Here is a 113,482-nt window from a genome sequence, read left to right as displayed (position 1 = left end):
CCTCGTCGAGGCGGCCGCACCCGGCGCGCCGCTGCGGATCGGCCTCACGCTCCGCTGAGGCGCGCACGCCCGCTGTTGGAGGCGCACGCCCGCTGCTGAGGGCGCGCGCCGCCCTGAGGCGCACATCCCGTTCAGGTCGCAATATCTGCGCTTCCGGGCGCCTTTTTGCGACCGTTTTTGCGACCTGAGCGAGAGGAACTGAGAGAGGACCTGAGAGAGGACCTGAGGGAGAGGAACTGAGGGAGAGGAACTGAGGGAGAGGACCTGAGAGAGGACCTGAGCGAGAGGACCTGAGCGACAGGATCTGAGCGACAGGAGGGGCGAGCGAGGAGCGCGGATGCGGGCGATGCCCCGGTCCGTGCCAGGCTGGAGGGGTGACTTCTCAGGAACCGCGGCAGCAGCCCGCGCTCGGGGTGCTGCTCGTCGTCGGATCCTGCTTCTCGCTCCCGTTCGGCGCATCCGTGGCGACGACGATCTTCCCGGCGCTCGGATCGTGGGGCGTCACGGCGCTGCGCGTGCTCATCGCCGCGATCGTCGTGCTGCTCATCGCCCGTCCGCGGCTGAGCCGGTGGAACCGGCGGCAGTGGACGGCCGCGGTGCTGTTCGGCATCTCGCTGGCCGCCATGAACGGCTGCTTCTACGCGGCGATCGACCGGATCCCGATCGGTCCGGCCGTCGCGATCGAGTTCCTCGGGCCGCTCGTGCTGGCGGCCGTGCTCACCCGCCGCCTCGCCGACGCGATCTGGGTGGGCGTCGCACTCGTCGGGATGGCGCTGCTCGGCGTGGACGGGCTGACCGGTACGGCGGCGCTCGATCCGATGGGCGTCCTGTTCGCCCTCGTCGCGGCGGCGTTCTGGGTCATGTACATCCGGATGAGCACCCGTGTCGGCGCGCTCACCACGGGCACGGAAGGGCTGGCCGTGGCGCTCGCGGTCGCGGCGGTGCTGCTGCTGCCGTTCGGCGTGCCGGCCGCCATCACCGCGGTGGGGGATCCGCGCGTGCTCGGACTCGCCGCCCTCACCGCCCTGCTCGCCTCGGTCATCCCGTACATCCTGGAGCTCGCGGCCCTGCGCCGGCTGCCGCAGCGGGTCTTCGGGATCCTGCTCAGCCTGGAGCCGGTCTTCGCGACGCTCGCCGGCCTGCTCGTGCTGGGCCAGCACGCGTCTCCGCTGCGGCTGGTCGCGATCGCCCTCGTCGTGGTCGCGAGCATCGGGGTGACCGCCGGGGCGCGCCGCCAGGGCGCGGGCCGTGACGAGGAGCCCCCGTCGCCGCTCACCGGGTCCATCCCCGTCGTCCCGGACTGACCGGATCCCCGACGGCGTAGCCTCGGAGCATGAGCGCCCTCACCGATCTCTTCGGCATCCGCACCCCCGTGATCCTCGGGCCGTTCGGCGGCCTCAGCTCCGTCCGGCTCACGGCGGCGGTGAGCGAGGCCGGCGGGCTCGGCTCATACGGGCTGTACGGCTATGACGCCGACCGGATCCGCGCCACGATCGCGGAGCTGAGGGCGGCCGCCGGGGCGCCGTTCGCCGTGAACATCTGGCTGCCCACGGGCGACGAGGTCGCGCCGGGGCCCGAGCACGAGGGGTACGCGGCCGCGCTCGCGCCGTTCTTCGCCGAGGTCGGCGTCGAGGCCCCGGCGCGCCCCGAACGGTACCTGCCTCCGCTCGAGGAGCAGGTGGATGCGATCCTCGAGGCGGCGCCGCCGGTACTGAGCGTCGTCTTCGGCGTGCCCTCGGCGGCGCTGGTCGAGGAGGCGCACCGGCGCGGCATCCGCGTGGTGGGCACGGCCACGACCGTCGCCGAGGCCCGCGTGCTCGCGGAGGGCGGTGTCGACGCGATCGTCGCGACGGGCGCTGAGGCCGCGGGGCACCGGGTGTCGTTCCTCGGACCGGCGGAGGAGTCGCTGGTCGGCCTCTTCTCGCTGCTGCCCCAGGTCGTGGGCGCCGTCGCGGTGCCGGTGATCGCGGCGGGCGGCATCGCGGACCGCCGCGGAGTGGCCGCGGCCTTCGCCCTGGGCGCGCAGGGCGTGCAGGTGGGCACGGCCTTCCTCGGCACGGCGGAGTCGGCGGCCACCGCCGCGCATCGCGACGCGATCCGCGCGACCCCGGCGGAGGGCACGGTGCTGACGCGCGCGATGAGCGGGCGGCTCGCCCGCGGCGCGCGCAACCGGGTGGTCGCCGAGATCGAGGCCGCCGGATCCATCGCGCCGTTCCCGGCCCAGAACTGGATCACAGGGCGCTTCCGCACGCCGGCGGGGGAGCAGAACCGGGGCGATCTGCAGTCGCTGTGGATGGGGCAGTCGGCCCCGCTCGCCCGGTACGGCACCGCCGCGGAGGCGTTCACGGAACTGGCCGCAGGCGTGCCGCGGGACTGACCCCGCACGCGGGAACAGGCGACCGCGCCGCGTCAGGCCAGGGTACGGGACCCGACCACCACGCGGGAACAGGCCATCACGCCGGAACAGGCGACCGCGCAGCATCCCTGCCTGTTCCGGCGCGTCTGCCTGTTATCGCGATGATCGTCCGGGGGGGGGGCGACGTCCGTGCGCCCTGTGATCGCGGCGGCTGCGCGCGTCAGAGGATGACGGTGGAGCGGCCGTGCACGATGACGCGGTCGTCGGCGTGCCACTGCACCGCGCGCGCGAGCACGAGGCGCTCCACGTCGGCGCCGCGGGCCTGCAGCTCCGCGGCGGAGTCGGCGTGCGTCACTCGGGTGACGTCCTGCTCGATGATCGGGCCCTCGTCGAGGTCGGCCGTGGCGTAGTGCGCGGTGGCGCCGATGAGCTTCACGCCGCGCTCCTTGGCGCGGGCGTAAGGGTTCGCGCCGATGAACGCAGGCAGGAACGAGTGGTGGATGTTGATCACCGGTGCGCCCAGGCGCTCGATGAAGTCGTCGGTGAGGATCTGCATGTAGCGGGCGAGCACGACCAGATCCACGTTGCCCTGCAGCAGCTCGAGCTGGCGCCGCTCCATCTCCGGCTTGTCGCCCGACGAGATGTGCACGAACGGGACGCCGAACGAGCGCACCGACTCGGCGAGGTCGGGGTGGTTGGAGACGACCATGGTGACGTCGATGTCGAGCTGCCCGCGCTGGGTGCGCCAGAGCAGCTCCATCAGGCAGTGGTCGTACTTCGAGACGAAGATGGCCACGCGCTTGCGCTTGGAGGCGTCGTGCAGCGACCAGTCCATGCCGAAGCGCTCGGCGACCGCGGCGAGGTCGGTCTCGAGAGCCGGACGGGCGGCGGCAAGACCCTCGCGGTGGATCACGGTGCGCTGGAAGAAGCGCCCGCCCTCCGCATCGGTGGAGTGCTGGTCGAGCGAGATGATGTTCACCTCGTGCGCGGCGAGCACACCGGCGACGGCCGCGACGATGCCGGGCTGATCGGCGCACGTGATCAGCAGTCGGGCGGTGTCGGGCTGCGCCATGGCATCGTCTCCTTGCAACGGGGGTGTGCGTCGATTCTGCCGTGCCCGCGGGCGCGAGGCGAATCGCCCGCGCCCGCACGACGAATCGCTCGCGGCCGCACCTGTTCGGCAGACGCGCGGAGGGGACCCGGGCGCGGTGCCCGTGCCCGGGTCCCCTCCGTGTCGTCGTCCGATCAGTTGCCGCCGAACTCGGCCAGGGTCAGCGTCTGGTCGCCGGGCCGGGTGAACGAACCCGCCTGCGCGGTGCGCGAAGCACCGTGCGCTGCGGGCTTGTCCCACGAGCGGCCGGGGGTGGTGGCCGCCGCGGAGGTGTCGATGCCCAGCACGAGCCCCGAGTAGCGGTTCACGAGCCGGATGGATCCGGTCGGCTCTCCGCTGACCGGGTCGGTGTTCGGCACCACGAACCACTGCTGCCCGACTCCGGCCGATGCCGCGTCGGTGAGCGTGAGCGTGGCGCCCCAGGCGCGGCCGGCGGTCGAGGAGGCGTCGACGCCCAGCAGCGTGCCGGCCTGCGTGGCGATCGTGTACGCGCCGTCGCCCGTCGCCGTGAACGTCCACGCGCCGTTCTTGCGGTTCACGGCACCGGCCGTCTTCAGCGTGGCGCCGTCGCCGGCGACCGACAGCTTGCGGCCGTCCGCGTTGGCGATCGTGTAGGCCTTGCTCGTGTCGATCGGCGCCGCAGGCGTCACCGAGGGGCCGGCGTCGATCGTGATGTTGGCGAGCTGGGCGTAGGCGTCGCCCATGCAGCCGAACGAGCAGTAGGAACGGAACGACTTGCCCACGATCGCCGAGCTCGTCTTGTTGGCCGGGTCGACGAACCACCGGTACCAGGACGCGGTCGTGTACGCGGATCCGGTGTCGCCGAGGCGGAACCACTTCTGCGTCGCGAGGTTCTTCGTGGCGTAGAACTCCTGGGGAGCCTTGCCCGACTGGTCCGGGTTCTGCGGCTGGCCGATGTACAGGCCGAGGTAGGCGTCGTAGGTCACGTCCATCACGAACAGCGGCGAGGTCGGCGGCATCTGCCCCTTCTTGATCTGCTGCTGCGCGGTGCCCGGGGTGTTCGGGTCGTACTCCTCGTCGACCGGGGTGTACCCGGTCTGGCTGTCGTCCGTGACGGGCACCATGTTGCTCTCCTTGCCGGAGATTCCCGGCTCGGTCCAGGTGCCGTCGTACCACTTCTGCCAGGTGCCGGTCGCCATCTTGCCGGAGATCGGGGCACGGGCGACGTGCTCGTAGAAGGCCACCCAGCTGCCGGTCTTGTTCACCACGCGGGAGCCGTAGAACGCGTAGAAGTAACCGGACGCGTAGTCGACGTACAGGCGCGGGTCGCCGTCGCCGTAATAGTAGGTCTGCTGCGGGAACGCCGCGGTGTCACCGCGCTCGGTGCTGTACGGCGAGGTGATCGCGTGGCCCGGGATGGTCCAGGTCTTGCCCTGATCCGTCGAGACCGCGTAGTCGATCGCGTCGTAGTGCAGACCGTCGCCGAACGGCTTGGGCGTGAACTCGTTGTGCACGAGGCCGTACCAGTCGCCGGTATCGGGGTCGACCCACATCTGCGTGATGTCGCAGTAGTTCGGCTGGGTGTAGCTGGATCCGGCGGGCGCCTTCGTCGACTCCACGCCGGTCGGGCTGGCGTTGCAGAAGTCGGTGGTGTCGGGGTTGGTGCCGGCCGCGTTGAGCGCCGCGTCCGGCTTCGCGGTGTCGAAGTCCGTGCCGGTGTACCAGTTCCACTGCCGGATGTCGCCGTTGCTGCCGTCGGGTTCGTTGTAGTAATTCGCGTGCGACTCGCCGAAGTGGAACGTGCCGTCGGCGTCGATGAAGGGGCTGGCCGGCGTGTCGTCGGGGTACTGCCATGTGCTGTTGTCGACGGAGTCGGTCGTCACCGTGGCAGCGGCGGGCTTGGGCGTCGGCGTGGGGGTCGGCGTGGGCGTGGGCGTGACGATCGGGTCGGTGGTGTAGACGACGATCTCGGAGGCCGAGGCGTTGTTCGAGCCGTTGACGGCGTCGAGGATCTTGAACTCCACGTAGCGCGCCGTCACCGGCTGGGCGAACGTGACGTACTGGATCTGGGTGCTGCTCGTGGGCTGCGAGAACGTGGCGGTTCCCGCAGGCGTCCATGCGCTGCTCTCGCCGTCCTTCGCGACGGCGGGGTCGTTCGTGGTGAGCACCTGCACGTTCTTGGCCGGGCCGTTGTTCTGCACCTTGACGGAGTAGCCGAGCCCGGTGAGCGCGTGCGGGGCGCCGATGTCGAAGGTCAGGTGGTGCGGCATCGGATCCGGTGATCCGCCGTTGTAGTTCGAGGCCCACTGGGTGGAGTAGTCGCCGTCGAACGCTCCCTTCGCCGTGCCGTCGAGCGAGGGCGGCGCCGGGTAGGGCGCCGATTCGGAGTCGACGTCGAGCAGCGTGTAGCCCGTGTCGGGGAGCGCGGCGCCGGCGGGCGGGGTGCTCGCGGCGTGCGCCGGGGCCACCGCGCAGAGGGCCAGCGTCGTGGCGGCGATCGCGAGGGCGGCACCCCCGGCGATCGCGCCGTGCGAGCGGCGGGAGAGGGACAGGGTCTGTGGGGGCATCGGTCTTTCTTGCTGCATCGTCGAGGCGGGGAGAACACGGCTACGCTAACGCTGGGTTAGCGCAAACATCAAGATGTTTCCCGAAAACTTACGGTTCTCCCGCGGATCTAGATATCGCAAACATGCGGATCCGGGACGCTGCGGTCGCGGAGCCGCCGATGGCGGCGCTGGCGTGCGGAGCACGGAGGCATAGCCTGGACGCGTGACCCCGTCTGCATCGGCCCCGACGCTCGGCGCCCTCCTCGACGCCGCTCGCGCGGCGCTGCGGGACGTGCCGCAGGAGGCGCTCGGCCGCGAGAAGCTCTCCCGCTGGCGTGCGCCGCGCATCGTGCGCAGCGGATCCGCCTGGCACGTCGGAGTGCTGCTGATCGCCGACGACGCCGTGTTCGCCACGGCGGAGGTGCTGCGCGCTGCGGCACCGGTGCGCCGCGGGTACGCCGCGGAGTCTGCACGTGCCCGCGCCGAAAGGCGCGCGGAGGCGTCGCGCGGCGGATTCCGCGAGGGCGAGACTGTGCACGTCGGGTGGTCCCGGATCGACCTGGACGCGGTCGCGGCCGGCGGATCCTCCGGCCCCCTCGCGGTGGTGGACGGCGTGCCGTCGGTGCGATGGTCGCCCGCCGCGGGGCTCATGTCGCTGGAGACCTACCTGAACGAGCGGATCGCGCTGCTGCGCCAAGGGCAGTGACGCCCGGTCCCTGAGGGAGGAACGCCGGTTCTCGGGGATCAGCGGGCGAGCGCGCGCTCGCCGAAGCGGTGCAGGATGCGGGCGGGCTCGGTCACCACGGACGCCAGCACGGCCTCCTGAACAGTGTGGAACGCGTCCGGGTCGAAGTAGCCGGTCGTGCGGTAGAACACCATCCGGTCGGCGAAGTCGCGCGGCGAGGGCTCCGGGTGGAACTGGGTCGCGTAGAGGTCGGCGCCCACGCGGTAGGCCTGCACGGGGCAGGAGTCGTTGCCGGCGAGCAGCACCGCACCCGGGGGAGGCTGGGTCGAGCCCTCCTTGTGCGCGGTGAAGGCGTGGAACGTGGCGCCCGCCGGGCCGAACAGGGGATCGGCCGCGCCTTCCGGCGTCGTCCGGATCTCCGCTGCCGTCGCCTCCTCCGGATTCTCCGTGCCGACGCTGCCGCCGAGGAGCCGCGTCACCACGCCGATCCCGAAGCAGGTGAAGAATGCGGTCGTGGCGCCGTCGATCGCGCGCGCGGCGATGCGCTCCAGGTCCGCCTCCACGCGGAGCTGTGTCGCGGACTTGCGCACGTCGGTGACGTTGAACGGAGAGCCGCCGATGACGAATCCGGCGTACCGGTCGAAGGCGTCGTCCGGAAGCGCGGTGGTGGTGAGGTCGATCCGGTCCAGCGCGTCGGCGTCGACGCCGAGGGCGACGCGGAAGGAGGCGCGCTCCGCCGTCGCCGCATCCAGCTCAGGGCGCACGCCGACGTACAGAAGCGAGGCCATCCCTGGATTCTAGGGGAGCGGTGGATCCGGACGAGGCCCGGATGAAATGGTCGGGAATACAGTCGAGTGGTATCTGTTGAACTTGATAGCACTACGCTCAAGTTTGAGAGGAAGCGAAATGCCCAACGACTTCACCGACGCGGGTTCGGGCTCGTTCGACGAGTTCCTGGCACGCTATCTCGCCGGTGAGCAGGCCCGGCAGACCCGGTCGATCGACCTCAGCCGGTTCCTCACCGTGCGCACGCAGCGGACGCTGCAGCGCGCGGGCCGTTTCGCGCTCGAGCGCGGCCAGACCGAGCTCGACGCGCTGCACGTGCTCCGCACCGTCGTCGAGGACGACGCCGTCGTCCAGGCGATCCGCAACATCGGCGTCTCCCCGCAGGCCATCATCGACGCGGTCGAGACGCGGCTGCCTGCTCCGGGGCCGGCGTCCGACGTGGACGCCGCCACGATCACCCCCGGTGCCAGCCGGGCTCTGTTCCACGCCTACCAGGTCGCCCGTTCCTCGGGCGCGACCTACATCGAGCCCGAGCACGTCTTCTTCGCGCTCGTGCTCGGACAGGACGTGCCCGCGGGCCAGATCCTGGCACGCGCCGGGGTCACGGCCGAGGCGCTCACGCAGAGCCTCCGCGAGCCGGTGCCTGCGGGTGCCGCCCCCGAGGCGGAGACCGCGACGGGCGCGTCCGAGACCCCGATGCTGGATCGCTTCGGCCTGGACCTCACGGCCCGTGCCCGCGCCGGCGAACTGGATCCCGTGATCGGCCGCGCGGACGAGATCGAGCAGACGATCGAGATCCTCAGTCGCCGCACGAAGAACAACCCCGTCCTGATCGGCGAGGCCGGCGTCGGCAAGACCGCGATCGTGGAGGGCCTGGCCCGCGCGATCGTCGACGGCGCCGTTCCGGCGCAGCTGAAGGACCGCCGCGTCGTGGCGCTCGACCTGCCCGCCATGCTCTCCGGAACCCGCTACCGCGGCGACTTCGAGGAGCGCCTCACCCAGACGATGGACGAGATCGCCGCCCACAAGGGCGAGATCATCGTGTTCATCGACGAGGTGCACACCGTCGTGGGCGCCGGCGGCTCCGGCGAGGGCGGCGGCATGGACGCCGGGAACATCCTGAAGCCGCGCCTGGCGCGGGGCGACCTGCACCTCGTCGGCGCGACGACGCTCGCCGAGTACCGGCGGATCGAGAAGGATCCGGCGCTGGAGCGCCGCTTCCAGCCGGTCAAGGTCGCGGAGCCCTCGATCGAGGACGCCGTGCGCATCCTGGACGGGCTCAAGCCCGTCTACGAGCAGCACCACGCCGTGACCTACACGGAGGACGCGATCCGCGCCGCGGTGGAGCTCAGCGCCCGCTACCTGCCCGACCGCGTGCTGCCGGACAAGGCGATCGACCTCATCGACCAGGCCGGCGCCCGGCTGCGGCTGCGGCTCGGCGTGGTCGACGACGTCGAGGCGCTGCTCACGGAGCTCGCCGACCTGGAGGCGCGCAAGAACGCCGCGGTCGGCGCCGAGCACTACGAGGAGGCGTCGCGGATCCGCGACGAGATCGCCGCGGTGCAGCGCCGGATCGACGCCGCCGGCCGCCCCGCCGTGGTGATGAACGCGGAGGCCGCCGTGGTCGACGAGGCCGAGATCGCCGCGGTGATCTCCCGTGCGACCGGGATCCCGGTCAGCCGTGTCTCGGAGAGCGAGCGCGAGCGTCTGACCGACCTCGAGGCCGACCTGCACGCCCGCGTGATCGGTCAGGACGACGCGGTCACCGCCGTGGCCCGCGCCGTGCGGCGCAGTCGCACCGGCATGGGCGACGCCCGGCGCCCGGTCGGCTCGTTCCTCTTCCTCGGCCCCACCGGTGTCGGCAAGACCGAGCTGGCGAAGGCCCTTGCCGACCGTCTCTTCGACGACGAGACCGCCGTGATCCGCTTCGACATGAGCGAGTTCGGCGAGCGGCACACGGTGTCGCGGCTCGTCGGTGCCCCTCCGGGATACGTGGGCTACGACGAGGCGGGGCAGCTCACCGAGCGGGTGCGGCGCAACCCGTACTCGATCGTGCTGTTCGACGAGATCGAGAAGGCCCACCCCGACGTGTTCAACCTGCTGCTGCAGGTGCTCGACGACGGACGGCTCACCGACGGTCAGGGCCGCACGGTCGACTTCCGCAACACGGTGATCGTGATGACCTCGAACATCGGATCCGAGTTCCTCGCCTCGCGCTCGGGTGCGCTCGGCTTCGTGGCCTCGCAGGATGCCTCTGCGAACGGCTTCGCCTCGCAGGAGGACCTGCGGGCCCGGGTGATGGGCAAGCTGCGCGAGGCCATGCGGCCCGAGTTCCTGAACCGCATCGACGAGATCGTGCTGTTCTCGAAGCTCGGGCGCGACGAGCTGAGCCGCATCGTCCGACTGCTGCTGCAGGCGACGGCGGACCGGCTCGCGGGCCGCGAGGTGTCGCTCGACGTGACGGACGCGGCCGTGGCCTGGCTCGGCGAGCACGGCTACGAGCCGGAGTACGGCGCGCGGCCGCTGCGCCGCCTGATCCAGCGCGAGGTCGACGACCGCATCGCCGACCTGTTCGTCTCGGGCGAGCTCCGCGACGGCGGCCGGGTGCAGGTGGACGCGGTCGACGGTGCCCTGCGCGTCACCGTTCCGTTCGAGGTCGCTCAGGCCGCCTGACCGTCTCCACTTGTTTCGAAGCGCGCATCTGGTCCCATCCAGAGCCTGGATCCAGCCATTTGCGCGCTTCGAAACGCTGTGAATCAGCGGGAGGAGTTCGCGGTGCGGCCGCGGACGACGCCGACGAACGCCTCGACGTCGGGCGTGGTCGCGTCGCGCGGCCAGGCCAGCAGCACCGGGGACACCGGCGCATCGCGCAGGATCCGGTATTCGACGTCCTTGCGGTGATGCAGGCGGGCCAGTGACATCGGGGCGACCAGGATGCCGACACCCGCGGCGACCGTCGCGACCGCGTCCTCGACCGTGTCGAGCGGACCGATCGCGGCCGCCTGGGCCGGAAGGTCCAGCTCTCCGAGCACGTCCTCCCGGGTCGTCAGGAGGGTCTCGCCCTCCAGGTCGGCGGGGGAGAGCTCATCGGCGGCGAGCAGGTGCGATTCGGCGGAGGCGATCACGACCGGCAGCTCCTCGTAGAGCGCGATCGCGTGCATGCCGTCCCGGTCGAACGGATCCCGCACCAGGGCGAGGTCGACGCTCCCCGCGGTGAGGGCGGTGCGCTGCGCGCTGAACGGGACCGGCACGAGCTCGAGCGTCACGTCCGGCATCCGGGCGTTCCACGCGTCGATCCAGCGACCCGGGGTCGCGCCCGGCACCGCGCCCAGGCGCAGGACCCGCGGCTCCTCGGCCCGCGCGGCGGGAGCGTCGAAGACGACCTTCTCGGTCTTCTTCGTCGCGCGCTGCGGCGCGCCCTTCCCCCCGCCCTTCGCCGCGGCCTTCCCGGCGCCCTTCGCCGCGGCCTTCCCGACGTTCTGGGCTTTGCCGGCGTTCCTGCCGCTGGCGGTGCTGCGCGCACCGCCCTTGGCGGAGCGCACCGCGGGCTTGCGTCCGCCGGATGCGCCTCGCCTGCTCATGCGTTCAGCGTACCGGCGCTGCCCCGCCGCACCGACCGGCTCAGGCCTCCGCGGCGCGGATCACGACGCAGCACCGTTCGGCGCCGGGGTCCAGTTGCGCGTCGAGGTGGCGGCATCCGAGGCCCTCGGCGACCCCCGCGACGTACGCCTGGTTCATCCCGCAGATGAGCGCCGTGTGGCCGCGCGCGAGGTCGTGGAACGGGCAGTTCGCGAGCACGAGCCCGTCCTCGGTCGAGCGCGGCTCGTAGCCCTGATCGGCGAGGGCGGGCCGGATCCGCTCGTACTCGTGCGAGGCGTCGGCGGGACCGGCGTCGGCATGCCCTGCCCCCTCGGCGATCCGTGCGCCGTACGCGCTGCCCTCGTCGCGGGCGACCTCGCGGAGCGCCGCGTCGATCGGCACGTCGTCGGAAGCGTGCTCGATCGCGCGCGCGAGCAGGTGCCCGGCCAGGTCGAAGCGCCGCGGCGGAAGGGAGACCGCGATGGTCTGCTCCGCGCGCCGGTAGAGCTTCGACGGGCGCCCGGCGCCGGGGCCGGTACGGCCGGTCAGGCGGCGGAACTCCACGTCGAGCAGGCCGAGCTCGACGAGGCGGTCGAGTTGGAAGCGCGCGACGTGCGCTGCCACGCCCACGGAGTCGGCGGCGCTCTCCCGCGTGACGGCGTCCGGCTGTGCGATGACGTGCTCGTACAGCGCCCGCCGGGTGGGGTCCGCCAGGGCCCCGATCCCCGCGGCCTGCTCCGAGATGCTCATGTGCTCACTCTAACTGAAGATTCCCTTGATTTTAGAGACTGATGGTTCTAATTTGTGATCTATCACCTTTTAGAAGGGAGCTGTCATGACCACCTCGGCCCAGACCAGAACCGCGGCGCGTTCGCCGCTGCTGCAGGACGGAAACCGGCAGGCCTTCCTCCTGCTGCGCACCGTCTTCACCGTCGCGCCGATCCTCTTCGGTCTCGACAAGTTCGTCCGCATCCTCAAGCCGGACTGGGAGGTGTATCTCGCCCCGTGGATCAACGGCATGATCGGCCTGGATGCGCACACTTTCATGTACATCGTGGGCGCTGTCGAGATCGTCGCGGGGATCTTGGTCGCCTTCCTGCCACGGATCGGCGGCTACGTGGTCGCCGCGTGGCTGCTCGGCATCATCGTGAGCCTGGTGACCGCGGGCGGCTTCCTCGACATCGCGCTGCGCGACTTCGGGCTGCTGGTGGGCGCGCTCGCCCTCTCCAGCCTCGCGGCGGCGCAGCGCGGTGGGCGCTGGCGCTGAGCGGCGGCCCCGCAGGAGCTGGGGACTGCGACGGCGTGCATCTCGGGGGTGCGCGCCGTCGCGGGGTGCCACGGAGGACCGACACGCGCGAAATGCGTGCGCGGGAATAGATCCGGCCCGGCCGAGGTTGCAGATGTATCCGGGGAAAGTCCCGGGCACGGGAGGTTTTCGTGGGTAAGAACTACGTCGACATCGAGGACGGCCACGGCGGCACGCTGCGCTACCGCAAGCACGCCAATGGCCGCGGGCTGATCGCGCACGGTGCCAAGGTGCACCCGCAGGCGGTCGTGGAAGCCGGTGCCTACGTCGAACCGGGGGCGAAGGTCGGGGCCGGCGCGTACGTCGCGCGCGGCGCCTGGATCGAGCCCGAGGCGATCGTGGGCGTGAACGCCCGGATCGAGGCCCATGCCCACATCGGGCAGGGGGCCGTGATCGGAGACGGCGCCACCATCGGCGTGCGCACCGAGGTCGGCACCGGCGCGCACATCGCGCGGGGCGCCAAGATCGGCGACGACGAGACCGTCGCCGCCGGCATGAATCTGGACACCGACCGCAAGGGCCTCTGGCTGGCGGCCTGAACGCCGCGGCCATCGAGGCCGCACCGAAGACGCGCATCTCTGCGGAGGTGCGCGTCTTCGCGTATCCGGCGCCGTGAACTCAGCGCCCGCACCACCGCGCGGTCAGCGCTGGCAGTTCGGGCACCAGAACGTGCGGCGCTCCTCGGTGGGGTCGGCGCCCAGCTCGCCCGTCAGGATGAGAGCGCCGCAGCGGCGGCAGGGGCGGCGGGCTCTTCCGTAGACCCAGGTGGTGCGGCCGCGCAGCGCGACCCCGGTGAACGTGCGGTCGACCCGGTTCCGGTTGGCGCGGATCGTGCGCGCCCCGAGATCGAGGAGCGCCGCCGCGTCCACCTCCGTGGCAGGGCGCGTCGGCAGCACGCCACGCAGGAACAGCAGCTCGGCGGCGTACTCGTTGCCGAACCCGGCTACGTTGCGCTGATCCAGCAGCGCCACGTGGATCGGCCGCGGGTCCGCCTCCAACCGGCGTGCCGCCTCCGCCGGATCCCAGTCATCGCTGAGCGGATCCGGTCCGAGGTGCGAGACCAGGGTCGCCTCCTCGGCCGTCGGCACGAGCGCCAGCATCGAGACCTCGAAGCCGACGGCTTCCACCGCGGCCGTGCCGACGATCGCGCGGGCGGTGTGCGCGGGCGCCCGCCAGCGCTCGCCGGGCCGGTACAGGTGCCAGGCGCCGTCCATGCGCAGGTGTGACCGGAGCGTCCAGCCGCCGATGCGCATGAGGATGTGCTTGCCGCGCGGAATCACGGCGTGCACGACGGATCCGGTCAGGTCGGCGTTCGCCAGATCGGGCACCCGCAGGTCGAAACGCGTCACCTCGCCGCCGCGCAGCGCCCGGTCGAGGCGGTGCGCCACGCGGTAGACGGTGTCGCCCTCAGGCACCGGGCGCCGCCGGGGTCGTGCTCCCGACCGCCGCGCGCTCGGTCAGGGCGCGGGCAAGCATCGTGGATCCTGCGACGGCGGCGGGCATCGTGATGACCGCGCCGAGCGGCACCATGAAGCACAGCTGTGTGGCGACGCCGAAGCCGAGCACTCGCGCCCGTCCGGAGGCGAGCAGCCGGGCGCGGTCGTGGCGGCTCAGGCCGCGGGCGTCGAAGGCGCGGCCCGTGAGCTCCCGCGCGAGCAGGCGTCCGGAGAGCAGCACCCCGACGACGGTCGCGAGCACTCCGCCCACGACCGGGATGAGACCCAGCACCAGGGTCAGCAGCGCGATCAGCGCGCCGAGCACCACGAGGCGCAGCCCCTCGCCGACTGTCGCCCAGAACCCGGTCTCGCCCGTGGGCTCGGGCCCTCCCAGGCTGCGCTCGACCTCGCGCCAGATGCGCTGGTAGAACGGATCCCCGATCGTCAGGGTCAGAGCGGTGAAGACGAGCGCCGACAGCACGGCACCGGCCACGAACAGCACGATGCCGAGCGCTATGCGCAGGGCGTCGCGCCAGCCGGAGACCCAGCCGTCGGCGAACGGCGTCATCCAGGCGGTGATCGCGCCGAGCGAGAATGCGAGGGGGATCAGGAGCGCGGCCAGCAGGAGGAAGCTGATCACCGCGGGGATGAGGCCCCATGCGAGCAGCCCAGGGCGCGTGCGCCACAGCGCGAACCCGCGCAGCAGGGTGCCGACGCCGGCGGCGAACTCGCGGATCATGCCACCAGGGTAAGCGCGGGCGCCGCGGTCGGGCGCCGTCACAGCGCCTTGCGCAGGGTGTATCCCCGCGGCGTCGCCACAAAGCCCGCCTCCTGGAGCAGCCCGCCGAGCCGGGGGCCGAGCCCCGATCCGTCGGCGCCGCGGTCGTACAGGCTGGTGCCGTTCACCTTCTCCACGGTGAGGGTCTCCAGGCGTCGCGCCTTCGCGGTCGCGGCGAGGTCGGCCGTCGCGGCGCGCAGCTCCTCCTCGTCGCCCGAGAACGCGAGCACCGTCTTGCCGCCCCGCTCCAGGTACAGCACGAGGGCGCCGTCCACGAGCACCACGAGCGCGCCGGCCTTGCGTCCGGGGCGGTGCGAGACCTCGTCCATCCGGGGCCAGCCGAGGGCTGCGCCGTACGGGTTCGCCGGATCGGTGGCCGCGAGCGTGCGCGCCATGCGCGGCGGCGGGTCGGCGAGCCCGGCGAACGTGCGCAGCCGGTCGATCGTGGCCGACGCGGCGAACTGCGCCGCGCCCAGCTTCTCGATCACGTATCCGCGGCGGCAGTGCCCGGCCTCTTCGAAGCCCGCCAGCACACGATACGCCTGCGCGAAACCGCCGGGCACGCCCTCGGCCTGCACAGATCCACGGGTGACGACGCCGTACCGGTCGAGCAGCAGTCCCGCCGAGACCGTGGCGCGCCGCGCCGGATCCGTCTCCGCCTCCGGGAGCAGCGACCAGCGGCCGCCGACGGACAGCGGGCGCGGCGCTGAGGCCGGGCGGGCCGGGGACATCCCGCGGAACGTGCGGGCGCGCGGGGCGCGGCGCGTCACCTTGTGCGCCTGGCTGCCGCCGCTCAGCAGCGCGCGGATCGGGGCGAACGTGTCGTTCGTGACGTGCCCCGACCAGGCGAGGTTCCACAGCGCCTCGACCACCGATGCCTCGTTCTCCGCGCCGACCGTCTCCCGCAGTTGCGCGGCGAAATAGGCCCCGCCGGAGGCGAGGGCCGCGAGGAGCTGCGCCTCCAGCGATCCCGCCTCGGGCGCGTCCTCGGCGAACGGCACCGTGAACGGGGCGAGGTCGGCGGGGTGCAGCGACACCCAGCCGTCGCGGCCCGGCAGCGCTCCGTGGCCGGCCCAGACCACCTCGCCGGAGCTGGTGAGCTCGTCGAGCATCGCCGGGGCGTAGTCGCGCACGCGCTGCGGCAGGATCAGCGACTCCCACGCGCTGGCGGGGATCGGCACGCCGGCGAGCTGCTCGATCACGGTCGCGACGCCGTCGATGCCCTCGAGCGGACGCGCCACGTGCTGCCACTCCGGCAGGAACCGCGCGAACGCGGCCGGGGGCACCGGCTCGACGCTGCCCCGGATGGCGGCGAGGGAGCGCATCCGCAGCCGGCGCAGCACCTCGGTGTCGCACCACTCCGTCTCGTCCGGACCGGCGGACGTGGCGGAGGCGCGGGCTCCCGTCACGCCGGCCGCGGGATCCGGCAGGAAGTACCCGCTCGTGACGCGCCCGTCGGCCTCGAGGCGCTGCAGCGTCTGTCGCACGATGGCGGTGCCGAGTCCGAACCGTGCCGCCACCGCCGATCCCAGGAACGGACCGTGCGTGCGCGCGTGCCGGGCGACGAGATCGCCGAGCGGATCCGCGACCGGCTCCAGGAACGCCACCGGGATTCCCACGGGCAGCGGCACGCCGAGGGCGTCGCGCAGGCGCCCGGCGTCCTCGATCGCGGCGACGCGGCGCGCCCCGCCGATCGTGACCTCGATCGCGCGGCGGGCCTCGACGAGCGTCGCGAGGTGCGCCGCGGCCACAGCGTCGGTCGCTGAGCCTGTCGAAGCGCCCTTCGTCTCGTCGCTGCGCTCCTCGCTCAGGGACCGGCCCGACTCCGCGTCCGACTCGGGCTCCAGCCGCGCCGCGACCTCCGCCGCATCGAGCGGGCCGAGGATCCGCAGCAGATCCGCGACGCCCTCCACGCCCCGGGCGCGGCGGGCCGGATCCAGCCGCTGCGCCTCGCGCTCGAACTGCGCGATGACGTCCGGATCCAGCAGCTCCCGCAGCTCGACCGTGCCGAGGAGCTCGCCGAGCAGCGCGGGGTCGACCGACAGGGCGGCGGCCCGGCGCTCGGCGAGCGGGGAATCGCCCTCGTACATGAACGCGCCCACGTAGCCGAACAGCAGATCGCGGGCGAACGGCGACGGCTGCGCGGTCTGCACCTCGACGAGCCGGATCCGCCGTTCCGCGATCCCGGTGATCAGGCGCCGCAGCGCCGGCAGGTCGTAGACGTCCTGCAGCACCTCGCGCAGGGTCTCCAGGATGATCGGGAACGTCGGGTGCTTGCGCGCGACCTCGAGCAGCTGGGCCGAGCGCTGTCGCTGCTGCCAGAGCGGCGTGCGCCGGTTCGGATTCATCCGCGGCATGAGCAGCGCGCGGGCGGCGCATTCGCGGAACCGCGAGGCGAACAGGGCGGATCCGCCGACCTCGTCGGTGACGATCCGCTCCAGCTCGTCGGGGTCGAAGACGAACAGCTCGGCGCCGGGCGGCTCCGCGTCGGCGTCCGGCACCCGCACGATGATGCCGTCGTCGCTCGCGACCGCGGATCCCTCCACGCCGAGGCGCTCGCGGATGCGCGCGTTCACGGCGAGGGCCCACGGCGCGTGTACGGTCTGCCCGAAGGGCGAGTGCAGGATCACCCGCCAGTCGCCGATCTCGTCGCGACTGCGCTCCACGGTGAGCGTGCGGTCCGTCGGCAGGGTGCCGGTGGAGGCCTTCTGCTCATTCAGATGCGCCAGGAGGTTGTCCTGGGCGAGCGCGTCGAGTCCCGCGGCGGCGAGCCGTTCCCGAGCCTGGGGCTCCGGGGCGCCGTGCACCTCCCGGTTGAACGCGCCGAGCGCCTCGCCGAGCTCGAAGGGACGGCCCAGCCCGTCGCCGTGCCAGAACGGCACCTTGCCGGGCTGCCCGAACGCGGGGATCACGTTGACGCGGTCGTGGGTGATCTCGGCGATCCGCCAGCTCGTCGTGCCGAGCGTGAACACGTCGCCCACGCGGGACTCGTACACCATCTCCTCGTCGAGCTCGCCGACACGGGCGCCCGTGGTCTCGCCGGCCACGAACACGCCGAACAGTCCGCGGTCGGGGATGGTGCCGCCGCTCGTGACGGCGATGCGCTGCGCGCCGGGCCGCCCGGTCAGGGTGCCCGCGTCGCGGTCCCACACCAGGCGCGGGCGCAGCTCGGCGAACTCGTCCGAGGGGAAGCGGCCGGCGAGGAGGTCGAGCGTCGCCTCGTAAGCCGATCGGGGGAGCGACGCGAACGGCGCGCTGCGGCGCACGGTGTCGAACCACTGCTCGACGTCGAGGGGATCCAGCGCGCAGGCGGCGACTGTCTGCTGCGCGAGGATGTCGAGCGGATTGCGCGGCACGCTGATCGCCTCGATCTGACCGGCGAGCATGCGCTCGGTCACGATCGCGGTGTGCAGCACGTCGCCGCGGTGCTTCGGGAAGAGCGAGGCGCGGCTGATCTCGCCGACCTGGTGCCCGGCGCGCCCCACGCGCTGCAGGCCGGATGCGGCGGAGGGCGGCGCCTCCACCTGGATGACCAGGTCGACCGCCCCCATGTCGATGCCGAGCTCGAGGCTGCTCGTCGCCACGACGCAGCGCAGCACGCCCGACTTCAACTCCTCCTCGACGATCGCGCGCTGCTCCTTGGAGACGGAGCCGTGGTGCGCCTTGGCGAGCACCGGGCCCGCACCCGCCGTCGACCCGGCCTGCGCCATCATCGCCGCGGGCGGCCCCTGAGCCTGTCGAAGGGCGGCCGCAGGACGGTCGAGGCCGATCCGCTCGCTGTAGATCTCGTTGAGCCGTCCGGTGAGTCGCTCCGCCAGCCGCCGGGAGTTGGCGAACACGATCGTCGAGCGGTTCTGCAGGATCCGGTCGACGATCGCCTCTTCCACATGCGGCCAGACGGATCCCGTCATCTCGGTGTTCTCACCGAACGCGTCGGCGCCGCCGGTCGTCTGATCGATCCGCTCCGCGCCGGGCGGCCTCGGCGTCTCGTCGGTGCCGGGTGGGGGCGGCGGATTCAGCATGTCCTCGATGGGCACCACCACCTGCAGGTCGAAGGTCTTCGATGCGGGCGGCGCCACGATCTCCACCGGCTGCGCGCCGCCGAGGAACCGCGCGACCTCGTCGATCGGCCGCACTGTCGCCGACAGTCCGATGCGCTGCACCGGGGTGTCGTGCCCCGCGGCGCGTCGCAGCTGGTCGAGCCGTTCCAGGCTCACGGCGAGGTGGGCGCCGCGCTTGGTCGCCGCGACCGCGTGCACCTCGTCGATGATGACGGTGTGCACGTCGCGCAGGGTGTCGCCGGCGCGGCTCGTGAGCATGAGGTACAGCGACTCGGGCGTCGTGATGAGGATGTCGGGCGGATCCGTGACGAGCTTGCGCCGGTCGGACGAGGTCGTGTCGCCCGAGCGCACGCCCACGGTCACCGCCGGGGCGGGCTGGCCCAGCCGGCGCGCGGACTGGCCGATCCCGATGAGAGGGGAGCGCAGGTTGCGCTCCACATCGACGCCGAGGGCCTTGAGGGGTGAGATGTAGAGGATCCGGGTGCGGCCGGGGCGCTCCGGCACGGCCTTCTTCCGGCCTCTCGATCCGGCGGACGCCGTGCCGGGGGAGCCGGCTTCGGATCCGGCAGCCTCCGCCGTGCGTTCCCGGAACACCCGGTCGATCGCCCACAGGAACGCCGACAGGGTCTTGCCGGATCCGGTCGGCGCGACGACGAGCGCGTGCTTCCCGCCGGAGATGGCCTCCCACGCACCCGCCTGCGCCGCGGTGGGCGCGGTGAACGCCCCGCGGAACCAGTCCTGGGTCGCGGGCGTGAACCGGTCGAGCACATCGTGCCGCGCCCCGGTCGCCGTATCGCTCATCCGTCCATCTTCGCCGCTGCCGCCGACATCCGGGTCGGGATCCGCCTACGGCGCAACGTGCGGTGCGCTGTCGCGGATCTCCAAGCCCGGCGTCGGCGCGCGGTGCGAGCATGGGGGCATGGCCGATCACACGACGAACTACGCGAGCACGTTCATCGAGGTGGCGGAGGACTGCCCCACGGACCACGCCGAGGAGCCGCCCGCCGGCGGGACACCCACGATCGCCGCGCTGCACTACCGCCTGATCGCGGAGCACCCGTTCGAGCTGACCTCCGACGACGTCGTCTTCACCACCTGGGCGCTGCGGCACGACACGGACCCGGCCGATCCCGACGCGCGGAAGCGGTTCTTCTCCAAGGGCCAGGCCTGCCTGCGCTCCTCGCCGCTCGGCAAGCGCTACGGCTGGGGCGTGCTCAGCGATGCCGAAGGGCGCGTCGCCCTCGTGCCCCGGGAGTCGGAGGAGTACGCGCTGCTCGCCGCCGACCCCGCCCTCGGGCACACGCGTGCGATGCGATCGAAGCGGGGCTGAGAGAGCGGGCGGCGAGCGGGCGACGACCCGCGGCGCCGGACGCGGACGCGTCAGCGCTCGTTCGGGATGATGATCCAGAGAACGAGGTAGACCCACAGCGGGAGCCCGGCGAACACCATCGCGATGATCGCGATGATCCGGACGAGCGCGACGGGCATGCCGAAGCGGCGCGCGAGGCCGGCGCAGACGCCGGCGATGAAACGGCCCTTGCGGGGGCGGACGAGGTCGCTCATGGCTTCATCCTGCCCCCGCCTCCTGGACGACGCCTGGATCAGGGCAGGCGGTTGGCGATGGCGAGGTTGGCGCGCAGCTCCTCGGCGTTCTGCCGGGTGACGTAGGCGGGACGGTCGCGCTCGAGGCGCCACGACTCGCTCAGAGGGCCCGCGCTCACGGTGTCGAACCCCAGCCGGTCGTAGAGGTCGGTCACGAACGCGATCGCCTCGTCGTCGTCGCTCGCCGTGCCGAGGGCGCGTCGATCCGGCGTGCCCGCCGGCGAGCCCGTCGTCAGGATCTCTCCGGCCCTGATCTGGTTGAACGCCTTCACGACCGTCGACTCGGGCAGGTGCTCCTGCAGCAGCTGCGACGTGGTGGTCTCGCCGCGATCGAGCGCGTCGATGCGACCGTCCCGCTCGAAGTAGTAGTTGTTCGTGTCGAGCACGACCTTCCCGGCGAGCGGGGCCACCGGGATGTCCTTGAGGGCCTTGAGCGGAACCGTGACGACGGCGACGTCCGCGGCCTCAGCCGCCCCGGTCGCGGTGGACGCGGTCACCCGCGGTCCGAGTCGCGCCACGAGGTCGGCGAGCGTCTCCGGACCTCGGGAGTTCGCGATCACGACGTCGTAGCCGAGTCCTGCGAACGCCTCCGCGAGGGCGCTGCCGATGTGTCCTGCTCCGATGATTCCGATGGTTGTCATGACGTGCGCAACAGCAGCCTCCCGCGCCGGCATTCCCGACGCGCCGCAGTCGCGCGACGCAGCGCGCCCGGCCGGTCCGGAGGCGGATCGGCCGGGCGAGCGTCTCGGCGGAAACCCCGGATCAGGAGCCGAGGTCGACTTCGGTGAGCAGGCCGTCCGGCCCGAGCTCGAGCGCGAGATCCAGCTCCAGCCGGCGCAGGAACGCGTCGTCGTGGCTCACCACGAGGACGGCCCCGCGATACGCGCGCAGCGCCTGCACCACCTGGTCGACCGTGTCGAGGTCGAGGTTGTTGGTCGGCTCGTCGAGCACCACGAGGTGCGGGGCGGGATCGGCCAGCAGCAGTGCCGCCAGCGCGACCCGGAACCGCTCCCCGCCCGACAGGGCGCCGACCGGCCGGTCCATCGCCGCGCCGCGGATGAGGAACCGGGCGAGGCGGTTGCGAAGCTCCTTCTCCGGGATCTCCGGGGCGCGCGCCGCGACGTTCTGCACGACGGTGGCGCTCTCATCCAGACCGTCGATCCGCTGCGGCAGATACCCGATGCGGTCGGTGTGCGCGACGGTTCTCAGGATGGATTCTTCGGATCCGCGGAGATCGGAGCCGCCGTCCGTCCAACCGGCGATCGATCCCGAGAACGGATCCGCGGGCGGCTCCGCAGGCGATTCGGTCGCGTCGGCTCGGGCATCGTCGACGAGCCGCCGCAGCAGCGTCGTCTTGCCCACGCCGTTGCGGCCGATCAGGGCGATCCGCTCCGGACCCTGGATGGTCCAGGAGCGCTCCGCGTCGCCGATCGTCGCGATGCGCCGGCTCCGCGAGACCCCCGGATCCGGCAGCTCGATCTTCATCGTGGCGTCGTCCCGCACCCTCCGGCCGGCCTCATCGAGCGCGGCGCGGGCCGTGCCCTCCTTCTCGGCGACCTCGGTGCGGAGCTTTCCCGCGGAGACCTGCGCGGCCATCTTCCGGCCGTTCATGACGATCTTCGGCTCACGCTTCTGCTCGTACGCCTTCTTCGCCATCTGCGACCGGGTCGCGAGCTTCAGCTCGGCCTCGATGCGCTGACGCTTCTCCTTCTTGAAGGCCTGCTTGGCGTCGCGCTCCGCCTGCCGGGCCGCATCCTGCTCGGCGTCCAGCCAGGCGCGCCAGGCGGAGTAGGGCCCGCCGAACACGCTGAGCTCGTGCTCGTACAGCTCTGCGGTGTCGTCCATCAGCTCCAGCAGGGTCACGTCGTGGCTGACCACGACGAGCGTGCCGCGCCAGGAGCGCACCATCTCGCCGAGTCGCGCGCGGGCGTCCCGGTCGAGGTTGTTGGTGGGCTCGTCCAGGAGGGTGATCGGCGCCCGGCGCGCACGGATGCCCGCGATCGCGACGAGCACCGCCTCGCCGCCGGACAGCTCGCCGACGGTGCGGTCGAGGAACGACGGATCCAGCCCCGCCTCGGCCAGCGCCGCCTCGGCGCGCGCCTCGACGTCCCAGTCGTCGCCGACCTCGTCGAACCGGGCGGGGTCGACGTCGCCGGCCGCGATCGCGCGCACCGCGTCGAGGGCGCGGGCCACGCCGAGCAGTTCGGCCACGCGGGCGTGCGTGTCGAGGGTGAGGCGCTGCGGCAGGTACGCCACGTCGCCGGTCGCGGTGATGCGTCCGGACGTCGGGGCGAGCTCGCCGGCGATGAGCCGGAGCAGCGTCGACTTGCCGGACCCGTTGCGTCCGACGAGGCCGGTGCGGCCGGTGCCGAACGCGCCGGAGACCGCATCGAGCGCGGTGGATCCGTCGGGCCAGCGGAAGGTGACGCGGTCGAGCACGACCGCGGAAGACAGAATCGGTGATGACATGGGGCGACTCCCGGAAGTGTTCGGGTGCGCTGATGCCGGATCCGTCCGGGAGCCGCCGTAGGCGGGTCGTCACGAAGGGGACGATCTCTCGGATCGGAGATGCCTGTGCCGCAGCAAGCGAGGGGCAGGAAGGAGCGTCGGATCAGCGCGTGGATGGAACGCGGAGGCGACGACTCAGATCAAGGGACTTCCTTACACGGCGGACAGGACCCGGACGACGATACCGGCACGATGGCGCGGACGCAACCCGGGCGTGTCGCGGACCGCCGGGCGGCGGCACGAGGGTGCGCCGGGCGGGATCCGTCGTGCGGGGGATGCCGGCGACCGACGGTGGATCTAGCCTGGATCCGTGGTGGAGCAGCGGCCGGGATCCGGCGAGACGATGCGCCGGATCGGGCTCGGCGTGGGCCTCGCGATCGGCATGGGTGTGGGGGTGGCGCTCGGCGTCGCACTGCACAACATGGGGACGGGGCTGGCCCTCGGCCTCGTGTTCGGTGCGGCCGTGATGGTGCTGTTCACGTGGGCGGGTACGCGGTTGCAGCGCGACGAGCAGCGCCGCCGCGCCGAGGACGGACCGGAAGCGGCAACGGGGCACGGCGGCGAAGATGCGCGCCGGGATGCCGTCTCCGACGCGGAGCCGGATCAGCCGTCCACGGACTCCCGCGACGCCGGCGCCTGAACCGAGGCAAGCCAGCCGTCGAGGAACCGGCGCACGTCGCCCAGCTCGTCCTCCGAGACGCTGTGCGTGAGTCCGGGGTACACGCGCCCCGTCAGCTCGGCGTGATCGGGCAGCCACTGCGCGGTGTGGTCCACGAGTGCGGGCGGGATGACGTCGTCGTGCGTGCCCCGCCCCCAGAACACGGGCGTGCGGCGCTCGCGCAGCGCGTCGTCGCCGGCGAGATCGCCGGGCGCCGCGTATCCGCTGAGGTTCACGACCGCCGCGATGCGCTCCGGGGCCCGCCGCATCGCCTGCAACGCCACGGAGGCGCCCTGCGAGAAGCCGAGCAGGGCTATCGACGGTGCCGCCGCGGCCTCGGCCTCGAGCCAGCGCAGCACGGCGTCCGCAGCGGCGGTCACGGAAGCGGGATCCCGCCGCTCGAGCTCGTCGATCGAGTACCAGGAGCGGCCCGGCATCGGCCACGGCGCCGGCAGTGGCGCGGGCAGCGAGGCGACCGCGGCTCCCTCGGGCAGGAACGGGACGAGGGCGAACAGGTCGCGCTCATCGGAACCGTAGCCGTGCAGCAGCACGAGCAGCGGCAGCCCCTCGTCGCGGCGCGCCCAGCGCACCGCCTCGCGATCGATGTCCACCGGTTCGGCCATGCATCCATCCTGCCCCAGGGCGCCGACGTCGCGGTCGCCGGGCCTGGAGGCCGTGGCGGCGGAGCGGCCACGGGCGCGGCCACATCGTCGTCCACGGGAGACGCTGATAGAAAAGGACCATGGCGGTACGCACACCCGACCCCGATCCGGCCGACGACGACGGCCTCCCCGACGCGCTGTCGAGCGCGCTGCCCTCCGGGTTCGGCGGTCTCGGCGCCTCCGGCGGAGCGAACCCCGGCTGGCTCACCGACTTCGAGCTCGCCCAGGCGCGCCGCCGGCTGCCGATGCTCTACGTCGAGGCGGTGCCGGTGCGCACCGACGGATCGGGCGTGGTCACCGACATCGGGATCCTGCTGCGCGCGACGCCGCTCGGCGAGATCACCCGCACGATCGTGTCCGGCCGGGTGCGCTACGGCGAGACCGTGCGCGACGCGCTGTTCCGGCACCTGGAGAACGACCTCGGACCGATGGCGTTCCCGATGCTGCCGCCGTCCCCGCAGCCGTTCACGGTGGCGGAGTACTTCCCGCTCCCCGGCGTCAGCGCCTATCACGATGACCGCCAGCACGCCGTCTCGCTGGCGTTCGTCGTGCCGGTGACGGGCACCTGCGAGCCGCGCCAGGACGCGCTGGAGGTGACCTGGTTCACCCCCGAGGAGGCCGCGAGCGACGCGCTCGCCGCCGAGATGGAGGGCGGCCGCGGCACGCTCATCCGGCAGGCGCTCGCCCACCTGGGCCTCCTGCGCTGAGGTCGGATCCGGACCGCGCATTCGGGATCCGGATCCGCTCGGTCGGGATCCGGATCCGCTCAGATCCGCCTTATCGGCTCGTCTCCTGCGCGACGAGGGCGACGAGCGCGTCGATGTCCTCCTCGGCCGTGTCGAAGCCGCACATCCAGCGCACCTCGTTGCGGGCCGCGTCCCAGTCGTAGAACCGGAAGGTCTCGCGCAGGCGGTCGGCGACGCCGTCGGGGAGCGTCGCGAAGACACCGTTCGACTGGGTCGGCTGCGTGAAGCCGACGCCCTGGATGGATCCGTCGGCGATCCCGGCCTCGAGCGACGAGCGCAGGCGCTGCGCCATGGCGTTCGCGTGCCGCGCGTTGCGCAGCCACAGGTCGCCCTCGAGCAGCGCGATGAGCTGCGCCGAGACGAAGCGCATCTTCGAGGCGAGCTGCATGTTGAACTTGCGGGAGTAGACGAGGCCGTCCGCCGCCCCGGGCGTCAACACCACGATCGCCTCGCCGAGCATGGCGCCGTTCTTGGTGCCGCCGAAGCTCAGCACGTCGACACCCGCGTCGCGGGTGAAGGCGCGCAGCGGCAGGTCGAGCGCCGCCGCCGCGTTGGACAGGCGCGCGCCGTCGAGGTGCAGCTTCATGCCGCGCTCGTGCGCGTGATCGGCGAGCGCCCGGATCTCGTCGGCCGTGTAGAGGGTGCCGACCTCGGTCGACTGGGTGATCGAGACCACCAGCGGCTGGGCGCGGTGCTCGTCGCCCCAGCCCCACGCCTCGCGATCCACGAGCTCGGGAGTGAGCTTGCCGTCCTCGGTGGGCACCGACAGGATCTTGAACCCGCCGATGCGCTCCGGAGCGCCGCCCTCGTCGACGTTGATGTGCGCGGTGGAGGCCGCGATCACTGCACCCCAGCGCGGCAGCATCGCCTGCAGGCCGGTGACGTTCGCACCGGTGCCGTTGAACACCGGGTAGGCCTCGACGCCCTCGCCGAAGTGCTGCTGGAACACCTCCTGCAGACGCTCGGTGTACCGATCCTCGCCGTACGCGATCTGGTGGCCGCCGTTGGCCGCCGTGATCGCCGCGAGCACCTCGGGGTGGATGCCGGAGTAGTTGTCGGATGCGAAGCCCCGGATCGCGGGGTCGTGCTCGATGTTCACCGATCAAGTCTATTCGGCGGCGTGCGGCCGGCCGTGCCGCGTCCCGCTCGTGCGGCGCCCCGTCTGTCGCCCGTCATCGCGGACAGGGTGACGGATGTCGGTGCCCCGTCCTACCCTCGAACCATGAAGAGCACCGTGGCCTCACGGGCATTCGCGGGAGTGCTCGTCAACACGCTGATCGCCAACGTGACGACGAGCTTCCTCTGGTTCGCGCTCACCTTCTGGGTCTACATCGAGACGCGGTCGGTGCTGGCCACCGGCGTCATCGGCGGTGCGTACATGCTCTTCATCGCGTTCTTCGCGATGGCCTTCGGGACCATCGTCGACCGGCACCGCAAGCACACGGTCATGCTGCTGTCGAGCGTGGTGTCGGCCGCGGCGTTCCTCGTCGCCGGCGCGCTCTACCTCGCCCGTCCCGAGTCGTCGCTGCTGGACCTGGGCGGGCCGTGGTTCTGGCTCTTCTCCGCCGTGATCCTGTTCGGCGGAGTGATCGAGCAGCTCCGCAACATCGCGCTGTCGACGACGGTCACGCTGCTCGTGCCGGAGGAGAAGCACGCCAACGCGAACGGCCTCGTCGGCACGGTGCAGGGCATCGCATTCCTCGTCACGAGCGTGTTCTCCGGGCTGTCGATCGGCTTCCTCGGCATGGGCTGGACCCTGGTGATCGCGATCGCGGCGATGCTGCTCACCCTCGTTCACCTGCTGTTCCTGCGCATCCCGGAGGAGCGCCCGCAGCCGGATCCCGACGCGCCGAGCGCCCTCGACCTCCGCGGCAGCGCCCAGGCCATCCGGCAGGCGCCGGGGCTGTTCGCGCTCATCATCTTCTCGACGTTCAACAACCTCATCGGCGGCGTCTACATGGCGCTCATGGATCCTTATGGCCTGACGCTCTTCGACGCGCAGATGTGGGGCTTCGCCCTCGCCTTCGCGTCGACCGGGTTCCTCATCGGCGGGGCGCTGGTGGCGAAGTTCGGCCTGGGCGCGAAGCCGATGCGCACCCTGCTGCTGCTCGTCATGGCGATGGGGGTGCTCGGCGCGGTCTTCATGCTCCGGGAGTGGTGGCCGCTCTTCGTGGTGGGGATGTGGGTCTACATGGCCCTGGTGCCGCCCGTCGAGGCGGCGGAGCAGACCGTGATCCAGAAGGTCGTGCCGTTCGAGCGGCAGGGGCGCGTGTTCGGGGTCGCGGCGGCCATGGAAGCGGCGGCCGCACCCGTCACGGCCTTCCTCATCGCCCCGCTGGCCCAGTTCCTGATCATCCCGTACATGAACAGCGACGCCGGGCGCGGGCAGTGGGGGTGGCTGCTGGGCGAGGGCGAAGCGCGCGGCATCGCCCTCATCTGCCTGTGGGCCGGGATCGTCATGGTCATCGCGGCCGGTCTCGCGTTCCTCACCCGGTCGTACCGCCGGCTCACGACGCTGTACGCCGAGGCGCCGGCGCAGGTGCTCCCCGGCGAGGAGTCACCGGACGACACGGCGATCGCGGTGGACCCGATCTCGGCGCGCGGCGGCCGGGCGGAGGTCGAGCCGCCCGCACGGGAAGACGCCGATGAGCGCGGCTGACGGAGACGGCGTTGCGCGCCCGCGAACCAGGCGAGTGCGCTTGACCCGGTCGGGCAGGTACGCGAGCATTCGGGAGTGAGCCAGCCCGCCGAGGATCCGCAGCCCCCGATCGCCGCCCGTCCGGACAGGCCGCCTTTGTCCGCCGAGCGGCTGAAGGCGTTCGTGGATGCGGTGGTCGCGATCGCGATGACCCTGCTGATCCTGCCGCTGCTGGAGAACGTGGCGGAGTTCGCCCGCGAGCACAAGGGCGCGCTCGACTACGTGCAGCAAGAGGGCGGCCAGCTGTTCAGCTTCGGGCTGAGCTTCCTCATCATCGCGGTCTTCTGGATGAACCATCACCGTGTGTTCGATCGCGTCGAGAAGGTGACCACGCTGCTCGTCTGGCTGCAGGTGGGCTGGATGTTCACGATCGTGTGGCTGCCGGTCGCCACGGCCATGCTCGGATCGATGGACAACGACGCGACGCAGAAGGTGCTCTACATCGGCGCCCTGCTGCTCTCCTCGCTGCTCATGCTCGTGACGCGGCTCTACCTGCGCCGTCATCCCGACCTGCATCGGATCCCGTCGGCGTCGCTGCGTCGCGGCATCATCGCGGAGGTGGTGATGAGCACGCTGTTCGCCGTCGCGCTCGTGGTCGCCGTGCTGTTGCCGGACGTCGGCTACGCGGCGATGTTCCTGCTGCTGCTCTCCGGTCCCGCGCAGGCGCTCATCGCACGCGCGTGGCGCGAGCGTCAGCACGCGGGGCACGCGAGAGCCCGGTGACGGCTCAGGCCACGTCGACGATGCGGTCGTTCAGCTCGGTCGCGTCCTCGTCCCACAGCGCGAGGATGCGCGCGGCGACGGCGTCGATCACGTCGTCCAGGCTGCGCACGCGGAGCACCACGGCGGCGGCGCGCAGGGGCTCCCCGGCGTCCCGTGCGGCCTTGGCGAACCCCTGGGCGACCGCGCGGGTCCACGCCTCGCTCGCGGCCTTCACGGCGGCGTAGTTCGCCCCGCCGGCGAGCGGCCGGGCGACGGCGGTCGAGGAGAGGATCGCGAACCGGCCGGCGTCGGAGGCGCGCAGGTCGGCGTCGAAGGCGCGGCTCGTCACCCGCACGGCCGTGAACGCCTGCTCGAGTGCGCGGTAGTCCTCCTCGGTCTGGCCGGCGAGTCCGCCTCCACCGCGCCATCCGCCGACGAGCGGGACCAGCCCGTCCACCCGTACGCCGTCGGCCGCGAGCCGGTCGGCGAGGGCGGCGACCTCGGCCTCGTTCGTCAGGGAGCAGCGCTCGATGCGGATCGACCCGGCGTCGCGGTCTCCCGATGCGGGATCGGCCGGGCGCGCGGCGGCAGCGAGGGCATCGAGCTTGCCCTGATCGCGGCCGACGGCGATCACCCGCGCGCCGGCGGACGACAGGGCCCGGGCGATCACGAGGCCCGAGGGGCTCGTGGCCCCGGCGAGGAGGACGGTGCGTCCTGCGACGGTCATGGTGTCTCCCTGAGTCATCGTGTGCCCTCATCCAACCACCCCTTTTTGCGCGAGCCACCCCCTTTCGGGCGCTGCACAAAAGGGCGGCTCGCGCGAAAAGGGGTGGCTCGGCGGAAGTGGGGTGGGTGGGATGGAGGTCAGTCGTCGGTGCCGCGGATGCCCACGGTCGACTCGATGACCGGCTTCATCTTCTTGTCGAGCGTCTCGAAGAACATCGACAGCGGGAACTCGTCGTCCAGCACCGCGTCGGTGTAGCCCTTCGGAGCGCCGGCGAGGATCTCGTCCGACAGACCGCGGGCCCACTTCGACGCGGGGTGCGGGGTCAGCGTGCTGCGCACGAGGTCGTACGCGGCGAGCCAGTGCGCGGTCTTCGGGCGGTCGATCGAGTGCCAGTACAGGTCGTCGATCGCGTCGCCGAGCGCGACGACCGCGTCCGGGACGTTCTCCCAGTCGAAGGCGAGCGCGGTGTCGGTCCAGTGCAGCACGCCGCGCTGGTGCAGCCACGCGAACAGCAGCTGGCCGCCGACGGCGTCGTAGTTGCGCACGCGGGTGCCGGTGATCGCGAACCGGAAGATGCGATCGAAGATCACGGCGTACTGCACCAGGTGCGCGTAGTCGTGCATCTCCTGCTCGGTCTCGGTCAGCTGCTCGCCCGCCGCGATGCGGGCGTCGAAGGCGCGCTCGATCTTCACGGACTCGCGGAACGCGGTCATGTCGCAGCGCATCTCCTCGAGGGAGTACAGGAAGAACGGCATCCGCTGCTTGATCATGAACGGGTCGAACGGCAGGTCGCCGCGCATGTGGGTGCGGTCGTGGATGATGTCCCACATCACGAACGTCTTCTCGGCGAGCTCCTGGTCGTCGAGCATCGCGGCGGCGCGCTCGGGCAGCTCGAGGTTCGTGATCTCGCTCGCGGCGCGCACGACGCGGCGGTAGCGCGCGGCCTCGCGGTCCTGGAAGATGGCGCCCCAGGTGAACGAGGGGATCTCGCGCATCGCGACCGTCTCGGGGAACAGCACGGCCGAGTTGGTGTCGTAACCGGGGGTGAAGTCGATCAGGCGCAGCGACACGAACAGCTTGTTGCCGTAGTCGCCCGCCTCCAGGTCGGCGATGAACTCGGGCCAGATGGTCTCGACGATGAGCGCCTCGACGAGGCGGTCGCTCGAGCCGTTCTGGGTGTACATCGGGAACACGACGAGGTGACGGATCCCGTCGACGCGGTGCTGCTGCGGCTGGAACGCCACGAGCGAGTCGAGGAAGTCGGGCACGCCGAAGCCCTCGTCGGCCCAGCGCTGGAAGTCCTTGATCGAGGCCTCGAGGTACTCGGCGTCGTGGGGGAACGCAGGAGTCAGGGCGCGGATGCCGGCGATGATCGCGGCGACATGGGCGCGGGCGGCGTCGTGGTCGTCGGTGTTCGGGACGGATCCGTCCTTGATCTGCAGCGGGCGCATCGCGATGGCGGCGTCCTTGAGCAGCTTCCAGGCGGCGGACTGCTCGGCGGTCGAAGCGTCCTCGACGACCTCGGGCTCGCCGATGAGAGCGTTGCTGGTGGTGATGAGGGACATCGGGACCTCCGATCGTGGGGACGGCAGGAAATATTCCTGCGAAATGACCTTGTCTCAGGTATTATTCCAGACATGGACGATCCTGTCGACCTCGCGATCCTCGCCGCCCTCTCCCAGGACGGGCGCGCCACGCTCGCGCAGCTCTCCGAGGCCGCGGGGCTGTCGGTGTCCGCCGTGCAGTCGCGGCTGAAGCGCCTGGAGTCGCGGGGCGCGATCACCGGCTACCGGCCCGTGATCGACGCGGAGGCCGTGGGCAAGCCGCTGTCCGCGTTCATCGAGATCACCCCGCTCGATCCCGCGCAGCCCGACAACGCACCGGAGCTGCTCGAGCACCTCGACGCCATCGAGGCGTGCCACTCGATCGCCGGCGACGCGAGCTACATGCTGTTCGTGCGGGTGGCCTCCCCGCGGGCGCTGGAGCAGCTCGTCCGCGACATCCGCCTCGCCGCGAACGTCAGCACTCGCACCACCGTGGTGCTGCAGACGTTCTACGAGCACCGCCCGATCGTGCCGGCTGCGTCATCCTGAGCCGAGCTTCCGGCGCGGGCCTCTCCGCCGCACCTGCCCATAGGCTGAGAGCCGTGGCAGAAGCGAGGATCCAGGGCAGCACGGCGCACGAGATCGCCGATTCCATCCGCGCCCTGATCGCGTCCGGCATGCTCGCGCCGGGGGAGAGCCTGCCCACGGTGCGCGGCCTCGCCGACCGCCTCGGTGTGAACCGCAACACGGTCGCCGCGGCGTACCGTGCGCTCGCCCGCGCCGGCGCCGTGGAGAGCCGCGGCCGCGGCGGCACCGTGGTCACCGAACCGCTGCGCACCGAAGAGGAGGGGTTCGCGGCGGAGACCGTGCTGCGCGACCTCGGCAGCGGTAACCCGGATCCGGATCTGCTGCCGCTGCCCGTGCTCGCCGAGGTCGACCTGCGCACGCCGGCGCTCTACGGCGACGCCCTCATCGACGAGGGCCTGCGGGCCTGGGCCACGGCCTGGCTCGAGGAAGCGGAGCCGGGGCGCCCCTTCGAACTGTCGGTGACGTCGGGGGCGGTCGACGCGCTCGAGCGGCTGCTCGTCGCCTCCCTGGCGCACGGCGACGTGGTGGGCCTCGAGGATCCGTGCTTCCTGTCCAGCATCAACGTCGTCCGCCTCGGCGGATACCGGCCCGTCGGGATCCCCCTCGACGACGAGGGCATGACCGTCGCCGGCCTGCGCGCCGCGATCGACGCCGGCGCCCGCACGGTCGTCTGCACGCCCCGAGCGCACAACCCCACCGGGATCAGCCTCACCCCGGCACGTGCGGCAGAGCTCCGGGCGGTGTTCGCCGAAGCGCCGCACGTGCTGATCATCGAGGACGACCACTACTCCCTGCTGTCGCGGCGGCCGTACCACTCGGTCATCCCGGAGGGGCATCCGCGCTGGGCGCTGGTGCGCTCGATGTCGAAGTTCCTGGGGCCCGACCTCCGGCTCGCGCTGCTCGCCTCCGACGCCGACACCGCCGCGCAGCTGCGCACCCGACTCTCGCCGGGCAAGACCTGGGTGAGCCGGATCCTGCAGCGCGTCGCGGTCGGCATGCTCGATCACCCGGAGACCCCGGCGGCGCTGGAGCGTGCGGGCGCCCACTACGCCGAGCGGGGCGACGCCCTGCGCGCGCTGCTGCGGGAGCGCGGGATCACGGTGCGCGGCGACGACGGCCTCAACGTGTGGGTCGAGTGCGGCGTGGACGCCCGCTCCGTGTCCGAGGCGATGATGCGCCGCGGCTGGCTGGTGCGCACAGGCGGCGGCTTCCTGCTCGAGCCGGACGAGGCGTCGCCGCAGATCCGGCTCACCGCGCACACCCTCGACGACGCGGAGCTGCGCACGCTCGCCGACGACCTGCGCGCCGCGATCGACGACGCCCGCCGCCGCTGACGGCTCGGCGGACCCGGATCCCTGGATCCGGATCCCTGACCCGCGAGACTGCAACCACGCGACGAGACGGCAACACGGTGCTGCAGTCTCGTCGCTCAGTTGCTGTCTCGCGGGCGGGAGTGCGAATGCGCCGGATCCCGAGCGCCGAATGCGCCGGATCCGGGCGCGCGGCTCGGGAAGGGCCATATCCGCCGCCGCTAGGATTCGGGCGTGGCGAACCGCAACACGAACCGCACCAAGAACGGCAAGAGCAAGAAGACCGCGTCCGCGCGCCCGGCGACGCGCGGAAAGTCCGGCAACCCGGCGAAGCGCCCGGTGGAGCAGCTGCCCCCGGTCACGCTCGGGGCCTGGATCGGCGCCGCCCGCCCGCGCACCCTGCCGCTCGCCGTCGCGCCCGTGCTCGTCGGCACCGGCGCGGCACGCCTCGGCGATCCGCAGTTCCACTGGGTGATCGCGCTCGCCTGCCTCGCTGTCGCGGTGTGCCTGCAGATCGGGGTCAACTTCACGAACGACTACAGCGACGGCGTGCGCGGCACCGACGCGCACCGGGTCGGCCCCGCCCGGCTCACCGCCTCGGGCCGGGTGAGCGCCAAGAGCGTGCTGTACACCGGCCTCGCGTTCTTCGCGCTGGCGGCGATCGCCGGCCTGGGCATCGTGATCCGCACGCAGCAGTGGTGGATGATCGCGGTCGGCGCGGTGTGCATCGTGGCGGCGTGGTTCTACACCGGGGGCAAGCGCCCGTACGGCTACAACGCGCTCGGCGAGGTCTTCGTCTTCGTGTTCTTCGGCCTGGTCGCCACGCTCGGCACGACGTGGGTGCAGTCGCTGAAGCTGCCGCAGGAGGCGTGGATCGGCGCCGTCGCGGTCGGCCTGTTCGCGTGCGCCGTGCTGCTGGCCAACAACCTCCGCGACATCGACCAGGACCGCCTCGTCGGCAAGCGCACCCTCACCGTCGTGATCGGCCGCCGCGCCACGCAGGTCCTCTACACGCTGTTCGTGATCCTGCCGTTCCTGGGGCTCGTGCTGCTGGCGCTGTTCTACCCGGTCGCGTGGGTCGGCCTGCTGGCCCTCCTCGCGGTGCTGCCCGCACTCGTGATCGTGTGGGCGTACCGCAAGCCGATGGAGCTGGTGATCGCGCTCGCGCTCACCTCGCTCGGCACGCTGCTGTACGCGGGCGCGCTGCTCTGGGCGTTCATCACGCCGGCCGTGTGACCCGTTCGGCCCTCACGGCGCGCGTGAGCACAGGCGAACGCGCCGGAACAGGCGATCGCGGGAAGCACCCGCCTGTGTGCGCGTGTTCGCCTGTTCTGGCGCGACGGGAGACCGCGGCGCGGCGCGGCGCGGCGCTGGCTCGGCGCGGCGCGATGACGGAGTGCGGCGGGTGCGGGCCGCGCCCACCGGGTGCATAGAGTCCTTTCGTAGGATTCAGAGCATGCCTCTGAGTTCGTCGCGCCCGTCCGCGCCCCCGGAGACTGCAGCTGATCGTCCGCGGGCACGCCGCACCCGCCGCCCGCGCATCGCGAAGGCCGGCGCCCTGATCGTGATCGGCGCCGCGCTCGCCGGCGGCCTCGCCGCCTGCGCGAGCGATCCCGTCGCCGACCAGTACCGCAACGGCGACAACAAGGGCTACATCGGATCCGACGGCATGCGCGTCGAGGAGATCAAGCCCGCCGACCGCAGCAAGCCGGTCACGTTCGGGGGAACTCTCGAGAACGGGAAGAAGTTCAGCAGCACGGACATCGCGGGCGACGTCGCCGTCGTGAACTTCTGGTACGCCGCCTGCGGCCCGTGCCGCGTGGAGGCGAAGGATCTGCAGAGCGTGTGGCAGAAGTTCGACGGCAAGGGCGTCTCGTTCGTGGGCGTCAACACCTACGATCAGCCCGGCACCGCCACCGCGTTCAACGAGAAGTACGGCGTGACCTACCCGAGCATCATCGACGTGAACACCGGCGATGCGAAGCTCGCCTTCGCCGAGGTCACCTCGATCCAGGCCACCCCGACCACCCTCGTCCTCGACAAGCAGGGCCGCGTCGCGGCGCGCGTGATCGGCCCGATCGGATCCGCGTCGATCCTGGAGACCCTCGTCCAGGACGCCTTGGACGAGAACTGAAGTGAGCACCCAGTCGTGAACATCGACGCCATCGTCGGAACCGGCGCGCTCTGGGCGGCCGTGCCCGTCGCCATGCTCGCCGGGCTCCTGTCGTTCCTCTCGCCCTGCGTGCTGCCGCTCGTGCCGGGCTATCTCGGCTTCGTCGGCGGTGCGGTGAGCGGATCCGCGCGGCGTCAGGATGGGACGACCGACGCCCCGACCCGGCGGCAGATGGTGCTCGGCGTGCTGCTGTTCATCCTGGGCTTCACGGTGGTGTTCATCCTCATGGCCGTCGTCGGCGGCGCCGCAGGCGTGTTCCTGCTGCGCTGGGGCGACGTGATCACGCGTGTGCTCGGCGCGGTCATCATCGTGATGGGCCTCGTCTTCATCGGCGTCTTCGGCGTCGCGCAGCGCACGATCCGGATGAACGTCTCCGGCCGGGCCGGGCTCATCGGCGCGCCGCTGCTCGGCATCGCGCTGGGCATCGGGTGGAGCCCGTGCCTGAGCCCCACGCTGTCGGCGATCGTCGCGCTGTCGGTGAACGTCGGCGACGTGAGCCGCGCGGTGTGGCTGGGCGTGGCCTATTCGCTCGGGCTCGGCGTGCCGTTCCTGCTCGTCGCGCTCGGCTTCGGCTGGGCGACCCGGTCGGTGTCGTTCCTGCGCCGCCACGTGCGCGTCGTGAACATCGTCGGCGGCGCACTGCTCATCGTGCTGGGACTGCTCATGGTCACCGGGATCTGGAAGGCGATCATGTCGAGCATCGGGGCGGTGGTCGGCAGTGTCGAACTCCCGCTCTGACCAGTCCGCGACCCTCCGAGACCCGCAGGGGCCGAACGTGAAGAAGAACGACCCGAAGACGCTTCGACAGGCTCAGCGACCGGCCGAGGACCGCGCGACGGATCCGCTGCGCCCCAGCGACCACGTCGACGGATCCGGCGACGGCATCGAATCGCCCCGCCTCGGGGTGGTCGGCTGGCTGCGCTGGGGCTGGCGGCAGCTGACCAGCATGCGGACGGCCCTCGTCCTGCTGCTCATCCTCGCGATCGCGGCGATCCCCGGCTCGATCTTCCCGCAGCGGATGGCGGATCCGAACGGCGTCACGCAGTACAAGGTCGACCATCCGGACCTGTTCCCGATCATGGATTCGCTGCAGCTGTTCGATGTCTACCTGTCGGCGTGGTTCTCGGCGATCTACCTGCTGCTGTTCCTGTCGCTGGTCGGCTGCGTGATCCCGCGCATTAAGCACCACTTCAAGGCGCTGCGCTCCCGCCCACCCCGACGGAGATCAGCACGCCGACGAGGGCGAGGTGGAACAGCAGGTTGCCGGTCTCCCGGGCGTATCCGCGCTCGGCCGACACCGAGAAGCCGCGCTTGTCGTCGTAGCGCTCCACGCCCGGCCGCGGTTCATCGACGAGTAGTCCAGCAGCGTGTTCACGAAGCTCGTGCCCTGCACGACCACCCGCTGCCCGGTGTACGCGAAGCTGCCGCCCACCCCGCACCCCCGTGCACCTGTCCCGGCTCGACGATCACCGCCGGGTCGTGCGGACGGTCTCCGGATCCGATGCGCAGGCGGCCGCCGCCGAGGCGATCGCGATCGCGGAGAAGCAGCTGCGCGCGCTGCGCTACCGCGTGGAGCGCTACGACGACAAGCGCGGCTTCTCGGTGTCGGCCGAGCGCGGATACGCCCGGGAGACCGGCAACCTGCTGTTCCACCTCGCCCTCGTCGGCGTGCTGATCTCCGTCGGGGTGGGCGGCAGCTTCGCGTACACCGGGCAGCGGGTGGTCGTGCAGGGCACGAGCTTCGTGAACACGCTGCTGGACTACTCGTCGATGAACCGCGGCCGGTTCGTCTCCGATGACGCGCTGGCGCCCTACCGGATGACGCTGGACTCGTTCGACGTCACGTATCAGCCGTTCGAGCAGGGCAGCCCGTCCTCGGGTCTCGCCGGCGACTTCTCCGCGAACGTCACCGTCTCGGAGCCGGGCCAGAAGCCGCACGACGCGTCGGTGCGGGTCAACCATCCCCTCGGCATCGCGGGAGACCGGGTCTACCTGCTCGGCAACGGCTATGCGCCGACGATCACGGTGAAGAACGCGAAGGGCGAGGTCGTCTACCACGACTCCGTCCCGTTCCTGCCGCAGAACAACAGCACGATGATGTCGATCGGGATCGTCAAGGTCACCGACGGGCTGCCGCAGCAGCTCGGCCTTCAGGGCTTCTTCTATCCGACCGCTGCGCCGCTGACGACCGGCGCGCTCACATCGGTCTATCCGGCCCTGATCAACCCGACGCTCACGCTCAACGTGTACGCAGGAGACCTGGGCATCGATGACGGCACGCCCCGATCGGTGTACGTGCTCGACACGGCCGGGATGACCCAGCTCACCGGCGGCAAGACCGGCGTGAAGCCGATCGAGCTGGCGCCGGGGGAGACCACCGCGCTGCCGAACGGCATGGGCACCATCACGTTCGAGAACGAGGCGCCGCAGGGCGCGAAGGACTACGCGCAGTCGGTGAAGCGCTACGTGTCGCTGCAGATCCACCACGACCCCTCCGAGCAGTGGGTGCTCGTGTTCGCGGCGCTCGCCGTGCTCGGACTCGTGCTGGCGCTGTTCGTGCCGCGCCGCCGGATGTGGGTGAAGGCCGCCGTCGTCGACGGGGCCGTGCACCTGGAGTACGCCGGACTCGCGCGCGGCGAGGATCCGACCCTCGCCGCGGCCGTGAACGACCTGCGCGACGGGCACGCGAGGCTGCTCGACGCCGCGGGCACCACGGCGGCGGCCGAGGACGCGTCGGTCCCTGAGCCCGTCGAAGGGACCCGGCCCGGAGCCGCGGGCGCTTCGACGCGCTCAGCGACCGGCTACGAGCCCGATGACAGCGGAAAACCGCGGAAGTAGGCTGACACCATGAACTTCGACTCGATGTCGATCCTGACGATCTGGACCGCCGTCGCGATCTACGCGGCTGCGTTCATCGCCTACGCGCTCGATCTCTCCCGGCGCTCGCAGCTGGCCGCGGACGCGAAGGCCGCGGTCCCCGAGCGCGAGCTCGTCGGGGCCTCCGTGGGCGGTTCCGCCCGGACTCCCGGCACCGCATCGGGCCCGAGCGCGGATGTCGCGCCCGCCGCCGCACCGCGCTACGTCATGGCGCGCATCGGCACCGCGCTCACCACGCTCGGCTTCCTCTTCCACCTCGCCGGGGTGGTGCTGCGCGGGATCGCCGCGGGTCGGGTGCCGTGGTCGAACATGTACGAGTTCTCGATGACGGGAACCGTGCTGATCGTCGCGGTGTACCTCGGCGTGAACATCTGGTTCGACCTGAAGTACCTCGGCACCTTCATCGTGGGCCTGGTCGTGGTGCTGCTCGGCGGCGCGGCCACGGGCTTCTACACGCAGGTCGTGCCGCTGGCGGATCCGCTGAAGAGCGTGTGGCTCGTGATCCACGTGTTCGTCGCCTCGCTCGGCACGGCGTTCTTCGCGCTGGCCTTCGCGCTGAGCGTCTTCCAGCTGATGCAGGCTCGCCGCGAGTCCCGGATCCTCGCCGAAGCCGCCAAGCCCGGCCCGCGCTTCCTCGCGACGCTCCCCACCGCCGACCGGCTCGAGAGCCTCGCCTACCGGTTCGCGACGGTCGGATTCATCCTGTGGACGTTCACGCTGATCGCCGGATCCATCTGGGCCAACGACGCCTGGGGCCGGTACTGGGGCTTCGACACCAAGGAGACCTGGACGTTCATCATCTGGGTGCTCTACGCCGGCTACATCCACGCGCGTGCCACGCGCGGCTGGCGCGGATCCCGCTCGGCGTGGCTCTCGATCGTGGGCTTCGCGGCGGTGCTGTTCAACTTCACCATCGTGAACCTGTTCTTCAAGGGCCTGCACGTCTATTCGGGTCTGAGCTGAACCGCCGGGACGCCCGGCGCGACGCCATGAGCAGGCTCCGCGATTCGAGGTGCGGTCGATGAGCGCCGGCACCCGCAGGATCCGCCCGGGGGCACTGCTCGTGATCGCCCTCGTGGTCGTCGCGATCGCGGTCGTGGCGACCGGGATCCTGCCCGCCGCGGATGCCGGAGCGCTGGCGGGGCGGACGGTCCCGGTGCTCGGCTTCGTGGTCGCCATCACCATCGTCGCCGAGCTGGCCCGCGACGCAGCCGTGTTCGACGTGGTCGCCCAGTATCTGGCGCGCTGGGGCGGCGGCCGGGTGCTCGCGCTGTGGGGTGCGGTGATCCTGCTCGCGGTGGTCAGCACCGTCTTCCTCTCGCTGGACACGACCGCGGTGATCGTGACCCCCGTCGTGGTTCTCCTCGCCCAGGGGGTCGGCGTCTCGCCGCTGCCGTTCGCGCTCGCGACGGTGTGGCTCGCCAACACGGGATCCCTGCTGCTGCCTGTCTCGAACCTCACCAACCTGCTCGCCGCATCGCGGATCGGCACCGATCCCGGCGCGTTCCTCGCCCTGAGCTGGGCTCCCGCGCTCGCGGGCGTGCTCGTGCCCGTGCTGATCCTCACGGTCGCGCACCGCCGCACGCTGTGGGGCCGCTACACCGCGCCGCCTGCAGCGCGGCCGACCGACCGGGTGCTGTTCCTCGTGTCCGCCGCGGTGCTGGTCGCTCTGCTGCCGCTGCTGGCGCTCGTGCGCGATGTGTGGATCCCGGCCGCGGCGGCCGCGCTCATCCTGGTGGTGCTCTTCGCGTTCCGGCGGCGTCAGGCGCTGCGCCTGGGGCTCGTGCCGTGGCAGGCGCTCGGCCTCGCCGGCGGGCTGTTCGTGATCGTCGAGGCGGCGCACGCCCGCGGGCTCGCGGCGCTCCTGGCACCGCTCGCGGCGAACGGGCACGACGTGGGGGAGCTGCTGCGGGTGGCGGGCATCGGGGCTCTGGCGGCGAACGGCATCGACAACCTCCCGGCCTACCTCGTGCTGGAGCCGCTCGCGTCGCACGATCCCGTCGCGCTGATGGCCCTCCTCATCGGCGTGAACCTCGGCCCGCTGGTGACGCCGTGGGCGTCGCTCGCGATCCTGCTGTGGCACCACCGGATCACCGCGCTCGGCGTCTCCGTGCCGTGGGGCCGGTTCGCGCTGTGGGGCCTGGTCGCCGCGTCGTTGACGGTCGTCGTCGCCGTGCTCGCGCTCGCAGCCGTTTCCTGATCCGCCGATCCGGGTTATCGTCGCGGCATGTGCCGGAACATTCGCTGCCTCCACAACTTCGCGCCGCCGACCACCGATGACGAGGTGCGCGAGGCCGCCCTCCAGTTCGTGCGCAAGGTGAGCGGATCCACCCGCCCGTCGCGCGCGAACGCGCCCGCCTTCGAGCAGGCGATCGACGAGATCGCGGCCGCGACGCGGCGCATGCTCGACCAGCTCGTCACGAACGCCCCTCCGAAGACCCGCGAGGCCGAGGCGATCAAGGGGCGCGAGCGGCACGAGAAGCGCATGGAGCGCGAGGTGAGGATCCGCACCGCGAGCGCCTGAGGGCCGTCTGCCTGGAACCGTCTGCCCCGGCGCCGGGCGCCCGGACGCGCCGCGGACAGGCGCGGCTCCGGGGGAGCGGGAGCCGCGCCTGTCGCCGCGCGCCAGGCCCGCTGGTCCGGGGTTCAGGCCGCGAGGGCGAGCACCGTCTTCGCGCTGGTGGTGCGGCGCGCGGTGACCGCCAGCGTGGTCGCGAGGAGCGCGAGCGCGGTCCACACCACGAGGGCGGCGATCGCGGATCCAGTGCCCTGGTCGCCGAGCAGCGCCGTCGCCGCCGGGGACGTCGGCAGGAAGCCCGCGATCGTGGCGAGCCACCCGGGCAGGGTCGAGATGATGCCGGCGCCGAGCGCGGCGACGCCCACGATCGCGGCGATCCACCGTCCGACACCGCCGAGGACGGCGACGAGCGCCTGGTTCACGGCGGCGAACGCGACCCCGGCCAGCACGGCGACGCCCGCGAAGCCCCACCACCGCGCGGGGTCGTACTTCGCGATGACCTCGACCACGAGCGCGACCAGCAGGCCCTGCCCGGCGCCGAGGGCGGCGGCGGGCGCGAACGCGCGCAGGGCGAGCAGGGCCGAGGGGCGGCGCGAGGTGAGCGCACTCGCCGTGAAGGCCCGCATCACCAGGAACGAGACGAGTCCGCCGAACCACAGCACGACGGTCGCGAGCAGCGGGATCGCCGTGGGGCCGAACATGCCGCCCGAGGTGTCGGCCTTGACCGGATCCGCGACGACCTCCGCCAGGGAGGACGCCTCGGTGTCGGTGCGCTTCGGCAGCGAGTCCGCCGCCTGGTGCAGGCCCGAGGCGAGGCTCGTCGTGCCCGTCGCGAGAGATCCGATGCCGGTGCTGAGCTGTGCGGCGCCGTCGGCGAGCTGTGCCGCCCCGGACTGCAGCCCCGAGGCCCCGGTGGCGAGGTTGCCTGCGCCGGTCGCGCTCTGCGTCGTGCCATCGGCGAGCTGGCCGAGCCCCGAGGAGAGCTGGTTGACGCCGTCGGCCGCGGCGCGGAACTTGCCGGCGAGAGTGCCCGTTGCTGCGGTGTTGAACTGTGCGAGGCCGGAGACCGTGCCGTCCGCGTAGCCGCTCGCCTTTCCGGCCGATGTCGCTGCGGCCGTCGCGTCTTTCTGCGCATTCGCCACGTCTGCGCAGAACGACTGTGATGCCCCCGATGCCGCGCACTTCGCGGCGAGTGCTCCCAGGGTCTGAGCGAGCGCCGCCGTCTGGTCGGCCGACGTCTTCGCATTGCTCGCGGCAGTGGCCGCCGCGCCCGTGAGGTCCGCCGGCACGAGCCCCTGCGCCTGCAGCTGGTCCGCACCCTGCGAAAGCCCCGCACCGATCCTGTTGGCGCCCGCCTGCGCCGACGTGATGCCGTTCGCGATGGTGCCGAGTCCGTCGGACAGCTGGGAGGCGCCGTCGGCGAGCTGCCCCGCGCCGTCCGCCAGCTTGGTCGCGCCGTCCGGCAGCGCTGCGGCGCCGGTCGCGGCCGAGGTCGCGCCGTTCGCGAGCTTGTCGGCGCCGTCCGCCGCCTCGCCGATCTTGTCCCCGAGGGTGCTGAAGCCGACGAGCACGTTCTGCATCGTGCTCTTCGAGATCTCGGTGCCCATGGTCGCCGCGGCGGTGTCCGCGATCTGGTTGGCGATCAGGCCGTCCGCGGCACGGGCCTGCGGGGCGGTCGTCACCGAGATCGTCGCCTTCTCTGCCGGCTTCGAGGGATCCTGCACCGCGCTGCCGCCCGACACCGCCGCGGCGGAGAAGCCCTTCGGGATCCGTACGACCGCCTGATAGGTGCCGTCCTTGAGGCCCGCGGCGGCGTCCTTCTCGTTCGAGACGACCCAGGTCAGGTTCTCGTCCTTCTTCCCGGTGCCCTTGACGAGCCCCGCCGAGAGCTGGCGGCCCAGCGGCGCGAGCTGCCCGTTCACGGTGACGGGCTCGTCGTCGTTCACGATCGCGGCGGTCATGCTGTCGAGGCGCTGCGTCGGATCCTGCAGCGCGGCGACCAGCACACCGCCGAGGATCGCGGGCAGCAGGAGCACCCCGATCAGGGTGAGCGCCGTGATGGGCTTGTGCGAACGTGCGCGCTCGATCAGCGCGGACAGGCGGTTCGTCATGCGGTCACCTCGTCGAGGTCGGTGGTGGGTGCGGGCGCAGCCGGCGCCGGCGAGGGCGGGGGAGCGTCGAGATCGCAGGTCTGCGGATCCATCCAGCCCGCGTCGGCGAGCAGGCGGGTGGCGGCGGAGGCGTCGCCGGCGGTGGCGAGCACGGCGAGCGGGCCGCGCCGTGCGGCGTCTCGCAGCATGGCCGCGGCCTGCTCGGTCTGCGCCAGCGTGAGACGGTCGATGCCGTCGATCACGACGAGCGAGGTTCGGCCGCGCAGAGCGTCGCGCAGTTCGCGCAGCGGATCCGCGGTGGTCTCCACGGCGTTGGAGGCGGCGTCCACGAGCACGCACCCGACGTGCGCGCGCACCCAGGCGGCCCTTCCCGGCAGCAGATGCCCGGCGACCCGCAGTCGCCCCTCCGAGGGCACACGGGCGGCGATCGCGAGCGCCACGGCGCGCCGCTCGGCGCCGTTGCCGCCGGTGAGCACCAGCGCCGCGCCGGCGGCAACGCGCAGGGTGAGGCCCTGCACGGCCCCGGGGACGGAGAGCTCGTCGGCGGCCACGACGGAGTCGTCGCCGGGCCAGTCGTCCAGGTGCCGTTCGCGCTCGACCGCCTCGCCCTCGATGTCCACGCTCGGCAGGATCCGCTCCAGCCAGGCGGGGATGCGCCAGGCGCGCTCACCGAGGATCGCCATGAGGGCCGGGATCAGCGTCATCCGCACGAGGAACGCGTCGATCGCGATGCCCGCGGCGAGCCCGAGCGCGATCGGCTTGAGCGAGGAGTCGCCCTCCGGCACGAACGCCACGAAGACGGCGAACATGATGAGCCCGGCCGCGGTGACGACCTTCGCGGAGCCGGTGAAGCCGCTGCGCACGGCGCGCAGGGCGGCGGCGCGGCGCTCGGCGCGATCGTCGCTGCGGGAACCCGCGTCGTGCACGTAGTCCTCCCGCATGCGCGAGACGAGGAACACCTGGTAGTCCATCGCCAGCCCGAACAGCACGCCCATGAGGATGATCGGCATGAAGCTGATGATCGGACCGACCCGCGCCACGTGCAGCGCGTCGGCGAACCAGCCCCACTCGAACACGGCCGAGACCACGCCGAACGCGGCCACGATGGAGAGGAGGTAGCCGAGCGCGGCCGTGATCGGCACCCAGATCGAGCGGAACACGATCGTGAGCAGCACGAGCGACAGGCCGATCACGAAGATCCCGAACGGCAGCAGCGCGGCGCCGAGCTGATCGGAGATGTCGATGGCGACGGCGGTGAAGCCGGTCACCTTGACGTCGATGCCGAACTGCTTGAGCCACTCGTCGTGGTGCGAGCGCAGCTCCCGGACGAGGTCGGCCGTCGCCGGGGCGTCGGGGGCGGTGGTCGGGATCACCTGCACGATGCCGGTGTCGGCGGTCTGGTTCGGGGTGGCGAGGGCGATCTCGGCCACACCGGGGAGCTTCCCGACCGCGTCGCCCAGGTCGTTCATCAGCCCGACCGGATCCGTGGAGGTGACGATCGTACCGGTGAGGATGAGCGGGCCGTTGAAGCCCGGACCGAAGTGCTCCGCGGTGAGGTCGTAGTTCTCGCGGGCTTCGGAGCCCTGCGGCTGCACCCCGGAGTTCGGAAGGGCCAGGGCGAGGTTCGTGGCGGGGACGGCCACGACGCCGAGCCCGAGCACGATGGCGATCGCGACGAGCACCGGATGCTTCGTGACGCCGGTCACCCAGCGCTCCGAGAAGCGGCGACGCGGGCGCGGCTCTTGCTCGCCCTTCCGCGGACGACGGGGCCGTACGGGACGTCCGGCGACCCGCCCCTTCAGGAAGCCCAGGATCGCGGGGGTCAGGGTCACCGCGATCAGCACCGCGATGAGCACGGCGACCGCGGCGGCGATGCCCATGGTCGTGAGGAAGGGGATCCCCGCGAAGCCGAGCCCGATGAGGGCGATCAGCACGGTGATCCCGGCGAAGACGACGGCGGATCCGGCCGTGCCCGTGGCCCGCGATGCGGACTCCTCCGGATCCACCCCTGCGCGCACCTGGTCCTGATGTCGCGCGGTGATGAACAGCGCGTAGTCGATGCCGACGGCCAGCCCCAGCATGAGTGCGAGCAGCGGCGTGGTCGAGGAGACCGGGGCGAACGCCGTCGCGGCGAAGATCGCCGCCATCGCGACGCCCACGCCGAGCACCGCGGTGAGCAGGGGCATCCCCGCCACGACGAATGAGCGGAAGGTGACGATCAGCACCAGCAGTGCGACGACGAGCCCGACGGCTTCGGTGATCGAGATCGCGGGGATCGACATCGAGAACAGATCGCCGCCGATGACCGCGCGGGATCCGTTCGGCAGCTCGTCCTGCAGATCGCTCACCGCGCTGCGCAGCGTGCTCTTGGTGGCCGCCGACACGTCGGAGGCCTGCCCGTCGAACTGCAGCCGCACGATCGCGGCGGAGCGGTCGTCGCTCACCATGCCCGTGACGTGCTCGTCATAGGGGCTGGTGGCGGCCAGCACGCCGTGCACGTCGCCCAGATCCTTCACGGTCCGCTCGATCGGATCCTTGTAGTCCGCGTCGGTGACCCGATCCCCGGGGGCGGCCACCACGATGAACTGCGCGCTCGTGCCGCTCACCTGAGGGAAGGTGCGCTCCAGCTGTTCGAGGCCCGCCTGCGACTCGGTGCCGGGGATCGTGAACGTGTTGTCGGTGCCCTTGCCGAGGGCCAGCGCAGCGCCCCCGGCGATGCCCAGGACGAGCAGCCAGGCGATGAGCACGCGCCAGGGGTGACGGAACGACCAGCGTCCGAGCGAGGAGAGCAGTGTGGACACGGGTTTCCTCCGAGATCGCGCGGGATGAGTTCGATACACTCGTGTATTCGATACGTGAATGTATCGTAGAACGACGAGCGCGGGATAATCTGTGCGCGGGATGTGAATCGCGCAGCGGCGCGCGATGACGGAGGTGCGGGATGACCGGCAGCGGGACCAGGAGCCGGGAGAACACGCGGGCGCGGCTGCTCGAGGCGGCAGCCCTGGTGTTCGCCGAGGCGGGCCTGGACGGCGCGACCGTCGAGGCCGTCTGCGAGCGCGCCGGTTTCACGCGGGGCGCGTTCTACTCGAACTTCGAGTCCAAGGACGAGCTGTTCCTCGAGCTCGCCAGCACGGTCGGCGCCGAGCGTCTGGCCGCGGTGCGCGCGCGGGTCGCGGAGCTGACCGAGTCCGGCGCACTCGCGCAGGACTGCGACGCCACCACGCTCGTGCAGCAGGTCATGGACTCGGGCAGCGACGACCGCCTGGGCGTCATGCTGCTCAGCGAGATCCGGCTGCGGGCGCTGCGCGATCCGGCCTGGGGCGCCGCTTACCTCAAGCAGGAACAGGAGATGGTCGCCGGCATCGCTCGCATCATCGACGACATCGTCGCGAGCGGCACGATGTCGCTGCGGCTCGAGCCCGAGATCGCCGCGCGGATGCTCCTCATCGTCTGGGAGGGCATGAGCGTGCGCGGTGCGATGGCCGGCCTCGACGACGCACAGCTGCGCCGCACCGGCAGCGCGGAGCTGGGCCGGCTGGTGACACTGCTGCTCGGCTGAGCAGCGCGCCTCAGCGCTGCGCCAGCACGGCGTGACAGCGCGTCAGCCGGTCGACCCACCAGTCCCGGCGCTCGGCGGACGCCTGCAAGCGCTCCAACGCGGCCGGATCCGGGGTGACCCGGGCGGCGGACACCGCGCCGTCGCGCGGGCGGGCGTCGGCGACGTCATCGGCGAAGAGCGAGGCGGTGCCTAGGCCGCAGTCGTAATCGAGCGTCGGGAGTGCGGCGGCGAGGGCTGCCCCGAGCGAGAGTCCGACGGCGGTGTCGAGGGCGCTCGAGACGACCGCGGGCAGGCCCGCCTCGGCGACGATGTCGAGCGCCCGGCGGATCCCGCCCAGGGGCTGCGCCTTGATCACCAGCAGATCGGCGGCGCCGGCCCGGGCGACCGCGAGCGGATCCGTCGCCTTGCGCACGCTCTCGTCCGCCGCGATCGGGATGTCGAGATAGCCCGTGCGCTCGCGCAGCTCCGCGAGCTCGGCGATGCTCGTGCAGGGCTGCTCGACGTACTCCAGGTCGAACGGCGCGAGCGCGTGGATCGCGCGTTCCGCCTCGTCGACGTTCCACCCGGCGTTCGCGTCGACCCGGATCCGCCCCTCCGGCCCCATCTCCGCCCGGACGGCGCGCACGCGCGCGACGTCGTCGGCGAGGGCCTGGCCGGCCTCGGCGACCTTGACCTTCGCCGTCCGGCACCCGTCGAAGCGCGCGAGCACGGACGGCACCTGCTCGGCCGGAACCGCCGGAACCGTGGCGTTGACGGGGATGCGGTCGCGGAGCGCGGCCGGGCGCGGATGCCACGCGTCGGCGATCGCGGCCTCGAGCCAGGTCGCGGCCTCGGCATCGCCGTACTCGACGAACGGCGAGAACTCGGCCCACCCCTCGCGCCCCTCGAACAGCAGTGCCTCCCGCACGTCCACGCCGCGGAACCGGGTGTGCATCGGCAGCGCGACCACTCGCGCGGTCTGCAGGATCTCGGCGAGGGCGGGCAGGTCCGTCATGCCCCCATCATGCACCCGCGGATCCGCTCCGATGCGGCAGGAACCGCCAGGCGCGGGCCGGATCCCGAACGCGATGAAGCCGGGCAGGATGCGCATGCGTCACAAGCTCGTGTCGTTGACAATGGTGTGTTACACACACTATCGTGTCCAGTATGAACGGTGAGGAGTTCGACGGACACCTGCAGGAGCTGCGACGTGGCACGGTCGTGCTCGCGAGCCTGCGGCTGCTGCGCGAGCCCGGCTACGGATACGGACTGCTCGAGCAGCTCGACGCCGCCGGCTTCCCCGCTGACGCGAACACTCTCTACCCCCTGCTCCGGCGGCTCGAGAAGCAGGGCTACCTCACGAGCGAGTGGAACACGGAGGAGGCGCGCCCTCGCAAGTTCTATCGCACCTCCCCGGCCGGGCTCCGCCTGGCGGACACCCTCATCCGCGAGCTGGAGGCCATCGCCGCCGCCGCCGAGACGCTTCCCTGACCTGGAGGACATCATGGACAACGACACCTCGCTCTCCGAGCGCTATGTGACCGCAGTCGCGCGCTCCGTCCCCGCCGCAGATCGCCCGGAGATCACTGCCGAGCTGCGCGCCTCGATCGCCGATGAGGTCGACGGTCGTCTCGCCGCGGGCGAGGAACCGGCCGTCGCCGAGTACGCGGTCATCGCAGAGCTCGGCGACCCGATCGCATACGCGGCCTCGCTCTCCGGGCGGCCGCTGGTGCTCATCGGCCCGCGGTACTACGCAGCGTGGCTGCGGCTGCTGCGCCTGCTGCTGGTCATCGTCGTCCCGGTCGCGGCGCTGATCGCCGGCCTGGTCCGGGCGATCGGCGGAGGGAACGTGGGCGCGGTGATCGGCGCCATGATCCCCGCCGTCATCACCTCCGGGGTCCACGTCGCGTTCTGGACGACCCTGGTCTTCGCCACGCTGGAGCGGGTCGGATCCACGGGCGACACGGTGCTCGAGTGGACACCCGACAAGCTGCCGCGCGCGGTGAACCCCGCCGCACGGTTCGCGGATCTGATCGGCATCGTCGTCATGACGGTTCTCGTGATCGGCGCGGTCGTGTGGGACCGGACGATCGGCTGGGGCGATGGGCATGCGCACCTCCTGGCGCCGGGGCTGTGGCCGGTCGTCATGATGGTGTGGTTCGCCCTGCTCGCGGTGGGCGTCGTCGTCGAGGCGGTCGCCGCCGTGCGCGGCCGCTGGACCGTGCCGCTCGTCGTGGTGAGCCTCGTCGCCGTTCTGGTCTCGTCGGTGGGCGCGATCGTCGCGGTATGGCGCGGCGGGCTTCTGGATCCGGGCCTGATGGCGCAGATGCACGCCGCGAGCGGACCGGGCCACGACGTCGTCCAGATCGTCGACATCGTGCTCACCGTGGTGATCGTCGGAATCCTCGTCGGGACGCTCTTCGATACCGGCCGCAAGCTCGGCCTGGTGCGACGGGACTGACGCGGACGCGGCGCGCTCGGCCGCCCCGGGGCCCGTAGCGGCGGGACGCGCGGCGCCGGCCCCGCGTTGCACCGGGAATAGGCTGGATCCCGTGACCGAGAAGCCCGTCTCCGACCTCTTCGACCCCGCCGAGTGGACGCTCGCTCCCGGCGCCGGCGAGTACACCGACATCACCGCGCACGTCTCGAACGACGGGCGGATCGCGCGGATCGCGTTCGACCGCCCGGAGGTGCGCAACGCCTTCCGGCCCCACACCGTCGACGAGCTGTACCGTGCGCTCGACGCGGCCCGGCAGGATCCGCGCATCGGCGTGGTGCTGCTCACCGGCAACGGCCCCAGCCCGAAGGACGGCGGCTGGGCGTTCTGCTCCGGCGGCGATCAGCGCATCCGCGGTCGAGACGGCTACAAGTATTCGGACGACGAGACGGCGGTGCCGGCCGAGGCGCAGGCGAGGGCGGGCCGCCTGCACATCCTCGAGGTGCAGCGGCTCATCCGCTTCATGCCGAAGGTCGTCATCGCCGTGGTTCCCGGCTGGGCGGCCGGCGGCGGGCACTCGCTGCACGTCGTGTGCGACCTGACGATCGCGAGCGCCGAGCACGGCCGGTTCAAGCAGACGGATGCGGACGTCGGATCCTTCGACGCCGGATACGGGTCCGCGTACATGGCGCGGCAGACCGGGCAGAAGTTCGCCCGCGAGGTGTTCTTCCTGGCCGAGGAGTACTCCGCCGAGCGCGCCATGCAGGCGGGCGCGGTGAACCGGGTCGTGCCGCATGCCGAGCTCGAGCGGGAGGCGATCGCGATGGCCCGGACGATCCTCACCAAGTCGCCCACGGCGATCCGGATGCTGAAGTTCGCCTTCAACGCCGTCGACGACGGCCTCGTCGGCCAGCAGGTGTTCGCCGGCGAGGCGACCCGCCTGGCCTACGGCACGGATGAGGCAGTCGAGGGCCGCGACGCATTCCTCGAGAAGCGCGAGCCCGACTGGTCGCCGTACCCCTGGCACTACTGATGATGGCTTCGGCGTTGAAAGGGCGCAGATGGCCCCATCTGCGCCCCGCATGCCGCCATTTGCGCGCTCTCGAATGCAGCCGGCCAGGCGGTCAGCGGTGAGGTTGCACGGCGTCGACGGGGCGGATCCGGCCGCAGTGCGGCAGGCGGTGCCGGCGGCGCTCGACGGCACCGCCCCGCTCGCGCTCGGCTTCGTGCCAGGATCCGGCGACGACGTGCCGGAGGGCACGGCGGTGGTCATCGCGACCTCCGGATCCACCGGGGTCCCGAAGCGGGTCGTGCTCTCCGCCGGCGCCCTGCGTGCGAGCGCCACGGCGGCCGCAGCGCGCATCGGATCCGGACAGTGGATGCTGGCGCTCCCCGCGGGCTACGTCGCCGGGCTCCAGGTGCTCGTGCGCGCGCACCTGGCCGGCACCGACCCGGTGGTGCTGGACGGACGGTTCACACCGGCGTCGTTCGTCGCGGCGACCCGCGAGCTGGGCGCGGGACCGCGGTACACCTCGCTGGTGCCGGCGCAGCTGGCGACCCTGCTGGATGCCGCCGACGACCGCGACGTCCGTGCGGCGCTCGGCGCCTACGAGGCGCTCCTCATCGGCGGGCAGGCGCTGCCGCCGGCGCTGCGAGAGCGCGCGGCTGCTGCGGGTGCGCGCATCGTGCGCACGTACGGATCCAGCGAGACCGCCGGCGGCTGCGTGTACGACGGCGTTCCGCTGGACGGCGTGGAGGCGGCATCCGTCGACGGTGAGATCCGCCTCACCGGCGCCACCCTGGCCGACGGGTACCTCGGTGACGCCGCACTGACCGCGCGCACGTTCGTCGCCGATACCGCCGGAACGCGGTGGTACCGCACCGGCGATGCCGGAACGGTCGCCGGGGGCCGCGTCACGGTGACCGGCCGGATCGACAACGTGATCGTGTCGGGCGGCATCAACGTCTCCCTGGACCGGGTGGAGCGCGCCGTGCGCGCGGTGCCGGGCCTCGAGGGCGCCGTCGTCGTCGCCGTGGACGACGCCCGCTGGGGCCAGGCGTCGGCGATCGTGGCCGAGGGGCCGGACGGCGCGGCGGAGGCGCTGCTCGCCGCCGCGCGCGACCGGACGGCCGGCGAGGTCGGCGCCGTTGCACGGCCCGCCCGGATCCTGATGCTCGCCGAGCTGCCGGTGCTGCCGTCCGGCAAGCCCGACCGGCGGGCGATCGCGGCGCTCGCCACGGCATCTGCCTGACGACGCTCACCCGCATCGCCCGCTGCACTGCGGGAAAACGGCGGGGGATCCGGCGTGTCGCCCGGCGCACGGCGCTGATCGGGGCTGACACGCCGATACCCGCCTCCGTTTTCCGACATCTCCGCGGGCCGCAGCGAACCCGGCCCCGGCAGGCGCAGCGCTCGGGATACATCTCCCGGCGGATGAGCGAGCCGGCTCCGGTCGCGTACCGTGAGGGAGTGCTTCGCCCGGTCCCGCGCTTTTGGCTCCTGTTCGACATCGTGGGCAGCGCCATCGGCCTGCTGCTCACGTTGCCTGTGACCTTCACCTTCGCTGCGGGCACCATGAGCCGGTGGATCCCGGACGGCGTCGCTTCGTACGCGCTCGTGCTGCTGGTCGCGGTGATCCTCTGGGGTGCCGCCGCGATCAGCCGGATCGCGCCCGCGCTTGCCCTGATCGTGGCCTGGGTCGGCGCGCTGCTGCAGATGGCGTGCGGCTTCTCCCCGGGCGCCTACGATCTCGCGATCCTCGGCGTGCTGTTCGCGACCTCGGCGTGGGGATCGATCCGACTGCTGTGGCTCGGCGGCGCCTCCGCGCTCGGCGGCGGGCTCATCGCGGGCCTGTACATGTCCCTGGTCAACGAGCAGGACCTCATCCAGGACGCGGCGACAGGGCTGAGGGTCGCGGTCCTGGCCGGCCTCCTGGGGGCCGTCTCCGTGCTCACCCTGGTGATGGCCTGGGGCGCCGGCCTGCTCTGGCGGCTGGTGCTGCGCGGACGGAGCACCAGGGAGGCGCAGGTGCGCGCCGAGGCGATCGCCATGGCGGAGCAGGAGCGGGTGCGGATCGCCCGCGACATGCACGACGTGGTGGCCCACTCCCTGGCCGTGGTGATCGCGCAGTCCGACGGCGCCAGGTACGCCGCGGTCGCCGATCCGGCGCAGGCGACGGCAGCCCTCACCACGATCGGGCAGACCGCCCGGGCGGCCCTCTCCGACGTGCGGCTGCTGCTCGCGCAGCTGCGGCACAGCGAGGGGGAGGGGCCGCAGCCGACGCTCGCCGACCTGGAGACCCTGTACGCGCAGGTGCGCGCCGCCGGGGTCGAGCCGCGGGTCACGGTCGATCCGACCCCGCCCGGGGAACCGTCCGCCTCGATCCAGCTGGCGGTGTACCGGATCCTGCAGGAGGCGCTGACGAACGCCATCCGGCACGGCGCAGGCGACGTCGACGTGCGGCTGAGCTGGTACGCCGACGCGGTGCACCTCGAGGTGCGCAACGCGGTTCCCCCGGCACCGCGGCAGGCATCGCCCGAGCACGGGCACGGACTGATCGGCATGCGCGAGCGCGCCCAGCTCGTCGGCGGCACCCTCAGCGCGCAGCCCGAGGACGGGGCCTTCGTCGTACGCGCCGCGCTCCCCGTCGCACCGGCCACGGCGTGACGGATGACAGACTCGAGAGCGGGGGCCGCAGCGATCGGCGCTCAGGAGGAGGCAGGATGATCCGGGTCGTGCTGGTCGACGACCAGGCGCTGTTCCGCGCCGGGATCCGCATGCTCGTCGCCTCTCAGCCCGACCTCGAGGTCGTCGGCGAGGCCGGCGACGGGCAGGAGGCCATCGGCGTCGTGCGCGCCACGCGGCCCGACGTCGTGATGATGGACATCCGGATGCCGGTCATGGACGGTCTGACCGCCACCGCGCGCATCCTCGAGGAGCCGGATCCGCCCCGCATCGTCATGCTCACCACCTTCGATCTCGACGAAGCGGCCGCTCGCGCGATCCGCCAGGGAGCCAGCGGCTTCCTGCTCAAGGACGCGGACCCCGAGTTCCTGCTCGCCGCGATCCGCACCGTCCACGCGGGCTCGAGCGTCATCGCGGCCTCGGCGACGCGTGAGCTGTTCGCGCATTTCGCGGCTCCGGCGCAGGCGCCCGTGCCGGCGAGCTACCACGACCTCACCGAGCGAGAGAAGGAGATCTTCGCGCTCGCGGCCCGCGGCCTGTCGAATGCCGAGATCGCAGCTCGGGAGTTCCTCTCCGAGGCCACGGTGAAGACGCACATCAGCCGCATCCTGACGAAGCTCGCCCTGCGCGACCGGGTGCAGCTCGTCGTGTTCGCCTTCGAGCACGGGCTGAACTAGACCGCGCCCTGCCGCGGTCGCACCTCGGGCGGGATCATCCTGCAGATGTAGGCGGATGCTCCCGGAGGCCGACGCGGCGGCGGGATCCGGATCCGTAGCGTCGAAGCCATGGAGATCACGACGAGCGACCTGGGACTCGCAGCCCGCGTCCAGCACCTCACCAAGACCTACGGATCCGGGGAGGGCGCGGTGCGCGCCCTCGACGACGTCAGCGTCGGCATCCGCCGCGGTCAGTTCACCGCGATCATGGGCGCCTCCGGCTCGGGCAAGTCCACCCTCATGCACATCATGGCGGGTCTGGACACCCCGACCCGCGGCCGCGCCTGGATCGGCGACACCGAGATCACCGGTCTCGGCGACCTCGACCTCACGATCCTGCGCCGGCGACGGGTCGGGTTCATCTTCCAGGCGTTCAACCTGGTGCCCACCCTCGACGCACTCGGCAACATCCTGCTGCCGTTCGAGCTCGACGGGCGCCGTCCGTCGGCGATCGAGCGGGCACGGATCGACTCCCTCGTCGATATCCTCGGGATCGGTCCGCGGCTGCGGCACCGTCCGCATCAGCTCTCCGGCGGGCAGCAGCAGCGCGTGGCGATCGCCCGGGCGCTGGCCACCGCGCCGGATCTGGTCTTCGCCGACGAGCCCACCGGCAACCTCGACTCCGCGTCCGGCCGCGAGGTGCTGCAGCTGCTGTCGACCGCGAGCCGGGAGCAGGGGCAGTCGATCGCGATGGTCACCCACGACGCGGTCGCCGCCAGCTACGCCGACCGGGTGCTCTTCCTCGGGGACGGGCGCATCGTCGCCGACCACCCGCGCCGCAGCGCCGACGAGATCGCCGGGCTCATGCTGTCCGGCGGTGCGACGGCCGACGCCGTGCCCGCGGGGGTGACGGCATGACCGCCGTCGCGCCCACGCTCATGGAGACCCCGCTGACCCCCTCGCGGATCGCGTTCCTCCGCGAGCGCGGCATGGGCGCGAGCGTGTTCGTCGCCGCGCTCACCACCGCGTTCGGCGTGATCCTCGTCGATACGACCGGCTACCTCGGCGCACTGCTGCAGAACGACCCCACGATCGGCGACAGCGGCACGCTCGCGTACGTCGTGCAGATCCTGTCGGTGCTGCTGACCGCGGTAGCGATGTACGTCGCCGCCATCGTCACGGCGAACACGTTCTCGACGATCGTCGCCGGCCGCACCCGCCGGATCGCGCTGCTGCGCCTCATCGGCGCCTCGGCGCGTGCGCAGCGGGGCGAGGTCGCCGGTCAGGGCCTCGTCGTGGGCATCCTCGGCTCGGTGCTCGGCCTCGTCGCCGGAGTGCTGCTGAGCTGGGCCGGGATCGCGATCGGCTCCACAGTGTTCGCCCACCCTCCGCTCGGCTTCTCGTCGCTGCAGCCGGGCGTGCTGGTGCCCGCGGTCGGCGTCGCGCTCACCACCTGGCTCGCCGCGTGGGCGGGATCCCGGCGGGTGCTGACCGTCACCCCGCTGCAGGCGCTCGCCGGATCCGCCGAGCGCAGCGCCGCCGAGATCGGGTCGGTCTCCTCGCGGCACCTCGGCGCCATCACGATGTTCGTGCTCGGCGGCGCGCTGCTCGCCGGCGGGGTCGTCTACGGGCTGACGTCGCCACTGGGAGTCGTGGTCGCGTTCTTCGGGGGCGTCTTCTCGTTCACCGGGCTCGCGATCGGCTCGGCGCTGATCATGCCGCCGGTGCTGCGCATGGTCGGCCGGCTGTTCGGTCGCAGCGCCACCGCGCGGCTCGCGGCGGAGAACGCGCTGCGCCACCCGGAGCGGTCCAGCCGGATGGCGATCGGCGTGGTCATGGGGGTGACCCTGGTGACGATGTTCGCCGTGGCGATGGAGTCGGCCAAGGCGCTGCTCCTGCGCACGAGCGAAGAGGAGCTCCCGCCGGGCTTCTTCGCCCCCTTCGACGCGTTCGCCACCGTGATGATGGTGCTCGTCGCAGTGTCCGCCGTGATCGCCGCGGTCGGCCTGGTGAACCTGCTCACCATCGGGGTCGTGCAGCGCCGGCGCGAGCTGGGGCTGCTCCGCGCGATCGGGCTGAGCAGCCGTCAGGTGCGCCGGATGGTGCTCCTCGAAGCGGCGCACGTGACGATCGCCGCCACCGCGACCGGGCTGGTGCTCGGCATCGCCTATGGCTGGATCGCGGCGCAGTCGCTGCTCGGGTCCGTGCCGTCGCTGCCCGACTTCCATCCGGCGGGCTTCATCCTGCCCGTCGTGCCCTGGGCCCCGGTCGCCGCGATCGTCGTGGCCACGGCCGTGCTCACGCTCGTGGCGTCCGTGGCGCCGACCCGCCTCGCCACGCGCGTGGCGCCCGTCGAAGCCCTCGCCGCCGACTGACCGGAGCGAGGTCGGCTCCGGTAGGGCCGTCGTCCGAGCGGGCGGCGGCCCTGTCCCAACCGCGGGCGAGGCGGCGGATCCGCCAGCCGCGCCACTGCCATGCCGCCCACAGCACGGGCAGGAGCAGGGCGGATCCGGGTCCGCCGAACACGAGGCGGTCCCGCCAGAGCGTGCGGCCGTCCGGCAGCGGCGAGACGGCCATGCGGTGGTCCCAGACGTCGAGCGAGGCGAGCGGGCCCGTCAGCGGGATGCCGCTGTCGCGCAGGATCCGCACGGTCTCGCCCCGGTGCTCCCGCGTCTCGTCGTACGCGCCGATGAGCTGCGTGCCGACCGGCACCACGCCGAACAGGCGCAGCCGCACCGCCGAGTGCAGCAGCGACTCCTCGTCGGCGTGCGTGAGCGGCTCGACCACGAGCACGGGGGCGTAGAGCGCCGCCAGCACCGCCGGCGAATGCAGCGCCGCCCAGGCCGCGTCGGCGCTCGCGCGGATACGGAACCTCAGCTGCACCTCGTGCAGTCCCGGGGGCGCCGTCATCGCGGCACCACGGCAGCGCGGCGGTCGGCGGCGGTGATCTCGCGGCGGGTCCACACCAGCAGGAAGCGCTCGTCGTAGCGGCGCGAGCAGCGTGCGCACGACGACGCCCGCGTGGGGCGGCGGTGCCGGTAGGTCACGTGCCCGGTGGGGCAGCGGCCCACCCAGGGCGCCAGCTCGGTCGCCGTCTCACCCCGATGCGTGGTGCCGCCGACGTAACCGAGCGAGCGGGCGACGCGCTTCCAGGCTGCGCCGTGCGCGGCGTCGTGGCCGGCGAGGGCGTGAGCGACCTCGTGCAGCAGCACCTGGTGGATCTCGTCATCCTCGAACCGGGCGGCCAGATAGCGGGAGACCGTGATCCTCTTGTCGCGGTAGTTGCAGGCGCCCGCCCGGCGCTTCGCGTTGTCGAAGCCGAACGACCAGCCCGGATCCAGATGCAGCCGGATCAGCGCCTCGCCCCAGACCCGGACTCGTTCCAACTCGGCCATGCACTCACGTTAGGCGACACCGGGGACATCCGCGCGCACGGCGCGGGCGCGCACACACCGGACGCTCGCCGCGGAGGCGGTTCAGCCGTTGACGGCGATCGGGTCGCGGCGACGCTCCACGGCCTCGATCGCGAGCAGCGCCGCCTCGAGCTCGTCGTCGGTCGCGCCCGCCTCGCGCCGCAGGAACAGCGTCCGCTTGAAGCTCTCCCTGGCCTGCTCGTAGTCGCCGGCCTCGAACGCGTTGCGGCCCCGGTGCTGATGCGCGAACGCCGCGATCGGCACCCAGCCCTGGCCCTCCGCCTCGGCGACGCAGGTCGCGAGCTCGTGGTCGGCGGCGCCGTGCGCACGGCGGTACTGCAGCACGGTCGCGTGCAGCACGCGCGCACGGATGAGGTCCTTGCGGGTGCCGGCCATGCGGGCCTGGCGCACTGCCTCGTCGGCCAGCACGAGCGCGTCGTCGAGGCGGCCGAGCACCTTCAGCAGCCACACCCGCTCGAGCATCGAGGGGAGGCTGCGCTGGTCGCCGATCTCCTCGAGTCGCGCCTCGCACTCCGAGGGATCAACGAGCTCGCGCAGAGAGTCCGGGTCGTATCCCTTGATGTAGCCCACGCGCGCCCTCCTGTACTGCTTGCACCGCTCGCCGTGTGCCTTCCAGTCTGCCTGCGGATCCCGGGCAGCGGCGAAGGAGCCGGGGCGTGCCGCGGATCCGGCCGCATCCGTGGGGCGGGTCTGGGCCAGAAGGCCCCTCCCGTCCCGTCCCCCTTCCCTTCCCCTTATCCACGCGAGCCACCCCTTTGTGCGCGAGCCACCCCGTTGCGCGCCGCGTGAAGAGGGGTGGCTCGCGTGGAAGGGGGTGGTTCGGCGCAAGTGCAGGGGGGAGTCAGCGCAGGAACACCCCGGCGTCGGGGCGCGGGGAGGCGATGGCCGTGGCATCGGTGACGATCGCCGCATCCTTCGCGAACGCCGCGACCTCGGGGCCGTGCGCGAGCTTGGCCGGATGCGGACCCGCGGCGAGGATCCGCGGCAGCGCGTCGGCGGGCAGGGGCACGGCCGACGCCGCGAGCACGAGGTTGCCGAACCGACGGCCCTTGAGGATCTGCGCATCGGCGAGGATCGCGAGCTCCGGCAGCACCGCGCGGATCGTCGCCACCTGCCGCCGCGCGAAGGCGAGGCCGGGGCCGTCGGCGACGTTCACGAGCAGCACGCCCGCGGGGGCGAGCAGCTGAGCGAGCTCGCCGTAGAACTCGACGCTGGTCAGATGCGCGGGCGTCTGCGCCCCCGAGTACACGTCGGCGACCACGAGGTCGACGGCTCCGGCCAGCGCCGGCGGCAGCCGCCGCACGCCCTCCCGGGCATCCCCGATCCGGATCCGGATCGCAGCGCCCCGCGGCAGGGGCAGGTGCTCGCGCACGAGCTCGACGAGCGGCGCCTCCAGCTCGATCACCTGCTGCCGGGACCCCGGCCGGGTGGCGGCGATGTAGCGCGGGATGGTCAACGCGCCGGCGCCCAGGTGCACGGCGGTGATCGGCGCGCCGGGGGAGGAGAGCTGGTCGATCAGCGCACCCATGCGCACGATGTACTCGAAGTGCAGATGCGTCGGGTCGGCGGGATCCACGTGCGACTGCGGCGTCTCATCGATGAGGAGCTCGAACCCGCCGCCGAACTCCGCAGGGACCACGCGAGCGATCCCTCCGGATCCCAGCCGTGCGGCGGGGTGCTCGGTGTCCTTCGCGCGTGCTCTGCCCATGGGACGAGCGTAGGACGATCGCACCGGGCACTGCGCACGGAGGGCCCGGCACGCGGCGGCGGGAGGTCTGCTCCGCCCGCCTGTGCAGCAGGGGCGGAGGACGGATCCGGTCCGGATCCGCGCGCGACGATCTGCACACGATGCGACGATCAACACACGATCTCGCAGGATCCCGGTGCAGATCGTTGCGGGATGTGCAGATCGTCGCGCGGAGAGCGGGGACGACCGCGGTCGGGCCGGTGGGCTGCGGCGCTTGCCGCGGGTTTGTTAGTAGTGCATGCTTAATGTGGCGCGCCGGCGCCGACGGATTCGACGAGGAGACCTCATGACGCTCGACGTGACGCCTGAACGCCCTGCGGACCGCACAGCCAACGACGCCGGGACCGCGCCGGATGCGGCCACCTCAGACCCCGCGGCCTCAGCTGCCGCGGCCTCAGACGCCGCCGCCTCGGTTGCCGCCGATCGGGACGCGGAGTTCGCGCGTCTCGCGAACGGCGTGCTGTGGCCCGGGTTCTTCGGAACGGAGCTGCCGGAATGGCTCGCCGCGGAGCTCCGGGACGGACTCGCAGGCGTCGTCTACTTCGCGCAGAACCTGTCGCCCCATCTCGACCGGCTGAGCGCGGCGATCCACGAGGCGAACCCCCGCGCGCTCATCGGCGTGGACGAGGAGGGCGGCAGCGTGACACGCCTCGAGGCGCGCACCGGATCGACCGCCCCCGGCGCCGCGCAGCTCGGCGCGCTCGACGACGTCGACGCCACCCGGGCGACCGGTGCCGAGCTCGCCCGCCGGATCCGCGAAGCCGGCGCCGACGTGCTGATCGGCCCCGTCGCCGACGTCAACACCGACCCGCGCAACCCGGTGATCGGCGTGCGCGCGTTCGGCGCCGACACCGCGCTGGTTTCGCGGCATGCGGTGGCGCAGGTCGAGGGCATCCAGGGATCCGGCGTCGCCGCGTGCGTCAAGCACTTCCCCGGCCACGGCGACACGCACCTCGACTCGCACCACGGGCTGCCGCGAATCGCCGCGGATCCGGCCGAGTTCGACCGCGTGCACGTCGAGCCGTTCCGCGCCGCGATCGCCTCGGGTGCGCGGTCGGTGATGACCGCGCACATCGTGGTGCCGGCCTGGGGCGAGGAGCCCGCCACGCTCAACCCGCGGGTGCTCGGGATGCTGCGGGCCGCAGGCTTCGACGGGGTCATCGTGACGGACGCCCTCGACATGGCGGCGATCCGGGAGTCGGTCGGCATCGGCGGGGGAGCGGTGCGCGCGCTCGCGGCAGGCGCCGACCTCCTCTGCGTCGGCAACCCGACGAACCCGGGCGATGGCGCGGCGGTCGACCAGGACCAGCGCGACTTCCACGCCGCGAAGGACGCGATCGTGCGGGCGCTCGCCGACGGCACGCTGAGCGTGCAGCGCGTCACCGAGGCGGCCGCCCGCGTCGCCCGGCTCGCCGACGAGCTCGCGGCTGAGCGGGCTCAGGAGCACCCGGGGGTGCCCGAGGATCTGCGCGGGATCGTGCGCCGTGCGATCACCGTGCAGGGCGACCTCGGCGCGCCGGCCTCGGGGCTCGTGGTCCTGGACGCGCGCCGCCGCGCGACCCTCGCCGTCGACAGTGCGGCGCCGTACGTGGTCGATGCGCTGACCGCCGGCGCCTGGTCGCACCGCATCGACGCGGAGCGCGCGACCGACGCCGAGGTCGCGGGCGCCGTCGCCGAGGCTCGTGCCGCGGCCGCCGCGAGCGGATCCCGCATCGTGGCGCTGGTCGACCGCATCGACACGGACGAGGCGCAGCGCCGGTTCGTGGATGCGGTCGCCGCGGCGGATCCGGGTGCCGTCGTCGTGAACGTGGGTCTGCCGGGAGCTGCCGTCGCGCTGCCGGTGCTGGACGTGCGCGCGAGCAGTCGCATCGGCGCCGAGCTGGCCCGGGAGGTGCTCGTCGGAGGCTCCCGATGATCCGGGGGGTGCCGCTCTGAACGGGTGCGCGCCCGGGTTATACCGCTGTCGGCGCGATTGGTCAAGAATCGCGCTTGCCATGTCGTGAATTCGGAACTATAGTTGATCTTTGCGCCTCGTTCCTCCCTGCCCTCATATGGTGGTCGGCAGACTCCGTACGTTCCTCGCTCTTCGACAGAGCGCCTTCAGCGTGCGGCCGTGTGACGCGGCGCACTCCACCTGACGACGAGGAATCGAGACGCCCTTCGGGGCTCACGGAGGTTATTCCCTTGGCTGCTGCTCCCAACGCATCCACTCCCACCACCACCAAGAACGGACGCGGCCACTCCCGCCTCTCGTTCGCCAAGATCTCCGACACGCTGACGGTCCCCGACCTGCTCGCCCTGCAGACCGAGTCCTTCGACTGGCTCGTGGGCAACGAGGCCTGGAAGCAGCGCGTCGCGGAGGCCAAGAAGGCCGGCCGCAAGGACATCGCAGAGGCCAGCGGCCTCGAGGAGATCTTCGAGGAGATCTCCCCGATCGAAGACCTGAGCGAGACCATGCAGCTCTCGTTCACGAACCCGTACCTCGAGCCCGAGAAGTACTCCATCGAGGAGTGCAAGGAGCGCGGCAAGACGTACGCGGCCCCGCTCTACGTCGAGGCCGAGTTCATGAACCACCAGACCGGTGAGATCAAGACCCAGACGGTCTTCATGGGCGACTTCCCGCTCCAGACCGCCAAGGGCACGTTCATCATCAACGGCACCGAGCGCGTCGTCGTGTCGCAGCTCGTCCGCTCCCCGGGCGTGTACTTCGACAAGACCCCGGACAAGACCAGCGACAAGGACATCGTGTCCGCGCGCGTCATCCCGTCCCGCGGCGCCTGGCTCGAGTTCGAGATCGACAAGCGCGACCAGGTCGGCGTGCGCATCGACCGCAAGCGCAAGCAGTCCGTCACGGTCTTCCTCAAGGCGCTGGGCCTGACCAGCGAGGAGATCCTCGCCGAGTTCGCCGGCTTCACCTCGATCGAGGAGACGCTCGCGAAGGACACGATCCTCACCAAGGAGGACGCGCTCCGCGACATCTACCGCAAGCTCCGTCCGGGCGAGCAGGTCGCCGCCGAGGCCGCCCGCGCGCTGCTGGACAACTTCTACTTCAACCCGAAGCGCTACGACCTCGCCAAGGTCGGTCGCTACAAGATCAACCAGAAGCTGGGCCTCGACCTGCCGCTGGACGAGTCCGTCCTCACGGTCAAGGACATCGTCGAGACCATCAAGTACCTGGTGCGCCTGCACGCCGGCGTGGAGACCTTCGAGGGCATTCGCGGGGGCAAGAAGGCCGAGATCCGTCTCGCGACCGACGACATCGACAACTTCGGCAACCGTCGCATCCGCGCCGTCGGCGAGCTCATCCAGAACCAGGTCCGCACGGGTCTTTCCCGCATGGAGCGCGTGGTCCGCGAGCGCATGACCACGCAGGACATCGAGGCGATCACCCCGCAGACCCTGATCAACGTGCGCCCCGTCGTGGCCGCGATCAAGGAGTTCTTCGGCACCTCGCAGCTCTCGCAGTTCATGGATCAGAACAACCCGCTCGCGGGTCTGACCCACAAGCGCCGCCTCTCGGCCCTCGGCCCCGGTGGTCTGAGCCGCGACCGCGCCGGCGTCGAGGTGCGCGACGTGCACCCCTCGCACTACGGCCGCATGTGCCCGATCGAGACCCCGGAAGGCCCGAACATCGGCCTGATCGGCTCGCTCGCCACGTTCGCGCGGATCAACTCGTTCGGCTTCATCGAGACGCCGTACCGCAAGGTCGAGAACGGCCGGGTCACCGAGCACATCGACTACCTGACCGCCGCGGAGGAGGTCGACTTCAACATCGCGCAGGCGAACGCCCCGCTCGACAAGGACGGCCGCTTCACCGAGGCGCACGTCCTGGCGCGCCCCAAGGGCGGATCCGGTGAGGTCGACATGTTCCTGCCCGAGGAGATCGGCTACATCGACGTCTCCCCGCGCCAGATGGTGTCGGTCGCGACCTCGCTCGTGCCGTTCCTCGAGCACGACGACGCGCAGCGCGCGCTCATGGGCGCCAACATGCAGCGCCAGGCCGTGCCGCTGCTCCGTTCCGAGTCGCCGTTCGTCGGCACCGGTATGGAGGGCTACGCCGCCATCGACGCCGGTGACGTGATCACCGCCGAGAAGGCCGGTGTGGTCTCCGAGGTCTCCGCCGACCGCGTCGTGGTCATGCTCGACGAGGGCGGCACCCAGGAGTACTACCTGCGCAAGTTCGACCGCTCGAACCACGGCACCTCGTACAACCAGAAGGTCGTCGTCTCGGCCGGTGAGCGCGTCGAGGTCGGCGAGGTCATCGCCGACGGCCCCGCCACCGAGAACGGCGAGCTCGCCCTCGGCAAGAACCTCCTCGTCGCCTTCATGACGTGGGAGGGGCACAACTTCGAGGACGCGATCATCCTCAGCCAGGACCTGGTGAAGGACGACACCCTCTCCTCGATCCACATCGAGGAGTACGAGGTCGACGCGCGCGACACGAAGCTCGGCAAGGAGGAGATCACCCGTGACCTCCCCAACGTCAGCCCGGAGCTCCTGAAGGACCTGGACGAGCGCGGCATCATCCGCATCGGCGCCGAGGTCCGCCCCGGCGACATCCTCGTCGGCAAGGTCACGCCGAAGGGTGAGACCGAGCTGAGCGCCGAGGAGCGCCTGCTCCGCGCGATCTTCAACGAGAAGAGCCGCGAGGTCCGCGACACGTCCCTCAAGGTGCCGCACGGCGAGCAGGGCACGGTCATCGCGGTCAAGGAGTTCAACGCCGAGGACGGCGACGACGAGCTCGGCTCCGGCGTCAACCGCCGCGTCGTGGTGTTCATCGCCCAGAAGCGCAAGATCACCGAGGGCGACAAGCTCGCCGGCCGCCACGGCAACAAGGGTGTCATCGCGAAGATCCTGCCGGTCGAGGACATGCCGTTCCTCGCCGACGGCACCCCGGTCGACGTCATCCTGAACCCGCTCGGCATCCCCGGCCGCATGAACTTCGGCCAGGTGCTGGAGACGCACCTCGGATGGGTCGCCAAGCAGGGCTGGAAGATCGAGGGCAACCCGGAGTGGGCCGCGCGCCTGCCCAAGGAGGCCTTCGACGTCGCCCCCGGCACCAAGGTCGCGACCCCGGTGTTCGACGGCGCCCACCAGGAGGAGATCGAGGGTCTGCTCGACTCCACCCTGCCGACCCGTGACGGCGTGCGCCTGATCGACTCGTCCGGCAAGACCACCCTGTTCGACGGCCGCTCCGGCGAGCCGTTCCCGGGGCAGATCTCCGTGGGCTACATGTACATCCTGAAGCTCCACCACCTGGTCGACGACAAGATCCACGCGCGTTCGACGGGCCCCTACTCGATGATCACCCAGCAGCCGCTCGGCGGTAAGGCCCAGTTCGGTGGCCAGCGCTTCGGTGAGATGGAGGTGTGGGCGCTCGAGGCCTACGGCGCCGCGTACGCGCTGCAGGAGCTCCTCACGATCAAGTCCGACGACATCCTCGGCCGCGTCAAGGTGTACGAGGCCATCGTCAAGGGCGAGAACATCCAGGAGCCGGGCATCCCGGAGTCGTTCAAGGTGCTCATGAAGGAGATGCAGTCGCTCTGCCTGAACGTCGAGGTCCTCTCGGCCGACGGCACGGCGGTCAACCTCCGCGACACCGATGACGAGGCCTTCCGCGCCGCCGAGGAGCTGGGAATCAACATCTCCAGCCGCTTCGAGTCCGCATCCATCGACGAGATCTGATCTCGCGCGCACATAACTTACAGATTTCAGAATCGACACAGGAGAACTAGTGCTCGACGCAACAACGTTCGATGAGCTTCGCATCGGCCTCGCGACCGCCGACGACATCCGCAAGTGGTCCTACGGCGAGGTCAAGAAGCCCGAGACCATCAACTACCGCACGCTGAAGCCGGAGAAGGACGGCCTCTTCGGCGAGCAGATCTTCGGCCCCTCCCGTGACTGGGAGTGCGCCTGCGGCAAGTACAAGCGCGTCCGCTTCAAGGGCATCGTCTGCGAGCGCTGCGGTGTGGAGGTCACCAAGAGCTCCGTCCGTCGCGAGCGCATGGGCCACATCGAGCTCGCCGCGCCCGTCACCCACATCTGGTACTTCAAGGGCGTGCCCTCGCGCCTCGGCTACCTGCTGGACATGGCGCCGAAGGACCTCGAGAAGGTCATCTACTTCGCCGCGTACATGGTCATCTCGGTCGACGAGGACGCGCGTCACCGCGACCTGGCCACCCAGGAGAACAACATCCGTCTCGAGCTGAAGACGCTCGGCGACCGCCGCGACGCCAAGATCGCGGAGCGCCTGGCCAAGCTGGAGGAGGAGCTCGCGGCCCTCGAGGCCGAGGGTGCCAAGGCCGACGCCAAGAAGAAGGTCAAGGACGCCGCCGAGAAGGAGATGGCGCAGATCCGCAAGGGCGCCGACGAGGCGATCGCCAAGCTCGAGCGCGTGTGGGAGGACTTCCGCACCCTCGAGGTGGGCGCGCTGCGTCCCGAGGACGACGTGTTCCACGAGCTGCAGGACCGCTTCGGCCAGTACTTCGAGGCCCACATGGGCGCCGAGGCCATCCAGAAGCGTCTCGCGGCGTTCGACCTGAAGGCCGAGTCGGAGAAGCTGCACCTGCAGATCTCCGAGGGCAAGGGCCAGCGCAAGATCCGTGCGATCAAGCGCCTCAAGGTCGTGAACTCGTTCCTGGAGACCGGCATGAGCCCGGCCGCCATGGTGCTCGACGTCGTCCCGGTGATCCCGCCGGAGCTTCGCCCGATGGTGCAGCTGGACGGTGGCCGCTTCGCGACCAGCGACCTGAACGACCTGTACCGCCGCGTGATCAACCGCAACAACCGTCTTCGTCGTCTGATCGACCTCGGTGCCCCCGAGATCATCGTCAACAACGAGAAGCGCATGCTGCAGGAGGCCGTCGACGCGCTGTTCGACAACGGCCGCCGCGGTCGTCCCGTCACCGGCACCGGCAACCGCGCCCTGAAGTCCCTCAGCGACATGCTGAAGGGCAAGCAGGGTCGCTTCCGTCAGAACCTGCTCGGAAAGCGCGTGGACTACTCGGGCCGTTCGGTCATCATCGTGGGTCCGCAGCTCAAGCTGCACCAGTGCGGACTGCCGAAGACGATGGCGATCGAGCTGTTCAAGCCGTTCGTGATCAAGCGCCTCATCGACCTGGGTCACTCGCAGAACATCAAGGCCGCCAAGCGCGCCGTCGAGCGCATGCGTCCCGAGGTCTGGGACGTGCTCGAGGAGATCATCCGCGAGCGCCCGGTGCTGCTGAACCGTGCCCCCACCCTGCACCGCCTGGGCATCCAGGCCTTCGAGCCGCAGCTCGTCGAGGGCAAGGCTATCCAGCTGCACCCGCTCGTCTGCGCGGCGTTCAACGCCGACTTCGACGGTGACCAGATGGCCGTGCACCTGCCGCTGTCGGTCGAGGCCCAGGCCGAGGCCCGCGTGCTGATGCTCGCCTCGAACAACATCCTCAAGCCGTCCGATGGCCGTCCGGTCACCCTGCCCTCGCAGGACATGATCATCGGTCTGCACCACCTGACCACGGTCAAGGAGGGCGCGCTCGGCGAGGGTCGTGCGTTCGGCTCGGTGGGCGAGGCGATCCTGGCGAAGGACGAGGGCACCCTCGACCTGCAGGCCAAGGTCCGCATCCGCATCCCGGGTCTGACGTTCCTCGAGGGCGAGGCCCCCGAGGGCTACGAGAGCCACGGCCTCGTGGACACCTCGCTCGGCCAGGCGATCTTCAACGACACCCTGCCGAAGGGCTACCCGTTCGTGCGCGAGGTCGCCGACAAGGGCAAGCTGTCGCAGATCGTCAACAAGCTCGCCGAGGAGTACCCGAAGGTCGAGACCGCCGCGTCGCTGGACCGCATCAAGGACGCCGGCTTCTACTGGGCCACGCGTTCAGGCGTGACCGTCGCGCTCAGCGACGTCATCACCCCGCCGGACAAGGCGGAGATCGTCGCGGGCTACGAGAAGCAGGCCGAGAAGATCCAGGCGCAGTACGACAAGGGTCTGACCACCGACGCCGAGCGTCGTCAGGAGCTCGTCGAGCTCTGGACGAAGGCGACCAACGAGGTCCAGGCCTCGATGCAGGCGCACTTCCCGGAGGACAACACCATCAACCGCATGGTGTCCTCGGGCGCCCGCGGTAACTGGCTGCAGATCCGTAACATCGCCGGTATGCGTGGTCTGGTGAACAACACCAAGGGTGAGTTCATCCCGCGTCCGATCATCTCCTCGTACCGCGAGGGCCTGTCGGTGGCGGAGTACTTCATCGCGACGCACGGTACCCGTAAGGGTCTCGCCGACACCGCTCTGCGCACGGCCGACTCGGGTTACCTGACCCGTCGTCTGGTCGACGTCTCGCAGGACGTCATCATCCGTGAGGACGACTGCGGCACCTCGAAGGGCCTGGAGCTGCCGATCGCCGCGCCGAACAGCGCCGGCGAGCTGGTGCGCGACGCGAACGTCGAGAACTCGGTGTTCGCCCGCACGCTCGCGTCCGATGTCGTGAACGAGGCCGGCGAGGTTCTCGCCACCGCCGGTGAGGACGTCGGCGACGTGCTCATCGACAAGCTCGTCGCGGCGGGCGTGGAGTCGATCAAGGTCCGCTCCGTGCTGACCTGCGACTCGGCCGTGGGTGTCTGCGCGCAGTGCTACGGTCGCTCGCTGGCCACCGGCAAGACGGTGGACATCGGCGAGGCCGTCGGCATCATCGCGGCCCAGTCGATCGGTGAGCCCGGTACCCAGCTGACGATGCGTACCTTCCACCTCGCCTCGGCCGGTGACATCACGCAGGGTCTGCCCCGTGTGCAGGAGCTCTTCGAGGCGCGCACCCCGAAGGGTGCCACCCCGATCGCCGAGGCCGACGGCCGCATCACGATCGAGGAGACCGAGAAGTCCAAGAAGGTCATCCTCACGCCCGACAACGGCGACGAGGAAGTGGTCTACCCGGTGCTGAAGCGTGCGACGCTCCTCGTCGAGGACGGCCAGCACGTCTCGGTCGGCGACCCGCTGCAGGTCGGCACGCTCGACCCCAAGGAGGTCATGCGCGTGCAGGGCGCCCGCGAGGTGCAGAAGTACCTCGTCGGCGGCGTGCAGGAGGTCTACCGCTCGCAGGGTGTGCCGATCCACGACAAGCACATCGAGGTCATCGTGCGCCAGATGCTGCGCAAGGTCACCGTCGTCGACCACGGCGACACGACCCTGCTGCCCGGTGAGATGGTGGACAGCCGTCGCTACCAGGACATCAACCGCGAGGCCGTCGCGGCGGGCAAGCGCCCGGCGTCTGGCCGCCCGGAGCTGATGGGTATCACCAAGGCGTCGCTGGCGACCGAGTCCTGGCTGTCGGCCGCGTCCTTCCAGGAGACGACCCGCGTCCTCACGCAGGCCGCCATGGAGGGCAAGAGCGACCCGCTGGTCGGCCTCAAGGAGAACGTCATCATCGGTAAGCTCATCCCGGCCGGAACCGGTCTGCGCCGTTACCGCGACATCACCGTGGAGGCGACCGAGGAGGCCAAGAGCGAGCGCTACCCGAACCGGATCTTCGCATCCGACGGGGCGTACGCCGACGGCGACTTCGGCTACGTCGACTTCGACGCGTTCTCGACCGACGACATCACCCCCGGCACCTACAACTGAGGTGACGGACTGATCGTCTGACAGAAGGGCCCTGGATCTTCGGATCCAGGGCCCTTCTGCGTTGGCCGACTGCTCTCAGTGGAAGATGCTCGCCACGATGCTGGACGTGTAGCCGGTGGGGGCGAGGTTCGAGTAGCGGGTGTCGATCAGCACGTCGTCGCGCCAGAACAGGGTGCGTCCGTCGGTGACCGGGTATTTCGGATCCGGCCACTCCTTCTCGCAGCGCGTGCCCTTGTCGGGGGTGTAGCAGCTGAACCCCTGGGTCTTCACGAGGTCGTTGAGCATGTCCAGCGCCTCGCCGCGGTACTTCCGGGAGATCGTCGTCGTGATGTTCGTGGTGTCCGCGCCCGGATCCGCCCAGATGCAGATCAGGCTGCCGTCTGCCTGCACGCCGCTCGGCCCGAACACGGGCGAGTTCAGCGGCGTGCTGCCGAGCTGCGCGAGCACGTCGGCGGAGAGGATCGCCTTGCAGTCGGTCGGCAGGGCGACCGGGGTCGACGTCGGGCTGGGGGAGGGCGAGCTCTTGCTCGGCGAAGGTGTGCTCTTGCCGGTCGGAGAAGCGGACGTGCCGCCCGTTCCGCCGCCCGAGGACGGGGGTGCCGTCGGAGTGCACGCCGTCAGCGCCGCGACCAGGGTGAGAGCGGCGGCCGCGACCGCGACGCTGCGAGTCTTCATGGCGCAAGGATAGGCCTCCGCGCATCCGCGGCGCGGTAGCGCCGAACATCCGCCGAGGTCGCGCCGCACCCCGCCGCAGGCCCGGGCCGGCGTGCGGCGGGGCCGGAGTAGCCTGGGAGGACTTCTGGGAGGGAGCGGCATGACCGAGCACCGGGTGGTGATCCTGGGCGATGCGTGGATCGAGGAGATCCGCGACCCCGGCGGAGTGCGCGAGAGCGTGGGCGGCGATGCCGTGGAGCTGGCGTACGCGCTGATCGGCGATGGTCTGTCGCTGACGGTCGTCGTGCCCCTCGGCGATGATCCCGACGGCGAGCGGATCCGCACGGTGCTCGAGGACCGGGGAGTCCGCGTCGTGGGGGTTCCGGCGCTCGACGGCACCCATCGCCGTTCCCTGGTGCGCGACCGCAGCGGTGCCGAGTTCGAGCGGCGCCGCGGAGAGGGCGGGTTCGCGGACACGCGGCGTTCTCTGGCGGCGCAGGCGGACGCCGACGTGATCGTGGACCTCCGCGAGGGGATCCCCAGCACGGTCGCCGAGGAGCGGGACGACGTGCTGCGCGCCCTGGGACTGTCCTCCGTCGCGACCCCGTCCGACGCGGAGGCGCCGGGCATCGGCGGTGAGGCGAGCGCGCGGGTGGACGCCGCCGCGGGGACCGCACCCACAGACGGGCGCCCCTCCGCGGCGACGCCGCGCGGCGAGGGCGATGCCGCCGAGCGGGTTGCCGTCGAGCCGGCCGCCGTCCCGCCGGCGCATCCCGCGGTGCTCCTGCCCGCACCGGTCGCGGCCGGCGCGTTCCGCCACGCCCCGGTGAGACTGCTGCCCGAGCCGCCCGCCGCGCCGGCGCCCGCGCCCGACTGGCACGGCCTCGAGGAGCGGATCGCCCGCGTCGCCACCTGACCGAGCGCGCCACGTCACCACCTGACCCCGCGCGCGTCGCCGCCTGACCGAGCGCGCCGCCGCCCGATCCCCGCCTGACCGAGCGCGCTCGGCTCGCCGCCCGATCGCCGCGCTCAGCCTCGCGGCGTGTACCGTGCGGGCGCGTGCGTGCGGAGGACCAGGTCGCGCAGATCTTCCAGGGACGCGTCTCGGCCGAACACGCCCGCCGCCCGCGCCTGCACCAGCACGTTCCCCAGCGCCGTCGCCTCGACGGGACCCGCGAGCACCGGCAGGCCTGTGCGGTCGGAGGTCTCCTGGCAGAGCAGCTCGTTCAGCGCGCCGCCGCCGATGAGGTTGACCGCGGCGACGGGGCGCCCCGTGAGCGCGGCAGCGGCGCGGACGGCGTCGGCGAACGCCTGCGCGATCGAGGCGACGATCATGCGGACGAATCCGGGCCGGTCGGCAGGAGCCTCCGCGCCCGTCGCCCGCACGAGCGCCGCGATGCGCGCCGGCATGCCGCCGGGAGCGCTCAGTGAGGGGTGGTCGGCGTCGAACAGCACCGCGGGCGCCGGCGCGGCCGCCGCATCGCGCAGCAACGAGGGCAGGCCGAGCGGAGCGCCGTCCTCGGCCTCCCACTCGCGGACGGTCTCGCTGAGCAGCCACAGTCCCGTGACGTTGTGCAGGAACCGGATCCGGCCGTCGACGCCGAGCTCGTGCGTGAAACCCGCGGTGCGAGCGGCATCGGTGAGCACGGGTGCGGCGATCTCCAGGCCGACCAGGCCCCAGGTGCCGCAGGAGATGTACGCGGAGTCGGGCGAGGCGAGGGGAGCGGCGACGACGGCCGATGCGGTGTCGTGGGAGCCGACCGCGACGACCGGCAGCGCCGCGCCGATCCGCGTGGCGAGATCGGCGCGCAGGCGGCCGATGTGCTCGCCGGGGTCGACCAAAGGCGGCAGGATCCGCGGACGGATCCCGAACGCCTCGGCCAGGGCGAGGTCCCATTCGCGGTCGTGCACGCCGAGCAGCCCCGTGGTGGAGGCGTTCGTTCGCTCCGTGACCCGTGCTCCTGTGAGACGATGCGCGAGGAGGTCCGGCACGAGCAGAAGCGTCTCCGCATCCGCCACGCGGTCGTCTGCGGCGAGCTGGTACAGCGACGTGAATGGCAGGAACTGCAGTCCGTTACGCGGGTACAGCTCGGCGAACGGGATCCGGGCGTGCACGATGTCGACTCCGCGGGCCGTGCGGGCGTCGCGGTAGTGGAACGGCTCCGCGAGCAGCTCGTCCCCGCGCAGGAGCCCGTAGTCGACGGCCCAGGTGTCGATGCCGATGCTCTCGATGGCGGGCTCCCGGCGCACGGCCTCGGCGAGGCCGTCGATGACGTGCTCGACGAGCGCCTCGAAGTCCCAGTGCAGGCCGTCCGCGCGGGCGACCGGACCGTTCGGGAACCGCGCGATCTGCTCGAGTTCGAGCCGTTCGGCGCCGACGCGCCCGATCATGACGCGTCCGCTGGTGGCGCCGAGATCGACGGCGGCGAACGCCCGCACCGGCGGGGTCATCGCAGGAAGGCCGCGGCGACGCCGGAGTCGACGGGGATGTGCAGTCCGGTGGTGCGGCTGAGCTCGGGGCCGGTGAGCACATACACGGCGTCGGCGACGTTCTCCGGGACGACTTCGCGCTTGAGGATGGTGCGGCTCGCGTAGAACTGGCCGAGGTCCTCCTCGGCCACGCCGTAGGTCGCGGCGCGGTTCGCGCCCCAGCCGGACGCGAAGATCCCGGATCCGCGCACGACGCCGTCGGGGTTGATGCCGTTGACGCGGATGCCGTGCTCGCCGAGCTCGACGGCGAGCAGGCGCACCTGGTGGGCCTGATCGGCCTTGGTCGCCGAGTACGCGATGTTGTTGGGGCCGGCGAACACGCTGTTCTTGGACGAGATGTAGATGATGTCGCCGCCGAGCCTCTGATCGATGAGGATCCGTGCCGCAGCCTTCGAGACGAGGAAGGACCCCTTCGCCATCACGTCGTGCTGCAGATCCCAGTCCTTCTCGGTCGTCTCCAGCAGCGGCTTCGACAGCGACAGTCCGGCGTTGTTGACGACGAGGTCGACGCCGCCGAACGCGAGGACCGCCTCGTCCAGCGCCGCCTGGACGGCGGCCGCGTCGGCGACGTTCGCCGCGACCCCGATCGCGACATCGCTGTTCCCGAGCTCTGCAGCGGCGGCGCGGGCCTTGTCGAGGTCGAGGTCGGCGACGACCACGCACGCGCCCTCGGCGGCGAGGCGCGTCGCGATGGCCTTGCCGATGCCGGATGCGGCGCCGGTGACGAATGCGATCCGGCCCTGGTGCGACTTCGGCTTCGGCATCCGCTGCAGCTTCGCCTCCTCCAGCGCCCAGTACTCGATGCGGAACTTCTCCGCATCCGAGATCGGGGTGTACGCGGAGAGGGCCTCGGCGCCGCGCATCACGTTGATCGCGTTGACGTAGAACTCGCCGGCGACGCGTGCGGTCTGCTTGTTCGCCCCGTAGGAGAACATGCCCACGCCGGGGATGAGCACGATGAGCGGGTCGGCGCCGCGGATCGCCGGGGAGCCGGCCGTCGCGTGGGCGTCGTAATAGGCCTGGTAGTCGGCGCGGTATTCGGCATGAAGCTCGTGCAGGCGGGCGATCTGCTCCTCGGCGGAGGCCGTAGCGGGCAGGTCGAGGATGAGCGGCTTCACCTTGGTGCGCAGGAAGTGGTCCGGGCAGCTGGTGCCCAGGGCGGCGAGGGCGGGGGCCTTCTCGGAGGCGAGGAAGTCGAGCACCACATCCGTGTCGGTGTAGTGGCCGACCATGGGGTGGTCCGTCGACGCGATCCCGCGGATCGTCGGCGCCAGGACCGCCGCACGCTGCCGGCGCTCCGGCTCGGGCAGCGCCTCGAATCCGGCACGCACCCCGCCGAACGGCTGGGCCTCGCCGTGTTCGGCGATGTACGCGGCGGCGGTGTCGATGATCCACCGGCTGTTCGCCTCAGCCTCCTCGCTCGTGTCGCCCCAGGCCGTGATCCCGTGCCCGCCGAGGATGCAGCCGACCGCGTCGGGGTTCGCGGCCTTGATCGCGGCGATGTCGAGGCCCAGCTGGAAGCCGGGGCGCCGCCACGGCACCCAGGCGACGCGCCCGCCGAAGATCTCCGCGGTCAGCGCCTCCCCATCGGCGGCGGTCGCGATCGCGATCCCCGAGTCGGGGTGCAGATGATCGACGTGCGCGGCGTCCACCAGCCCGTGCATCGCGGTGTCGATCGACGGCGCCGCGCCGCCCTTGCCGTGCAGGCAGTAGTCGAACGCCGCCACCATCTCGTCCTCGCGGCCCACGCCGGGGTACACGCCCTGCAGGGCCCGCAGCCGGTCCAGGCGCAGCACCGCCAGCCCGTGCTCGGTGAGGGTGCCCAGGTCGCCCCCTGATCCCTTCACCCAGAGCAGCTCCACCGGCTCTCCGGTGACCGGATCCGTGTCGGTGCCCTTCGCGGAGGTGTTCCCGCCCGCGTAGTTGGTGTTCCTCGGGTCGGCGCCCAGACGGTTCGAGCGGGCGATCAGCGCGGCGGCGGTGGGGTGGGTCATATCGCTTCCTTGGATGAGTGGGTCATTGGGGGCGCTCAGGCGCCCCAGCCGGCCTGGGCGCCGCCGACGCGCTCGGCGGCGATGCGCTCGAGGTAGCCGGAGTCGAGGAACGCCGCCATGGGATCGGCGGGTAGTCCCCGCTCCTCGCGCCAGGCGGCCAGCGCGGGGCGCACATCGGTGTAGAAGGCGTCCATGAGCACGGCGTTCGCGGCGAGCACGTCGTCGGCGCGCTGTGCGGCGGCGAGGGCCTCGCGATCGATGAGCAGGGCCCGCGCCGTCATCTCCTGCACGTTCAGCACCGAGCGGATCTGGCCGGGGATCTTCGCCTCGATGTTGTGACACTGGTCGAGCATGAAGGCCACGTCGGTGTTGTTGAGGCCTCCGCCGCGGATGACCTCCGCAAGGATCCGGAACAGCTGGAACGGATCCGCCGCACCCACGATGAGGTCGTCGTCGGCATAGAAGCGCGAGTTGAAGTCGAACGAGCCGAGCTTGCCCAGGCGCAGCAGCTGCATCACGATGAACTCGATGTTGGTCCCGGGCGCGTGATGGCCCGTGTCCAGGCACACCATGGCACGGTCGCCGAGGGCGGCCACCTGCGCGTACGCGGTACCCCAATCCGGAACGTCGGTGTGGTAGAACGACGGCTCGAAGAACTTGTACTCCAGTACCAGGCGCTGCTCGTCGCCGAGGCGCGCGTAGATCTGCTGCAGAGAGTCCTGCAGGCGGTCCTGCCGAGCGCGCATGTCGTTCTGGCCCGGATAGTTGGATCCCTCGGCCAGCCAGATCTTCAGGTCACGGGATCCGGTCCGGTGCATCACGTCGATGCAGGTGAAGTGGTGGTCGATCGCCTTCTGCCGGATCCGGTCGTCCTCGTGCGTGAGAGCGCCGAACTTGTACTCCTCGTCCTGGAAGGTGTTCGAGTTGACCGTGCCGAGGCGCACACCCAGATCCTCCGCGTGCCGGCGCAGGTCGTCGAAGGAGTCCACGAGATCCCAGGGGATGTGCAGCGCGACGGACGGGGAGAGGGCCGTGAACCGGTGCACCTGGGCGGCGTCGGCGATCTTCTCGAAGGGGTCGCGAGGCGTTCCCGGGGTGCCGAACACGCGGAAGCGGGTGCCGGAGTTCCCGAACGCCCAGCTGGGCAGCTCGATGGCCTGCTTCTCGAGCTCGGCGAGGATCGCGGGGGAGAGGGTCATGATGCGGTGCTTTCTTCGATGCGGGTGGCGCGGAGGGCGTGCGTGCCGGGGGTGAGCTCGGCGGGGCCGTCGATCGCCCAGCCGGGCGCCAGGGCGACCTCGGCCGTCACTCCGAGCGGGACGTCGACGTTCAGATCCGCGGTCCGGCCGTGGCGGCGCCAGTCGACGGCGATCCTGCCGGCGGGCGCGTCCACGTGCGCCCGGCAGTGCTCGAGCACGCCGTCGAGGTCGGGGGCGATGCGCGTGCGCCGATAGCCCGGCTCCACGAGCTCGATGCCCGCGAGGCGTCGCATCATCCAGTCGACGACGCAGCCGAACGCGTAGTGGTTCATCGACATCCGCTCGACCGTGCCGTCCTCGTGCACCGCGTTCCAGGCCTCCCAGATCGTGGTGGCGCCGTGGTCGACCTCGTACAGCCAGGAGGGTGCCGTGTCCTGCACGAGCAGCGCGCGCGCAAGATCGCGGTGCCCCTCGTCCCACAGCACATCCAGGAGGAACGGGACGGAAACGAACCCCGTGTCCAGGTGCACCCCCGCCTCGTGCACGAGCTCGACGAGGCGGGAGACCACGCGCGGGCGCAGCTCCTCGGGCACCGCGTCGAACGCGAGCGCGAGAACTGCGATGCCCTGCATATCGGGACCGATCCGTCCGTCGTCGGAGACATACTCCGCTGCGAATGCGGCGCGCACCGCCGCCGCATGCTCACGCGCCTGCGCCGCTGTCGCGGCATCGCCGACCGCCTCGGCCGACGCGGCGTACAGATCCAGGGAGCGGATCTGGAACAGGGGCCCGGTGAGCTCGGCCGTCAGCTGCGGCGCGAGCATGATCGCCGAGAACTCGTCGAGCCCTGCGGCCTCGGGCCGGGAGCCGTCGAGCGTCGACGGGGCCAGCCAGTCGCCGAAGTTCATCCGGCCGTTCCAGAGCAGGCGCTGCCGGGCGAGTCGCTCGGGCGAGAGCGATGCGGGATCCAGTCGGGCCGGCAGCGTGGCCGCGGCGTCGGCGGTCTGGTGCTCGACCCAGGTGCGCATCGCGTCGAGGTTGTCGCGCAGGAAGCGCGGATCGCCGTAGTGCCGGTACAGCTCCCAGGGCGCGATCGTGATCGCATCGCTCCAGCCGGCCGCCGCACGGATGTCGCCCAGGCCCGCGTTCGGGCGGTCCGGATCGTCCATGGCCGGCGGCATCGGCACGATGATGGGCACGATGCCGTCATGCGCGGCCTGGTCGACGCGCACGTTGCGCAGCCAGCGGTCGAGGAACGCGGCCACCCCCATGAGCGTCGCGGCGGTCGGCGTGAAGATCTGCAGATCGCCGGTCCAGCCGGCCCGTTCGCGCTGCGGGCAGTCGGTCGGCACCGCGAGGAAGTTGGAGCGCTGCGACCAGATCGTGTTCTCGACGAGGCGGTCCAGGCGCGCGTGCGAGGAGGAGAAGGAGGCCGTCTGGTCGAGGTCGTTCGCGATGACGACGGCGGTGAAGTCCTCAGGAACCGGCGTTCCGGGGTAGCCGATGAGCTTGACGTATCGGAACCCGTGGAAGGTGAACAGCGGCTCCCATTCCTCGCCTTCCGGGCTTCCGGCGAGCACGTACTCGTCGGCCTGGTCCTTGTTGACGCCGAGGATGTTGTCGAGGAAGTCGCCCTCCGCGTCGATGACCTCCGAGTGCTCCAGGCGGACGACCGTGCCGCGCTCCCCGCGGACCCGCATCCGCACCCGCCCCGCCATCACCTGGCCGAAATCGATCACGGTCTCCCCGGCGGGCGTCGTCAGGATGCGCTCTGCAGGGAGTTCACGGACGCGCCGGATCGGTTCTCCCGTGAACGGCACGAGCGGTACCGCGACGGGCACGAGGCTGCAGGGCGTCCACGAGGCGAGGAGCTCGGCGTCGGCCGACGGGGTGTCCCAGCCCGGCATCTCGGCGCGCGCGTCGTGGCGCTCCCCGATGAAGATGTCCGACCAGTCGATCGGGCCGCGTGAGCTGCGCACGGAGGCGTCCGGCCGGATCACGCGCCGGGTGCCGTCGGGGAGATCCACCTCCAGGCGCCACGTGGCGCGGAGGATGTCGCCGTATTGGGCGCTGCGCCCCAGGATCGAGATCCGGCCGGCGTACCAGCCGTCACCGAGGATCACTCCGAGCACATTGGATCCCTCGTGCAGGAGGGAGGTGACGTCATGCGTCATCACCGAGATCTCGTGCTGATAGCTCTCGTACCCCGGCGCCAGCAGCCCGTCTCCGACGGGAAGGCCGTTGAGCGATGGCTGGTGCACTCCCTGGCTGGTGATGCGCAGGCGCGCTGAGGACGGTGCCCCGGGAAGCTCGAACTCTTGCCTCAGGTACCGCGGAGGGTGCAGTCGCTCGCCGGGCGGCGTGGTGTCGGCACTGGGCGCGAACACCTCGGGGCCGAGCTCGAGCGGTCCCTCGGCGAGCACGCGTTCCTGCTCCGGCTCGGCCCACGGTGCGTCCCAGTCCGCGAGGCCGATGCCGAAGCCGGCATCGGCCTCGGCTTCTGCGCCGTCCGCGTCGCGCACGGCCACGCTCCAGCGGTAGTCGGTCCCCGGGACTCCCGTGAAGCCGTCGGGTTCCAGGGCGCTGTCGTCGGATTCGATCCACCCCGAGTCGTACGCGAGCGCGCCGTCCTCGGTCGTGATGCGGACACGGTGCGCGCGCGGCGCAGTAACGGCTCCCGCCGTGCGCACGCGCCACGTGAGGCGCGGTGTGCTGCGGCGCAGCGCCAGCGGGTTCTCGAGATGATCGGCGCGGAGGTCCGAGAGGACGAGCGGCATCGTTGCGGCTCCTTTGCTGTGAATCGATTCAAAATCTGATGCCGACGATACGGCCTCTCTCGGCAGTCGTCAAGTTCAGCGCAGCATGCGGCGCAAACGTCGGCGAAAGAGTTTCGCGGGCGGGATATTGTGAATCGATTCAAACACTGCTAGCGTGCAGAGCACCCGGATCCGCAGCGCCGTCCCGGCCGCGTGCACCGTCTCGTCCCGTTCAAAGGAGAACCATGACCGTCGATTCCTCCGCCGTCCGCCACCCGAACCCGTGGTGGGTCGGCATCGTGTGCGGCATGGCGTCGTACATCGATGCCGCCACGATCGTCGCGACCGGCATCGCCCTCGTCATCTATCAGCACACGATCGGCGTCACGCCCGACCAGATCGGCATCCTGTCCGGACTGCTCACGCTCTCGATCGCGATCGGCGCGGTCTTCGGCGGGAGGCTCGGCGATGCGTTCGGTCGCCGCCGCGTCTTCCTCGTGACCATGCTCGTCGTCATCATCGGCATCGCGCTGCTCGTGTTCGGATCGTCGTTCCCGGCACTGCTGATCGGTGTCATCCTCGCAGGGCTCGGCACCGGTGCGGATCTGCCGGTCTCCCTGTCCACTATCTCGGAGGCTGCGAGCGAGAAGAACCGCGGCGCGATCATCGGCCTGTCCAACATCCTCTGGGTCGTGGGCATCCTCGGGACGATCGTGATCGCGACCTTCGCCGGCGGCATGGGCCGCGTGGGCGGCCAGCTCCTGTTCGGGCAGGTCGGCATCGTGGCGGCTCTCGTGTTCCTCGCACGGCTCACGATCCCGGAGTCGCCGTTCTGGCTTGCGGCGCGCGACGAGCGCCGTCGCGGCGTGGTCACGGTGCGGGCCGACCGCTCCTCGGTGCGCGACCTCCTGCGCAAGCCGTACCTGGGGCCGTTCCTCGCGCTGCTCGTGTTCTACGCCCTGACGAACGTCGGCGCGAACACCGGCGGCCAGTTCGGCACCTATCTCGCGGTGAACGTCGCGGGCATCCCGGTCGCGCTGAACTCCGCCATCGGCCTGGCGTCGTTCCCGATCGGCCTGCTGGCGGGCCTCTGGTTCATGCGGATCGTCGACGGCAAGCATCGCATGACCTACTTCGTCTTCGGCGCGATCGTGCTGCTGCTCGGATACCTGACGCCGGCCGTGCTCGGATTCAGCCTGCCTACGATCATCGCGATGAACCTGTTCATGGGCGTCGGCGGCGCGTTCGCCTTCGAAGGGATCATGAAGGTGTGGACGCAGGAATCGTTCCCGACGCTGCTGCGCACGACCGCGCAGGGAGCGGTCATCGCCGTGGCCCGAGTCGTCGCCGCGCTGCTCGCCTTCGTCACGCCCGCCCTCATCGCGGTCAGCCCGCAGGGGCTGTACGCCGTGCTCAGCGGCGTCGTCGCGATCGGGCTGATCGTGGCCTGGTTCGCCTTCCGCAAGGCGGGAGAGAGCCAGTTCGTCACCGAGTCGCTCAGCACGATCGCCGTCGAGCCCGAGGCGGACGCGGCCCCGATCGAGTCCTGACCCCATAGCCCGCCCACCGCACGCCCACGATCCGGAAGGACCGACATGGACACCCCCCTGCACCAGGCAGCCTTCATCACAGCGAACGCCCCGCGCGACGCCGCGATCCGCTTCCGCCGGACGGTCGCGCCGGTGCAGCCGCGCGCGGCGGTCGCATCCGCTCGGCTCGTCGCTACCGCTCTCGGCGTGTACGAGGCGCGCCTGGACGGGGCGCCGGTGTCGGACTCCGTGCTCGACCCGGGCTGGAATGCCTACGAATGGCGTCTCCCGTTCCAGAACTGGGACGTGACGGATGCGGTGCGCGGCGGGTCCGGGGATCTCTCGATCGACGTGCTCGTGGGCAACGGCTGGTATCGCGGCGACCTGGGCTTCGAGGGGGCGAACGCGAACTACGGAGAGGAGATCGCGCTCGCCCTCGCCCTGGAGCTCGTGTTCCAGGACGGATCGGTGCAGACGGTCAAGACCGGCCAGGACTGGCGGGCGGAGACGAGCGAGGTGCTGCGCAACTCGCTCTACAACGGCGAGACCATCGACGCCCGCCTGCGCGGAGAACCGGGGGAGGAGCTCGCCGTCTCGACCATCGACGTCGATCGCAGCCGGCTCGTCGCGCAGGCGGGTCCGCCCGTGCGCCGTCAGGAGACGCTGCGCCCCGTGCGGATCTGGACCTCGCCGGCAGGGCGCACGCTCGTGGACTTCGGGCAGAACCTCGTCGGATGGATCCGGGCGACCGTGCAGGGCCCCCGGGGGACCGAGATCGTCCTGCGTCACGCCGAGGTGCTCGAGGGCGGCGAGCTGGGCACCCGGCCGCTGCGCGCCGCCCAGGCCACCGACGTGTTCGTGCTGTCGGGCGAAGAGGACGTCTTCGAGCCCACGCTCACCTTCCACGGCTTCCGCTACGCCGAGGTCACGGGCTGGCCCGGTGAGCTGAGCGCCGAGGACCTCGAGGCGGTCGTCGTGCACTCCGAGATGCGCCGGCTCGGATCCTTCGAGTGCTCGGAGCCGCTCGTCAATCAGCTCGTGCACAACTCGGTGTGGGGGCAGAAGGGCAACTTCCTCAGCGTCCCCACGGACTGTCCGCAGCGCGATGAGCGGCTGGGCTGGACGGGCGACATCGCCGCCTATGCGGCGTCGGCCTCCTTCCAGTTCGACACCTCCGACTTCCTCCACGACTGGCTCGAGGACCTGCATGCGGAGACCCGCCACTCGGAGTCGGGTGTCGTCCCGATCGTGGTCCCGGACGTGCTGAAGTACGCGCACTTCGGAGAGGACTTCGCGTTCCCCGCCCTCGGCGCGACGGCGATCTGGGGCGACGCCGCGGTCTGGGTTCCCGAGGCGCTCTGGCGCGCCTACGGGGATCGGGACCGCCTTGCGGCGCACTACCCGGCGATGGTGCTGCACCTCGAGTCCGTCGAGCGCGCACTCTCGCCGACGGGGCTCTGGGATCAGGGCTTCCAGTTCGGCGACTGGCTGGATCCGGATGCGCCGCCGGAGAACCCCGCTGCGGCGAAGGCGGATCCGCATGTCGTGGCGACGGCCTGCCTCTACCGCTCGGCGTCGTTCGCGGCGGAGGCCGCGGAGGTCCTCGGGCTGACCGACGAGGCGGAGCGCTGGCGGCGGCTGGCCGAGCGCACGCGCGCGGCGTTCCAGGGGCACTACGTCGAGGACGGTCGTGTGCGCTCGGACTGCGTGACCGTCTACGCGCTGGCGATCTGCTTCGGTCTTCTCGGTGATGTCGATCGGGAGAAGGCGGCCGAGCGGCTGGCCGAGCTGGTGCGCGCCGGGGGCTACCGGGTCACCACGGGCTTCGCCGGCACCCCGTTCGTCACCTGGGCGCTCTCCGAGACGGGCCATGTCGACGACGCCTATCGGCTGCTGCTGGAGAAGGAGAACCCGTCCTGGCTCTATCCCGTGACGATGGGAGCGACCACGGTGTGGGAGCGCTGGGACTCGATGCTGCCGGACGGATCCATCAACCCCGGCGAGATGACGAGCTTCAACCACTACGCGCTCGGAGCGGTCGTCGACTGGATCCACCAGGTCGTCGGCGGCATCCGTCCCGCGGAGCCCGGCTACGCCAAGGTGCGCATCGAGCCGGTCCCCGGACCGGGCATCTCCTGGGCGCGCACCCGATACGAGTCCTCGGCGGGCGAGATCGCCGTCGAGTGGCGCACCGACGATGACGGGTTCGTGCTGGAGGCGCGGGTGCCCGAGGGCGTCCCGGCGGAGATCGTGCTGCCCGGAGGGGCGACGCACGAGGTCGTCGGGGGCCGGCACCGCTTCACCCTCTGAGGCAGGGCCCGTCCGTGCCCCGGGCGCGGCCCGCCGCAGCTCCGCCGGAGGCATGCCCTAGGCTCGCTGTGCGAGAGAAGGGGGCGGCGATGGTCGTGAGCGTCCGGGAAGTGGCAGAGGACGCCGGTGTGTCCGTCGGCACCGTCTCGAACGTCCTCAACCGCCCCGAACGCGTCTCCGCGGAGACCGTCGCCCGTGTTCAGGCGTCGATCGCGCGCCTGGGCTACGTGCGCAACGACGCGGCGCGCCAGCTGCGGGCGGGACGCAGTCACACCATCGGCCTGGTGGTGCTCGACATCCGCAACCCGTTCTTCGCCGAAGTCGTGCGGGGTGCCGAGCAGCGCGCCGACGAGCACGGACTGTCGGTTCTCGTCGCGAACAGCGACGAGAACGCGGGGCGTGAGCGCATGCTGCTCGACCTCTTCGAGGAGCAGCGCGTCGCCGGCGTGCTCATCACTCCCGTCGCCGACGCCCTGCCCCGATTGCAGCAGATGCGGGAGCGGGGCACCCTCAGCGTGCTCGTCGACCGGGAGACCAGCGACCCCGGATTCTCCTCCGTCGCCGTGGACGACGTGGAGGGTGGCCGGATCGCTGCGGCGCATCTCCTCGAGACAGGGCGCCGCCGCCTCGCTTTCGTCGGCGGACCGGTATCGCTCCGACAGGTCTCGGATCGTCTCAGCGGCGCGCAGGCGGTCGCGGCCGAGGCCGGCGTGGGCCTCGAGTTCATGGCCACCGGCGCGCTCAGCGTGGAGGAGGGCCGCCGAGCGGGCCGCCTCCTCATGGAGCGTCCCCGGGCGCAGCGGCCCGACGCCATCTTCGCCGCGAACGACCTGCTGGCTCTCGGGATCCTGCAGAGCCTGGTCATGGTGGGCGATGCCCGGGTGCCGCAGGACATCGCGCTCATCGGCTACGACGACATCGACTTCGCTGAGGCGGCGGTCATCCCGCTGAGCTCGATCCGGCAGCCCGCCGGCCTCATCGGATCCACGGCTGTCGACCTGCTCCTCGGCGCCGCCGACGGGCGCGCCGCGGCGGCGGAGACGGTGCTCTATCGCCCCGAGCTGGTCGCGCGCGCATCCACGCTCGGCGCGTGAACACGCGGACGGCGGGCGCTCCGTCTCCTCGATTTCCGGTGTCAGGATCCGCCGGGTATGCTTGATCTTCGCGCCCCCGGTCGGCTGGAAAAGCGGGACGGGCGTGCATGGCGAGTTGCCCGAGCGGCCAAAGGGAGCTGACTGTAAATCAGCCGCGGAATGCTTCGGGGGTTCGAATCCCTCACTCGCCACCCCCGGAAGGCCCTCGCGAAAGCGGGGGCCTTCCCTCGTCTCACGGTGTGCTGACGCCTCAGTCGCGCGACGCGGGCCGGGCGAAGAGGTTGACGAGGTTGCCGTCGGGGTCGCGGAACAGCGTCGACCGGTTGCCCCAGGGCATGGTCGTGGGCGCGAGAACGACGTCGTCGAGCACATCGCGCAGCCGGGCGAACTCCGCGTCCACGTCCTCGACGAGGAACTCGATGATCACGGATTCGTTGCTCCCGGGCTTCGGAGCGCGGTCGCCGAGCATCGCGACGGTCGCCGTGCTGCCGATCGCGAGGGTGCCGGTCCCGGTCCTGAGCTCCGCGAACACCGGGGCCGGTCGCGCGGCCGTCGCCCCCGTCACGTGTTCGTAGAAGCTCGCGAGACGGTCGACGTCGTCGGTGATGATGCGGATCGATGCGAAGTCCACGGGGTTCCTCTCCGTCGGGCCGTGCGGCGCGACGAGTTCATCCTCGGCGCTGCCACCGACATCGCGGGCCGGATCCGATGCGGGACCCGATGCCCACCGCGCGTGCCCTTCCTAGACTGGTGGTCATGCGTGCCCTCACCGAAGACCAGATCCGGGCGTCGTTCCGCAACGCCGAGCCCGACGAGGTCGCCGAGATCGCGATGCCGCACGACCTTCTTCTGGCCGAGTGGGACTACCTCGACTTCTTCGCGTGGCGGGATCCGATCGCCGCGCGCAGCGGCTACATCGTCATCGAGCAGGAGGGAGAGGCCGTCGGCATCGTCCTGCGCGCCGCCGACCCCTCACGGGTGCGCTCGGGGATGTGCAACCTCTGCCACACGATGCAGCCCGGAAACCAGGTCGCGCTGTTCGCGGCGCGCCGCGGCGGCGCGGAGGGACGCAAGGGCTCCGTGGTCGGCACGTACATCTGCGCCGACCTCTCCTGCCACGAGAGCGTGCGGCTCGCCCCGCCGCTCGCGCCGAACGAGATCCGGGCCGAGCGCCTCGCCGACCGCCGCCTCGACGGCACGCACCGCCGGGTATACGCCTTCGTGGCGTCGGTCCTCGGCGACGCCTGATCCTCAGGTTCATCCGCACTGAGACTCGGTGTCACGGCCGCCGTCGACGCGGGTACGCTGGACGAGCGGTTCACGCCGCCTGATCGCCGCCGATCCCGAAGGAGTCCCATGTCCGAGCCGCTGCTCTACCGTGTCGAGGACGGGCTCGCCCGGATCACACTGAACCGCCCGCAGCGGCTCAACGCGTTCAACGCCGAGCTAGCGCACGCCTGGGCCGAGACCACCGCGGCCGCCGTCCGCGACAGCGCGGTGGGCGCGATCCTGATCGAGGGCGAAGGGCGTGCCTTCTGCGCCGGCGGCGACGTCATCGACATGGCCACGGGCATGGGCGGGCCCGAGGAGATCGAGCGTCTCGCCCAGGTGATCCACTCCGGGATCGCATCGCTCGTGTCCTCCGCGGTGCCGGTCGTCGCCGCCGCGCACGGAACCACCGCGGGCGGGGGACTGGGGATCCTGCTCGCGAGCGACTACGCCGTGGTCGGATCCGATTCGCGCTTCGGCAGCCTGTACGCCAACGTCGGTCTCACTCCCGATCTCTCCGTGAGCGCCCAGCTGGCTGCGGCGGTCGGCGAACGCCGCGCGCTGCAGCTGCTGCTCACCGACCGCATGCTGTCTGCCGCGGAAGCCGTCGAGTGGGGCATCGCCGCCGAGGCTGTGGGGGAGGGCGATGCGCCGGCCATCGCCGCGGCGGTCCGCAGCCGCGCCGAGGAGATCGCCCGCTTCTGGCTGTCCGGCGCGTTCCGCGCGTACGGGCAGGCGAAGCGCCTGGTCCGTTCGCGCCCCGAGCGCACGTTCGCGGGCCAGCTCGACGAGGAGGCGCGCAGCATCGCCGCGGCGTTCGGGGGCGCCGAGGCGCAGGGGCTGATCGCGGCGTTCGCGAGCCGTTCGAGCACCCGCTGAGGCAGGCGCCCGCGCGGGCGTGAGTTCCGCGCCGCGTCGATCCGCACAGCCGCGGGTGCGGGTGCAGTTATCCACCGTCGTCGCACTACGCCGAGGCCGCGCGCTCGATCATGCGAGGATGAAGGCACGACAGACGGGGGATCCCATGGCGAACACGACACCACCGGCGAAATCCGGGGCGAACACGTCCCTGCTCATCCGCGGAGCCATCTGGATCGCGATCGGCGCGCTCATCGCGGCCGCGCTGGTCTGCGTGGTCTGGGTGCTGATCGGCGACCAGCAAGGGCTCATCGGCCGCGCGTTCCTGACGATCCTGCTGCTCGCGGGCTTCGCCGCCATCGCGATCCTCGAGGCGAGCCTGGCGCCCAACCGCGAGGACTGGCTCGCCCTGCTCAGCATGATCTCGTGGATCCTCGCGCTGCTGGTCGGGGCGGTGAAGATCTGGCTGCCCGACGACGGCACGTCCTTCTCCTACTTCGACGGTCCGGAACGGTTCTTCCAGCTGGTCGCTGTCGTCGTCATCCTGCAGCTCGCCCTGTTGCACGTGCGGCTGTTCCGCAAGGCGGCGGCGCGCTACGTGACCGGGTTCACGCGCGCGATCGTCTGGGCCACCTTCGCGTTCCTCGCGGTGCTCGTCGGCATGCTGGTGTTCTACCTGACCTTCCCGCACACCTTCCACTACCACGAGCTGTACTGGCGCATCGTGGTGGCCCTGACGATCCTCGTTGCGGTGGGCACCATGCTCATCCCGCTGCTGAATGTGCTGTTCGCCCCGAAGCGGCCCGCACCTGCGCCTTACGCGGCGACGGCGTCTCCGGCGGCCCCGCTGCAGCCCTGGCCGACGCACGCGGACGCCCGCACGCCGCTGCCGATCCTTCCCGACGGCAGCCCCGACTGGAACGCGTACTACACGGGAGTGCCGTCCCCTGGCGCCACGATCCCGGGGCAGGTGCAGGCGGTGCCGGTTCAGCCTGCGGCGACTCAGCCTGTGCCCGCGGCGGCTCAGCCTGTGCCGGCCGCGGCCCAGCCTGCGCCGGTGCACGACCCTCTGTCCGGCGGGCACGGCCTCGACGGCGCGGCACCGTCCGGCGTCGCCCAGGCCGGCGAACCCTCGGGGTTCCCGCAGGCCCCGCCCGCCCCGCCGACCACGTCCTCGTCCGCGTCGTGACCGCCGCAGATCTCCGCGATCTCGCGGTCGACATCGCGCACGAGGCAGGGGAGCTGGCCCGCCGCCGACGTGAGGAGGGCGTCTCCATCGCCGCGAGCAAGTCGACGCTCGCCGACATCGTCACCGAGGCCGACCGCGAGGTCGAGGCGCTCATCCGCGCGCGGCTGAGCACGGAGCGCCCGGGCGACGGCTTCCTCGGCGAGGAGTCCGGCGGCGGTGAGGGCACGACCGGCATCACCTGGGTCGTGGATCCGATCGACGGCACCGTCAACTACGCGTCGGGCATCCCGCTGTACGCCGTGAGCATCGCCGCGGTCGAGGGCGGTGCCGACCCGGACGGCTGGACCGCGCTCGCCGGGGTCGTGCGGTCGCCCGTCATCGGGGAGACGTTCTCCGCGGTGCGCGGCGAGGGGGCGTACGTGAACGGGGTGCGCCTTCGGATAGCCGAGCCCGGCCCGGCCGGCGCACTGCTCGCCACGGGGTTCGGGTACGACTCGAGCACGCACGCCGGCGACCTCGCCACGGTGGGCCGCGTGATGCCGATGGCGCGGGATCTGCGTCGTGGCGGCAGTGCCGCTACCGACCTCGCATACGTCGCCGCGGGACGCCTGGACGGCTACTTCGAGCGCGGGCTGTCGCCGTGGGACTTCGCCGCGGGCGCGCTTCTCGTGCAGGAGGCCGGAGGCGTGTTCCTGCGTCCGGAGGGGCGCGATGTCACCCGTCGCCTGAACCTCGCGGGCGGTTCTCGAGTCGTCGAAGAGCTGCGGCTCAGGATCCTCGAGACCGCCTGAACAGGGCGTGCCGGGACGCGGACACGCCCGTGTTACGCGAGAGCCGCCCCGATTCGGCGACGCGCCGAATCTTTGGTATTCTCGTCTGGTTGCCCGCGCAGGGCAGCACGCCCCGATAGCTCAGTGGCAGAGCACTTCCATGGTAAGGAAGGGGTCGTCAGTTCAATCCTGACTCGGGGCTCGCAGTATCCATCGGATGCCGTGCGGCAGGGTAGCTCAGTTGGTGAGAGCGCACGACTCATAATCGTGAGGTCGCGGGTTCAAGCCCCGCTCCTGCTACTGAATGAGACCCCCGGATTTCCGGGGGTTTTCGTGCGTCAGGCCCGATGGCGCTCTATCTTCGCGTCGTCCAGAGTGACCTCACGATTCGTGCCGTTGGTTGCCTGCGCATACCGCGAATGCTGCGGCGGTACCGGACAGATGCGTGTAGCTCTTCGTCGTCCTGATAGATCCTCTAAGTTCGTTTGATGGAATTGATCAGACGGTTCAACGATCGCGCGGTCGCCTCAGCGTTGGAGTCATGGACCTTTTTGGATCTGGTGGACAAGCGCCCGCTGTTCACATCCCCGTTCGGAGACATTTTCATGCAGGGGCCGACGTCGTACTGGTTGCTTGATGTCGTTGGAGGCTCACTGAACGAGATCTGCTCGACGGGCGAGGACCTTACTGCGATCCTCAACACGAGCGAGGGGCGCGACCAGTACCTCATGATCGGATTAGCGGCGGAGGCCGTCGCGGACGGGCTCGTGCCTGACGCTGACGAGATCTATGACTTCCGAGTGCCGCCCGTGCTCGGCGGCGGGTTCGAGGTCGCGAACCTCCAGCTCGTCGATTTCGAGGTTGCGGTCAACCTCGCGGGACAGATTCACGCGCAGGTACGGAACCTTCCGCCGGGGACGTCTGTCGTTCTATAGCAGGTGCGGGGCTGAAACCCGCGACCTCACGATTATGAGTCGTGCACTCTTAGCCCCTGAATATGCGAGCAGACTCCGAAATCATCGGACCTGCCGCCGCCGTGCTCGTGCGGGTGCGCCGGTATCCGGCCTACGCCCCGGCCGCGCGAGGCTGGATGACCCGCGCTAGCGGCTGACCACACCGGACGCGCCGTCGACGGTCACCTCGTCCCCGGTCGAAATCAGCTCGGTCGCGCGGGCGACGCCGACGACCGCGGGGATGCCGTACTCGCGGGCGACGACCGCGCCGTGACTGTTCGCGCCGCCCATCTCCATGACGAGGCCGCCCGCAGTGAGGAACAGCGGCGTCCACCCGGGGTCCGTCGACGGCGCGACGAGGATCTCTCCCGGCTGCAGTTCGGCCCCGACGGGATCCAGGATGACGCGGGCGGTCGCCGTGACCGTTCCGGCCGATGCCGGCGTGCCGCGCAGCGCGCCCTCCGCAGCCGCTGCGGCGGTGCCGACCGCCTCGGGCTCGGTCCCATCCGACAGCAGCACGCGCGGCACATGCCTGCGCTGCAGCTCGGCGTCGTAGCGGGCGCGCCGCTCGCGGATCACGGCGCGCAGATCGTCACCGGTCGCGACCCGCTTCGTCTCCTCGAAGTCGAGGAAGAACACGTCCTGCGGATCCGCGAGCGAATCCGCAGTGGCCAGCTCACGTCCCACCCCGATCATCGTCTCGCGAGCCTGCCGCAGCGCGAGGATCACCAGGTACTTCGGCATCTCCCGCATCCCCACGAGGGCGCGCGCCCGCCGCAGGAAGCCGCGCGCGATGCGGGCGCGGATCCGCCGCTGCGGCCGCGCACGGCGGTACAGCGTCTCGATCATCGCCGTGGCCTCGGCAGCACCGTCGGCGAAATGCTGGGCGGGCGTGTCCGCCTCCGCACCCAGCCGGAGGTAGCCGGACAGCACGCCGAACAGATGTGCCGGATCGTCGGCCCAGCGCGGCATCCCGAGGTCGATCTCGGCGACGGCCCTATGACCGTAGCGATCGAGGAAGGCGCTCATCGCGCGTTGCAGCGCCGGCGGCAGTTCGCCGTCGAGGAAGCCGTCGGCGAGGTCTCGCGCGGAGCGGGTCTCCAGCGCGACGGCTGCGTCGGGGTCAGTGCGCGCCCGCACGGCGAGGTCCCACAGGTCGAGATCCATCTGCGTCGTCACGTTGTCGGGCGCGCTGCGCAGCACCGTCTGGATGTCGCCGGGCCGGACCGCCGGGCCCAGCAGGCGCTGTGCGAGGCCCAGCATCGCGAAGCCGGCGGCGGCACCGGGAAGACTGCGGGGCGCGTACGGCATCGCGCGGAAGATGAGGTCGACGACACCGTCGACGCGGTCCTCGATCGTGCCCGAGGGGGCGTCGAACGCGCGCACCTCGGCCTCGAGACGGCGCACGCGACGCTGTGCCGCGCGCGGATCCGCGAGCGCCTGCGCGACCACGAACGGAGCGCGGATCCGCGCCGCAGCATGGAGGAACGCGCGCACGAAGCGTCGGCGCGATCCGGGCAGGACCGCGAACCGCGGGTCGTCGAAGAGCCCGCGCAGCACCACCGCGGACCGCGCTTCCATGACGTCGAGAGCCCGCGGGAAGATCGCGCGCCCCGCTACGGATCGGACGATCGGGGTCGCGTCGACGAACAGGCGATCGCCGCCGACGGCGAGGCCTCCGGGGCCGTCGACGATCCGTGCGGGACGGCGGTCGATGAGATCCAGGAAGCCGGCGCCGATCACGCGGAACGCTGCGATCCCCATCGGCGTGATCGGCCGGTGCAGCCCCTGGGCGAGACTGATGCAGAAGAAGGCGCGGATCTCGTCCGGCGGTTTGGGCGCGTCGCGCACGGGGACGGGATAGAGCGTCGTGATGGGCCGCGACTGCGTCAACCAGAGCTTGCCGTCGCCGTCGATGGCCCACTCGATGTCCTGCGGGGCGCCGAACGCGCGCTCCACGCGATCGCCGAGGGCGGCGAGCGCCACCACCTGCGCGTCCGTGACGCTCACGGTCTCACCGCTCCCGCGCCGGCGGTCGAGGATCCGGCCCGTGGCGGTGTCGATCACGAAGTGGTCGGGGTCCACGGATCCGGAGACGACCGCCTCGCCGAGACCGCGCGCCGCGTCGAGCACGGCCTGCCGCCGCCGGCCCGTCACGGGATCCGCGGTGAACAGCACCCCGGCGGCTTCTGCGTCGACCATGGTCTGCACGACGACGGCCAGGGCGACGCCCGCGCTGTCGATGTCGTGCGCCGCGCGGTACGCCACGGCGCGGTCGGTCCAGAGCGATGCCCAGCATCGCTGCACGGCGTCGAGCACCGCGTCGATGCCTGTGACGTCGAGGTAGGTGTCCTGCTGGCCGGCGAAGCTCGCACCGGGAAGGTCCTCCGCGGTGGCGGAGGAGCGTACAGCGACCGGTCCAGCGCCCAATTCTGCATACGCCGTGCGGACGGCGCTCTCCACCTCCGCCGGAATCGGTGCCGCCATGACGGCAGTGCGCGCCGCCGCGGCGTCCGTCAGCGTCCCGTCCTCCACGACGGTGGCGCGGACCGCCCGGCGGTACGCCTCCGTGGTGAGGCAGAACCCCGTGGGCACGTCGAACCCGGCGCGGATGAGCTCGCCGAGATTGGCGGCCTTGCCGCCCACCGACGGAAGGTCGGCAGCCGAGAGCTGCGCGAGATCGAGGATGAGGGGTTCGCCCGGCTGGGCTCCGTCGCGGTCCACGGGTGGTCCTTCCGAATTAATTCATCACGTGAGGAATTAATGGAAGGATCGCACCTCGCGGGCGGGACCGCAAGACATCCGGAGCTCGGGGCCTTCTCCCGAGTCGCCATCAGTGTCCTCGGGGCCATTCATCCTCGTCTGCTACGACGAGCTGATGCTGCTTTCGGATGCCGGTGGCGCGGGATCTCCGTCCTGGGACGACAGGGCGGCCGATGGGATGTCGCTCGGGAGCGCTTCGTCGACGATCACCTCGTCGGGCTTGCGCAGGCGCGGTGGAGCCGCGGACCAGTCCTTGAGATGCTGCCCGATCAGGTCGTAGGAATTCACGACACCTTCCATCACCGAGTCGATGAGACCGTTCCGACCCGCAAGCCTGTTCGTGCCCATCTTGCCGATGTACGTGACCGTGAATGATTTGAGTTCCTTGCCGGGATCGGCGACGAGGACGCTCGGGTTCTCGCGCACCGTCCGCAGCAGCTCGGCGTTGCCGCCGCGCTGGCGTGACGCGAATGTCTCAATGCGCAAGGTGTCGGGCGCGTCCTTGAGCTGGCGGAGCAGCCAGTTGATCCGCGTGGTGGGTTTCCCTTCGCCGGGCGCTGATATTGAGAACGAGCCCGTGACCTGGTTCGCACGCAGGTCGATCGTCAGGGTCAGAGGCGAGACGGTGTTCGGAATGCGAAGAGCACCTGAGAGCTTGCCGTCGTTGACCAGCATCTCTGTAAGCGTCGCGACGCGCAGGGCAGGGTTCGCGATCTCCGCTTTGCTGAGTGCCTGAGTGACATCTGCGCCGAGCCGCTGGCCAAGCTTGAGGGTCGCGAACCGCAACAGGGCGTCGAACCGAGCGGCGAGCTGTGCGGCGTCCTTGTCGGTCCGGCGAAGAGTCCCGGCGACGACGGCTTCGCGGACAGGGACCCAGCTCGGCCCCATATCGCTGAGCTCCACAGCACCGGACTTCGGATGCTCGAGGTAGCGAATCAACTCGCCCAGGATCCACGCCTGGTCAGGATCTGCGACCCCGCGAACCTCCTTCTGCATGACGGCGGCGACAAGCACCTCAGTCCAGGAGAGGTGATGGAGCGAAACCGACTTGAGTTTGCGCTTGTCGACGGCCGTCGGATGAACCCCTGCGGCGGGGGAGATCTCGTTGGAGATTGTGATCAGCGCGTCGAATCGATGCTGGCGCGCGACGTCAAGGTAGTTCTCCAACTGCTCGCGCTGCAGCTCGTTGCTGCCCGTCTTGACCTCCACGAGAGCGGTCCAGACCTTCTTGCCCCACTTAACGCGGATCAATCCATCGGGGAAGATCTTCTTCTCGCCGAGCACGAAGGGGACCTCGATGAACGTCTCCATCCCCCCGGCCGGGGCCCCGAAGCGAGCTGTGAGCGCGCGGCCGTATTCCTTGACTGAACTCATGACCGCGAGGAGCGCCGATGTGGCTCGGCGCTCCTGCTCCTCTGCTCCGTTGATGCCGGAGGTCGGGATGAGGCGGGCGGCGTTCCACGGCTTCTCTTCTGCCATTTGCGACTCCATCGTCGAGGGTTCCTTCAGGAACGCTATCGGGAAGATGCGCTCACGCTCGTCGAAACCGTGCTCGGCGTTGCGCCAACGTGGACGCTTTGGCATGCGCGGCTGGCGGTCGGGGAAGGACATGACGCGAACGCGCGGGCTGTGCGCGAGATGTCGGTGGAGGAGGCCACGCTGTGTCTATGGCGAATATCTCCGACGATGCCAACCGTGCGGAAGACATCGAGGCCTTCCTTGAGTCCTTGCGGCGCACACCGATATCACTCCTTGCCCACGGCCAGGCGCCCCTTGCGGAAGAAGGCCAAGCTGGTCGCAGACGGGTGACGAGGCGACTGGCGCGACAGCTTGAGGAGATTCGCCGACTTGATCGGGATTGGTGCGAACGAATCGCGCCGCGCGTCGTCGCGGATCCAACGACCCGCAGCAAGATTTCGCTCCTGCTCGAAACAACGCGAGTGCCCGTCGAGATGGTGAACGGAGTGTTTCCATCTATTGGCTTCGGTCTGATCCTCGGCGCAGTGGCCGTGATAGCACCACAGCTCTTCGAGGCTCACAGGCCCGCCGAGTTCGTTGCCGATCTGCCCGGCATCTTCGTGGCGATCCTGCTGGCCGGCACGGGCTATTACCTGCTCTGGTATGGGACGTGGGGGCTTCGCTGGATCCGCACCTTACGCATCGATTTGCTGGCTCTTGTAGCTGCCGTGACCGCACATGAGGCTTCCTGCACGCCTCCGAATTGCGAAGCCTCGGAACGGCGGTGCTGGAGATCTGTATTGCGACGGGTCGCCAATCTCGACAGCTGGCGGCGCAGCCCTGCTCAAAGCGAGTGGATCACGCGATCGAGCGTTGTCCGAACGCCTGGAAATACGTTGGGCCGCACCCACCCTCAGGTCGTCCCCGGCCAGACCTTCCCCGCCCACGGGTCGTAGTCGGCGAGCAGGGGCTCCTGCGGCGGGCGCAGTTCCTCCGGGACGTGCTGCAGGTTCACGCGTACCCGATACCAGAGTGAACTCGAACCGCGCATGCCGTCGACGAGGACGTCGGCGGGATGCAGCAGCGCCGCCACGGGGGCGTGCGCCTCGCGCCACTGGTCCAGCGCGGCCAGCGCCTCCGGCTTGGTCTTCGTGCGCGCGATCTCGATGAGCGGCATGGTGGATGCGCGCCGCCCGGACCCGTCGGATCCGCGCGGCGGCTTCTCCGCCGGACCCAGCTCGTCGGCCAGCGCGAGCAGGGCCGACAGCGAGCCCGCCGCCTCGTCGATGCCCTGATGCGGGTCGCCGATGTCCGCGAACCGCGCGCGCACCGTCGGCACGGTGAACTCCTCGGGGCGGCGCAGGCGCACCTCGTCCCAGGCGAGCGGTGTGGACACCCGCGCATCGGGCAGCGGACGCACCGAGTACGCGGAGGCGACCGTGCGGTCCTTGGCGTTCTGGTTGAAGTCGACGAAGACGCTCTCGCCGCGCTCCTCCTTCCACCAGCGGGCGGTCGCGAGGCCGGGCGCACGCGCCTCGACCTCCCGGGCGAGGGTCTCGGCCGCGTGGCGCACCGCGGCGAAGTCCCACTCGGGGCGGATGCGGACCAGGATGTGCATGCCGCGGGATCCGCTCGTCTTCGGCCAGCCCACGAGGCCGCAGTCGTCGAGCACCTCGCGGACCACGAAGGCCGTGTCGACGATCTGCGCCCACTCCACGCCCGGCATCGGATCCAGGTCGACACGCAGCTCGTCGGGATGCTCGAGGTCGCCGGCGCGGACCGCGTGCGGATTGAGGTCGATGCAGCCGAGGTTGACGATCCAGGCGAGCCCCGCCGGGTCGGTGACGACGGCCTCCTCCGCGGAACTGCCGGAGGCGTAGCGGAGCACCGCCGTGCCGATGAAGCCGGGGTGCGACGGAACCCGTTTCTGGAAGAACGGCTCCGCGTCGATGCCCTTCACGAACCGCTTCAGCACCATGGGGCGGCCGCCGGCGCCGCGCAGGGCGCCGTCCGCGACCGCGAGGTAGTACTCGACGAGGTCGAGCTTCGTCAGCCCGGCCCGGGGGAAGACGACCTTGTCGGGGTGCGACACGCGCACCTCCTCGCCGTCGACCTCGATGAACGTCTCGGCTCGCGCTGCCATGGATCCACGTTAGATCGTGCGCCGCGCTGTGGCGAGGTCCGCGCGGACGCCGAGGTCAGGTCGCCTGCGGCAGGATCCGCAGCGCCACGAGCATCCGCATGAGGGTGCCCTCGCGGCGGGCGGGGATGTGGAAGTCGGGGTCGACGTCGATGAGCGGGTAGATCGCGGTGCGGCGCGGTGCGGCGCCCGCCTCGTCCGGACGGCGATCGACGGTGTCGGGGGTCTGCGGCATCATCGCCTCTCTTCTCGCTCAAGATTCCGAAATGCGGAATTGCTCTATCGAATAATGAAATCATAGGATGAGGATGATCCCGGGTCAAGAGATTTCCGCCGCCAATCCACCGGAACGGTGGTCCCGCTCCCAGCTGATTGACAGGAAGCCGGTATTCTGGCTCGGCAATCCAGGGTGCGCCGGCCGGCGTGCGGGATTCTCCGTCCCACCCTCGACCTGACAGAAAAGGCATTCGAAAATGACTGGCATTGCGGGAAAAGCGCTTACTGAAGCGATCTCCACGTTCCTGTTCGTGTTCGCGATCATCGGGGCTGTCAACAGCGGCAGCCCGCTCACGCCGCTGGCGATCGGCCTCGCGCTCGCCGTGCTCATCTACGCCTCGGGCCACATCTCGGGTGGGCACCTGAACCCTGCGGTCTCGCTCGGCGTCCTGCTGCGCGGCGGGATCAGCGTCGCCGACTTCTTCGCCTACATCATCGCCCAGTTCGTCGGCGGTGCGCTCGCCGCGCTCGTGAGCTTCGTGGTGTGGCCGCATGCGGAGAAGGCCGTCAAGATCGAGATCGGCCCCGCGTTCCTCGTCGAGGCGCTGTTCACCTTCGTCCTGGTGTGGGTCGTGCTGAACGTCGCCACCTCGAAGGACACCGAGAACAACTCGTTCTACGGCCTCGCCATCGGCGGCACGGTCTTCGTGGGCGCCACCGCGGTCGGCGGCATCTCGGGCGGCGGCTTCAACCCCGCCGTCGCGCTCGGCCTGTCGATCAGCGGCCAGTTCGCGTGGGCGAACCTGGGCCTCTACATCCTGGCGCCGCTGATCGGTGCCGCGGTCGCCGCGCTGCTGTTCCGCGTGCTCAGCAGCAACGACAGCAAGAAGAACGCCTGATCCGTTCGTTCCTGGAACGCCCCGTGCTCCCCGGAGTGCGGGGCGTTCCGCTGTCCGGCGGGGTGAGCGGATGCGGTCAGCGCGCGCGGAGGCCGTCGAAGATCACGCGGGTGACGTCCTCGACGAGCTCCTCCGGGGTCAGCGAGGTGTGGGCGGGGCGGTACCACTCGATGATCGAGTTGATCATGCCGAACATGAGCCGAGTCGTGACCGAGGGACGGATGTCGCCGCGCAGGGCACCTTCGCGCTGCGCTTGCGCGACGAGCTGGGCGACGCGCTGATCGAACAGGCGCCGTCGTTCCAGCGCCGCCCGCTCGATCTCGCTGTTGCCGTGCACGCGCAGCAGCAGCGTCACCTGCGGCAGCCGGCTCGTGAGCACCCGCACGGCGCCCTGGATCACGGAGACCAGCCGCGCCGCCGTCGGACGGTCATCGTCCGAGAGCGCCTCCTCGAGCACGGCCTCCAGGCCGCCGAGCGCGTCGTCGAGCGCGATCTGGAGGATCTGCTCCTTGGAGGAGAAGTGGTGGTACAGCGCCGCCTTGCTCAGGCCGAGTTCCGTCGCGAGGGACGAGACGCTGGTCGCGTCGTAGCCCTGCTCGTTGAACAGGCGCACCGCGATCTCCAGCACTTGCGCGCGGTCGTAGCCGGGGCGCCCGCGGCGCGAGCGCGGAGCGGCCTCGTCGGCCGCCGCGGGGGCGCTCGCAGGCGGTGTGCTCATCCGGATCATTCTCTCCCATGGGCCCGTCGCCGCGGACTTGCCCGGGCGGGATCCGTCTGTCATCCTTTTTACTGAACGATCGGTCGGAAAACAAGAGCTTCGTTCCGGCCGCCAGCATCCCGTCGACGACGACCCGGAGGACCAGCAATGCCGGAGGCCTTTCTCATCGACGGAGCGCGCACACCGGTCGGCCGCTACGGCGGTGCGCTCGCCGGGGTCCGCCCCGACGACCTGGCCGCGCTCGTGATCCGCGAGGCTGCGTGGCGGGCCGGGATCGCCGATGACGCGATCGACGAGGTGATCCTCGGGTCCGCGAACCAGGCGGGGGAGGACAACCGCAACGTCGCGCGCATGGCCGTGCTCCTGGCCGGCTTCCCCGACGCGCTGCCCGCCTTCACGGTGAACCGGCTGTGCGCCTCGGGAATGACCGCGGTCGCGCTCGCGGCCCAGGCCATCCGCGCGGGCGATGCCGACGTGATGATCGCGGGCGGCGTGGAGTCGATGACGCGCGCGCCCTGGGTGCAGGCCAAGCCCGAGCGGCCGTGGGCGAAGCCGGGGGAGGCGTTCGACACCTCGATCGGGTGGCGGTTCACGAACCCGCGCCTCGCCGCGCGCGACAAGGCCACCTACTCCATGCCGGAGACCGCGGAGGAGGTCGCACGCCTGGACGGCATCACCCGCGAGAATGCCGACGCCTTCGCGCTGCGCAGCCACCAGCGCGCGATCGCTGCGATCGACGCCGGGCGCCTCGCCCCGGAGATCGTGCCGGTGCCCGTGCCGCGCGGCGGGCTCGTGGACACGGACGAGGGGCCGCGCCGCGACACCACGCTGGAGATCCTCGCGGGCCTGCGCCCCGTCGTCGCCGGCGGCAGCGTCGTCACCGCGGGCAACGCCTCCTCCCTCAACGACGGCGCCTCTGCGCTGGTCGTCGCGGGAGCCGACGCCGTGGAGCGGCACGGGCTGACCCCGCGGGCGCGCATCGTGGCGTCGGCCTCGGCGGCCCTCGCTCCGGAGATCATGGGGCTGGGACCCGTCCCGGCGACCGAGAAGGCGCTCGCCAAGGCGGGGCTCACCGTCGCCGACCTCGGCGCGGTCGAGCTCAACGAGGCGTTCGCGTCCCAGTCGCTGGCCTCGATGCGGCGGCTCGGGCTCGACCCCGAGATCGTGAACGCCGACGGCGGCGCGATCGCGCTCGGCCACCCGCTCGGCTCGAGCGGCAGCCGGATCCTGCTCACGCTCCTCGGCCGGATGGAGCGCGAGGGCGCCCGCTACGGCCTGGCGACGATGTGCGTCGGCGTCGGTCAGGGCACTGCGATGATCCTGGAGCACGTGTGATGGCCGACGCGTCGACGGCACCGCGCCTGCGCATCGAGCGGACGGGCGACCGGGTCACGGCGACCCTTGATCGCCCCGAGACCCGCAACGCGATCGACCGCGCCATGATCGACGAGCTGCACGCGCTGTGCGCCGAGCTCGAGGAGGATCCGCGGATCCTGATCCTCATCGGATCCGGGGGCGTGTTCGCCTCCGGTGCCGACATCGCGCAACTGCGCGACCGCCGCGCGCAGGATGCCAGGGCTGGCATCAACACGATGGCGTTCCGCCGGATCCGGCAGTTGCCGATGCCGGTGATCGCCGCGATCGACGGCTATGCGCTGGGCGGCGGCGCCGAACTCGCCTACGCCGCCGACATCCGCATCGGCACCCCGGCCGTGCGCATGGGGAACCCGGAGCCCGGTCTCGGCATCATCGCCGCAGCGGGCGCGACCTGGCGCCTGCCGCAGATCGTCGGCGAGGCGCGGGCGGCCGAGCTGCTGCTCACCGGGCGCCAGCTCGGTGCCGAGGAGGCCCTCGCCTGGGGGCTGCTGTCGTCGCTGCACGAGCCCGAGGACCTGCTGGCCGCGGCGCATGCGATCGCCGACCGCATCGCCGCGAACGATCCGCTGGCGATCCGGCACACCAAGACCGCCCTGCTCGCGCCCGCCGACCGGCACCCCGAGATCGAGCTGGAGCTGCAGGCCGAACTGTTCGAGAGCCCCGAGAAGCACCGGCGGATGACCGCCTTCCTGGAACGGAGGACCCGCCGATGAGCGGACCGGATCCGACAGCGGCCGAGACGATCCCGGCGCGCGTGGGCGTGCTCGGCGGCGGGCGTATGGGAGCGGGCATCGCGCACGCCTTCCTGCTCGCCGGGTGCCAGGTGGTCGTCGTGGAGCGGGACGAGTCCGCCGCCGCAGCAGCGGGAGAGCGGATCCGCGAGAGCCTGCAGCGCTCGGTCGACCGCGGCAGCACCGAGAAGGGGATCGCCGCCCTCGAGGGCGCGCTGGAGACGAGCGTCGACGCTGCGGCTTTCGCCGACGCCGGGCTCGTGATCGAGGCCGTGCCCGAGGACCGGGCCCTCAAGATCGAGAGCCTGCGCCGCATCGAGGCGGTCGTGCCCCGCACCGCCGTCATCGCCTCGAACACGTCCTCCATCTCGATCGACGATCTCGCCGCCGCTCTGGAGCACCCGGAGCGCTTCCTGGGCTTGCACTTCTTCAACCCCGTGCCGGCCTCGTCGCTCATCGAGGTCGTCGTCGGCGGGTCCACGAACCAGGAGCTCGTCGACGACGCCCGCGCCTGGACCGAGGTCCTCGGGAAGACCCCGGTCGTCGTCGCCGACGCCCCGGGCTTCGCGTCGAGCCGCCTGGGCGTGGCGCTCGCGCTCGAGGCGATCCGGATGCTCGAGGAGGGCATCGCGACCGCGGCCGACATCGACGCCGCCATGGAGCTGGGCTACCGGCATCCCGCCGGTCCTCTGCGCACCACCGACATCGTCGGGCTCGACGTGCGCCTGGGCATCGCCGAGGAGCTGCACGCGAAGCTCGGCGAGCGGTTCGCGCCGCCGCAGCTGCTGCGCGACCTCGTCGCCGACGGACACCTCGGGCGCAAGACCGGCCGCGGATTCTACGAATGGAGCGAGTGAGATGGAGCACCGTGAGATGACCGACCTGCTGCCGAGCTACCTGCAGGGATCCTGGTGGACGTCCGCAGCGTCCGACGGCGGGACTATCGTGCGCGACGCGTCGACGGGCGAGGAGATCGTGCGGGTCGACTCCACCGGCATCGATCTCGCGGGTGCCGTCGACTACGCGCGCACCGTGGGGCAGCGCAGCCTCGGCGCCCTCACCTTCCACCAGCGCGCCCTGCTGCTCAAGCAGATGGCGATGGTGCTCACCGAGCACAAGGAGGAGCTGTACGAGCTCTCCAAGCGCTCCGGATCCACCGTGCGCGACTCCTACGCCGACGTCGACGGCGGCATCGGCGTGCTCTTCACGTACTCGTCGAAGGGCCGCCGCGAGCTGCCGAATGCGAAAGTGATCCTGGACGGACCGGTCGAGCCGCTGTCCAAGGACGGATCCTTCCTCGGCCGGCACGTCTACACGCGCCTGCCCGGCGTCGCCGTGCAGATCAACGCCTTCAACTTCCCGATGTGGGGTGCACTGGAGAAGTTCGCCCCGGCGTTCCTCGCCGGCGTCCCTTCGATCGTGAAGCCCGCGACGCCGACCGCGTACATCGCGGAGGCGTGGGTGCGGATGCTCGTCGACTCCGGTCTGCTGCCGGACGGATCCCTGCAGCTCGTGAGCGGATCCCTGCCGGGGATCTTCGACCTGCTCCGCCTGGGCGACCTCGTCGCGTTCACCGGCAGCGCGTCGACGGCTGCGGGGCTGCGGGCGCAGGCGGCCGACGGGGTGCGCTTCACGAGCGAGACCGATTCGATCAACGCGTCCGTGCTCGGCCCGGACGCGACGCCGGACACCCCGGAGTTCGACGCCTACGTGAAGCAGCTCATGATCGAGCTGACCACGAAGGCGGGCCAGAAGTGCACCGCGATCCGCCGCGCGATCGTGCCGGCGCCGCTCGTGGATCCGCTCGTCGATGCGCTGCGGGCGAAGATCGCCGAGCGGGTCGTGATCGGCGACCCGCACGCCGAGGGGGTGACCATGGGGCCGCTGGTCTCCGTCGAGCAGCGCGACGAGGTGCTGCGGCAGGTGGCCGCGCTGCAGGCCGCGGGCGGAGAGCTGCTGCTCGGCTCGACCGAGCCGCCGTCCGTCCTGCGTGCCGACGGCAGCGTCGGCCCGGCCGCGGAGGGCGCGTTCGTCGCGCCGATGCTCGTCGGGTTCACCGACACGGCCGCCCCCGCGGTGCACGAGGTCGAGGCGTTCGGCCCGGTCTCCAGCGTGCTCGGGTACTCCACGGTCGCGGAGGCGGCCGAGCTCGTCGGGCGCGGTGGCGGGTCGCTCGTGACGAGCGTCGCGACGAAGGATCCGGAGGTGGCGGCCGAGCTGCTTGCGGGCATCGCCGCGTTCAACGGACGCGTGCTGTTCCTCAACCGCGACGACGCGCGCACCTCGACGGGGCACGGTTCGCCGGTGCCGCACCTCGTGCACGGCGGCCCGGGGCGTGCGGGCGGCGGCGAGGAGCTCGGCGGGATCCGCGCCGTCATGCACTTCATGCAGCGCACGGCGGTCCAGGGGACTCCGGAGATCCTCACCGCCGTCACAGGCGTCTGGCACACCGGTGCCGGCACCGACCGCGCCGTGCACCCGTTCCGCAAGTCGCTGGCCGAGCTGCGCCTGGGCGACCAGGTGGAGTCGGGGCTGCGCGAGCTGTCGCTGGAGGACATCGAGGCGTTCGCGCACTCCACGGGCGACACGTTCTACGCGCACATGGACGAGGAGGCCGCCGCGGCGAACCCGTTCTTCGGCGGCCGGGTCGCGCACGGCTACCTGCTGGTGTCCTGGGCGGCGGGCCTGTTCGTCTCGCCCGAGCCGGGCCCCGTGCTCGCGAACTACGGGCTGGAGAACCTGCGCTTCCTCACGCCCGTGAAGCCGGGCGATGCGATCCGGGTCACGCTCACGGCGAAGCAGATCACGCCGCGCGAGACCGATGACTACGGCGAGGTGCGCTGGGACGCGGTGATCCACAACCAGCGCGACGAGGTGGTGGCGACCTACGACGTGCTGACCCTCGTCGAGAAGCAGCGGTCTGGGAGTGGGGAACAACGGTCCCTGAGCGAGGAGCGCAGCGACGAGACGAAGGGCGCCGCCGCCTGACCGGGGCGCCTGAGCGAGGGCGACCCGGCGGGCGCACCCGGGTGCGGCCCGGCCGCGTGATCCGTAGCCTGGAGCCATGCGCCGCATCGACCTCAACGCCGACCTCGGTGAGACCGTGGACGGCCGGCCCACCGCGGATGATGACGCGATGTTCGCCGTGGTCTCGAGCGCGAGCATCGCGTGCGGCGGTCATGCGGGCGATGCCGCATCCATGGCCGCCGCCGCGGATCGGGCCGCCCGCACCGGTGTCGCGATCGGCGCGCATCCGTCCTACCTTGACCGGGCGAACTTCGGCCGCGTCGTGGTGGCGATCGATCCCGCGACCCTCCGCGTGCAGGTCGCGGATCAGCTCGCCGCCCTGCGCGCCGCCGGGGCGGACATCCGCTATGTGAAGCCGCACGGCGCGCTGTACCACGCGGCGGGGTCCGATCCCGGGACGGCCCGTGCGGTCGCCTCCGCGGTCGCGGATCTCGCCGGGGAACTCGGCCGCGCCGTCCCGATCCTCGGGCTCGGCGCCGCGATCGAGGCCGAGGCCATCGCGCACGGCCTGCCGTTCCGGCGTGAGGCCTTCCTCGATCGCGGCTACCGCCCGGACGGTACGCTCGTGCCGCGCGGCGAGCCGGGTGCGGTGCTCGATGATCCGCAGGCCGCTGCCGAGCGCGCCGTGCGACTCGCCCGCGCCGGCGAGGTCATCGACGTCGACGGGACGATCGTGCACGTGGACGCGCATTCCTTCTGCGTGCACGGGGACTCGCCTGCCGCCGTGGCGATGGCGCGGGCCGTGCGCGCCGCACTCGACAGCGCCGGGATCACGGTCGAGGCGCCCTGGTGACCGCGCTCGTGCGGCCGATGGGAGATGCCGCGCTCCTCGCCGAGGTCGACTCGCTGGACGCGGTGCTCGCCCTGCACGCGGCGCTCAGCGCATCCCCACCCGACGGCGTGGTCGAGCTGGTACCCGCGGCGCGCACCGTTCTCGTCCGCGTCGACCCGGCGCTCCTGCCGCTCGCCGCCGCCCGCACCTGGATCGAGCGAGCGGCGACCGAGGCGGATCCGGGGGTCGTCGCGGATCCCGTGTCGGTCGAGCTCGACGTGGTGTACGACGGGGCCGACCTCGACGATGCCGCGGAGCTGATCGGGCTGTCCCGCGAGGCGCTCGTCGCCGCGCACACGGAGGCACGCTGGCGGGTGGCGTTCACCGGGTTCGCGCCGGGGTTCGGCTACCTCGTCAGCGCCGACTGGCCCTACCAGGTGCCGCGGCTCGCGTCGCCCCGCCCGCGGGTGCCCGCCGGCGCGATCGGGCTCGCCGCGGAGTTCTCCGGCGCGTATCCGCGCGAGACGCCGGGCGGCTGGCGCCTCATCGGGCGCACCGCGGCCCGCCTCTTCGACCCCGATGCGGCGTCCGACGTCGGATCCCCGGTGCTGCTCGAGCCGGGGGCGCAGGTGCGCTTCCGCGCCGTCCCGGCCGCCGCGCTCGCGTCCGCGGCCGGGCCCGGGTCGGCGTCGCCGCGGGCGGAGCGGTCCACCCCGTCCGGGACGGCCACGGCGGCGACGCGACCGGCGGTGCGGATCCTCGACCCGGGCCTCCTCACCACCGTGCAGGATCTCGGGCGTCCTGGCCGCGCGCACCTGGGCATCGCGCGGTCCGGCGCGGTGGACCGGGCAGCCCTCCGCCTGGCGAACCGGCTCGTCGGCAACTCCGAGGATGCCGCCGCGTTCGAGATCGCGATGGGCGGGTTCCGCGCCATCGCGACCGCCGACGCCTGGTTCGCCGTCACCGGAGCGTGGGGCGAGGCCTCCCTCGACGGGAAGCGGATCGACCCCGACGTCGCGCATGCCTGGCCGGCCGGGGCGGAGCTGCACCTCGACTGGTTCGCCCAGGGGGCGCGAGCCTATCTCGCGGTGCGCGGCGGGCTCGACGTCCCGCCCGCCGTCGGCTCGCGCAGCTGCGACACGCTCGCGGGCCTGGGGCCTGCGCCGTTGCGCGCCGGCGATGCGGTGCCGGTGGGTGCCGAGCCGCCGGCGCCCATCCCCGCCAACGACCTCGCGCCGTGGGGCGCGCCGCAGGATGAACTGGTCATCGCCGTGACGCACGGCCCGCGTGCCGACTGGTTCGCGCCGTCCGCACTGTCGGCCCTGTTCGAGGGCGTCTGGACCGTGGGTGCGCAGGCCGACCGCGTCGGCATCCGCCTCGAGGGTCCCGTGCTCGAGCGCGCGGGCGATCGTCTGCACGGCGCTCGGCAGGAGCTGCCGAGCGAGGGCATGGTGCCCGGCGCGATGCAGGTGCCGCCCCGGGGCGGGCCGACGATCCTCCTCGCCGACGGCCCCGTCACCGGCGGCTATCCGGTGATCGCGGTCGTGGTCGATTCCGCGCTCGATCTGCTCGGCCAGGCGCGCTCGGGCACCCGCATCCGCTTCCGCCACGCCCGCTGACGCGACGAACGTCGTCCGTTCAGCGGAGGTCGTACAGACGCTTGTACTTGCCCTCGCTGCGGGGGAGGGATCCGGGCTCCTCGACCCTGACGTCGACGGAGGTGCCGATCGACGTCTTGATCCGCAGCTTCAGCACCTCGGCGGCGGCCGCGGCCGCGGCTGCGGCGATCTCGGGGTGCCGCTCGATCCGCACGGTGAGCGCGTCGAGGTGCCCCTGGCGGGTGAGTTCGAGGATGAAGTGCGGGGTGAGCGTCTCGATCCCGAGCGCGATCTCCTCGATCTGCGTGGGGAAGAGATTCACCCCGCGCAGGATGATCATGTCGTCGTCGCGGCCGGTGATCTTCTCGATCCGGCGCATGGCGGGGTAAGCGGATCCGGGGAGCAGCCGGGTGAGATCCCGGGTGCGGTAGCGGATCACCGGGAACGCCTGCTTCGTGAGCGAAGTGAACACGAGCTCGCCCGGCTCGCCGTCGGGCACCGGCTCCCCGGACTCCGGGTCGATGATCTCGGGCAGGAAGTGGTCCTCCCAGATGTGCGGGCCGTCCTTCGTGGCGGCCGCCTCCATCGCGACGCCGGGGCCCATGACCTCGCTGAGGCCGTAGATGTCGACCGCGTCGATGTTCAGCCGCTGCTCGATCTGGTGGCGCATCTCGTTGGTCCACGGCTCCGCACCGAGGATCCCCACCTTGAGCGAGGTGGCACGCGGATCCATCCCGGCCTCCTCCATCGCGTCGGCGATGGTGAGCAGGTACGTCGGCGTGCACATGATCGCATCGGGCTCGAAGTCGCGGATCAGCTGCACCTGCCGGGCGGTCTGCCCGCCCGACATCGGGATCACGGTCGCCCCCAGCCGCTCGATGCCGGCGTGCGCCCCGAGTCCGCCCGTGAACAGGCCGTAGCCGTAGGCGTTGTGCACCTTCCAGCCCGGCTGCACCCCGGCGGCGGTCAGCGACCGGGCGATGAGGTCGGCCCAGTTGTCGAGGTCGGTCTGCGTGTAGCCGACCACCGTGGGCCGGCCGGTGGTGCCCGAGGATGCATGGATCCGCCGCACGTCGGCCATCGGCACCGCGAACATCCCGAACGGGTAGTACTCGCGCAGGTCGTTCTTCGTCGTGAACGGCAGCCGCGCGAGATCCGTCAGCGACCGCACGTCGTCGGGATGCATGCCTGCGCGTTCGAACGCGCGCCGGTAGAACGGCACGTTCTCGTACGCGTGGTGCACCGACCACCGCAGTCGCTCGAGCTGAAGGGCGCGCAGTCGCTCCGGATCGAGATGCACGGCGTCGGCGTTCGTCGCCTGGTCCGTCGTGATGTCGGTCATGTGTCCTCCTCGGTCCCTGAGCCCGTCGCAGGGAACGGGCGGTTCGTGGTGAGCGACCGGCCGCGGAACTCGGCGACGACGTCGCCGGTCTCGTCGGTCACGGTGATGTCGTACAGGCCGGTGCGGCCGTTGCGCGCACGACGGGATCCGGTGGCGGTGAGCACCTGACCCGCGCGCGTGGACTTGAGGAAGGTGATGTCGGCGCCTGCGGCGACCGTCACCTTCTCGTCCTCGTTGCAGACGATCGCGAACGCCGTGTCGGCCAGCGCGAAGACGAGTCCGCCATGTGTGATATCGAAGCCGTTCAGCATGTCCTCGCGCACGGTCATCGAGACCACGGCGCGGCCCGGTTCGTCCACCTCCACGCGCATGCCGAGGGCGTGGGACGCCCGATCGCGGCGCATCATCGGCCGCAGCTCAGCGGGCTGGGACATCGGCTCTCCTTCGAACGATGCACGAGGATCCGAACCGCCGGCCGGATCCGGTTCGCGAAGGGCTGTCCTTCTACGAACGATACGAGTGTGCCATAATTACTGTACGAACGGTAGGTAATTCATTCCGCGGGTCGGCGGGCCCGCGGATGAACGAGCACAGGGAGTCGACGATGACTGTTCCACCGGTGACGGCGGCCGAAGACCTGGATGCGCAGGCCCTCTTCGACGAGCTCGTCGCGAACGAGCAGCGGATCGAGCCGCGCGACTGGATGCCCGAGGCGTACCGGAAGACCCTGATCCGCCAGATCTCCCAGCATGCGCATTCGGAGATCATCGGCATGCAGCCCGAGGGCAACTGGATCACGCGCGCCCCGAGCCTGAAGCGCAAGGCGATCCTGATGGCCAAGGTGCAGGACGAAGCGGGCCACGGTCTCTACCTCTACTCCGCCGCGCAGACGCTCGGCATCACCCGCGATGAGATGATGCAGCAGCTCATCGACGGCAAGGCCAAGTACTCGTCGATCTTCAACTACCCGACGCCCACCTGGGCCGACATGGGGGCGATCGGCTGGCTCGTCGACGGGGCCGCGATCTGCAACCAGGTGCCGCTCTGCCGTGCCTCGTACGGCCCCTACGGGCGCGCCATGGTGCGCATCTGCAAGGAGGAGTCGTTCCACCAGCGCCAGGGCTTCGAGATCCTGCTCACGCTCATGCAGGGATCCGAGGAGCAGCGCGCGATGGCGCAGGACGCCGTGAACCGCTGGTACTGGCCGGCGCTGGCGATGTTCGGCCCGCCGGACGACCAGTCGCCGAACTCGGCGCAGTCGATGCAGTGGAAGATCAAGCGCTTCTCGAATGACGAGCTGCGCCAGCGCTTCGTCGGGATGCTCGTGCCGCAGGCAGAGATCCTGGGCGTCACGCTGCCGGATCCGGAGCTCCGCTACGACGAGGAGACCGGACAGTACGCGATGGGCGAGATCGACTGGGACGAGTTCTTCGAGGTCGTCCGCGGCAACGGCCCCTGCAACGCGGAGCGGCTGCAGCGCCGCCGCGACGCTCACGCGGAGGGTGCGTGGGTGCGCGAGGCGGCCGCCGAGTACGCCCGCAAGCAGGCCCTGCGGCAGGAGGTGGCGGCATGACGACCCCCGGCGCATCCCCTGAGGAGACCTGGCCGATGTACGAGGTGTTCGTGCGCGCGAACCGCGGGCTCAGCCATGTGCACGTCGGATCCCTGCACGCGCCCGACGCGGAAATGGCACTGCGCAATGCGCGCGACCTGTACACCCGGCGCAACGAGGGCACCTCTGTGTGGGTCGTGCCGGCCGACGCCATCACCACGAGCGACCCCGACGACAAGGGCGCGTTCTTCGAGAGTCCGGCCGGGAAGAACTACCGCCACGCCGTGTACTACACGGCGTCCGAGGGGGTGCCGCACCTGTGAGCGCGCACGACGAGTTCGACCCGCACGGCGACGTCTCCGTCGAGGAGCTCTCCCTCAGCGCCGAGCTCGCCGGCTCCGGGGAGCGCGCGCCCTCCGCCGACATCGCGGAGTACGCGCTCTGGCTCGGCGACGACGCTCTGATCCTCTCGCAGCAGCTCGGTGCATGGATCACCTACGCGCCAGAGCTCGAGGAGGACGTGGCGCTCGGCAACATCGCCCTGGACCTGCTCGGGCACGCCCGCTCCTTCCTCCGCTACGCCGGATCCTGGGACGGCCGCAGCGAGGACGACCTCGCCTACTTCCGCGACGAGGGCGAGTTCCGCAGCTGCTGGCTCGTGGAGCAGCCCAACGGCGACTTCGCCCAGACGATCGCGCGGCAGCTGCTGGCGAGCGCGTACATGTTCGAGCTGTACTCCGCACTGCGCGGCAGCACGGATCCGACCTTCGCGGCGATCGCCGCGAAGGCGGTCAAGGAGGTCGACTACCACCGCGACCACGCCGTGCAGTGGACGCTGCGCCTCGCCGGCGGCACCGACGAATCGCGCCGCCGGATGATCCGCGCCGTCGCCGACGTGTGGCCGTACGCTGCGGAGCTGTTCCGCGATGAGGCGCTCATCGACCGCCTCGGCGACGCAGCTGTGCGCCCGTCCTCGCTGCGCGCCGGCTTCGACGCCGTGATCGCCGCGGTGTTCGCCGAGGCCGAGCTGGAGATCCCCGCGGGGCCCACCTCGGCCGGCGGCGGACGCCACGGATCCCATGCCACCCCGCTCGGGCACATCCTGTCGGAGATGCAGGTGCTCGCCCGCCGGCACCCGGGGGCGACGTGGTGACCGGGCTGCGCGAGCGCGCCTGGGAGGCGGTCGCCGCGGTGAAGGATCCGGAGGTGCCGGTGCTGACCATCGAAGACCTCGGGGTGCTGCGCGACGTGGCTGTCGACGGCGACCGGATCCGCGTCGACATCACGCCGACCTACAGCGGGTGCCCCGCGATGGACGCGATCCGCGACGACGTCGAGCTCGCGCTGACCCGCGCGGGCTTTGACGACGTCGAGGTGCGCCTCGTGCTCTCGCCCGCCTGGACCACGGACTGGATGAGCGACGAGGGCAAACGCAAGCTCACGGCGTACGGCATCGCGCCGCCGACGGGAGGCGCCGCCCTGCGACGTGCTCAGGGACCGGTGCGGATCGCACTCGGCGTGCGCTGCCCGCGCTGCGGATCCCTGGACACCCGCGAGGTCTCCCGCTTCGGATCCACGTCGTGCAAGGCGCTCTACGAGTGCCGCGCGTGCCTGGAGCCCTTCGACCACTTCAAGGCGATCTGATGGCGTCCCTCACGCGCAGCCACGGGCTGTGGCATCTGAGCACTCCGCCCGCCGACACCGACGCGGAGACGGAGCGCATCGCCGGTGCGCTGCTGCACAGCGTCGTCGGAGGCTCGTCGGCGGGCGGTGCGGCGCCTCGGCGGCGCGCGCGCTTCCACACGCTCACCGTGCAGGAGGTGCGCCCGCTCACGGCCGATTCGATCGAGGTCACCTTCGCGGTGCCGGACGAGCTCGCGGGGGAGTTCGACTACCTCGCCGGGCAGCACGTCGCGCTGCGCGCCGAGCTCGACGGGCGCGAGGTGCGCCGGTCGTACTCGCTGTGCCGTCCGCCGTCGCGCGGATCCGTGAGCGTGGCGATCAAGCGCGACCGCGGCGGCCGCTTCTCGACCTGGGCCCAGACGGAGCTGCATGCGGGGGACCGGATCGACGTGATGAGCCCGCAGGGCACGTTCACCTCGGCGCTCGCCGCCCTCGACGGGGCGCACGTGGCCGGCATCGCCGCGGGGTCGGGCATCACGCCGCTCATGGCGCTCGCCGCGACGGTGCTCGCGCGTTCGGAGAGCAGTCGGTTCACGCTGGTCTACACGAACCGCCGCGCGACCGACGTCATGTTCCTGGACGACCTCGCGGACCTGAAGGACCGCTATCCCACCCGCTTCGCCGTGCACCACGTCCTCACACGCGAGCAGCGCTCCGCCCCGCTGCTGTCCGGCCGGATCGACGAAGAGCGGCTGCGGGGCATCCTCGACGCCCTCGTGCTGCCGGCGACCGTCGACGAGTGGTTCCTGTGCGGACCGTTCGACCTCGTGCAGCTGTGCCGCGACACCCTCGCCGACATCGGCGTGGAGCCCGCGCACGTGCGCTACGAGCTGTTCACGACGGGCGAGCCGGGGCAGGAGCGGCCGGATGCGGGGCGCCCGATCGAGGTGCGCGAGGACGAGCCGGTGCGCACGATCGACTTCACCCTCGACGGCCAGTCCGGCTCCGTGGAGACGCCGGTGTCCGCGAACGAGTCGATCCTCAACGCCGCGCTGCGCGTGCGTCCGGACGTGCCGTTCGCGTGCGCGGGCGGGGTGTGCGGCACCTGCCGGGCGCGCCTCGTGGACGGATCCGTCACGATGACCGAGAACTACGCGCTCGAGCAGGACGAGCTCGACCGCGGCTACGTGCTCACCTGCCAGTCCCACCCCACCTCGGACCGCGTCGTCGTCGACTACGACGTGTGAACCGCCCTGCCCGCCCCTTCGACAAGCTCAGGGACCAAGGAGGAACCGTGATCGACTTCGACATCGTCACCACCCCGGACGGCGCCGCCGTCGCGCACGTCGTGCTGAACAACCCCGCGAAGCTCAATGCGCTCGACGAGCAGGCGGTGCGCGATCTCGGCGACGCGTACGCCGAGGCAGAGCGCGTCGGAGTGCGCGCGCTCGTGCTGCGCGGCGAGGGGCGGGCGTTCTGCGCCGGCCGTGACATCTCGGGGGTGGATCCGCGTGACGACGACGTGATGGGGTACCTGGACGGCCTGGTCACGCCCGTGCTGCAGCGGATGTCGGCGTTCCCCGCGCCGACCTTCGCTGCCGCGCAGGGCGCGTGCCTCGGCGTGGGGCTGGGCCTGCTCATCGCGACCGACGTCGTGTACGTCGCCGACAGCGCGAAGATCGGATCCCCCTTCGCCGCGCTCGGCGCCACTCTGGACTCGGGCGGCCACGCGCTGTTCGTGGAGCGTCTCGGTGCGCACCGCACCCTCGACCTCATCTACACCGGGCGCCTGATGAGCGGATCCGAGGCGGTCGCCGCGGGACTGTTCTCGCAGGTGCTGCCGGCGGATGAGGTCGTCGACGCCACGCTCGCCGCGGCCGCCCGCGCCGCGGACGGCGCCACCGCCGCGTTCGTCGCGAGCAAGCGCCTCGTCGCCGCGCTGCGGGACGACCGGCTGGGGCTGTGGCGGTCGATGCGCCAGGAGAACGCGGCGCAGGCGGCACTGTGCGACACCGACGACTACCGCGAGGGCTTCGCCGCGTTCCAGGAGAAGCGGGCGCCGCGGTTCCACGGCCGCTGAGTCGGCCGGCCGGGGCTGAGTAGGCTGGACGGCGCTGCGCCTCTCGGCGCGAGCGGGCAAGGAGCAGCTGTGGGCGAGCCAGTCGTGAAGCGGATGCGCGGGCCTCGCGCCTACGCGTCCTTCATCGGGATCGGGCTCGCCGCGGGTCTGCTCTCCGGTCTTTTCGGCGTCGGAGGCGGCACGGTCATCGTGCCGCTCCTGGTGCTGCTGCTCGGCTTCGACCAGCGCCTCGGCGCCGGCACCTCGCTCGCGGCGATCGTGCCCACGGCTGCCGTCGGCGTGATCTCCTACGCCGTGCACGACGCGGTCGCGTGGATCCCGGCGATCATCCTCGCGATCGGATCCGTCATCGGCGCGCAGATCGGCACGAGGCTGCTGCCGCGGATCTCGCAGACGGCGCTGCGCTGGGGGTTCGTGGGCTTCCTCGCCATCGTGATCGTGAGCCTGTTCCTGGTCATCCCGTCGCGCGGCGCGGTGCTCGAGCTGACCTGGCTGAGCGGCGCCCTGCTGCTGGTGCTGGGGCTGTTCACCGGTGTGCTCGCGGGGCTCATCGGCGTCGGCGGCGGCATCGTGGTGGTCCCGGTGCTCATGCTCGCGTTCGGCACGAGCGACCTCGTCGCCAAGGGCACGTCGCTGCTGATGATGATCCCGACGGCGATCTCCGGCACGATCGGCAACCTGCGGCACCACAATGTGGATCTCCTCGCCGCAGCGCTCGTCGGCGTCGCCGCCTGCACCACGACCGCGCTCGGAGCGTGGCTCGCCACGCTCGTGGATCCGTTCGTGGGCAACGTGCTGTTCGCGGTCTACCTCGTCTTCATCGCGATCCAGATGGCGCTCAAGGCCATCCGGGGCCGCCGCGCCCGCACCGCCTGAGCCGCCGTCCAGGTCGGCGTCCGGAACCGCTCGCTAGGATCGAGGGGTGCCCGTGAATCCTGAACTGGTCGGACGTGAGTTCCCGCCGACACCCGCATACCTCGTCGGCCGCGAGAAGGTGCGCGAGTTCGCGCGCGCGGTGTTCGCCGACGCCCCGCAGCACACCGACGTCGCCGCCGCGCAGGCGCTCGGCTTCGCCGACGTCGTCGCGCCGCCCACCTTCGCGATGGTCATCCAGGATCTCACCCTGCAGCAGCTGCTGAGCCTCGAGGACTCCGGCATCGTGCTGGCGCGGACGGTGCACGCCGAGCAGCGCTTCACCTACAGCCGTCCGATCGTGGCGGGCGACGAGCTCACGGCGCAGCTGCGCGTCACCGGCATCCGTGCCATGGGCCCTGCGTCGATGATCACCAGCGACGCCGAGATCCGCGACGCCGCCGGCGAGCACGTCGTGACCGCGACCAGCGTCCTGCTCGTCAGCGACGCGCCCGTCGCGTCCGAGAGCGCCGAGAACGCCGAGGAGGCCACCGCGTGAACGTCGGAGACATCATCGCCGAGCGCACCGTGCACCTCACGCGCGAGTCGCTGGTCCGCTACGCCGGGGCGTCCGGCGACTTCAACCCGATCCACTACCGCGACGACATCGCCGCCGAGGTGGGGCTGCCCGGCGTGCTCGCGCACGGCATGCTGACCATGGGCGTCGCCTCGTCGGTCGTCGTGGCGGCGCTCCCCGGCACCGCGCGGATCCTGGACTACGGCGTGCGCTTCGCCCGCCCCGTGGTGGTCGACCCGCAGGACGGCGCCGACGTCGCGATCACCGCCAAGGTCGGCGCCGTCGATGACACCGCGGTGCGCGTGGATCTCGTGGTCAAGCACGCCGACACCACGGTGCTGGTCAAGGCGCAGCTTCGGATCGCTGCGGACTCGCTCTGACATGACGGAGATCCCGCCGATCCGCCTCGCCGAGCTGACCACGCTGCAGACCGGCGCGGCGCCCGCACGCATGATCGACGCCGAGACGACGGAGGAGCTCGTCGCGGTGCTGCAGGATGTCTGGGCGAGCGGCGACGCGTGGTTCGTGCTGGGCGGGGGATCCAACCTGTTCGCCGGCGACACGCCGTTCGACGGCACCGTGATCCGCATCCGCACCAGCGGCATCGAGGAGCTGCCGTCCCCGCATCCGGGCCGGATCGGACTCCGCGCCCAGGCCGGTCACGACTGGGATGCCCTCGTCGCCTACGCGGTCGAGCGCGGCTACGCCGGCATCGAGGCGATGTCGGGGATCCCCGGCACCGTCGGCGCCGCCCCCGTGCAGAACGTCGGCGCGTACGGGCAGGAGATCCAGGAGACCCTCGTCGAGGTGGAGCTGCTCGACGAGCACACCGGCGAGGTCGTCACCACGCCCGCGGCCGAACTCGGCCTGGGCTTTCGCACCTCGGTGCTCAAGCACCACTACGGGTCCGTTCCCGAGCGGCGCGCGGTGATCCTGTCGGTCACCCTCGATCTCGCGGTCACCGGCGACGCCGGACGCGTGGTGCGCGGCGAGCAGCTGCGGCGCGCGCTCGGGCTCACCACCGACGACCCGGTGCCGCTGGCCTGGGTGCGCGAGCGGATCCTCGCCACCCGCGCCGCCAAAGGCATGCTGTTCGATCCCGCGGATCCGGACACGCACGGCGCCGGATCCTTCTTCCAGAACGCGATCGTCCCGGAGTCCGTGGCGCGCACGCTGCCGCCGGAGTGCCCGCGCTGGCCGGTCACGCCGGATCTCGACACGGTCACGGTGATCCCGCTGGACTCCTACTACGGGCTGGTGCCGAAGCCGGAGGCGCCGCCGAGCGACGTGAAGGTCAGCGCCGCCTGGCTCATCGAGCACGCGGGGATCCGCAAGGGATTCCGGCTCCCGCGATCGCGCGCGGGCGTCTCCACGAAGCACGCGCTCGCGCTCACGAACCGCGGCGGGGCGACGGCGGGGGAGATCGCCGAGCTCGCCCGGTTCATCCAGAGCCGGGTGCACTCCGAGTTCGGGCTCGTGCTGCAGCCCGAGCCCGTGCTCGTCGACGTCGAGCTCTGACCTGTCGCACCCGCGACGCACGCGGGATTCGCCGTCGTGGGTGTCGTGCTCTTCGCTCGCCACCGCGATGGCCTCCCCGGGGCGCGCACCGCATCGCGGAAGCCTGCGCCTCGGGGAGGCCCTCGGGAATCGGATCCGTCGGTCGCGGGTCAGTACTTCATGACGATGCGACCGTCGATCTGCCCCTTCTCCATGCGCTCGAAGATGCTGTTGATGTTGTCGAGCGGCTCGACGGTCGTGGTCGGGTGGATCTCGCCGCGCGCGTAGAAGTCGAGCGCCTCGATCATGTCCTGCCGAGTGCCCACGATCGAGCCGCGGATGGTGATGGCGCGCAGCACGATGTCGAAGATGTTGGCCGGGAAATCGCCCGGGGGCAGCCCGTTGAACACGATCGTGGCCCCGCGTCGCGTGACGGCAAGCGCCTGACCGAACGCCTTCGGGTGCACTGCAGTGACGAGCACCCCGTGCGCGCCGCCGATCGCGGACTGGATCGCCTCGCCGGGTTCCTCGTGCGCGGCGTTCACGGTGACCTCGGCGCCGTGCCTGCGTGCCAGGGCAAGCTTGTCGTCGTCCACGTCGACCGCCGCGACGCGCATGCCCATGGCCCGGGCATACTGCACGGCGATGTGGCCGAGGCCGCCGATGCCGGAGATGACGACCCACTCGCCGGGCTTGACCTCGGTCATCTTCAGACCCTTGTACACGGTCACCCCGGCGCACAGGATGGGTGCGACCTCGACCGGGTCGACGCCGTCGGGGATCCGGGCGGCGAAGCGCTCATCCACGAGCATGTACTCCGCGAAGCTGCCGTCGACGGAGTAGCCGCCGTTCTGCTGCTCGGGGCAGAGCGTCTCCCACCCGGTGCGGCAGTACTCGCAGACGCCGCATGCGCTCCACAGCCACGCATTGCCGACGGTGTCACCGACGGCCAGGGTCGCGACATCGGCACCCACGGCCACGACCTTTCCAAAGCCCTCGTGCCCCGGGATCAGCTCGGACTTGGGGGCGACCGGCCAATCGCCGCGCGCCGCGTGCAGATCGGTGTGGCACACGCCGCTCGTGATCACCTTGACCAGGGCCTGATGGGCGCCGGGCGTGGGGATCGGAACATCCGTGACCAGCAGCGGGCGATCGGACGCGGTCACCACGGCGGCTCGCATCGATCCCGTGGGAACGGCGCCGCGTGCGGTGGAAACAGAGGATTCAGTCACAGTCGTCATCGACATCACTTCCTTGTGTGAGTGCAAGGCGGGTATCTCGCCGCCCTCGGTCGAAGCTAGGCGACGCTGTGTGGCAGAACCTTGCGCACGGTTGCGTCGGGTTGCACGCCCCGGGGTCATCCTGCATCGGCTGAAGTCCGCGTCGGGCGTACGCTCGCAGCATGACCGGACTCGTGCCCTACCTTCTGTTCCCCGGGACCGCGGCCGATGCGCTGCCGTTCTACCAGGCGATCTTCGGAGGCGAGGCGGTGCTGCACACGTACGCGGAGTTCGGTCGCGCCGACGGCCCGGGCGACGCCATCGCGCACGGCATGCTCACCGGCGGACCGGTCGCGCTCGCCGCCGCCGACGCGGCGCCGGACGAGGACGCAGTGCACATGAACGGGATGTTCTTCTCCCTGCTCGGCACGGCGGATCCCGAGACGCTCACGCGATGGTTCGCACAGCTCGCCGACGGCGGCCGGGTGATCGATCCGCTGCAGCAGCGGCCGTGGGGCGCGCACGACGGCACGCTCGTCGACCGCTTCGGCGTGCGCTGGCTCATCGGCTACGAGGACTGAGAGCGCCGTCGGTCGCTTGCGTGTTCGCCCCCTCTGAACGCCTTCGCCCCCTCTGAGAAGCGCTGCTCAGAGGGGGCGAAGATGCTCGAGGGGGGCGTTCGTGAGCGCCCGCCCCCGCGCGCGTCAGGAGGCGAACAGCCGCTGCAGCCGCTGCACGCCCTCGAGGAGCTGGTCGTCGCCGAGCGCGTACGACATGCGGATGTAGCCCGACGGGCCGAACGCCTCGCCCGGCACGACGGCGACCTCGGCCTGGTCGAGGATGAG

Annotated in this window: 99 protein-coding genes, 3 tRNA genes and 1 pseudogene (2 of these 103 cut by a window edge); 65 read left to right on the top strand and 38 right to left on the bottom strand. The window is 71.4% G+C overall.

Annotation, left to right across the window (positions count from 1 at the left end; genetic code table 11):
- The 3 genes from AERO9AM_RS14850 to AERO9AM_RS14840 all read left to right on the top strand — a co-directional run.
- Positions 1-58, top strand: partial view of an alcohol dehydrogenase catalytic domain-containing protein gene (locus tag AERO9AM_RS14850; RefSeq protein WP_159576838.1) — the 3' end only. The gene continues 1,100 nt to the left of window position 1, outside the view; the window shows 58 of its 1,158 coding nt (coding positions 1,101-1,158); its start codon lies beyond the left edge, outside the window; its stop codon occupies positions 56-58.
- Between the two features lie 316 nt (positions 59-374).
- The gene (locus AERO9AM_RS14845) at positions 375-1,304 is read left to right on the top strand and encodes an EamA family transporter (RefSeq protein WP_159576837.1); all 930 of its coding nucleotides are present in this window, start codon (positions 375-377) and stop codon (positions 1,302-1,304) included.
- Positions 1,305-1,333: 29 nt separating this feature from the next.
- Positions 1,334-2,377, top strand: coding sequence for an NAD(P)H-dependent flavin oxidoreductase (locus tag AERO9AM_RS14840; RefSeq protein WP_159576836.1), 1,044 nt, complete (start codon positions 1,334-1,336; stop codon positions 2,375-2,377).
- A 199-nt stretch (positions 2,378-2,576) separates the two neighbouring features.
- On the opposite strand, the gene purU is transcribed toward AERO9AM_RS14840, so the two are convergent.
- Positions 2,577-3,428 carry a formyltetrahydrofolate deformylase gene (gene purU, locus AERO9AM_RS14835; protein WP_159576835.1) on the bottom strand — a complete coding sequence of 284 codons (852 nt, stop codon included), beginning with the start codon at positions 3,426-3,428 and terminating at the stop codon, positions 2,577-2,579.
- 173 nt (positions 3,429-3,601) lie between these two features.
- Positions 3,602-5,995 carry a discoidin domain-containing protein gene (locus AERO9AM_RS14830; protein ID WP_201298656.1) on the bottom strand — a complete coding sequence of 798 codons (2,394 nt, stop codon included), beginning with the start codon at positions 5,993-5,995 and terminating at the stop codon, positions 3,602-3,604.
- Positions 5,996-6,197: 202 nt separating this feature from the next.
- Between AERO9AM_RS14830 and AERO9AM_RS14825 the strand changes: the two genes are divergently transcribed.
- Positions 6,198-6,680, top strand: a complete 483-nt coding sequence (locus AERO9AM_RS14825; RefSeq protein WP_159576834.1) for a glutaminase — start codon at positions 6,198-6,200, stop codon at positions 6,678-6,680.
- A gap of 38 nt (positions 6,681-6,718) precedes the next feature.
- On the opposite strand, the gene AERO9AM_RS14820 is transcribed toward AERO9AM_RS14825, so the two are convergent.
- On the bottom strand, positions 6,719-7,447 hold the full coding sequence (locus tag AERO9AM_RS14820) for a glutamine amidotransferase-related protein (protein ID WP_159576833.1): 729 nt from the start codon (positions 7,445-7,447) through the stop codon (positions 6,719-6,721).
- Positions 7,448-7,565: 118 nt separating this feature from the next.
- Here AERO9AM_RS14820 and AERO9AM_RS14815 point away from each other — a divergent pair, with 118 nt between their 5' ends.
- Positions 7,566-10,118: an ATP-dependent Clp protease ATP-binding subunit gene (locus AERO9AM_RS14815; protein WP_159576832.1), complete on the top strand. Its 2,553-nt coding sequence runs from the start codon at positions 7,566-7,568 to the stop codon at positions 10,116-10,118.
- A gap of 83 nt (positions 10,119-10,201) precedes the next feature.
- On the opposite strand, the gene AERO9AM_RS14810 is transcribed toward AERO9AM_RS14815, so the two are convergent.
- On the bottom strand, positions 10,202-11,026 hold the full coding sequence (locus AERO9AM_RS14810; RefSeq protein ID WP_159576831.1) for a LysR family substrate-binding domain-containing protein: 825 nt from the start codon (positions 11,024-11,026) through the stop codon (positions 10,202-10,204).
- Positions 11,027-11,066: 40 nt separating this feature from the next.
- On the bottom strand, positions 11,067-11,774 hold the full coding sequence (locus tag AERO9AM_RS14805; RefSeq protein WP_159576830.1) for a helix-turn-helix transcriptional regulator: 708 nt from the start codon (positions 11,772-11,774) through the stop codon (positions 11,067-11,069).
- Positions 11,775-11,859: 85 nt separating this feature from the next.
- Between AERO9AM_RS14805 and AERO9AM_RS14800 the strand changes: the two genes are divergently transcribed.
- Both AERO9AM_RS14800 and AERO9AM_RS14795 read left to right on the top strand, forming a co-directional pair.
- Positions 11,860-12,291, top strand: coding sequence for a hypothetical protein (locus AERO9AM_RS14800; RefSeq protein ID WP_159576829.1), 432 nt, complete (start codon positions 11,860-11,862; stop codon positions 12,289-12,291).
- A 170-nt stretch (positions 12,292-12,461) separates the two neighbouring features.
- Positions 12,462-12,869 carry a transferase gene (locus AERO9AM_RS14795; RefSeq protein ID WP_159576828.1) on the top strand — a complete coding sequence of 136 codons (408 nt, stop codon included), beginning with the start codon at positions 12,462-12,464 and terminating at the stop codon, positions 12,867-12,869.
- 102 nt (positions 12,870-12,971) lie between these two features.
- On the opposite strand, the gene AERO9AM_RS14790 is transcribed toward AERO9AM_RS14795, so the two are convergent.
- Genes AERO9AM_RS14790 through AERO9AM_RS14780 form a run of 3 tightly spaced genes read right to left on the bottom strand, consistent with a single transcriptional unit; the run spans position 12,972 to position 19,406 of the window.
- The gene (locus tag AERO9AM_RS14790) at positions 12,972-13,745 is read right to left on the bottom strand and encodes a DNA-formamidopyrimidine glycosylase family protein (RefSeq protein WP_159576827.1); all 774 of its coding nucleotides are present in this window, start codon (positions 13,743-13,745) and stop codon (positions 12,972-12,974) included.
- Positions 13,738-14,505 (bottom strand): EI24 domain-containing protein, encoded by a 768-nt coding sequence (locus AERO9AM_RS14785; RefSeq protein WP_159576826.1) that lies wholly within the window; start codon positions 14,503-14,505, stop codon positions 13,738-13,740. Before AERO9AM_RS14785 ends, AERO9AM_RS14790 begins: the two co-directional genes overlap by 8 nt.
- Positions 14,506-14,543: 38 nt before the next feature.
- A complete protein-coding gene (locus AERO9AM_RS14780; RefSeq protein WP_159576825.1) occupies positions 14,544-19,406 on the bottom strand; it encodes an ATP-dependent helicase in 4,863 nt (1,620 codons plus the stop codon).
- Between the two features lie 118 nt (positions 19,407-19,524).
- Here AERO9AM_RS14780 and AERO9AM_RS14775 point away from each other — a divergent pair, with 118 nt between their 5' ends.
- Entirely contained in the window at positions 19,525-19,935 is a 411-nt protein-coding gene (locus tag AERO9AM_RS14775) for a DUF6157 family protein (protein ID WP_159576824.1), read from the top strand.
- A gap of 50 nt (positions 19,936-19,985) precedes the next feature.
- Here AERO9AM_RS14775 and AERO9AM_RS14770 read toward each other — a convergent pair whose 3' ends face one another.
- The 3 genes from AERO9AM_RS14770 to AERO9AM_RS14760 all read right to left on the bottom strand — a co-directional run bounded on the left by AERO9AM_RS14770 (position 19,986) and on the right by AERO9AM_RS14760 (position 22,676).
- Positions 19,986-20,168, bottom strand: coding sequence for a PspC domain-containing protein (locus AERO9AM_RS14770; protein ID WP_159576823.1), 183 nt, complete (start codon positions 20,166-20,168; stop codon positions 19,986-19,988).
- 38 nt (positions 20,169-20,206) lie between these two features.
- Positions 20,207-20,848 (bottom strand): NADPH-dependent F420 reductase, encoded by a 642-nt coding sequence (locus AERO9AM_RS14765; RefSeq protein ID WP_159576822.1) that lies wholly within the window; start codon positions 20,846-20,848, stop codon positions 20,207-20,209.
- Positions 20,849-20,969: 121 nt separating this feature from the next.
- Positions 20,970-22,676 carry an ABC-F family ATP-binding cassette domain-containing protein gene (locus tag AERO9AM_RS14760; protein ID WP_159576821.1) on the bottom strand — a complete coding sequence of 569 codons (1,707 nt, stop codon included), beginning with the start codon at positions 22,674-22,676 and terminating at the stop codon, positions 20,970-20,972.
- Between the two features lie 349 nt (positions 22,677-23,025).
- On the opposite strand from AERO9AM_RS14760, the gene AERO9AM_RS14755 reads away from it, so the two are divergent.
- A complete protein-coding gene (locus AERO9AM_RS14755; RefSeq protein ID WP_159576820.1) occupies positions 23,026-23,355 on the top strand; it encodes a hypothetical protein in 330 nt (109 codons plus the stop codon).
- On the opposite strand, the gene AERO9AM_RS14750 is transcribed toward AERO9AM_RS14755, so the two are convergent.
- The gene (locus AERO9AM_RS14750; protein WP_159576819.1) at positions 23,319-23,996 is read right to left on the bottom strand and encodes an alpha/beta hydrolase; all 678 of its coding nucleotides are present in this window, start codon (positions 23,994-23,996) and stop codon (positions 23,319-23,321) included. The two genes, AERO9AM_RS14755 and AERO9AM_RS14750, sit on opposite strands and share 37 nt — an antisense overlap.
- Positions 23,997-24,115: 119 nt before the next feature.
- On the opposite strand from AERO9AM_RS14750, the gene AERO9AM_RS14745 reads away from it, so the two are divergent.
- Positions 24,116-24,742, top strand: coding sequence for an NUDIX hydrolase family protein (locus AERO9AM_RS14745; protein ID WP_159576818.1), 627 nt, complete (start codon positions 24,116-24,118; stop codon positions 24,740-24,742).
- Between the two features lie 70 nt (positions 24,743-24,812).
- On the opposite strand, the gene AERO9AM_RS14740 is transcribed toward AERO9AM_RS14745, so the two are convergent.
- Entirely contained in the window at positions 24,813-25,880 is a 1,068-nt protein-coding gene (locus AERO9AM_RS14740; RefSeq protein ID WP_159576817.1) for a threonine aldolase family protein, read from the bottom strand.
- Between the two features lie 123 nt (positions 25,881-26,003).
- Here AERO9AM_RS14740 and AERO9AM_RS14735 point away from each other — a divergent pair, with 123 nt between their 5' ends.
- Together AERO9AM_RS14735 and AERO9AM_RS14730 are read left to right on the top strand one after the other, a co-directional pair.
- Positions 26,004-27,440 carry an MFS transporter gene (locus tag AERO9AM_RS14735; RefSeq protein ID WP_159576816.1) on the top strand — a complete coding sequence of 479 codons (1,437 nt, stop codon included), beginning with the start codon at positions 26,004-26,006 and terminating at the stop codon, positions 27,438-27,440.
- Positions 27,441-27,515: 75 nt separating this feature from the next.
- Positions 27,516-28,202, top strand: a complete 687-nt coding sequence (locus AERO9AM_RS14730; RefSeq protein ID WP_159576815.1) for a TMEM175 family protein — start codon at positions 27,516-27,518, stop codon at positions 28,200-28,202.
- A 4-nt stretch (positions 28,203-28,206) separates the two neighbouring features.
- Here the strand turns inward: AERO9AM_RS14730 and AERO9AM_RS14725 are convergent, their stop codons facing one another.
- Together AERO9AM_RS14725 and AERO9AM_RS14720 are read right to left on the bottom strand one after the other, a co-directional pair.
- Positions 28,207-28,908, bottom strand: coding sequence for an SDR family NAD(P)-dependent oxidoreductase (locus AERO9AM_RS14725; RefSeq protein ID WP_159576814.1), 702 nt, complete (start codon positions 28,906-28,908; stop codon positions 28,207-28,209).
- Positions 28,909-29,045: 137 nt separating this feature from the next.
- Entirely contained in the window at positions 29,046-30,473 is a 1,428-nt protein-coding gene (locus AERO9AM_RS14720; protein ID WP_159576813.1) for a DUF6421 family protein, read from the bottom strand.
- 72 nt (positions 30,474-30,545) lie between these two features.
- Between AERO9AM_RS14720 and AERO9AM_RS14715 the strand changes: the two genes are divergently transcribed.
- From AERO9AM_RS14715 to AERO9AM_RS14690, 6 genes and pseudogenes are all read left to right on the top strand, one after another.
- The gene (locus AERO9AM_RS14715) at positions 30,546-31,001 is read left to right on the top strand and encodes an Lrp/AsnC family transcriptional regulator (RefSeq protein ID WP_159576812.1); all 456 of its coding nucleotides are present in this window, start codon (positions 30,546-30,548) and stop codon (positions 30,999-31,001) included.
- A gap of 44 nt (positions 31,002-31,045) precedes the next feature.
- The gene (locus tag AERO9AM_RS14710; protein ID WP_442923283.1) at positions 31,046-32,374 is read left to right on the top strand and encodes an aminotransferase class I/II-fold pyridoxal phosphate-dependent enzyme; all 1,329 of its coding nucleotides are present in this window, start codon (positions 31,046-31,048) and stop codon (positions 32,372-32,374) included.
- A gap of 210 nt (positions 32,375-32,584) precedes the next feature.
- Positions 32,585-33,586: a 1,4-dihydroxy-2-naphthoate polyprenyltransferase gene (locus tag AERO9AM_RS14705; RefSeq protein ID WP_442923264.1), complete on the top strand. Its 1,002-nt coding sequence runs from the start codon at positions 32,585-32,587 to the stop codon at positions 33,584-33,586.
- A gap of 220 nt (positions 33,587-33,806) precedes the next feature.
- Positions 33,807-34,484 (top strand): TlpA family protein disulfide reductase, encoded by a 678-nt coding sequence (locus AERO9AM_RS14700; protein ID WP_159576811.1) that lies wholly within the window; start codon positions 33,807-33,809, stop codon positions 34,482-34,484.
- 15 nt (positions 34,485-34,499) lie between these two features.
- Positions 34,500-35,261 carry a cytochrome c biogenesis CcdA family protein gene (locus tag AERO9AM_RS14695; protein WP_201298655.1) on the top strand — a complete coding sequence of 254 codons (762 nt, stop codon included), beginning with the start codon at positions 34,500-34,502 and terminating at the stop codon, positions 35,259-35,261.
- A gap of 106 nt (positions 35,262-35,367) precedes the next feature.
- Positions 35,368-35,742: pseudogene (locus AERO9AM_RS14690) on the top strand (cytochrome c biogenesis protein ResB); the annotation flags it as partial.
- On the opposite strand, the gene AERO9AM_RS14685 reads toward AERO9AM_RS14690, so the two are convergent.
- Positions 35,714-35,854: a cytochrome c biogenesis protein ResB gene (locus AERO9AM_RS14685; protein WP_442923263.1), complete on the bottom strand. Its 141-nt coding sequence runs from the start codon at positions 35,852-35,854 to the stop codon at positions 35,714-35,716. The pseudogene AERO9AM_RS14690 and the gene AERO9AM_RS14685 sit on opposite strands and share 29 nt — an antisense overlap.
- Before the next feature lie 148 nt (positions 35,855-36,002).
- Between AERO9AM_RS14685 and resB the strand changes: the two genes are divergently transcribed.
- From resB to AERO9AM_RS14665, 4 genes are read left to right on the top strand one after another with little or no spacing between them, the layout of a single operon-like run.
- Positions 36,003-37,361: a cytochrome c biogenesis protein ResB gene (gene resB / locus AERO9AM_RS14680; RefSeq protein WP_442923262.1), complete on the top strand. Its 1,359-nt coding sequence runs from the start codon at positions 36,003-36,005 to the stop codon at positions 37,359-37,361.
- Positions 37,362-37,370: 9 nt separating this feature from the next.
- Complete coding sequence (gene ccsB, locus AERO9AM_RS14675) at positions 37,371-38,363, top strand: c-type cytochrome biogenesis protein CcsB (protein WP_159576810.1); 993 nt, start codon at positions 37,371-37,373, stop codon at positions 38,361-38,363.
- 58 nt (positions 38,364-38,421) lie between these two features.
- The gene (locus AERO9AM_RS14670) at positions 38,422-39,600 is read left to right on the top strand and encodes an SLC13 family permease (protein WP_159576809.1); all 1,179 of its coding nucleotides are present in this window, start codon (positions 38,422-38,424) and stop codon (positions 39,598-39,600) included.
- Between the two features lie 27 nt (positions 39,601-39,627).
- Positions 39,628-39,924 carry a DUF2277 domain-containing protein gene (locus AERO9AM_RS14665; RefSeq protein WP_159576808.1) on the top strand — a complete coding sequence of 99 codons (297 nt, stop codon included), beginning with the start codon at positions 39,628-39,630 and terminating at the stop codon, positions 39,922-39,924.
- Between the two features lie 122 nt (positions 39,925-40,046).
- Here the strand turns inward: AERO9AM_RS14665 and AERO9AM_RS14660 are convergent, their stop codons facing one another.
- Entirely contained in the window at positions 40,047-42,029 is a 1,983-nt protein-coding gene (locus AERO9AM_RS14660) for a YhgE/Pip domain-containing protein (RefSeq protein ID WP_236602633.1), read from the bottom strand.
- Positions 42,026-44,830 (bottom strand): efflux RND transporter permease subunit, encoded by a 2,805-nt coding sequence (locus AERO9AM_RS14655; RefSeq protein ID WP_159576807.1) that lies wholly within the window; start codon positions 44,828-44,830, stop codon positions 42,026-42,028. The genes AERO9AM_RS14660 and AERO9AM_RS14655 overlap by 4 nt, the downstream gene beginning before the upstream one ends.
- 140 nt (positions 44,831-44,970) lie before the next feature.
- On the opposite strand from AERO9AM_RS14655, the gene AERO9AM_RS14650 reads away from it, so the two are divergent.
- A complete protein-coding gene (locus tag AERO9AM_RS14650; protein ID WP_159576806.1) occupies positions 44,971-45,591 on the top strand; it encodes a TetR/AcrR family transcriptional regulator in 621 nt (206 codons plus the stop codon).
- A 10-nt stretch (positions 45,592-45,601) separates the two neighbouring features.
- Here AERO9AM_RS14650 and AERO9AM_RS14645 read toward each other — a convergent pair whose 3' ends face one another.
- Positions 45,602-46,585, bottom strand: a complete 984-nt coding sequence (locus tag AERO9AM_RS14645) for an o-succinylbenzoate synthase (RefSeq protein ID WP_159576805.1) — start codon at positions 46,583-46,585, stop codon at positions 45,602-45,604.
- Between the two features lie 152 nt (positions 46,586-46,737).
- On the opposite strand from AERO9AM_RS14645, the gene AERO9AM_RS14640 reads away from it, so the two are divergent.
- From AERO9AM_RS14640 to AERO9AM_RS14605, 8 genes are all read left to right on the top strand, one after another.
- A complete protein-coding gene (locus AERO9AM_RS14640; protein ID WP_159577567.1) occupies positions 46,738-47,061 on the top strand; it encodes a PadR family transcriptional regulator in 324 nt (107 codons plus the stop codon).
- A 13-nt stretch (positions 47,062-47,074) separates the two neighbouring features.
- A complete protein-coding gene (locus AERO9AM_RS14635; RefSeq protein ID WP_159576804.1) occupies positions 47,075-48,031 on the top strand; it encodes a permease prefix domain 1-containing protein in 957 nt (318 codons plus the stop codon).
- 91 nt (positions 48,032-48,122) lie between these two features.
- Positions 48,123-49,040 (top strand): 1,4-dihydroxy-2-naphthoyl-CoA synthase, encoded by a 918-nt coding sequence (locus AERO9AM_RS14630; RefSeq protein WP_159576803.1) that lies wholly within the window; start codon positions 48,123-48,125, stop codon positions 49,038-49,040.
- 97 nt (positions 49,041-49,137) lie between these two features.
- Complete coding sequence (locus AERO9AM_RS14625; RefSeq protein WP_159576802.1) at positions 49,138-50,259, top strand: AMP-binding protein; 1,122 nt, start codon at positions 49,138-49,140, stop codon at positions 50,257-50,259.
- A 218-nt stretch (positions 50,260-50,477) separates the two neighbouring features.
- Positions 50,478-51,674 (top strand): sensor histidine kinase, encoded by a 1,197-nt coding sequence (locus AERO9AM_RS14620; RefSeq protein ID WP_236602632.1) that lies wholly within the window; start codon positions 50,478-50,480, stop codon positions 51,672-51,674.
- A gap of 56 nt (positions 51,675-51,730) precedes the next feature.
- Positions 51,731-52,369, top strand: a complete 639-nt coding sequence (locus tag AERO9AM_RS14615) for a response regulator (RefSeq protein WP_159576800.1) — start codon at positions 51,731-51,733, stop codon at positions 52,367-52,369.
- Positions 52,370-52,477: 108 nt separating this feature from the next.
- Positions 52,478-53,266 (top strand): ABC transporter ATP-binding protein, encoded by a 789-nt coding sequence (locus AERO9AM_RS14610; protein WP_159576799.1) that lies wholly within the window; start codon positions 52,478-52,480, stop codon positions 53,264-53,266.
- Positions 53,263-54,723, top strand: coding sequence for an ABC transporter permease (locus AERO9AM_RS14605; protein ID WP_159576798.1), 1,461 nt, complete (start codon positions 53,263-53,265; stop codon positions 54,721-54,723). Before AERO9AM_RS14610 ends, AERO9AM_RS14605 begins: the two co-directional genes overlap by 4 nt.
- Here the strand turns inward: AERO9AM_RS14605 and AERO9AM_RS14600 are convergent.
- From AERO9AM_RS14600 to AERO9AM_RS14585, 4 genes are all read right to left on the bottom strand, one after another.
- Complete coding sequence (locus AERO9AM_RS14600) at positions 54,647-55,258, bottom strand: hypothetical protein (protein ID WP_201298653.1); 612 nt, start codon at positions 55,256-55,258, stop codon at positions 54,647-54,649. The genes AERO9AM_RS14605 and AERO9AM_RS14600 overlap by 77 nt on opposite strands.
- Positions 55,255-55,743, bottom strand: a complete 489-nt coding sequence (locus AERO9AM_RS14595) for a SprT-like domain-containing protein (RefSeq protein ID WP_159576797.1) — start codon at positions 55,741-55,743, stop codon at positions 55,255-55,257. Before AERO9AM_RS14595 ends, AERO9AM_RS14600 begins: the two co-directional genes overlap by 4 nt.
- Before the next feature lie 81 nt (positions 55,744-55,824).
- Positions 55,825-56,352, bottom strand: a complete 528-nt coding sequence (locus AERO9AM_RS14590) for a hypothetical protein (protein ID WP_159576796.1) — start codon at positions 56,350-56,352, stop codon at positions 55,825-55,827.
- Positions 56,353-56,623: 271 nt separating this feature from the next.
- Positions 56,624-57,490, bottom strand: coding sequence for a spermidine synthase (locus AERO9AM_RS14585; RefSeq protein WP_159576795.1), 867 nt, complete (start codon positions 57,488-57,490; stop codon positions 56,624-56,626).
- A gap of 325 nt (positions 57,491-57,815) precedes the next feature.
- On the opposite strand from AERO9AM_RS14585, the gene AERO9AM_RS14580 reads away from it, so the two are divergent.
- The 3 genes from AERO9AM_RS14580 to rpoC all read left to right on the top strand — a co-directional run bounded on the left by AERO9AM_RS14580 (position 57,816) and on the right by rpoC (position 67,130).
- A complete protein-coding gene (locus AERO9AM_RS14580) occupies positions 57,816-59,444 on the top strand; it encodes a glycoside hydrolase family 3 protein (protein WP_159576794.1) in 1,629 nt (542 codons plus the stop codon).
- 269 nt (positions 59,445-59,713) lie between these two features.
- The gene (gene rpoB / locus AERO9AM_RS14575; protein ID WP_159576793.1) at positions 59,714-63,214 is read left to right on the top strand and encodes a DNA-directed RNA polymerase subunit beta; all 3,501 of its coding nucleotides are present in this window, start codon (positions 59,714-59,716) and stop codon (positions 63,212-63,214) included.
- Between the two features lie 49 nt (positions 63,215-63,263).
- Positions 63,264-67,130, top strand: coding sequence for a DNA-directed RNA polymerase subunit beta' (gene rpoC / locus AERO9AM_RS14570; RefSeq protein ID WP_159576792.1), 3,867 nt, complete (start codon positions 63,264-63,266; stop codon positions 67,128-67,130).
- Between the two features lie 75 nt (positions 67,131-67,205).
- On the opposite strand, the gene AERO9AM_RS14565 is transcribed toward rpoC, so the two are convergent.
- Positions 67,206-67,805 carry a hypothetical protein gene (locus tag AERO9AM_RS14565; protein WP_159576791.1) on the bottom strand — a complete coding sequence of 200 codons (600 nt, stop codon included), beginning with the start codon at positions 67,803-67,805 and terminating at the stop codon, positions 67,206-67,208.
- A gap of 139 nt (positions 67,806-67,944) precedes the next feature.
- Here AERO9AM_RS14565 and AERO9AM_RS14560 point away from each other — a divergent pair, with 139 nt between their 5' ends.
- Entirely contained in the window at positions 67,945-68,700 is a 756-nt protein-coding gene (locus tag AERO9AM_RS14560; RefSeq protein WP_159576790.1) for a hypothetical protein, read from the top strand.
- Between the two features lie 113 nt (positions 68,701-68,813).
- Here the strand turns inward: AERO9AM_RS14560 and AERO9AM_RS14555 are convergent, their stop codons facing one another.
- The 4 genes from AERO9AM_RS14555 to AERO9AM_RS14540 are packed head-to-tail and all read right to left on the bottom strand — an operon-like array spanning position 68,814 to position 76,244.
- Positions 68,814-70,235 (bottom strand): rhamnulokinase, encoded by a 1,422-nt coding sequence (locus AERO9AM_RS14555; RefSeq protein WP_159576789.1) that lies wholly within the window; start codon positions 70,233-70,235, stop codon positions 68,814-68,816.
- A complete protein-coding gene (locus AERO9AM_RS14550; protein WP_159576788.1) occupies positions 70,232-72,268 on the bottom strand; it encodes a bifunctional aldolase/short-chain dehydrogenase in 2,037 nt (678 codons plus the stop codon). Before AERO9AM_RS14550 ends, AERO9AM_RS14555 begins: the two co-directional genes overlap by 4 nt.
- A gap of 35 nt (positions 72,269-72,303) precedes the next feature.
- The gene (gene rhaI / locus AERO9AM_RS14545) at positions 72,304-73,470 is read right to left on the bottom strand and encodes an L-rhamnose isomerase (RefSeq protein ID WP_159577566.1); all 1,167 of its coding nucleotides are present in this window, start codon (positions 73,468-73,470) and stop codon (positions 72,304-72,306) included.
- Positions 73,464-76,244 carry an alpha-L-rhamnosidase gene (locus AERO9AM_RS14540; protein ID WP_159576787.1) on the bottom strand — a complete coding sequence of 927 codons (2,781 nt, stop codon included), beginning with the start codon at positions 76,242-76,244 and terminating at the stop codon, positions 73,464-73,466. The genes rhaI and AERO9AM_RS14540 overlap by 7 nt, the downstream gene beginning before the upstream one ends.
- 224 nt (positions 76,245-76,468) lie before the next feature.
- Between AERO9AM_RS14540 and AERO9AM_RS14535 the strand changes: the two genes are divergently transcribed.
- The 4 genes from AERO9AM_RS14535 (at position 76,469) to AERO9AM_RS14520 (ending at position 81,347) form a co-directional block, all read left to right on the top strand.
- Complete coding sequence (locus AERO9AM_RS14535; RefSeq protein WP_201298652.1) at positions 76,469-77,773, top strand: MFS transporter; 1,305 nt, start codon at positions 76,469-76,471, stop codon at positions 77,771-77,773.
- A 45-nt stretch (positions 77,774-77,818) separates the two neighbouring features.
- Entirely contained in the window at positions 77,819-80,062 is a 2,244-nt protein-coding gene (locus tag AERO9AM_RS14530; protein ID WP_159576786.1) for a family 78 glycoside hydrolase catalytic domain, read from the top strand.
- An 89-nt stretch (positions 80,063-80,151) separates the two neighbouring features.
- Positions 80,152-81,156 (top strand): LacI family DNA-binding transcriptional regulator, encoded by a 1,005-nt coding sequence (locus AERO9AM_RS14525; RefSeq protein WP_159576785.1) that lies wholly within the window; start codon positions 80,152-80,154, stop codon positions 81,154-81,156.
- A gap of 109 nt (positions 81,157-81,265) precedes the next feature.
- Positions 81,266-81,347: transfer RNA gene (locus AERO9AM_RS14520), tRNA-Tyr, on the top strand.
- 59 nt (positions 81,348-81,406) lie between these two features.
- Here AERO9AM_RS14520 and AERO9AM_RS14515 read toward each other — a convergent pair.
- Complete coding sequence (locus tag AERO9AM_RS14515; RefSeq protein WP_159576784.1) at positions 81,407-81,787, bottom strand: VOC family protein; 381 nt, start codon at positions 81,785-81,787, stop codon at positions 81,407-81,409.
- A 125-nt stretch (positions 81,788-81,912) separates the two neighbouring features.
- On the opposite strand from AERO9AM_RS14515, the gene AERO9AM_RS14510 reads away from it, so the two are divergent.
- The 7 genes from AERO9AM_RS14510 to AERO9AM_RS14480 all read left to right on the top strand — a co-directional run bounded on the left by AERO9AM_RS14510 (position 81,913) and on the right by AERO9AM_RS14480 (position 86,177).
- Positions 81,913-82,404 (top strand): FBP domain-containing protein, encoded by a 492-nt coding sequence (locus AERO9AM_RS14510; RefSeq protein ID WP_159576783.1) that lies wholly within the window; start codon positions 81,913-81,915, stop codon positions 82,402-82,404.
- Between the two features lie 108 nt (positions 82,405-82,512).
- Positions 82,513-83,304, top strand: coding sequence for an enoyl-CoA hydratase/isomerase family protein (locus tag AERO9AM_RS14505; protein WP_159576782.1), 792 nt, complete (start codon positions 82,513-82,515; stop codon positions 83,302-83,304).
- Positions 83,305-83,422: 118 nt separating this feature from the next.
- Complete coding sequence (locus AERO9AM_RS14500; RefSeq protein WP_159576781.1) at positions 83,423-84,472, top strand: hypothetical protein; 1,050 nt, start codon at positions 83,423-83,425, stop codon at positions 84,470-84,472.
- The gene (locus tag AERO9AM_RS14495; RefSeq protein WP_159576780.1) at positions 84,469-85,263 is read left to right on the top strand and encodes an inositol monophosphatase family protein; all 795 of its coding nucleotides are present in this window, start codon (positions 84,469-84,471) and stop codon (positions 85,261-85,263) included. The genes AERO9AM_RS14500 and AERO9AM_RS14495 overlap by 4 nt, the downstream gene beginning before the upstream one ends.
- A gap of 109 nt (positions 85,264-85,372) precedes the next feature.
- A tRNA-Thr gene (locus AERO9AM_RS14490) sits at positions 85,373-85,444 on the top strand.
- Positions 85,445-85,468: 24 nt separating this feature from the next.
- A tRNA-Met gene (locus tag AERO9AM_RS14485) sits at positions 85,469-85,542 on the top strand.
- Between the two features lie 188 nt (positions 85,543-85,730).
- Positions 85,731-86,177 (top strand): T6SS immunity protein Tdi1 domain-containing protein, encoded by a 447-nt coding sequence (locus tag AERO9AM_RS14480; protein WP_159576779.1) that lies wholly within the window; start codon positions 85,731-85,733, stop codon positions 86,175-86,177.
- Positions 86,178-86,342: 165 nt separating this feature from the next.
- On the opposite strand, the gene AERO9AM_RS14475 is transcribed toward AERO9AM_RS14480, so the two are convergent.
- Positions 86,343-88,919, bottom strand: a complete 2,577-nt coding sequence (locus tag AERO9AM_RS14475) for a PEP/pyruvate-binding domain-containing protein (RefSeq protein ID WP_159576778.1) — start codon at positions 88,917-88,919, stop codon at positions 86,343-86,345.
- 141 nt (positions 88,920-89,060) lie between these two features.
- Entirely contained in the window at positions 89,061-90,569 is a 1,509-nt protein-coding gene (locus AERO9AM_RS14470) for a hypothetical protein (protein ID WP_236602631.1), read from the bottom strand.
- Positions 90,570-90,625: 56 nt separating this feature from the next.
- Here AERO9AM_RS14470 and AERO9AM_RS14465 point away from each other — a divergent pair, with 56 nt between their 5' ends.
- A complete protein-coding gene (locus AERO9AM_RS14465) occupies positions 90,626-91,372 on the top strand; it encodes a hypothetical protein (RefSeq protein ID WP_159576777.1) in 747 nt (248 codons plus the stop codon).
- On the opposite strand, the gene AERO9AM_RS14460 is transcribed toward AERO9AM_RS14465, so the two are convergent.
- Together AERO9AM_RS14460 and AERO9AM_RS14455 are read right to left on the bottom strand one after the other, a co-directional pair.
- Complete coding sequence (locus AERO9AM_RS14460) at positions 91,330-92,559, bottom strand: DNA polymerase domain-containing protein (protein WP_159576776.1); 1,230 nt, start codon at positions 92,557-92,559, stop codon at positions 91,330-91,332. The genes AERO9AM_RS14465 and AERO9AM_RS14460 overlap by 43 nt on opposite strands.
- Before the next feature lie 55 nt (positions 92,560-92,614).
- Entirely contained in the window at positions 92,615-92,794 is a 180-nt protein-coding gene (locus AERO9AM_RS14455; RefSeq protein WP_159576775.1) for a hypothetical protein, read from the bottom strand.
- 235 nt (positions 92,795-93,029) lie between these two features.
- Between AERO9AM_RS14455 and AERO9AM_RS14450 the strand changes: the two genes are divergently transcribed.
- The gene (locus AERO9AM_RS14450) at positions 93,030-93,671 is read left to right on the top strand and encodes an MIP/aquaporin family protein (protein ID WP_159576774.1); all 642 of its coding nucleotides are present in this window, start codon (positions 93,030-93,032) and stop codon (positions 93,669-93,671) included.
- Between the two features lie 76 nt (positions 93,672-93,747).
- Here the strand turns inward: AERO9AM_RS14450 and AERO9AM_RS14445 are convergent, their stop codons facing one another.
- A complete protein-coding gene (locus AERO9AM_RS14445; RefSeq protein ID WP_159576773.1) occupies positions 93,748-94,389 on the bottom strand; it encodes a TetR/AcrR family transcriptional regulator in 642 nt (213 codons plus the stop codon).
- Positions 94,390-94,536: 147 nt separating this feature from the next.
- On the opposite strand from AERO9AM_RS14445, the gene AERO9AM_RS14440 reads away from it, so the two are divergent.
- From AERO9AM_RS14440 to AERO9AM_RS14415, 6 genes are all read left to right on the top strand, one after another.
- A complete protein-coding gene (locus AERO9AM_RS14440; RefSeq protein ID WP_159576772.1) occupies positions 94,537-95,724 on the top strand; it encodes a thiolase family protein in 1,188 nt (395 codons plus the stop codon).
- Positions 95,724-96,479 (top strand): enoyl-CoA hydratase/isomerase family protein, encoded by a 756-nt coding sequence (locus tag AERO9AM_RS14435; RefSeq protein ID WP_159576771.1) that lies wholly within the window; start codon positions 95,724-95,726, stop codon positions 96,477-96,479. The genes AERO9AM_RS14440 and AERO9AM_RS14435 overlap by 1 nt, the downstream gene beginning before the upstream one ends.
- On the top strand, positions 96,476-97,354 hold the full coding sequence (locus AERO9AM_RS14430) for a 3-hydroxyacyl-CoA dehydrogenase family protein (protein WP_159576770.1): 879 nt from the start codon (positions 96,476-96,478) through the stop codon (positions 97,352-97,354). The genes AERO9AM_RS14435 and AERO9AM_RS14430 overlap by 4 nt, the downstream gene beginning before the upstream one ends.
- 1 nt (position 97,355) lies before the next feature.
- Positions 97,356-99,485: a phenylacetic acid degradation bifunctional protein PaaZ gene (gene paaZ / locus AERO9AM_RS14425; RefSeq protein ID WP_442923261.1), complete on the top strand. Its 2,130-nt coding sequence runs from the start codon at positions 97,356-97,358 to the stop codon at positions 99,483-99,485.
- A gap of 76 nt (positions 99,486-99,561) precedes the next feature.
- Positions 99,562-100,317, top strand: a complete 756-nt coding sequence (pxpA, locus tag AERO9AM_RS14420) for a 5-oxoprolinase subunit PxpA (protein WP_159576768.1) — start codon at positions 99,562-99,564, stop codon at positions 100,315-100,317.
- Positions 100,314-101,915, top strand: a complete 1,602-nt coding sequence (locus tag AERO9AM_RS14415; protein WP_236602630.1) for an urea amidolyase family protein — start codon at positions 100,314-100,316, stop codon at positions 101,913-101,915. The genes pxpA and AERO9AM_RS14415 overlap by 4 nt, the downstream gene beginning before the upstream one ends.
- A gap of 19 nt (positions 101,916-101,934) precedes the next feature.
- Here the strand turns inward: AERO9AM_RS14415 and paaK are convergent, their stop codons facing one another.
- A complete protein-coding gene (gene paaK, locus AERO9AM_RS14410) occupies positions 101,935-103,236 on the bottom strand; it encodes a phenylacetate--CoA ligase PaaK (protein WP_159576767.1) in 1,302 nt (433 codons plus the stop codon).
- Entirely contained in the window at positions 103,233-103,670 is a 438-nt protein-coding gene (gene paaI, locus AERO9AM_RS14405) for a hydroxyphenylacetyl-CoA thioesterase PaaI (protein WP_159576766.1), read from the bottom strand. Before paaI ends, paaK begins: the two co-directional genes overlap by 4 nt.
- Positions 103,671-103,840: 170 nt before the next feature.
- On the opposite strand from paaI, the gene paaA reads away from it, so the two are divergent.
- From paaA to AERO9AM_RS14355, 10 genes are all read left to right on the top strand, one after another.
- Entirely contained in the window at positions 103,841-104,809 is a 969-nt protein-coding gene (gene paaA / locus AERO9AM_RS14400; protein WP_159576765.1) for a 1,2-phenylacetyl-CoA epoxidase subunit PaaA, read from the top strand.
- Positions 104,806-105,111: a 1,2-phenylacetyl-CoA epoxidase subunit PaaB gene (paaB, locus tag AERO9AM_RS14395; RefSeq protein WP_159576764.1), complete on the top strand. Its 306-nt coding sequence runs from the start codon at positions 104,806-104,808 to the stop codon at positions 105,109-105,111. Before paaA ends, paaB begins: the two co-directional genes overlap by 4 nt.
- Positions 105,108-105,941 (top strand): 1,2-phenylacetyl-CoA epoxidase subunit PaaC, encoded by an 834-nt coding sequence (paaC, locus tag AERO9AM_RS14390; protein WP_159576763.1) that lies wholly within the window; start codon positions 105,108-105,110, stop codon positions 105,939-105,941. The genes paaB and paaC overlap by 4 nt, the downstream gene beginning before the upstream one ends.
- The gene (gene paaD, locus AERO9AM_RS14385; RefSeq protein WP_442923260.1) at positions 105,938-106,432 is read left to right on the top strand and encodes a 1,2-phenylacetyl-CoA epoxidase subunit PaaD; all 495 of its coding nucleotides are present in this window, start codon (positions 105,938-105,940) and stop codon (positions 106,430-106,432) included. Before paaC ends, paaD begins: the two co-directional genes overlap by 4 nt.
- On the top strand, positions 106,432-107,658 hold the full coding sequence (paaE, locus tag AERO9AM_RS14380; protein WP_159576761.1) for a 1,2-phenylacetyl-CoA epoxidase subunit PaaE: 1,227 nt from the start codon (positions 106,432-106,434) through the stop codon (positions 107,656-107,658). The genes paaD and paaE overlap by 1 nt, the downstream gene beginning before the upstream one ends.
- 47 nt (positions 107,659-107,705) lie before the next feature.
- A complete protein-coding gene (locus tag AERO9AM_RS14375; protein WP_159576760.1) occupies positions 107,706-108,491 on the top strand; it encodes an enoyl-CoA hydratase/isomerase family protein in 786 nt (261 codons plus the stop codon).
- Between the two features lie 93 nt (positions 108,492-108,584).
- Positions 108,585-109,367 carry a sulfite exporter TauE/SafE family protein gene (locus AERO9AM_RS14370; RefSeq protein WP_159577562.1) on the top strand — a complete coding sequence of 261 codons (783 nt, stop codon included), beginning with the start codon at positions 108,585-108,587 and terminating at the stop codon, positions 109,365-109,367.
- Between the two features lie 46 nt (positions 109,368-109,413).
- The gene (locus tag AERO9AM_RS14365; RefSeq protein WP_159576759.1) at positions 109,414-109,902 is read left to right on the top strand and encodes an FAS1-like dehydratase domain-containing protein; all 489 of its coding nucleotides are present in this window, start codon (positions 109,414-109,416) and stop codon (positions 109,900-109,902) included.
- Positions 109,899-110,300 carry a MaoC/PaaZ C-terminal domain-containing protein gene (locus AERO9AM_RS14360; protein WP_159576758.1) on the top strand — a complete coding sequence of 134 codons (402 nt, stop codon included), beginning with the start codon at positions 109,899-109,901 and terminating at the stop codon, positions 110,298-110,300. Before AERO9AM_RS14365 ends, AERO9AM_RS14360 begins: the two co-directional genes overlap by 4 nt.
- Position 110,301: 1 nt before the next feature.
- Complete coding sequence (locus AERO9AM_RS14355) at positions 110,302-111,438, top strand: UDP-N-acetylmuramate dehydrogenase (protein WP_159576757.1); 1,137 nt, start codon at positions 110,302-110,304, stop codon at positions 111,436-111,438.
- A gap of 149 nt (positions 111,439-111,587) precedes the next feature.
- Here AERO9AM_RS14355 and adhP read toward each other — a convergent pair whose 3' ends face one another.
- On the bottom strand, positions 111,588-112,658 hold the full coding sequence (adhP, locus tag AERO9AM_RS14350) for an alcohol dehydrogenase AdhP (RefSeq protein ID WP_236602629.1): 1,071 nt from the start codon (positions 112,656-112,658) through the stop codon (positions 111,588-111,590).
- Between the two features lie 161 nt (positions 112,659-112,819).
- On the opposite strand from adhP, the gene AERO9AM_RS14345 reads away from it, so the two are divergent.
- Positions 112,820-113,218, top strand: a complete 399-nt coding sequence (locus AERO9AM_RS14345) for a VOC family protein (RefSeq protein WP_159576756.1) — start codon at positions 112,820-112,822, stop codon at positions 113,216-113,218.
- Positions 113,219-113,341: 123 nt separating this feature from the next.
- On the opposite strand, the gene AERO9AM_RS14340 is transcribed toward AERO9AM_RS14345, so the two are convergent.
- Positions 113,342-113,482, bottom strand: partial view of a pyridoxal phosphate-dependent aminotransferase gene (locus tag AERO9AM_RS14340; RefSeq protein WP_159576755.1) — the end only. It continues 1,062 nt past the right edge of the window; only the last 141 of its 1,203 coding nucleotides appear in the window; its start codon lies off the right edge, out of view — the gene reads right to left on this strand; its stop codon occupies positions 113,342-113,344.

This window comes from Microbacterium sp. 8M (assembly GCF_902506375.1).
GTDB lineage: Bacteria > Actinomycetota > Actinomycetes > Actinomycetales > Microbacteriaceae > Microbacterium.
Note: the sequence above shows the minus strand (reverse complement) of the source record. Positions and strands in the feature narration are given on the sequence as shown.

What these genes read in the sequence shown, in the direction of transcription:
- AERO9AM_RS14840 (WP_159576836.1), top strand. Translation starts at nt 1,334, where the DNA reads ATGAGCGCCCTCACCGATCTCTTCGGCATCCGCACCCCCGTGATCCTC.
- purU (WP_159576835.1), bottom strand. Translation starts at nt 3,428, where the DNA reads ATGGCGCAGCCCGACACCGCCCGACTGCTGATCACGTGCGCCGATCAG.
- AERO9AM_RS14830 (WP_201298656.1), bottom strand. Translation starts at nt 5,995, where the DNA reads ATGCCCCCACAGACCCTGTCCCTCTCCCGCCGCTCGCACGGCGCGATC.
- AERO9AM_RS14820 (WP_159576833.1), bottom strand. Translation starts at nt 7,447, where the DNA reads ATGGCCTCGCTTCTGTACGTCGGCGTGCGCCCTGAGCTGGATGCGGCG.
- AERO9AM_RS14815 (WP_159576832.1), top strand. Translation starts at nt 7,566, where the DNA reads ATGCCCAACGACTTCACCGACGCGGGTTCGGGCTCGTTCGACGAGTTC.
- AERO9AM_RS14810 (WP_159576831.1), bottom strand. Translation starts at nt 11,026, where the DNA reads ATGAGCAGGCGAGGCGCATCCGGCGGACGCAAGCCCGCGGTGCGCTCC.
- AERO9AM_RS14805 (WP_159576830.1), bottom strand. Translation starts at nt 11,774, where the DNA reads ATGAGCATCTCGGAGCAGGCCGCGGGGATCGGGGCCCTGGCGGACCCC.
- AERO9AM_RS14800 (WP_159576829.1), top strand. Translation starts at nt 11,860, where the DNA reads ATGACCACCTCGGCCCAGACCAGAACCGCGGCGCGTTCGCCGCTGCTG.
- AERO9AM_RS14785 (WP_159576826.1), bottom strand. Translation starts at nt 14,505, where the DNA reads ATGATCCGCGAGTTCGCCGCCGGCGTCGGCACCCTGCTGCGCGGGTTC.
- AERO9AM_RS14780 (WP_159576825.1), bottom strand. Translation starts at nt 19,406, where the DNA reads ATGAGCGATACGGCGACCGGGGCGCGGCACGATGTGCTCGACCGGTTC.
- AERO9AM_RS14775 (WP_159576824.1), top strand. Translation starts at nt 19,525, where the DNA reads ATGGCCGATCACACGACGAACTACGCGAGCACGTTCATCGAGGTGGCG.
- AERO9AM_RS14770 (WP_159576823.1), bottom strand. Translation starts at nt 20,168, where the DNA reads ATGAGCGACCTCGTCCGCCCCCGCAAGGGCCGTTTCATCGCCGGCGTC.
- AERO9AM_RS14765 (WP_159576822.1), bottom strand. Translation starts at nt 20,848, where the DNA reads ATGACAACCATCGGAATCATCGGAGCAGGACACATCGGCAGCGCCCTC.
- AERO9AM_RS14760 (WP_159576821.1), bottom strand. Translation starts at nt 22,676, where the DNA reads ATGTCATCACCGATTCTGTCTTCCGCGGTCGTGCTCGACCGCGTCACC.
- AERO9AM_RS14750 (WP_159576819.1), bottom strand. Translation starts at nt 23,996, where the DNA reads ATGGCCGAACCGGTGGACATCGATCGCGAGGCGGTGCGCTGGGCGCGC.
- AERO9AM_RS14745 (WP_159576818.1), top strand. Translation starts at nt 24,116, where the DNA reads ATGGCGGTACGCACACCCGACCCCGATCCGGCCGACGACGACGGCCTC.
- AERO9AM_RS14735 (WP_159576816.1), top strand. Translation starts at nt 26,004, where the DNA reads ATGAAGAGCACCGTGGCCTCACGGGCATTCGCGGGAGTGCTCGTCAAC.
- AERO9AM_RS14725 (WP_159576814.1), bottom strand. Translation starts at nt 28,908, where the DNA reads ATGACCGTCGCAGGACGCACCGTCCTCCTCGCCGGGGCCACGAGCCCC.
- AERO9AM_RS14720 (WP_159576813.1), bottom strand. Translation starts at nt 30,473, where the DNA reads ATGTCCCTCATCACCACCAGCAACGCTCTCATCGGCGAGCCCGAGGTC.
- AERO9AM_RS14715 (WP_159576812.1), top strand. Translation starts at nt 30,546, where the DNA reads ATGGACGATCCTGTCGACCTCGCGATCCTCGCCGCCCTCTCCCAGGAC.
- AERO9AM_RS14700 (WP_159576811.1), top strand. Translation starts at nt 33,807, where the DNA reads ATGCCTCTGAGTTCGTCGCGCCCGTCCGCGCCCCCGGAGACTGCAGCT.
- ccsB (WP_159576810.1), top strand. Translation starts at nt 37,371, where the DNA reads ATGAACTTCGACTCGATGTCGATCCTGACGATCTGGACCGCCGTCGCG.
- AERO9AM_RS14670 (WP_159576809.1), top strand. Translation starts at nt 38,422, where the DNA reads ATGAGCGCCGGCACCCGCAGGATCCGCCCGGGGGCACTGCTCGTGATC.
- AERO9AM_RS14665 (WP_159576808.1), top strand. Translation starts at nt 39,628, where the DNA reads ATGTGCCGGAACATTCGCTGCCTCCACAACTTCGCGCCGCCGACCACC.
- AERO9AM_RS14660 (WP_236602633.1), bottom strand. Translation starts at nt 42,029, where the DNA reads ATGACGAACCGCCTGTCCGCGCTGATCGAGCGCGCACGTTCGCACAAG.
- AERO9AM_RS14650 (WP_159576806.1), top strand. Translation starts at nt 44,971, where the DNA reads ATGACCGGCAGCGGGACCAGGAGCCGGGAGAACACGCGGGCGCGGCTG.
- AERO9AM_RS14645 (WP_159576805.1), bottom strand. Translation starts at nt 46,585, where the DNA reads ATGACGGACCTGCCCGCCCTCGCCGAGATCCTGCAGACCGCGCGAGTG.
- AERO9AM_RS14640 (WP_159577567.1), top strand. Translation starts at nt 46,738, where the DNA reads ATGAACGGTGAGGAGTTCGACGGACACCTGCAGGAGCTGCGACGTGGC.
- AERO9AM_RS14635 (WP_159576804.1), top strand. Translation starts at nt 47,075, where the DNA reads ATGGACAACGACACCTCGCTCTCCGAGCGCTATGTGACCGCAGTCGCG.
- AERO9AM_RS14615 (WP_159576800.1), top strand. Translation starts at nt 51,731, where the DNA reads ATGATCCGGGTCGTGCTGGTCGACGACCAGGCGCTGTTCCGCGCCGGG.
- AERO9AM_RS14610 (WP_159576799.1), top strand. Translation starts at nt 52,478, where the DNA reads ATGGAGATCACGACGAGCGACCTGGGACTCGCAGCCCGCGTCCAGCAC.
- AERO9AM_RS14605 (WP_159576798.1), top strand. Translation starts at nt 53,263, where the DNA reads ATGACCGCCGTCGCGCCCACGCTCATGGAGACCCCGCTGACCCCCTCG.
- AERO9AM_RS14600 (WP_201298653.1), bottom strand. Translation starts at nt 55,258, where the DNA reads ATGACGGCGCCCCCGGGACTGCACGAGGTGCAGCTGAGGTTCCGTATC.
- AERO9AM_RS14595 (WP_159576797.1), bottom strand. Translation starts at nt 55,743, where the DNA reads ATGGCCGAGTTGGAACGAGTCCGGGTCTGGGGCGAGGCGCTGATCCGG.
- AERO9AM_RS14585 (WP_159576795.1), bottom strand. Translation starts at nt 57,490, where the DNA reads ATGGGCAGAGCACGCGCGAAGGACACCGAGCACCCCGCCGCACGGCTG.
- AERO9AM_RS14580 (WP_159576794.1), top strand. Translation starts at nt 57,816, where the DNA reads ATGACGCTCGACGTGACGCCTGAACGCCCTGCGGACCGCACAGCCAAC.
- AERO9AM_RS14565 (WP_159576791.1), bottom strand. Translation starts at nt 67,805, where the DNA reads ATGAAGACTCGCAGCGTCGCGGTCGCGGCCGCCGCTCTCACCCTGGTC.
- AERO9AM_RS14560 (WP_159576790.1), top strand. Translation starts at nt 67,945, where the DNA reads ATGACCGAGCACCGGGTGGTGATCCTGGGCGATGCGTGGATCGAGGAG.
- AERO9AM_RS14555 (WP_159576789.1), bottom strand. Translation starts at nt 70,235, where the DNA reads ATGACCCCGCCGGTGCGGGCGTTCGCCGCCGTCGATCTCGGCGCCACC.
- AERO9AM_RS14550 (WP_159576788.1), bottom strand. Translation starts at nt 72,268, where the DNA reads ATGACCCACCCCACCGCCGCCGCGCTGATCGCCCGCTCGAACCGTCTG.
- AERO9AM_RS14540 (WP_159576787.1), bottom strand. Translation starts at nt 76,244, where the DNA reads ATGCCGCTCGTCCTCTCGGACCTCCGCGCCGATCATCTCGAGAACCCG.
- AERO9AM_RS14535 (WP_201298652.1), top strand. Translation starts at nt 76,469, where the DNA reads ATGACCGTCGATTCCTCCGCCGTCCGCCACCCGAACCCGTGGTGGGTC.
- AERO9AM_RS14530 (WP_159576786.1), top strand. Translation starts at nt 77,819, where the DNA reads ATGGACACCCCCCTGCACCAGGCAGCCTTCATCACAGCGAACGCCCCG.
- AERO9AM_RS14525 (WP_159576785.1), top strand. Translation starts at nt 80,152, where the DNA reads ATGGTCGTGAGCGTCCGGGAAGTGGCAGAGGACGCCGGTGTGTCCGTC.
- AERO9AM_RS14510 (WP_159576783.1), top strand. Translation starts at nt 81,913, where the DNA reads ATGCGTGCCCTCACCGAAGACCAGATCCGGGCGTCGTTCCGCAACGCC.
- AERO9AM_RS14505 (WP_159576782.1), top strand. Translation starts at nt 82,513, where the DNA reads ATGTCCGAGCCGCTGCTCTACCGTGTCGAGGACGGGCTCGCCCGGATC.
- AERO9AM_RS14500 (WP_159576781.1), top strand. Translation starts at nt 83,423, where the DNA reads ATGAAGGCACGACAGACGGGGGATCCCATGGCGAACACGACACCACCG.
- AERO9AM_RS14480 (WP_159576779.1), top strand. Translation starts at nt 85,731, where the DNA reads ATGGAATTGATCAGACGGTTCAACGATCGCGCGGTCGCCTCAGCGTTG.
- AERO9AM_RS14470 (WP_236602631.1), bottom strand. Translation starts at nt 90,569, where the DNA reads ATGTCCTTCCCCGACCGCCAGCCGCGCATGCCAAAGCGTCCACGTTGG.
- AERO9AM_RS14465 (WP_159576777.1), top strand. Translation starts at nt 90,626, where the DNA reads ATGGCGAATATCTCCGACGATGCCAACCGTGCGGAAGACATCGAGGCC.
- AERO9AM_RS14460 (WP_159576776.1), bottom strand. Translation starts at nt 92,559, where the DNA reads ATGGCAGCGCGAGCCGAGACGTTCATCGAGGTCGACGGCGAGGAGGTG.
- AERO9AM_RS14455 (WP_159576775.1), bottom strand. Translation starts at nt 92,794, where the DNA reads ATGATGCCGCAGACCCCCGACACCGTCGATCGCCGTCCGGACGAGGCG.
- AERO9AM_RS14450 (WP_159576774.1), top strand. Translation starts at nt 93,030, where the DNA reads ATGACTGGCATTGCGGGAAAAGCGCTTACTGAAGCGATCTCCACGTTC.
- AERO9AM_RS14445 (WP_159576773.1), bottom strand. Translation starts at nt 94,389, where the DNA reads ATGAGCACACCGCCTGCGAGCGCCCCCGCGGCGGCCGACGAGGCCGCT.
- AERO9AM_RS14440 (WP_159576772.1), top strand. Translation starts at nt 94,537, where the DNA reads ATGCCGGAGGCCTTTCTCATCGACGGAGCGCGCACACCGGTCGGCCGC.
- AERO9AM_RS14435 (WP_159576771.1), top strand. Translation starts at nt 95,724, where the DNA reads ATGGCCGACGCGTCGACGGCACCGCGCCTGCGCATCGAGCGGACGGGC.
- AERO9AM_RS14430 (WP_159576770.1), top strand. Translation starts at nt 96,476, where the DNA reads ATGAGCGGACCGGATCCGACAGCGGCCGAGACGATCCCGGCGCGCGTG.
- paaZ (WP_442923261.1), top strand. Translation starts at nt 97,356, where the DNA reads ATGGAGCACCGTGAGATGACCGACCTGCTGCCGAGCTACCTGCAGGGA.
- pxpA (WP_159576768.1), top strand. Translation starts at nt 99,562, where the DNA reads ATGCGCCGCATCGACCTCAACGCCGACCTCGGTGAGACCGTGGACGGC.
- paaK (WP_159576767.1), bottom strand. Translation starts at nt 103,236, where the DNA reads ATGACCGACATCACGACGGACCAGGCGACGAACGCCGACGCCGTGCAT.
- paaI (WP_159576766.1), bottom strand. Translation starts at nt 103,670, where the DNA reads ATGTCCCAGCCCGCTGAGCTGCGGCCGATGATGCGCCGCGATCGGGCG.
- paaA (WP_159576765.1), top strand. Translation starts at nt 103,841, where the DNA reads ATGACTGTTCCACCGGTGACGGCGGCCGAAGACCTGGATGCGCAGGCC.
- paaB (WP_159576764.1), top strand. Translation starts at nt 104,806, where the DNA reads ATGACGACCCCCGGCGCATCCCCTGAGGAGACCTGGCCGATGTACGAG.
- paaE (WP_159576761.1), top strand. Translation starts at nt 106,432, where the DNA reads ATGGCGTCCCTCACGCGCAGCCACGGGCTGTGGCATCTGAGCACTCCG.
- AERO9AM_RS14370 (WP_159577562.1), top strand. Translation starts at nt 108,585, where the DNA reads ATGCGCGGGCCTCGCGCCTACGCGTCCTTCATCGGGATCGGGCTCGCC.
- AERO9AM_RS14355 (WP_159576757.1), top strand. Translation starts at nt 110,302, where the DNA reads ATGACGGAGATCCCGCCGATCCGCCTCGCCGAGCTGACCACGCTGCAG.
- adhP (WP_236602629.1), bottom strand. Translation starts at nt 112,658, where the DNA reads ATGACGACTGTGACTGAATCCTCTGTTTCCACCGCACGCGGCGCCGTT.
- AERO9AM_RS14345 (WP_159576756.1), top strand. Translation starts at nt 112,820, where the DNA reads ATGACCGGACTCGTGCCCTACCTTCTGTTCCCCGGGACCGCGGCCGAT.